This window comes from Streptomyces sp. NPDC043867, from assembly GCF_056435845.1.
On sequence record NZ_JBWKDS010000034.1, the window covers coordinates 1 to 88,956 of the forward strand.

Annotated in this window: 77 protein-coding genes, 1 tRNA gene and 1 pseudogene; 42 read left to right on the top strand and 37 right to left on the bottom strand. The window is 72.6% G+C overall.

Going from position 1 to position 88,956, the window contains the following annotated elements; all coding sequences use genetic code 11:
• Positions 1-162: 162 nt before the first annotated feature.
• From AC069T_RS28205 to AC069T_RS28220, 4 genes are all read right to left on the bottom strand, one after another.
• The gene (locus tag AC069T_RS28205; protein ID WP_478785487.1) at positions 163-1,764 is read right to left on the bottom strand and encodes a serine/threonine-protein kinase; all 1,602 of its coding nucleotides are present in this window, start codon (positions 1,762-1,764) and stop codon (positions 163-165) included.
• A gap of 72 nt (positions 1,765-1,836) precedes the next feature.
• Positions 1,837-3,429: a HoxN/HupN/NixA family nickel/cobalt transporter gene (locus tag AC069T_RS28210; protein ID WP_478785421.1), complete on the bottom strand. Its 1,593-nt coding sequence runs from the start codon at positions 3,427-3,429 to the stop codon at positions 1,837-1,839.
• The gene (locus AC069T_RS28215; protein WP_478785422.1) at positions 3,426-5,147 is read right to left on the bottom strand and encodes a tetratricopeptide repeat protein; all 1,722 of its coding nucleotides are present in this window, start codon (positions 5,145-5,147) and stop codon (positions 3,426-3,428) included. Before AC069T_RS28215 ends, AC069T_RS28210 begins: the two co-directional genes overlap by 4 nt.
• 135 nt (positions 5,148-5,282) lie before the next feature.
• Complete coding sequence (locus AC069T_RS28220; RefSeq protein WP_478785423.1) at positions 5,283-6,812, bottom strand: DUF4331 domain-containing protein; 1,530 nt, start codon at positions 6,810-6,812, stop codon at positions 5,283-5,285.
• Between the two features lie 252 nt (positions 6,813-7,064).
• On the opposite strand from AC069T_RS28220, the gene AC069T_RS28225 reads away from it, so the two are divergent.
• The 3 genes from AC069T_RS28225 to AC069T_RS28235 all read left to right on the top strand — a co-directional run bounded on the left by AC069T_RS28225 (position 7,065) and on the right by AC069T_RS28235 (position 8,842).
• Positions 7,065-7,607 carry a sigma-70 family RNA polymerase sigma factor gene (locus AC069T_RS28225; protein ID WP_478785424.1) on the top strand — a complete coding sequence of 181 codons (543 nt, stop codon included), beginning with the start codon at positions 7,065-7,067 and terminating at the stop codon, positions 7,605-7,607.
• Between the two features lie 49 nt (positions 7,608-7,656).
• On the top strand, positions 7,657-8,457 hold the full coding sequence (locus AC069T_RS28230; protein ID WP_478785425.1) for an anti-sigma factor: 801 nt from the start codon (positions 7,657-7,659) through the stop codon (positions 8,455-8,457).
• A gap of 115 nt (positions 8,458-8,572) precedes the next feature.
• Positions 8,573-8,842 carry a hypothetical protein gene (locus tag AC069T_RS28235; protein WP_476752174.1) on the top strand — a complete coding sequence of 90 codons (270 nt, stop codon included), beginning with the start codon at positions 8,573-8,575 and terminating at the stop codon, positions 8,840-8,842.
• A gap of 32 nt (positions 8,843-8,874) precedes the next feature.
• Here the strand turns inward: AC069T_RS28235 and AC069T_RS28240 are convergent, their stop codons facing one another.
• The 4 genes from AC069T_RS28240 to hmgA form a co-directional block, all read right to left on the bottom strand.
• Positions 8,875-10,083 carry a CaiB/BaiF CoA transferase family protein gene (locus AC069T_RS28240; protein ID WP_478785426.1) on the bottom strand — a complete coding sequence of 403 codons (1,209 nt, stop codon included), beginning with the start codon at positions 10,081-10,083 and terminating at the stop codon, positions 8,875-8,877.
• Positions 10,084-10,281: 198 nt separating this feature from the next.
• Positions 10,282-11,499 carry a type ISP restriction/modification enzyme gene (locus tag AC069T_RS28245; RefSeq protein ID WP_478785427.1) on the bottom strand — a complete coding sequence of 406 codons (1,218 nt, stop codon included), beginning with the start codon at positions 11,497-11,499 and terminating at the stop codon, positions 10,282-10,284.
• A gap of 49 nt (positions 11,500-11,548) precedes the next feature.
• On the bottom strand, positions 11,549-12,298 hold the full coding sequence (locus tag AC069T_RS28250) for a GntR family transcriptional regulator (RefSeq protein ID WP_478785428.1): 750 nt from the start codon (positions 12,296-12,298) through the stop codon (positions 11,549-11,551).
• A gap of 49 nt (positions 12,299-12,347) precedes the next feature.
• Positions 12,348-13,700 (bottom strand): homogentisate 1,2-dioxygenase, encoded by a 1,353-nt coding sequence (gene hmgA / locus AC069T_RS28255; protein WP_478785429.1) that lies wholly within the window; start codon positions 13,698-13,700, stop codon positions 12,348-12,350.
• Positions 13,701-13,916: 216 nt separating this feature from the next.
• Here hmgA and AC069T_RS28260 point away from each other — a divergent pair, with 216 nt between their 5' ends.
• The 10 genes from AC069T_RS28260 (at position 13,917) to AC069T_RS28305 (ending at position 26,416) form a co-directional block, all read left to right on the top strand.
• Positions 13,917-14,537: a nuclear transport factor 2 family protein gene (locus AC069T_RS28260; RefSeq protein WP_478785430.1), complete on the top strand. Its 621-nt coding sequence runs from the start codon at positions 13,917-13,919 to the stop codon at positions 14,535-14,537.
• A gap of 100 nt (positions 14,538-14,637) precedes the next feature.
• The gene (locus AC069T_RS28265; RefSeq protein ID WP_478785431.1) at positions 14,638-15,297 is read left to right on the top strand and encodes a TetR/AcrR family transcriptional regulator; all 660 of its coding nucleotides are present in this window, start codon (positions 14,638-14,640) and stop codon (positions 15,295-15,297) included.
• 205 nt (positions 15,298-15,502) lie between these two features.
• On the top strand, positions 15,503-17,761 hold the full coding sequence (locus AC069T_RS28270) for a molybdopterin oxidoreductase family protein (protein ID WP_478785432.1): 2,259 nt from the start codon (positions 15,503-15,505) through the stop codon (positions 17,759-17,761).
• Positions 17,762-17,895: 134 nt separating this feature from the next.
• Complete coding sequence (locus tag AC069T_RS28275; protein ID WP_478785433.1) at positions 17,896-19,350, top strand: CitMHS family transporter; 1,455 nt, start codon at positions 17,896-17,898, stop codon at positions 19,348-19,350.
• On the top strand, positions 19,350-20,597 hold the full coding sequence (locus AC069T_RS28280; RefSeq protein WP_478785434.1) for an MFS transporter: 1,248 nt from the start codon (positions 19,350-19,352) through the stop codon (positions 20,595-20,597). Before AC069T_RS28275 ends, AC069T_RS28280 begins: the two co-directional genes overlap by 1 nt.
• A gap of 106 nt (positions 20,598-20,703) precedes the next feature.
• Positions 20,704-21,297, top strand: coding sequence for a hypothetical protein (locus AC069T_RS28285; protein ID WP_478785435.1), 594 nt, complete (start codon positions 20,704-20,706; stop codon positions 21,295-21,297).
• Positions 21,284-22,099: a class F sortase gene (locus tag AC069T_RS28290; RefSeq protein ID WP_478785436.1), complete on the top strand. Its 816-nt coding sequence runs from the start codon at positions 21,284-21,286 to the stop codon at positions 22,097-22,099. The genes AC069T_RS28285 and AC069T_RS28290 overlap by 14 nt, the downstream gene beginning before the upstream one ends.
• 349 nt (positions 22,100-22,448) lie before the next feature.
• Positions 22,449-23,792: an ABC transporter ATP-binding protein gene (locus AC069T_RS28295; RefSeq protein WP_478785437.1), complete on the top strand. Its 1,344-nt coding sequence runs from the start codon at positions 22,449-22,451 to the stop codon at positions 23,790-23,792.
• Between the two features lie 130 nt (positions 23,793-23,922).
• A complete protein-coding gene (locus AC069T_RS28300) occupies positions 23,923-25,311 on the top strand; it encodes an aldehyde dehydrogenase family protein (protein ID WP_478785438.1) in 1,389 nt (462 codons plus the stop codon).
• Between the two features lie 25 nt (positions 25,312-25,336).
• Complete coding sequence (locus AC069T_RS28305; RefSeq protein ID WP_478785439.1) at positions 25,337-26,416, top strand: Zn-dependent alcohol dehydrogenase; 1,080 nt, start codon at positions 25,337-25,339, stop codon at positions 26,414-26,416.
• A 194-nt stretch (positions 26,417-26,610) separates the two neighbouring features.
• On the opposite strand, the gene AC069T_RS28310 is transcribed toward AC069T_RS28305, so the two are convergent.
• The 3 genes from AC069T_RS28310 to AC069T_RS28320 all read right to left on the bottom strand — a co-directional run bounded on the left by AC069T_RS28310 (position 26,611) and on the right by AC069T_RS28320 (position 29,395).
• Positions 26,611-27,627 (bottom strand): DMT family transporter, encoded by a 1,017-nt coding sequence (locus AC069T_RS28310; RefSeq protein ID WP_478785440.1) that lies wholly within the window; start codon positions 27,625-27,627, stop codon positions 26,611-26,613.
• A gap of 141 nt (positions 27,628-27,768) precedes the next feature.
• Positions 27,769-28,491, bottom strand: coding sequence for an ArsR/SmtB family transcription factor (locus AC069T_RS28315; protein ID WP_478785441.1), 723 nt, complete (start codon positions 28,489-28,491; stop codon positions 27,769-27,771).
• Positions 28,492-28,753: 262 nt separating this feature from the next.
• Positions 28,754-29,395 carry a TetR/AcrR family transcriptional regulator gene (locus AC069T_RS28320; protein ID WP_358852443.1) on the bottom strand — a complete coding sequence of 214 codons (642 nt, stop codon included), beginning with the start codon at positions 29,393-29,395 and terminating at the stop codon, positions 28,754-28,756.
• A 104-nt stretch (positions 29,396-29,499) separates the two neighbouring features.
• Here AC069T_RS28320 and AC069T_RS28325 point away from each other — a divergent pair, with 104 nt between their 5' ends.
• The 3 genes from AC069T_RS28325 to AC069T_RS28335 all read left to right on the top strand — a co-directional run bounded on the left by AC069T_RS28325 (position 29,500) and on the right by AC069T_RS28335 (position 31,727).
• Positions 29,500-30,651, top strand: coding sequence for an acyl-CoA dehydrogenase family protein (locus AC069T_RS28325; protein WP_478785442.1), 1,152 nt, complete (start codon positions 29,500-29,502; stop codon positions 30,649-30,651).
• A 70-nt stretch (positions 30,652-30,721) separates the two neighbouring features.
• Positions 30,722-31,009 carry a YiaA/YiaB family inner membrane protein gene (locus AC069T_RS28330; RefSeq protein WP_358852445.1) on the top strand — a complete coding sequence of 96 codons (288 nt, stop codon included), beginning with the start codon at positions 30,722-30,724 and terminating at the stop codon, positions 31,007-31,009.
• A 91-nt stretch (positions 31,010-31,100) separates the two neighbouring features.
• Positions 31,101-31,727: a TetR/AcrR family transcriptional regulator gene (locus AC069T_RS28335; RefSeq protein ID WP_478785443.1), complete on the top strand. Its 627-nt coding sequence runs from the start codon at positions 31,101-31,103 to the stop codon at positions 31,725-31,727.
• Between the two features lie 34 nt (positions 31,728-31,761).
• Here the strand turns inward: AC069T_RS28335 and AC069T_RS28340 are convergent, their stop codons facing one another.
• Positions 31,762-32,223: a MaoC family dehydratase gene (locus AC069T_RS28340; RefSeq protein ID WP_478785444.1), complete on the bottom strand. Its 462-nt coding sequence runs from the start codon at positions 32,221-32,223 to the stop codon at positions 31,762-31,764.
• A 62-nt stretch (positions 32,224-32,285) separates the two neighbouring features.
• Here AC069T_RS28340 and soxR point away from each other — a divergent pair, with 62 nt between their 5' ends.
• Positions 32,286-32,834, top strand: coding sequence for a redox-sensitive transcriptional activator SoxR (soxR, locus tag AC069T_RS28345; RefSeq protein ID WP_478785445.1), 549 nt, complete (start codon positions 32,286-32,288; stop codon positions 32,832-32,834).
• A gap of 20 nt (positions 32,835-32,854) precedes the next feature.
• Here soxR and AC069T_RS28350 read toward each other — a convergent pair.
• Both AC069T_RS28350 and AC069T_RS28355 read right to left on the bottom strand, forming a co-directional pair.
• Positions 32,855-33,037, bottom strand: a pseudogene (locus tag AC069T_RS28350) (RNA ligase (ATP)); the annotation flags it as partial.
• A 46-nt stretch (positions 33,038-33,083) separates the two neighbouring features.
• Positions 33,084-33,839 carry a 3-keto-5-aminohexanoate cleavage protein gene (locus tag AC069T_RS28355; protein WP_478785446.1) on the bottom strand — a complete coding sequence of 252 codons (756 nt, stop codon included), beginning with the start codon at positions 33,837-33,839 and terminating at the stop codon, positions 33,084-33,086.
• A 74-nt stretch (positions 33,840-33,913) separates the two neighbouring features.
• On the opposite strand from AC069T_RS28355, the gene AC069T_RS28360 reads away from it, so the two are divergent.
• Entirely contained in the window at positions 33,914-34,432 is a 519-nt protein-coding gene (locus AC069T_RS28360) for a hypothetical protein (protein WP_478785447.1), read from the top strand.
• A gap of 47 nt (positions 34,433-34,479) precedes the next feature.
• Here AC069T_RS28360 and AC069T_RS28365 read toward each other — a convergent pair whose 3' ends face one another.
• A complete protein-coding gene (locus tag AC069T_RS28365) occupies positions 34,480-35,085 on the bottom strand; it encodes a hypothetical protein (RefSeq protein WP_358852452.1) in 606 nt (201 codons plus the stop codon).
• 319 nt (positions 35,086-35,404) lie between these two features.
• Here AC069T_RS28365 and AC069T_RS28370 point away from each other — a divergent pair, with 319 nt between their 5' ends.
• Positions 35,405-38,179, top strand: a complete 2,775-nt coding sequence (locus AC069T_RS28370; protein ID WP_478785448.1) for a penicillin acylase family protein — start codon at positions 35,405-35,407, stop codon at positions 38,177-38,179.
• A gap of 98 nt (positions 38,180-38,277) precedes the next feature.
• On the opposite strand, the gene AC069T_RS28375 is transcribed toward AC069T_RS28370, so the two are convergent.
• Positions 38,278-39,513 carry an exo-beta-N-acetylmuramidase NamZ family protein gene (locus AC069T_RS28375; RefSeq protein WP_478785449.1) on the bottom strand — a complete coding sequence of 412 codons (1,236 nt, stop codon included), beginning with the start codon at positions 39,511-39,513 and terminating at the stop codon, positions 38,278-38,280.
• Positions 39,514-39,687: 174 nt separating this feature from the next.
• On the opposite strand from AC069T_RS28375, the gene AC069T_RS28380 reads away from it, so the two are divergent.
• Genes AC069T_RS28380 through AC069T_RS28390 form a run of 3 tightly spaced genes read left to right on the top strand, consistent with a single transcriptional unit; the run spans position 39,688 to position 42,777 of the window.
• The gene (locus tag AC069T_RS28380) at positions 39,688-40,452 is read left to right on the top strand and encodes an SDR family oxidoreductase (RefSeq protein WP_478785450.1); all 765 of its coding nucleotides are present in this window, start codon (positions 39,688-39,690) and stop codon (positions 40,450-40,452) included.
• Positions 40,449-42,131, top strand: a complete 1,683-nt coding sequence (locus AC069T_RS28385; RefSeq protein ID WP_478785451.1) for an AMP-binding protein — start codon at positions 40,449-40,451, stop codon at positions 42,129-42,131. The genes AC069T_RS28380 and AC069T_RS28385 overlap by 4 nt, the downstream gene beginning before the upstream one ends.
• 52 nt (positions 42,132-42,183) lie before the next feature.
• The gene (locus AC069T_RS28390; RefSeq protein WP_358852457.1) at positions 42,184-42,777 is read left to right on the top strand and encodes a TetR/AcrR family transcriptional regulator; all 594 of its coding nucleotides are present in this window, start codon (positions 42,184-42,186) and stop codon (positions 42,775-42,777) included.
• Positions 42,778-42,901: 124 nt separating this feature from the next.
• Here the strand turns inward: AC069T_RS28390 and AC069T_RS28395 are convergent, their stop codons facing one another.
• From AC069T_RS28395 to AC069T_RS28420, 6 genes are all read right to left on the bottom strand, one after another.
• Positions 42,902-44,152: an acyl-CoA dehydrogenase family protein gene (locus AC069T_RS28395; RefSeq protein WP_478785452.1), complete on the bottom strand. Its 1,251-nt coding sequence runs from the start codon at positions 44,150-44,152 to the stop codon at positions 42,902-42,904.
• Between the two features lie 6 nt (positions 44,153-44,158).
• A complete protein-coding gene (locus AC069T_RS28400; protein ID WP_478785453.1) occupies positions 44,159-45,181 on the bottom strand; it encodes a phosphotransferase family protein in 1,023 nt (340 codons plus the stop codon).
• Between the two features lie 150 nt (positions 45,182-45,331).
• Positions 45,332-45,655: a DUF202 domain-containing protein gene (locus AC069T_RS28405; RefSeq protein WP_478785454.1), complete on the bottom strand. Its 324-nt coding sequence runs from the start codon at positions 45,653-45,655 to the stop codon at positions 45,332-45,334.
• Complete coding sequence (locus tag AC069T_RS28410) at positions 45,652-46,044, bottom strand: YidH family protein (RefSeq protein WP_478785455.1); 393 nt, start codon at positions 46,042-46,044, stop codon at positions 45,652-45,654. Before AC069T_RS28410 ends, AC069T_RS28405 begins: the two co-directional genes overlap by 4 nt.
• A gap of 74 nt (positions 46,045-46,118) precedes the next feature.
• Complete coding sequence (locus tag AC069T_RS28415; RefSeq protein WP_478785456.1) at positions 46,119-46,634, bottom strand: NUDIX hydrolase; 516 nt, start codon at positions 46,632-46,634, stop codon at positions 46,119-46,121.
• A 53-nt stretch (positions 46,635-46,687) separates the two neighbouring features.
• Positions 46,688-47,581: a DMT family transporter gene (locus AC069T_RS28420; protein ID WP_478785457.1), complete on the bottom strand. Its 894-nt coding sequence runs from the start codon at positions 47,579-47,581 to the stop codon at positions 46,688-46,690.
• Between the two features lie 258 nt (positions 47,582-47,839).
• Here AC069T_RS28420 and AC069T_RS28425 point away from each other — a divergent pair, with 258 nt between their 5' ends.
• The 5 genes from AC069T_RS28425 (at position 47,840) to AC069T_RS28445 (ending at position 54,625) form a co-directional block, all read left to right on the top strand.
• Positions 47,840-49,495 (top strand): FAD-binding dehydrogenase, encoded by a 1,656-nt coding sequence (locus AC069T_RS28425; RefSeq protein WP_478785458.1) that lies wholly within the window; start codon positions 47,840-47,842, stop codon positions 49,493-49,495.
• 1,176 nt (positions 49,496-50,671) lie between these two features.
• Complete coding sequence (locus tag AC069T_RS28430; protein ID WP_478785459.1) at positions 50,672-51,622, top strand: hypothetical protein; 951 nt, start codon at positions 50,672-50,674, stop codon at positions 51,620-51,622.
• A 31-nt stretch (positions 51,623-51,653) separates the two neighbouring features.
• Entirely contained in the window at positions 51,654-53,207 is a 1,554-nt protein-coding gene (locus AC069T_RS28435) for an APC family permease (protein ID WP_478785460.1), read from the top strand.
• A gap of 85 nt (positions 53,208-53,292) precedes the next feature.
• Positions 53,293-54,018 carry a molybdopterin-dependent oxidoreductase gene (locus AC069T_RS28440; RefSeq protein WP_478785461.1) on the top strand — a complete coding sequence of 242 codons (726 nt, stop codon included), beginning with the start codon at positions 53,293-53,295 and terminating at the stop codon, positions 54,016-54,018.
• Positions 54,002-54,625 carry a cytochrome b/b6 domain-containing protein gene (locus AC069T_RS28445; protein ID WP_478785462.1) on the top strand — a complete coding sequence of 208 codons (624 nt, stop codon included), beginning with the start codon at positions 54,002-54,004 and terminating at the stop codon, positions 54,623-54,625. Before AC069T_RS28440 ends, AC069T_RS28445 begins: the two co-directional genes overlap by 17 nt.
• Positions 54,626-54,844: 219 nt before the next feature.
• On the opposite strand, the gene AC069T_RS28450 is transcribed toward AC069T_RS28445, so the two are convergent.
• Positions 54,845-56,242 (bottom strand): GntT/GntP/DsdX family permease, encoded by a 1,398-nt coding sequence (locus tag AC069T_RS28450; protein WP_478785463.1) that lies wholly within the window; start codon positions 56,240-56,242, stop codon positions 54,845-54,847.
• A gap of 68 nt (positions 56,243-56,310) precedes the next feature.
• Positions 56,311-56,838, bottom strand: coding sequence for a gluconokinase (locus AC069T_RS28455; protein WP_478785488.1), 528 nt, complete (start codon positions 56,836-56,838; stop codon positions 56,311-56,313).
• Positions 56,839-56,968: 130 nt separating this feature from the next.
• Here AC069T_RS28455 and AC069T_RS28460 point away from each other — a divergent pair, with 130 nt between their 5' ends.
• Positions 56,969-57,670 carry a FadR/GntR family transcriptional regulator gene (locus AC069T_RS28460; protein ID WP_478785464.1) on the top strand — a complete coding sequence of 234 codons (702 nt, stop codon included), beginning with the start codon at positions 56,969-56,971 and terminating at the stop codon, positions 57,668-57,670.
• Positions 57,671-57,706: 36 nt separating this feature from the next.
• Here the strand turns inward: AC069T_RS28460 and AC069T_RS28465 are convergent, their stop codons facing one another.
• Complete coding sequence (locus tag AC069T_RS28465; protein ID WP_478785465.1) at positions 57,707-58,081, bottom strand: YchJ family protein; 375 nt, start codon at positions 58,079-58,081, stop codon at positions 57,707-57,709.
• Positions 58,082-58,179: 98 nt separating this feature from the next.
• Positions 58,180-58,264: transfer RNA gene (locus AC069T_RS28470), tRNA-Leu, on the bottom strand.
• 187 nt (positions 58,265-58,451) lie between these two features.
• On the opposite strand from AC069T_RS28470, the gene AC069T_RS28475 reads away from it, so the two are divergent.
• From AC069T_RS28475 to AC069T_RS28485, 3 genes are all read left to right on the top strand, one after another.
• Entirely contained in the window at positions 58,452-59,777 is a 1,326-nt protein-coding gene (locus AC069T_RS28475) for a M20/M25/M40 family metallo-hydrolase (RefSeq protein WP_358852472.1), read from the top strand.
• A gap of 191 nt (positions 59,778-59,968) precedes the next feature.
• Entirely contained in the window at positions 59,969-60,202 is a 234-nt protein-coding gene (gene chpH / locus AC069T_RS28480) for a chaplin ChpH (RefSeq protein WP_358852473.1), read from the top strand.
• 150 nt (positions 60,203-60,352) lie between these two features.
• Complete coding sequence (locus AC069T_RS28485) at positions 60,353-61,147, top strand: chaplin (protein ID WP_478785466.1); 795 nt, start codon at positions 60,353-60,355, stop codon at positions 61,145-61,147.
• A gap of 123 nt (positions 61,148-61,270) precedes the next feature.
• Here AC069T_RS28485 and AC069T_RS28490 read toward each other — a convergent pair whose 3' ends face one another.
• Positions 61,271-61,459 carry a DUF5703 family protein gene (locus tag AC069T_RS28490; RefSeq protein ID WP_016641768.1) on the bottom strand — a complete coding sequence of 63 codons (189 nt, stop codon included), beginning with the start codon at positions 61,457-61,459 and terminating at the stop codon, positions 61,271-61,273.
• A gap of 47 nt (positions 61,460-61,506) precedes the next feature.
• Here AC069T_RS28490 and AC069T_RS28495 point away from each other — a divergent pair, with 47 nt between their 5' ends.
• Positions 61,507-62,217, top strand: coding sequence for a hypothetical protein (locus tag AC069T_RS28495; protein ID WP_478785467.1), 711 nt, complete (start codon positions 61,507-61,509; stop codon positions 62,215-62,217).
• A gap of 100 nt (positions 62,218-62,317) precedes the next feature.
• On the opposite strand, the gene AC069T_RS28500 is transcribed toward AC069T_RS28495, so the two are convergent.
• Together AC069T_RS28500 and AC069T_RS28505 are read right to left on the bottom strand one after the other, a co-directional pair.
• Positions 62,318-64,849, bottom strand: a complete 2,532-nt coding sequence (locus tag AC069T_RS28500; RefSeq protein WP_478785468.1) for a helix-hairpin-helix domain-containing protein — start codon at positions 64,847-64,849, stop codon at positions 62,318-62,320.
• Positions 64,846-65,829, bottom strand: a complete 984-nt coding sequence (locus AC069T_RS28505; RefSeq protein ID WP_478785469.1) for an aldo/keto reductase — start codon at positions 65,827-65,829, stop codon at positions 64,846-64,848. Before AC069T_RS28505 ends, AC069T_RS28500 begins: the two co-directional genes overlap by 4 nt.
• Positions 65,830-65,981: 152 nt before the next feature.
• Here AC069T_RS28505 and AC069T_RS28510 point away from each other — a divergent pair, with 152 nt between their 5' ends.
• Entirely contained in the window at positions 65,982-67,037 is a 1,056-nt protein-coding gene (locus AC069T_RS28510; RefSeq protein WP_478785470.1) for an LLM class F420-dependent oxidoreductase, read from the top strand.
• A 228-nt stretch (positions 67,038-67,265) separates the two neighbouring features.
• Positions 67,266-68,054: a ferritin-like domain-containing protein gene (locus tag AC069T_RS28515; RefSeq protein WP_478785471.1), complete on the top strand. Its 789-nt coding sequence runs from the start codon at positions 67,266-67,268 to the stop codon at positions 68,052-68,054.
• Positions 68,055-68,109: 55 nt separating this feature from the next.
• Here the strand turns inward: AC069T_RS28515 and corA are convergent, their stop codons facing one another.
• Positions 68,110-69,108 carry a magnesium/cobalt transporter CorA gene (gene corA / locus AC069T_RS28520; RefSeq protein WP_478785472.1) on the bottom strand — a complete coding sequence of 333 codons (999 nt, stop codon included), beginning with the start codon at positions 69,106-69,108 and terminating at the stop codon, positions 68,110-68,112.
• A gap of 62 nt (positions 69,109-69,170) precedes the next feature.
• On the opposite strand from corA, the gene AC069T_RS28525 reads away from it, so the two are divergent.
• From AC069T_RS28525 to mshC, 4 genes are all read left to right on the top strand, one after another.
• Positions 69,171-69,857: a histidine phosphatase family protein gene (locus tag AC069T_RS28525; RefSeq protein ID WP_478785473.1), complete on the top strand. Its 687-nt coding sequence runs from the start codon at positions 69,171-69,173 to the stop codon at positions 69,855-69,857.
• 117 nt (positions 69,858-69,974) lie between these two features.
• Positions 69,975-70,565, top strand: a complete 591-nt coding sequence (locus AC069T_RS28530) for a DUF3090 domain-containing protein (RefSeq protein ID WP_478785474.1) — start codon at positions 69,975-69,977, stop codon at positions 70,563-70,565.
• Positions 70,529-71,347: an SCO1664 family protein gene (locus tag AC069T_RS28535; RefSeq protein ID WP_478785475.1), complete on the top strand. Its 819-nt coding sequence runs from the start codon at positions 70,529-70,531 to the stop codon at positions 71,345-71,347. The genes AC069T_RS28530 and AC069T_RS28535 overlap by 37 nt, the downstream gene beginning before the upstream one ends.
• Before the next feature lie 240 nt (positions 71,348-71,587).
• Complete coding sequence (gene mshC / locus AC069T_RS28540) at positions 71,588-72,817, top strand: cysteine--1-D-myo-inosityl 2-amino-2-deoxy-alpha-D-glucopyranoside ligase (protein ID WP_478785476.1); 1,230 nt, start codon at positions 71,588-71,590, stop codon at positions 72,815-72,817.
• Between the two features lie 226 nt (positions 72,818-73,043).
• On the opposite strand, the gene AC069T_RS28545 is transcribed toward mshC, so the two are convergent.
• From AC069T_RS28545 to AC069T_RS28575, 7 genes are all read right to left on the bottom strand, one after another.
• Complete coding sequence (locus AC069T_RS28545) at positions 73,044-74,174, bottom strand: PAC2 family protein (protein WP_478785477.1); 1,131 nt, start codon at positions 74,172-74,174, stop codon at positions 73,044-73,046.
• Positions 74,175-74,376: 202 nt separating this feature from the next.
• Positions 74,377-75,048: a FadR/GntR family transcriptional regulator gene (locus AC069T_RS28550; protein WP_478785478.1), complete on the bottom strand. Its 672-nt coding sequence runs from the start codon at positions 75,046-75,048 to the stop codon at positions 74,377-74,379.
• Between the two features lie 143 nt (positions 75,049-75,191).
• Positions 75,192-76,808 carry a glycerol-3-phosphate dehydrogenase/oxidase gene (locus AC069T_RS28555; protein ID WP_478785479.1) on the bottom strand — a complete coding sequence of 539 codons (1,617 nt, stop codon included), beginning with the start codon at positions 76,806-76,808 and terminating at the stop codon, positions 75,192-75,194.
• A 7-nt stretch (positions 76,809-76,815) separates the two neighbouring features.
• Positions 76,816-78,366, bottom strand: a complete 1,551-nt coding sequence (glpK, locus tag AC069T_RS28560) for a glycerol kinase GlpK (protein ID WP_358853475.1) — start codon at positions 78,364-78,366, stop codon at positions 76,816-76,818.
• A gap of 64 nt (positions 78,367-78,430) precedes the next feature.
• Positions 78,431-79,222 carry an MIP/aquaporin family protein gene (locus AC069T_RS28565; protein WP_478785480.1) on the bottom strand — a complete coding sequence of 264 codons (792 nt, stop codon included), beginning with the start codon at positions 79,220-79,222 and terminating at the stop codon, positions 78,431-78,433.
• A gap of 345 nt (positions 79,223-79,567) precedes the next feature.
• A complete protein-coding gene (locus AC069T_RS28570; protein ID WP_478785481.1) occupies positions 79,568-80,332 on the bottom strand; it encodes an IclR family transcriptional regulator in 765 nt (254 codons plus the stop codon).
• 72 nt (positions 80,333-80,404) lie between these two features.
• Positions 80,405-80,542: a hypothetical protein gene (locus tag AC069T_RS28575; protein ID WP_478785482.1), complete on the bottom strand. Its 138-nt coding sequence runs from the start codon at positions 80,540-80,542 to the stop codon at positions 80,405-80,407.
• 139 nt (positions 80,543-80,681) lie between these two features.
• Here AC069T_RS28575 and metH point away from each other — a divergent pair, with 139 nt between their 5' ends.
• The 4 genes from metH (at position 80,682) to AC069T_RS28595 (ending at position 88,844) form a co-directional block, all read left to right on the top strand.
• Positions 80,682-84,212 carry a methionine synthase gene (metH, locus tag AC069T_RS28580; protein ID WP_478785483.1) on the top strand — a complete coding sequence of 1,177 codons (3,531 nt, stop codon included), beginning with the start codon at positions 80,682-80,684 and terminating at the stop codon, positions 84,210-84,212.
• A 248-nt stretch (positions 84,213-84,460) separates the two neighbouring features.
• Positions 84,461-85,165: an HAD family hydrolase gene (locus tag AC069T_RS28585; protein WP_478785484.1), complete on the top strand. Its 705-nt coding sequence runs from the start codon at positions 84,461-84,463 to the stop codon at positions 85,163-85,165.
• Positions 85,166-85,588: 423 nt separating this feature from the next.
• Positions 85,589-87,184, top strand: a complete 1,596-nt coding sequence (locus tag AC069T_RS28590; RefSeq protein WP_478785485.1) for an ABC transporter substrate-binding protein — start codon at positions 85,589-85,591, stop codon at positions 87,182-87,184.
• 79 nt (positions 87,185-87,263) lie between these two features.
• Positions 87,264-88,844, top strand: a complete 1,581-nt coding sequence (locus AC069T_RS28595) for an ABC transporter substrate-binding protein (RefSeq protein ID WP_478785486.1) — start codon at positions 87,264-87,266, stop codon at positions 88,842-88,844.
• Positions 88,845-88,956 lie beyond the last annotated feature (112 nt).

Consider the following 88,956-nt stretch of genomic DNA (forward strand, 5'->3'; position numbering starts at 1 on the left):
CCGGCGTCGCGGGGTCTGGCACGCACATCTGCGGCGTTGTCGTCGGTCGCCGACGCTCCGCGTCGACTCCCTCCTCCGCCTTGCAGCTGTACGCGTCAGACCCCGCTCGGGCCGGTCAGGACGAACCGTCGGTCATAGCCAGCCTGATCCAAACGACAGGCCCTAGGGAGAGGCGGACGAGGAGGCCCCGCCGGTCGGGGTCTCCGTCTCGCACGTCACCGAGAACGGCACCCAGCCGGACGTCGTGTGCACCGGGCCGCGGACCTCCACACTGATCGCGTTCTCGTACGTCCCCTCCGCGTCGTACGTCGTCACCACGACCGACTTCTGCCTCGTCCTCCCGCCGTCCGCGGGGAACGAGAGGGTCTTCCAGCCGGAGTCGGACACCTCGCCCTTCTTCGTCACCCAGCGGTAGTCGACCTCCACCGGTACGACGCCCACCGTGAACGTCGCCGTGAACGCCGGCGCCTGGCCCGCGGGCGGGGGGCAGGGCCCGGAGTAGTCGGTGTGCGTGCCGGTGACACTCACCGTCACGGACTGGGCGGGCGGACGGGTCGAGTGCCGGGCGCTCGGGGACGTGCCGGAGGGACTCCTGCCGGTCGTGCCGTCGTCACCGCCGCTGCCGTTCCCGCTGCCTCCGTCCCCGCTCTGCTCGTCGCCCCCGCCGGAACCGCTGGTGCCGCCGCTCGAGGCGGCCGAGCCGCCGCTGTCACCCCCGCCCCCGCCGTCGCGGTTCACCAGCGTGTACACCAGGCCGGCCAGGGCCAGTGCCAGCGCGGCCAGGCCGGCGATCACGGCGAAGGCGGCCCGGCGACCGCGGTCGGGCCGTGCCGGGCCGGCCGTCTCCGCCGTCGCGGGCCCGGACGCGTGGGCGGGAACGGGCCGGGGCGGCGTCGGGGCCTCGTGGGGGAAGGCCACGACCGTCGGACTGCGGGGCGTCGGCGACGAACCCGTCAGGGGAGTTCCGCCCGCGCCGATCAGACGCAGGTCCTCCTCGGCCCGCTCGGCGGGGGTGCGGTCCGCCGGGTCCTTGCGCAGCAGGCCCTCGATGACCGGGGCCAGGGGCCCGGCCCGGTGCGGCGGCGGCAGTTCCTCGTCGACGACGGCGCGCAGGGTGCTCAGCGGAGTCTCGTGCCGGAAGGGCGAGTTGCCCTCGACCGCCGCGTACAGGAGCACGCCGAGGGACCACAGGTCGGACTCAGGCCCGGGGGTGCGGCCGAGCGCCCGTTCGGGTGCGAGGAATTCGGGCGAACCGATCACCTCACCGGTCATGGTCAGCGCGGAGCTGCCCTCGACGGTCGCGATGCCGAAGTCGGTGAGGACGACCCGCCCGTCGTTCGACAGCAGGACGTTTCCCGGTTTGACGTCGCGGTGCAGGACCCCGGCCGCGTGGGCGGCGCGCAGGGCGGACAGCACCTCGGCGCCGATGTGCGCGGCGCGCCGCGGGGAGAGCGGGCCCTCCGCGTCCAGCAGGTCGGACAGGGCGACACCGCGGATCAGCTCCATGACGATCCACGGGCGGCCGTCCTGCGTGGCCACGTCGTAGACGGTCACCACGTTGCGGTTCGCGACCCGGGCGGCCGCCCACGCCTCCCGCTCCAGACGCGCGTACATCCGCTCGACGTCGCTCGGCGGGATCCCGGCGGGCGCGCGCACCTCCTTGACGGCGACCTCGCGGTGCAGCACCTCGTCGCGGGCCCGCCAGACGGTGCCCATGCCTCCCTCGCCCAGAGGGGACAGCAGACGGTACCGGCCCGCGATCATCCGTTCACCGCTCGGACCCTCGGACACGGGCGTCCCCCCTTCGCATCCGCGCGATTCCTCCCCAAAAGTAGCTCAACCGAGTGCGGATGCCGCCCCCTTGAACACCAGTCCGGCTCCGAGGGCCACCACGACGCACGCCGAGCCGAGCGGCGCCGCCCTGCGCATCAGGGCCGCCAACGGTCCGGCGGTCCACCGCGGGCGCCGCGCCAGCAGCCGTGCCATCCCGCCGCCGAGCCGGACCACGGCGAACCCGGCCGCGGTGAGCGTGAGGGCGAGCCCGGCGCCGTACGCCAGGACGAGCAGGAAGCCGAACCAGGCCTGTCCCAGCGCCGCGGCGCCCACCAGGACGACGACGGCGGACGGACTGGGCACCAGCCCGCCGGCGAAGCCGAGCAGGATCGTGCCGCGCAGGGTCGGCGCGGTGGGGTGGCTGTGCGTGGAGCCGCCGTGGGAGTGCTCGACCCCGGAGGCGTGCGTGTGCCCGGCCCCGGGGGAGTGGTCGTGGGTGTGGTCGTGACGGTGCCGGTGCTCCGACCCGGCGTGCTCGTGTCCGTGTCCGGGCTCGTGTGCGTGCCCGTGCCCGTGCCCGTGCTCGTGCCGGTGTGCGTGACCGTGTGCGGACGCGGGTGTGCGGTTCCGCCAGGCCCGGCGTACGAGGGAGGCGCCCGCGAGGGTCACCAGGAGGCCGCTCGTGACGCCCAGCCAGGCGATCACGGAGGGCGCGGCGGCCGAGCCCGCGGTGATGAGCAGACCGAGGGCGACCACGCCCAGGGTGTGCGTGACCGTCACCGAGGCGGCCAGGGGCAGGACGTCGCGGAGGGTGGCCCGCCCGCGGGCGGCGGCGGTCGCGGCCATCAGTGTCTTGCCGTGTCCCGGCGCCAGGGCGTGCATCGCCCCGAGGGCGACGGAGACCAGCAGGGCGAGGGCCGCGAAGCCGAGCGTGAGGTCGTGCCGGGCGACGAGTCCGTCGAGGGCCCGGGTCCAGCGGTCGGCGCCACGTGGCAGCACCGAGGCGGCGGGCGCGTCCCGGTCGTCCCGGGCGAGCGCCGGGCCGCCCAGGCGGACCCGCAGCGATGCGGACGCGGTGTCGGCCGGGGACGACAGCAGCCGCTCCGGGTAGCCGGTCAGCCGCTTGGACACGGACGTGGTGGGGACGTCGGACCGGGTCAGCGTCGTGCGGTCGCCCCGCGCGGTGACCTCGCGCCAGCCGGGGCCCGAGCCGACGGCGGCGCGGAAGCGTACGGCGGCGGCGCGGTCCGGGAGGGGGGCCGTCAGCCTGCACTCCACGCGCAGGGTGTCGAGTCCCGCCTGTCCCGGCCGCACCCGTGCGTCGCTCGTGCCGACGGTGAGCGGGACGTCGCGCCCGCCGACCGTGACGCGGCTGTCCCGGGCCGCCGTCGCGCACCGCTGCCGGGCCCAGGTCGCCCTGCCCAGCCGCCTGACGTCCGGCTCGGCCTGGGTCGCGGGGATCTCCGCGAGATCCTCGACGTGGTCGATCCGCAGCAGGCCGGGGGCGGCCACGAGGCCGTCGTAGCGGTTGACCGTGAAGTTCCCGAGCGGGTGCGCGCTCGCGGTCCCCGAGGGGACCAGCACGAGCGCGACGGACGAGACGAGGACGGCCGCACCGGAGGCGAACGCGCGCCGAAGTGCCGTACGGGACCTCATTCCGCCTCCTTCAGGGCCGCCCGGGCCGCGCGGGCGCCGAGCGGCGAGAAGCCGGGGTTGAGGTCGAGCGCGCGGGTCAGGGAGGCCCTGGCCGCCTCGGAGCGGCCGGTGGCGCGCTCGATGGTGCCGCGGTGGTGGAGGAACGCGGCGTTGCGGTAGCCGGTCGCGGTGGCACGGCGGGCGTACGCAAGCGCCTCCCCGTCACGGCCGTTGACGTGCAGGGCCCAGGCGAGGGCGTCCGCGGTGTGCACCGTGTGCCGGCGGGCCCATTCGGCGCGGGCCGCCGTGAGCGCGGCGGCGCGGTCCCCGTGGTCGGCGGCGGCGAGGGCCGTGTCCAGGTCGGCGTTGACCCCGTTGGCGCGGGCCAGCGCGGTCCAGGCGTCGACGAGGGCGTACTGGTCGCGGGCCCTGCGGGCGTCGCCCCTCCTGCCCCGCGCCTCGTACAGCTCGCCGAGCACGACCAGGGACTGGGGCAGCGGCGAGCGGGACACGACGTCCTCCATGCCGCGGATGGCCTGCGCGCTGTCACCCCGGGCCGCCTGGGCACGGGCCCGGCCCTCCAGCGCCGGGAGATACGCGTCGTCGGCGGCCAGCGCCCGGGCGTAGCAGGTCAGCGCCGTCCCGTACCGGCCCTGGTTCCAGTGGAGTTGGCCCAGCGCCGTGGCCACGTACGCCACGTCACCGCGTGACGTCGACGTGGCCAGGGCCTGTTCGAGGACCCGGCGGGCGGTCTTCACGTCGCCGCGCAGCTCGTGCACGTACGCGTAGCGCGTGAACACCGGCACCCCCGGGCGCCGGGAGTCGGCCAGGTCGGCGGCCTTCGACGCCTCGTCGTAGCGGCCGAGTTCGACCAGCGCGTCGATCCGGGAGGACAGCGCGCGCTCGCTGTAGGGATTCCGGGCCAGCGCCCGGTCGGCGTACTTCAGTGCCTCGGGGAACCGGTGCCGGGCGGCGGCGAGGGCGGCGCGGCCCGCGAGCGCCGGGTCGTTGTCGGGGCGCAGCCGCAGGGAGCGGTTCAGCGCCCGTTCCGCCTGCGGGTAGCGCCCGGGGTCGCCCTTGGTGCGGGCCTGCTCCACGTACGCGAGTCCCAGCGTCGCCCAGGACCCGAAGTCCCGTGGCTGGGCGCGGAGATGGGCCTGCAACGAGCGGACGGTCGCGTCCAGTCCTGCGCTCGCGAGCAGCTGCGGCGAGGCGCCGGTGCCGGGTGCGGCGGCGACGGGCGCCGGGCCGCCGTCGCGGGCGCCGAGGACCACGCCCCCGGCGGTGAGTGCCACGGCCAGCGCGACGACGCAGCCGGCGAGCTGCGCCGCCCGCCACCGCCGTCCCGTGGTGGATCTCCGCCGTGCAGCCGCCACCTGATCGTCCGGCACCTCCACGGACACGCCCGCTCCGACGTCCGCCGGGCTTGCCGGTGCGCAGGCACGCGCGGAACCGCCGGAGTCACCGTCCGCCGGGCCGTCGACGTGACCGGCGTGCGCAGCCGGGCTCTCGGAGTCACCGTCCGCCGAGCTGCCGTCGTCACCCGCGCACGCGGGGCCGTCGGAGTCACCGTCGGCATGCGCGGAGCCGACTGCGACACCGTACGCCGAGCCACCCGCACGGGCGGCGCCGCCGGATTCCCTGCCCGGGGGGTCGTCGCCGGTGCCGCCGCTCGCGGGGAGGCCGGCGGAGCCGGTGCCGGCGCCCGGCGGCGCGCTCTCGTTCGTACCCGGGGACATGCCCTCTCCTAGAAATCCGTGGCCGCAACGGTCGTGGTCGGGGTTGGGGCGACGCGGCCCGCACCGTGGGGGGACGAGTGCGTGCGGGCCGCGCCGGTCAGTGGGCCGGGCCCGTGGGCCCGGCGGTGTGCCGGGTCAGTACGCCCGGTTGTGCATCCGCCGGCGCCACCACAGCACGCCGGTGCCGAGGAGCAGGAAGCCGGCCGCCCCGGCCGCCGCGGAACCGGCGATCAGCACGGTGTCCGTACCGCCGTCCGCGCCGGCGGGAACCAGCCCGCCGTCCAGCTGGTTGCGCACGCTGTTGCCGCTGCCCTTCGCGGTCGCCCCGCGCGAACCCGAGGTCGGCTGGGCCAGATACGGGAAGGAGTGGCCGAACTTCTTGTCGTTCTTGTCGACCGCGTCGCCCAGGTCGTTCTTGGAGCCGACCAGTTCACCCTCGACGACCTGGAGCGCGGCGTCGATCACGTCGTCGCCGAGCCGGCGCCCGTTCGGGAAGCCCGCGTTGTCGCCGTCGAGGACACCCAGCCGCTTGGGATGCGCGGCCGGCTTGATCGAGGTGTTGAGCCGCAGCTCCTCCGCGGCGCGCACGTGCGGCGGCTGGTTGAGACCCTCGACACCCTTCAGGAACACGTCGACCAGGTCGTTCCTGGGCTCCGCCGGGGCCTTGATCTTGTAGATGCCCTCGATGAGCTTCGGCAGCTCCGGGTTCGTCACGTTCTTCAGGAAGTCGCCGTCGTCGTACGGATCGGACGCGTTGAACTTGTCCTTGTCCTTCTGCGGGTTGACGACCTCGTTGACCAGCGGCATGCCGAGGCGCGAGACCTGGGTGTAGCCGCCGCGGGCGTCCTTGCGCTGCGTGGTGGACCAGATGCCGACGACCGGCTGGTCGGCCGACTCCTGGATCATCTCGGTGGGCACCTGGAGGGCGATGGAGTTGACGTTGTAGCCCTTGAGCGTGTCCCGGCCGACCTCGGACAGGTCGCCGCCGTAGAGCAGGTCGAAGACGCGCAGGTCGAGGAAGAACGGGTCGTCGGCCTGCCCGGCGAAGGTGGTGGACCCGCTCGCGAGCTTGTACACCGCCTGGTCGCGCAGCTTGCGGTAGTCCGGCATGGACGCCTTGCCGACGTTCGACGGCGCCACCGGTATGTCGTCGGCGACCTTCGTCCGGGAGACCAGCTTCTGGTCCCGCAGCCGCAGCAGGTCGATGTCGTACGTCTGCGTGATGTTCAGGTCGGGATCGTCGAGGCTGGTGACCGGACCCGTGTTGTAGAGGAACGTGTCGCCGTTCTTGCGATGCGTCCTGAAGGTGTAGCGGTAGACCAGATCGCCCTGCGCGTCACCGTCGCTGTCGATGTGGAGGTCGTACTGGGCGTCCTCGGCGAACGTGAAGAAGTTCGGGCCGCCGGCCGGCTCCTCGAAGGGGATCCAGTTCGCCACGATCGTCGTCGTGTCGGGCTTGTCCGGGCTCACGAACGCGTACACGTCCGTGTTGTCGTACTGGGGCTGCCCCGAGATCAGCGGAGCCTCCCGGTGGCTGGAGGCGGCGGCCGCCCCCGGTTCCAGCACGGTCGCACCGGCGGCTGTGAGCCCCCCGGCAGCCAGCGCGCCACAGACGAGGGCCGTGCAACTCCTGCGTCCCACGCCGATCCTGGAGATAGGTGTCATGCCGTCCGTCCTCAAGTCCAACTTGCCTGACGCACGCCATTCGGAGCGGTCGCCGGGGTGGATTGGTCGAATCCCAAACGTTCTTACGTGGGCTGACGCCGGTCGTTTCAGCGAGGCCCGCACGTGTTGCGTCCGTTTCGCCGGCGGCGGACCCGCGTTTTCGGTGCGCCGATCCGTAACCCATCCGGAAGCGCGCTCGCCGCGCACGGGTCCGTGAACTGTCGGCCGGTACACGGCCGGAGAGGGGGACGGGTGGAGACGGACGAACTTCTGGTACTCGTGGCCGGGGGTGATCAGAGGGCATTCGAGGAGCTGTACGGACTGGTGTCCGGGCCGGTGTTCGGGCTGGTGCGCCGGGTGGTGCGGGACCCGGCCCAGTCGGAGGAGGTGGCCCAGGAGGTGCTGCTCGAACTCTGGCGCTCGGCCGGGCGGTTCGACCCGCGCCGGGGCAGCGCCCTGTCGTGGATCCTCACCCTCGCGCACCGGCGCGCGGTCGACCGGGTGCGCAGCGCCCGCGCCGCCACCGAGCGCGAACAGCGCGAGGGGCGGCGGCTGCACCGGCCCGCCTTCGACCAGGTGGCCGAGGAGGTCGAGGCGGGACTCGAACGCGAGTGGGTGCGCCGCTGCCTGGACCGGCTCACCGCCCTGCAACGCCAGTCCGTCACCCTCGCCTACTACGACGGCTACACCTACCGTGAGGTCGCCGAACGGCTCTCTGTGCCGCTCGGGACCGTCAAGACCCGCATGCGTGACGGGCTTTCCCGGCTGCGCGACTGCCTGGGAGGTGCCGCATGATCACCCTGACATCCGCGGGCGACGCCGTGGCCCGCCCGGGAGGCGCCGCATGAGCCTCCTGGGCCGGCTGCTCCCCTGTGACCTGCACTCGCTCGCCGCGCCGTACGCGCTGGACGCGCTCGAACCCGACGAGCGCCGGCGCTTCGAACGCCATCTGCACCGCTGCGACCGCTGCGCCGAGGAGGTGCGGGCGCTGACCGAGGACGCCGTCCGGCTCGCCTGGTCCACGGCGGCCCCGGCGCCGCCCGCCCTGCGGGACCGGGTCCTCGCCGCCGTACGGACGACTCCGCAGGAGCCGCCGGGCGCGTACGCGGACACCGCACCGCCTCGCGCCCGCGCGGCCCGTCGCCCCGCCCGCGCGCGCACTCCCCGCTTCCGCCCGCTGCTGGCCCCGCTCGCCACCGCCACGGCCGCCGCGGCCCTCGTCGTCGCGTCGCTCTTCGCGGTCCAGGCGACGCAGACCGAGGACAAGCTGGACCAGGAGCGCGCCCGGGCACGTGAGATCGCGCACGTTCTCGCGGCGCCCGACGCCCGGGCGACCGGTGACCGGGACGGCCGGGGACGCGGTATCGGTGTCGTCGCGTCGGCCTCGCAGCGGCGCGCGGTCGTCACCGTGAGCGGTCTCGGTGCGCCCTCCAGAGGACGCGTGCATCAACTGTGGCTCATGCGCCCTGGCGTGCAGCCACGCTCCCTCGGGCTGCTGCAAGCCGACACGCCCCTGGTCGCCGGCGGTCTCGACTCCACGGCGTCCTCACTCGCGGTGACTGTCGAACCGGACGGTGGTTCACCGCGGCCCACTACCGCACCGGTTGTCCAACTCGCCCTGGAATCTGTTGGATTCGGAGAGTAATCGTCAACGCCCTTACGGGGTAGGTGAATCCTGTGCCCGCGATACACGAGTGCCACGAGGGAGCGATAGGGTTAGCCTGCCCGGGCCGGGTGCCCTCGTATGGGTGGGGAGTGACATGGAACAGATAACAGTGCGCAGCAGGGCTCGAGTCCCTGCGATCACGTGCGGGAGCAGCGCGACCAGCTCGCGCCTCGACCGTCATCTCGCGGTGCTGGGTGGCCCTGCCGTCCCGCAGCGCGAGGCGGCCGAGGCCACGTTGCTGATGCGTGAGCTGACCGCGCGTGACACCGCGCACGACCGCAGCGGCATGGGTGCGCGAGTGAGGCGGGTCTCGCTCTTCGCCCCGCTGAGGCGGCTCAGCCGTTCGCTGTTCGGCGGCCGCTGAGCGGCGCGGGTCAGGCAGTCCCCGACCCGCGCTCAGGCCGTCACCCCGTCCCGGCGCAGTGCTGCGATCTCATCGTCCGTCATCCCCACGGCACGCAGCAGCGTCTCGGTGTGCTGCCCGAGCGCGGGTACGGCTCCCATCCGCGCCTCGCCTCCGCCCGGCAGGCCGACCGGCGGCAGCAGCGCCCGCAACGGCCCCACCGGTGAATCCACTTCCCGCCACCGGTCCCTGGCCGCCAGCTGCGGATGCTCCGCCACCTCCCGTACGTCCCGCAGGCGTGCGCACGCGATGCCCGCCTCCTCCAGCCGGGCGACCGCCTCGTCCGCCGTCAGCACGGCCAGCGCCCCGCCGACGAGCGCGTCCGTGCGCTCCCGGTTCGTGACCCGCGCCGCGTTCGTCGCGTACGCCGGGTCGGTGCCCAACTCCTGCTTTTCCAGCACCTGTTCGGCGAGCCGGCGCCACTCCCGGTCGTTCTGCACCGACAGCAGGACCCGGCTCCCGTCCGCCGTCGGATAGGCGTCGTACGGGGCGATGACGGCGTGCGCGAGGCCGGTGCGCGCCGGGGGAGTGCCGCCGTGCATCGCGTGGTGCAGCGGGTGGCCCATCCACTCGGCCAGCGCGTCCAGCATCGACACCTCGACCGGGCCCCCGCGTCCCGTCGTGCCGCGCCGGACCAGTGCCGCCAGCACCCCGGAGAAGGCGTACATGGCCGCCGCGATGTCGGCGGCCGGGATCCCCGCCTTCACCGGCTGCCCGGGGGTCCCGGTGACCGACACGAGACCTGCCTCGCACTGCACGAGCATGTCGTAGGCCCGCTTGTCCGCGTACGGCCCCGACGCCCCGTAGCCGGAGATGTCCACGGCGATCAGCCGGGGGTGGGCCGCGCACAGTGTGGCCGCGTCCAGGCCGAGCCTGGCCGCCGCGCCCTGGGCGAGGTTTTGCACGAAGACGTCAGCGCCCTCGACCAGCCGCCGTACCACCGCGAGGCCCCGCGGGTCCTTCAGGTCGAGGGCGATGGACTCCTTTCCCCGGTTGCACCACACGAAGTGCGAGGCGAGTCCGGCCGCCGCGGTGTCGTAGCCGCGGGCGAAGTCCCCGCCGTCGATCCGCTCGACCTTGACGACCCGGGCGCCGAGGTCGGCCAGCTGGCGGGTGGCGAAGGGGGCGGAGACCGCCTGCTCCACGGCGACGACGGTGATGCCTTCCAGAGGCAGGGGAAGTGGCTGCATGCGCTGGATCATGTCCCGTACGTGACGCCTTTGTCATGCGCGGACGCCGCCGGGGCGGTGCTCAGCGGCCGGCCGGGCGGGGGCGCGCACCGGCGTCCGGCGGCCGCTGCGGGCCGGGTCGCCCGCCGCGTGCGCCCGGGGCACCGTCCGCCGGTCGCGCACCGGCGGAAGGCGGGCCGCGAGCGGCGGGACCCCGCCAGGTGAGGTGTCCTAGACCAGGGCGAACTGCCCGTCGGGGCCCTCCTCGTGGTGGTCCAGGACGGTCGCGGGCCTGCGTGCCGTCTCCGGTACGGGGAACACGCCCGCCTCGCGCAGCTCGGTCCGGGTGACCGGCGACTCCACCGTCAACTCGGCCAGCTGCGGCCGCAGTTCCGCGAGCAGCGCCAGCACCGTGACCAGCTCCAGCAGCTCGGACGTCCACGCCGGGGGCCAGGCGGCGGGCCGGATCGCCTCCAGGGTGCCCGGCTCCGGCGGTCGCGTCCGCTCCGTGAACCACCGCTCCAGCACGCGTACACCGCCCGCCTCGAAGTCCCAGGCCCCCGGCGGCACGGGCGAGATGCGGCCCTCGTCGACGTGCAGAACCTCCTCGTCGCGGTCGTAGCGCAGGTCGAGGACGGGAGCCCCGGCACTCGCGCGGACCCGGGCGAGGGGGAGCGCCGGGAGCGGCGCACGGACGTACGGCCGGCGGCCGCCGGGGAGCCTCGGGCGCTCGCCGTCGCGCCGCATCAGCCACAGCATCCGGCGCCCCAGCTCCACACCGCGCGCAAACACATCGGCATCGCCGGTGAGGGGCACCGTGCAGCCTTCCCGGCCGGGCCGGGACGCCGCCACCGTCCAGGCGAGGACGTCGACGGGCACGGGGGAGCGGCCGAGGCGGGCGCCCAGGTGCTCCAGCAGGCCGGGCGCCAGGTTCGGTTCGCGACCGCCGGGACGGCGGTACAGGGGGCGGACCCGGCCGCCGCGGCCGGCGCTCACCGGCAGCACGGAGGAGACCAGCAGAGCCGGGCCCGACGACCCGGGCACGACGGGCTGCTCGACCGCGAACATCTGCCGCTCGTCGGCCACCCGCCACAGCTCGGGGCGGGCCGCGTCGATCAGCCGGTGGTCCGGTATCAGCCACTGCTCGTCGAAGGGACCGCTGAGCACCCGCACCGGCTCCGGGCAGGGACCCGACTCGCGCGCCAGCCGTCCCGTCCCGCTGGACTGCCCCGGCAACTGGGCGACCGCCGAGTGCAGTGTGCGCGAGCGCGTGGGCCCGAACAGCGCCTCGCGGTGCGGCCCTTCGGCCTTCAGCAGGGCGTTCCACCGGGCCTTCAGGGACGCGGGGTCGGGCGCCGTCGGCCACCCCCGGCCCGGCCGCACGGGTGCGACCGACCACGGCATGAGGTCCGCGAGCAGCGGAGCGTCGTCGTGCGTCACGCACCGCATCGTACGGCGTGGGCCCCGGGCGCCGGCCGCGTACGAACGGGCCGGGCGGTCAGTGGGCGTCGAGGGTGACCGTGAAGGAGAAACGGTCCCCCCGGTAGTGGATGCGGGCCACGTCCAGGGCGCGCCCGTCCTCCCCGTGGACGATGCCGGTGTAGTGCAGGATCGGGCTCAGCAGCGGCACCCGCAGCAGCCGCGCCGTCTCCGGGTCCGCGAGCCGGGCCTCGACGGTGTCGGTGATCCGGCTGATGCGCGCGCCCACCACATCGCGCAGCACCTTGGTCATGGGCCAGCGGACCAGGTCCTCCGGATCGATGAGCGCCGCGAGTTCGGGACGGACGTAGTTGCGGGCGTGATTGGTCGGCTCACCGGTCTTCTCGTCGCTGCGCAGGCGGTGGTACGCCGTGACCTCGGCCAGTTCCGGGAAGTGCTCGGCCAGTTCGGCCGACACGGGCGTCGTGCCGTACTCCAGCAGCTCCGTCCGCATGCCCGACTGCTGGGCCACGATCGCGTCCACCGAGCCGAGCAGCCGCACGGGAGCGCCCCGGTGCGCGCTCGGCTCGATGAACGTGCCCCGCCTGCGGTGCCGGGTGATCAGCCCCTCGGTCTCCAGCTCCTTGAGCGCCTGCCGCATCGTGAGCACACTCACCCCGTAGTGCCCGGCCAGCTGCTCCTCGGTGGGCAGCCGCAGCGGGTCCTGGGCGGACCGCCCGAGTATCGAGGCGCGCAGGGACTGCGACACCTGATACCAGAGCGGCAGCTTGCGGTTCAGGACGATCGAGTCCGGAGCGAAGGAGGTCACGAGGGTATCCGTACCGGTCGCGGGCGTTCAGTGCAACGGGCGGTGAGGGTCAGCCGGCGGGACGGAAGTGCCGCTGGAGGCCCTGCCACACGTCGTCGTAGCCGCGTTGCAGGTGCTCCGCACGGGCCGCCTGTGCCGTCGCGGTCACCGGCCAGCGTGTCTCGAACATGAAGGCGAGGCCGTCGTCGACCTTCTGCGGGCGCAACTCGGCCGCACTGGCCCGGTCGAAGGTCTCCCGGTCCGGACCGTGCGCCGACATCATGTTGTGCAGCGATCCGCCGCCCGGCACGAACCCCTCCGCCTTCGCGTCGTAGGCGCCCTCGACGAGCCCCATGTACTCGCTCATCACGTTCCGGTGGAAGTACGGCGGCCGGAACGTGTCCTCGCCCACCAGCCAGCGCGGCGCGAAGACCACGAAGTCGACGTTGGCCAGGCCCGCCGTGTCGGTGGGCGAGGTCAGCACCGTGAAGATGGACGGGTCCGGGTGGTCGTGGCTGATGGTGCCCATCACATTGAAACGGCGCAGGTCGTAGACGTACGGCACGTGGTTGCCGTGCCAGGCGACCACGTCCAGCGGCGAGTGGTCGTACGTCGCCGTCCAGAGGTTGCCGCAGAACTTGTTCACCACCTCCACCGGCCCCTCCACGTCCTCGTACGCCGCGACCGGAGCGAGGAAGTCGCGTGCGTTCGCGAGTCCGTTGGCGCCGATCGGACCGAGGTCGGGAAGCTGGAAGGGCGCCCCGTAGTTCTCGCACACATAGCCGCGCGCCGAGCCGTCCGGCAGCTCCGCGCGGAAGCGGACACCGCGCGGGATCAGCGCGACATGGCCGGGCTCCACGCGCAGCAGCCCGAACTCGGTGCGCAGCACCAGCCCGCCGCGCTCCGGGACGATCAGCAGCTCGCCGTCGGCGTCACTGAACACGCGCTGCATCGAGGAGTTGGCGTGATAGAGGTGCACGGCCATGCCGGTGCGCTGCGCCGCGTCGCCGTTGCCGCCCAGGGTCCACAGGCCCGCGAGGAAGTCGGTGCCCTCGGCGGGCTCCGGCAGCGGGTTCCAGCGCAGCCGGTTGGGGTCGGGGACGGTCTCCGCGAAGGGCGCCGTGCGGATCGCGCCGTTGTCGGTGCGGGTGAACGCGGGGTGCGCGGCCGAGGGCCGGATCCGGTACAGCCACGAGCGCCGGTTGTGGGCGCGCGGCTCGGTGAAGGCCGTGCCGCTCAGCTGTTCCGCGTACAGGCCGAGCGGTGCGCGCTGCGGTGAGTTGCGGCCCTGCGGCAGCGCGCCGGGGACCGCCTCCGAGCTGTGTTCGTTGCCGAATCCGGAGAGATACGCCGGTTCCGCGGCGGTCTTCCGTGCTCGCTCACGTTCGAACCCGCTCGCGTGGGCGGTGCCCGCATCGCTCATGATCGCTCCCTCGTTCCTATTCCTATGCATCACCGTAGGATTCGGCTTTTCCCCGCGCAAGGGGCAGCGGCGGCCGGCGTAAGGAATCGGCCGGGCCGGACGGCGTTCCCGGCCCGCACGGGCTCCGGGGCGCGTACGACCCACGACCTGCGAACGACTCGAGAACCCGACCTGAGGGGGATCCGGCCGCCCGCGGTCCTGTTCTAATCTCCCGGCATGTCGTGGACGCGCGGACTGCTCGCCGCGTTCGCGATCTGCGCGTTGCTCGGCGGATCGGCGGGCTGCGGCACCGGTGACGCGCACGGGCGCGGGGGCGAAGTGCCCGCCTCGCCCGTGGGCAAGGTGCTGGACGACACGGACGAGGAGGGACGGCACTACCGTGAGATCGACGAGAAGGACGCACCCGGTGTGGGGATCGAGGTGCAGCCGAACACCGACGACAACTGGGACGTACGGCTGACCGTCCGGAAGTTCCGCTTCTCGCCCGCCGGTACGCGCGCGGTCGCCGTGGCCGGCCGCGGCAGCGCCGTGCTCCTCCTGGACGGGCGGATCCTCACCCGGCTCCGTACCCCCGCCTACCGCCTCTCCGGTGACCTCGTCCCCCGGGGCACCCACCACCTCACCGCCCGCCTCTACGCGGACGACCGCACCGTGTGGGCCGTCGACGGTGTGCCCGTCGAGTGCACGGCGGACATCACGGCGTCCGGACCGGCACCGGCGCCGACGGCGGACGGCGGCGCGTTGGGACCGGCGCCGCGTCCTGCGGCGGAGGGCGGCACGGGCGCGGGGGTGCCCGCGACGAAGGGCGGGAACACCGGCGCGCGGCGCCCGCGGTGAGCGGCCGGTCAGCGGGGTGCGGGGCGCCCGCGATGAGTGGCGGGGGCACCGGTGCGCGTACAGACGGGCGAGGTTCACCGGACCCCGGCGGAGAGGCATCATGGACAGCGTGCCCCGAGCGACCCCGCTGCGCCGCGCGCCCGTGCAGCGGCGCAGTGCCGAGCGACTGACCAGGATCCTCGACGCCTGCGCCGACCTCCTCGACGAGGTCGGCTACGACGGCCTGAGCACCCGGGCCGTGGCCCAGCGAGCGGGTGTCCCCATCGGTTCGGTGTACCGCTTCTTCGGCAACAAGCGGGCCATGGCCGACGCCCTCGCCCAGCGCAATCTCGACCGCTACGTCGAGCGCGTGAGGGGGCGTCTGGGCGAGGCCGGCGACGGGGGCGCCGCCCGGACCGACGGTGGCGGGAGCGAGAGTGGGGGAGGCTGGCGTGCCGCCATGGACGCCGTGCTCGACGAGTACCTCGCCATGAAGCGGACCGCGCCCGGCTTCACGCTGGTCGACTTCGGCAACCAGATCCCGGTCGGCTCCGGATGCGCCGAGCCCAACACGCGGGTCGCCGACCGGCTCACGGAGCTGCTCTCCGGCTATCTCGTCCGCGAGCCCGACGAGGACCTGCGCCGCGCCTTCCTGGTCGCCGTGGAGACCGCCGACACCCTCGTCCACCTCGCCTTCCGCCTCGATCCGGCCGGCGACGAACGCGTCATCGGGGAGATCCGGGTCCTGCTGCGCGCCTATCTGTCGCGTGTCCTGGACTGAGGGCCGCCCCGCGACGGTGACGGGCCGCCCCGCGACGGTGACGGACCGGCCCGTCGGCCGTGACGGACCGGCCCGTCGGCCGTGACGGACCGGCCCCGGCGGTTTTCGGACCGGACCCCCGCCGGCCCCTCCCGAAGATGCATACCGGTCGGTATGCTCGGAGGGCCCGTGCGTCACCGCTGCCGCCGCAACCCGGGAGGACCCCGTGTCCCGCACCACCGGCCCCACCCCAGACTCCCGTACCGCCCTGCGCATCTGCCCGCTCTGCGAGGCGACCTGCGGGCTGACGCTCACCGTCGAGGGCACCCGGGTGACCGGCGCCCGCGGTGACCGCGAAGACGTCTTCAGCAAGGGGTTCATCTGCCCCAAGGGCGCGGCCTTCGGCGCGGTCGACGCCGACCCCGACCGGCTGCGCACCCCCCTCGTGCGCGAGGACGGCGAGCTGCGGGAGGCCACCTGGGAGGAGGCCTTCGACGCCGTGGCCGCGGGGCTGCGGCCCGTCGTCGAGCGGCACGGCCCGCACGCCGTCGGCGTCGTCCTCGGCAACCCGAACGTGCACACCATGGCCGGGGCCCTCTACCCGCCCGTCCTGCTCTCGGCGCTGGGCACCCGCAGCCTCTTCACCGCCTCCACCGTCGACCAGATGCCCAAGCACGTGTCGAGCGGGCTCCTGTACGGCGACGCCCTTGCCATCCCCGTACCGGACCTGGACCGCACCGCCCATCTGCTGCTCATCGGCGCCAACCCTCTGGAGTCCAACGGGAGTCTGTGCACCGCCCCCGACTTCCCCGGCAGGCTCAGGGCGCTGCGGGCGCGGGGCGGCACGCTGACCGTCGTCGACCCGCGTCGCACGCGCACGGCCAAGCTCGCCGACCGGCACGTGGCGATCCGGCCCGGCACCGACGCCCTGCTCCTCGCCGCCATGGCGCACGTCCTCTTCGAGGAGAAGCTCGCCGACCTGGGCGACCTCGCCCCGCACATCGAGGGAACCGACGAACTCGACGCCGCGCTGCGGGACTTCACGCCCGAGGCCGCGAGCGAGGCCTGCGACGTGCCGGCGGACACGATCCGGGCGCTCGCCCGGGAGCTGGCCGCCGCGCCCAGCGCCGCCGTCTACGGCCGCATCGGCAGCTGCACCGTCGCGCACGGCACCCTGGCGAGCTGGCTGGTCGACGTCCTGAACATCCTCACCGGCAACCTCGACCGGCCGGGCGGTGCCCTCTTCCCCCAGGCCGCCACCGACCGCGCACCCCGGCCCGCCGGACCCGGCCGCGGCTTCGCGCTCGGCCGCTGGCACAGCCGGGTGAGCCGGCACCCCGAGGCCAAGGGGGAGCTGCCGCTGTCCGCGCTGGCCGAGGAGATCGACACCGCCACGGACGAGGGCAGCCCGGTCCGCGCCGTCATCGCCGTCGCCGCCAACCCCGTACTGTCCGCGCCGGACGGCGACCGTCTCGACAAGGCCCTCGGCGCGCTGGACTTCATGGTCAGCGTCGACCCCTACCTGAACGAGACCTCCCGCCACGCGCACGTCGTCCTGCCGCCGCCCCCGCCCTCGCAGAGCGCGCACCACGACTTCGCCTTCAACGCCTTCGCCGTGCACAACCAGGTCCGCTACACCCGCGCCGCCGTCCCGCTGGAGCCGGACCGCATGGCGGAGACCGAGATCCTCGCGCGGCTCGTGCTCGCCGCGACCGGCATGCACGGCGCCGACCCCTCGGCCGTGGACGCGATGGTCGTCGAGAGCACCCTGGGCAAGGCCGTCGCCGACCCGCACTCGCCCGTGCACGGCCGTGACCCGGGCGAGCTCGCCGCACAGCTGACCGGCGACAACGGTCCCGAGCGGCGCCTGGACATGATGCTGCGCCTCGGCCCGTACGGCGACGGCTTCGGCGCCCGGCCCGACGGACTGAGCCTGGCGAGGCTGCTCGCCCACCCGCACGGCATCGACCTCGGTCCGCTGCGGCCGCGTCTGCCGCAGCCGCTGAAGACCCGCAGCGGCCGGATCGAACTCCTGCCGGGACCCATCGCCGGCGATCTGCCGCGGCTGCGGGACGCGCTGCGCGAGCGCCCGGCGGGACTGGTGCTCGTCGGCCGGCGCCATCTGCGCTCCAACAACAGCTGGATGCACAACGTCCCCGCCCTGACCGGCGGTTCGAACCGCTGCACCCTGCACGTCCACCCCGAGGACGCCGCCCGCCTCGGGATCGCCGACGGTGCGCCCGTGCGCGTCAGGGGCGCCGGGGGAGAGGTCACCGCCCCCGCCGAGATCACGGACGGCGTGCGGCGCGGTGTGGTGAGCCTGCCGCACGGCTGGGGGCACGACCGGCCGGGCACCCGGACGAGCCACGCCGCCCAGGACCCCGGCGTCAACGTGAACCAGCTGCTCGACGGCAGCCTGCTCGACCCGCTGTCGGGGACCGCCGTCCTCAACGGCGTCGCGGTCGAGCTGACGCCCACCACGTGAGCAAAGCTGTGACCTGGAGTTCTGCGCTTATTGCTCGCACGTCAACATCTTGTTAACGCCTGCGGGACCGCCCTAACGTCACTCGCACCGCCGGCCCTGGTGGGAGTTCAAGGGCGAACGTTAGGTATCCATCCATGCTGACCATCCTCGGCTTCGCCATGATCGCGACCTTCCTGGTCCTGATCATGCTGAAGAAGATGTCGCCGATCGCGGCGCTCGTGCTGATCCCGGCACTCTTCTGCGTCTTCGTCGGAAAGGGCGCCAAGCTCGGTGACTACGTCATCGACGGCGTCACGAGCCTCGCCCCCACGGCGGCGATGCTGATGTTCGCGATCGTCTACTTCGGAGTGATGATCGACGTCGGGCTGTTCGACCCGATCGTGCGGGGCATCCTGCGCTTCTGCAAGGCGGATCCGCTGCGGATCGTGGTCGGCACGGCCGTGCTCGCCGCCATCGTCTCGCTCGACGGCGACGGCTCGACCACCTTCATGATCACGGTGTCGGCGATGTACCCGCTGTACAAGCGCCTGAAGATGAGTCTCGTCGTGATGACGGGCGTCGCCGCGATGGCCAACGGCGTGATGAACACCCTGCCCTGGGGCGGACCCACCGCCCGCGCCGCGACCGCCCTGAAGGTCGACGCGAGCGACATCTTCGTGCCGATGATCCCGGCCCTCGCCGTCGGCCTGCTCGGGGTCTTCGTCCTGGCGTACGTCCTCGGCCGTCGCGAGCGCACCCGGCTCGGGGTGCTCAGCCTGGACGAGGTGCTCGTCGAGGAGAAGGAGCAGGAGCAGGAGCATGAGAGGGAGCACGAGTCGGAGACGGTGCTGGTCGCGGCGGGCGGCTCCCGCGACGCGGCCCGTCCGGCGGGGACGTCCGGCGGTGCCGGGGCCGGCCCGGACACCGGCCGGCCCGGCGACGGAGCCGACGAGAACGACGACAAGGGACTTCAGGTCCTCGACCCGAACCGGCCCACCCTGCGCCCCCGGCTCTACTGGTTCAACGCCCTGCTCACGGTCGTCCTGCTCACCGCCATGATCATGGAGTGGCTGCCGATCCCGGTGCTGTTCCTGCTCGGTGCCGCGCTCGCCCTCACCGTCAACTTCCCGAAGATGCCCGAGCAGAAGGCCCGCCTCGGCGCCCAGGCCGAGAACGTCCTCAACGTCGCCGGCATGGTCTTCGCCGCCGCCGTCTTCACCGGCGTCCTCCAGGGCACCGGCATGGTCGACCACATGGCCGACTGGCTCGTCGGCAACATCCCCGACGCGATGGGCCCGCACATGGCCTTCGTGACCGGCATCCTCAGCATCCCGCTCACGTACTTCATGTCCAACGACGGCTTCTACTTCGGCATCCTCCCGGTCCTCGCCGAGGCCGGCCAGGCCCACGGCGTCTCGTCCCTGGAGATCGCCCGCGCCTCGATCGTCGGCCAGCCGCTGCACATGTCCAGCCCGCTGGTGCCCGCCGTGTACGTCCTCGTCGGCATGGCCAAGGTCGAGTTCGGCGACCACACCCGCTTCGTGGTCAAGTGGGCCGCCCTCACCTCCCTGGTGGTACTCGCGGCCGGGATCCTCTTCGGCATCATCTGATGCCGGGAGCGCCCAACCCCGGGCAGCCCGGCAGGAGTTGGCTGCTGCGCCTCGTCATCGCCTTCACCTTCGCGCAGGGGGCGGTGTCGATGGCGCGGCCCGCCGTCTCCTACCGGGCTCTCGCCCTGGGTGCCGACGAGACCGCGGTCGGCGTGATCGCCGGCGGGTACGCGCTGCTCCCGCTCTTCGCGGCCGTACCGCTGGGCCGCCGCACCGACCACGGCCGCTGCCTGCCCCTGCTGACCTCCGGCGTCGCCCTGATCGCGGGCGGCTGCGCCCTGAGCGGTACGGCGAACTCGCTCGCCGCGATGGCGGGTTGGAGCGGAGTCATGGGCCTCGGCCACCTCTGCTTCGTCATCGGCGCCCAGTCGATCGTCGCCCGGCGGTCCGCACCGCACGAACAGGACCGCGACTTCGGCCACTTCACCATCGGCGCCTCCCTGGGACAGCTCGCCGGGCCGATCGCCGCCGGCGCCCTGATCGGCGGCCCCGACCTGGCCGGCAGCAGCGCGCTGGCCCTGCTCGCCGCGGGCGCGGTCGCCGCCGTCTCCCTCACCTCGCTGTGGCGCGTCGAGCCCCGTACGACGGCCAAGTCCCTTACCGGGCAGGGCGACCGGGTGCCCGTACGGCGCATCCTGGGCGCCCGCGGCGTCCCCGCCGGGATCTTCATCAGCCTCGCGGTGCTGTCCGCGACGGACATCCTCACCGCATACCTCCCGGTCGTCGGCGAACACCGGGGCATCGCCCCCTCCGTGATCGGCCTGCTGCTGAGCCTGCGCGCGGCGGCGACCATCGCCTGCCGGCTGATGATGACGCCGATGCTGCGGCTGCTCGGCCGGACCGCGCTGCTCACCGCGACCTGTCTGGTGGCGGGAGTGCTGTGCGCGGGCATCGCACTGCCGGTGCCGGTCCGGCTGCTCGCGCCGATGCTCGTGGCGCTCGGGTTCTGTCTCGGCGTCGGCCAGCCCCTGTCCATGACGACCGTGGTCCGGGCGGCCCCGGACGGCGCGCGTTCCACGGCGCTCGCGCTGCGGCTGACCGGCAACCGGCTCGGGCAGGTCGCCGCGCCCGCCGCGGCGGGCCTGGTCGCGGGAGTCACCGGTGCGGCCGCGCCGTTCGTGATGCTCGGCGCGCTGCTGCTGCTGTCGTCGGGGATCGCCCTGCGGGCGCCCGGGAAGCCGGCGCCGGATTGGGTCCGCACACGCCGAAGGCGCGGCGCGGGACTGGGCCGGGCGAGGGACATCTGACGCGCCGTCCGGCGCTGCTCCCGTGTCGGCCCGTGCGGATGTGAAAGAGAGTCAGGTGAAAGAGCGATTTGTATGAAAATCGTCTCGTCTGACTCGGAGGAATCGCATGCCCACCTCGACCCTTCCACGCCGTGCCGCCGCCCTCGCGGCGCTGACCCTCGCGGGCTCCGCCCTGGCCGGAGCGCAGGCCGCCACCGCCGCCCCCGTCCCGGCTGTCCCCGGTGCCGCCGGCGACGTCAAGATCCACAAGGTGGGCACGCCCTTCAGTGACCCCCGCGACGAGCCGAAGGTGTGTGAGTTCTACCTCGACGCCACCAACTTCGACGTGGCCCCGAGTCTCACCTACATCATCCAGTCGCAGCCCCCGTCGCCGAGCGGCGCCACCCTGAACGGCACCGTCGCGCTCGCGTCGGGCGGCGGCCACAGCGACCCGCTGGCGCTGCCGGACGGGCAGTACAAGCTCACGGTGACGGGTGGCACCGGCACCCCCAAGGAGAAGGTCTTCCACGTCGACTGCCCGACCGACGCCTCCCCCGACCCGTCGAGGGCCCCGCACGGCGGCGTCCACGCGGGCGGCGGCGGTCTCGCCGAGAGCAGCGCGATCTCGCCGTTCGCCGGTGCCGCGGCCGTGGGGTTGGTCGTGGCCGGTGGAGTCGTGTACTTCCGCCTGCTGCGCCGTCGCCCCGATGGTGCGGCGTAGGCGCCGCAGGCCCTGGTACCGGACGCGCGCGTACCGTCTCGCCAGGACGGCGGTCCTCACCGTCGTCCTGGTGACGGCCGGCATCCAGTGTGCTCAGGACGACGAGCCCGCTGAACCGGCTGCCGTCGGCGCGGCGGGGCACGGAGGCGCCGGGGCGTCCTCGCGCCCCGCCCCGGCCGTCCCGGACGCGCGCGGCGCGCCCCGGCCTCGTCCCGAGCAGTCGGCCCGGCAGACCCGGCGGCCCCCCGCACCCCGGCCTGCCCCCACCCGCACCCGGACCCCCACTCCCACACCCACCCCCCGGCGCACCCTCACCCCGAGGCCGGCACCTCCGCCCCGGCCGCTGCCCCGGTCCCGGCCGACCACGCTCGACATCAGGTATCTCCGCCTGCACGCGCCGGTCATGGACCTGCGGCTCGACCGGCGGGGGCAGCTCACCACCCCGCCGGTGGACAACCCCAGACTGGTCGGCTGGTACGCGGGCGGACCCTCGCCGGGCGAACCGGGGACGTCCGTCGTCGTCGGCCACCGCGACACCAGGACCGGCGCCGCCGTCTTCGCCGGACTGGCCGCGCTCCGGCCCGGCAAGGTCGTCGAGGCCCGCCGCGCGGACGGGCGGACCGCCGTCTTCACGGTGGACGAGGTACGGACGTACGAGAAGTCGCGCTTTCCCGACCGGAAGGTCTACGGCCCGAGCAGGCGTCCGGAGCTGCGCCTGATCACCTGCGGGGGCACGTACAGCGCGAAGACCGGGTACGCGAGCAACGTCGTGGTCTTCGCCCACCTCACGGCGACCCGCTGACCCCTCGCGCGGCGGCCGGAACCGGCCGGTCCGCCGCGAGGCCGGGGGGTGGGTGCCGCCCGGTCCGCCGCGAGGCCGGGGGCGGTTGCCGCCCGGCCCGCGAGCGCGGAGGCACGCGGTTGGCGTGCCGGGCGGAACGCGGTCCGGAGGCCCGGCCGACCGGCCAGTGATCGCAGAGAACCGGAGGGTCCGCTTTCTCGTACGCCGAACGGCCCGTCAGATCCGGCGCGCGTCTTCCCCTGGGCGTGTGCGGTCCGTTAACTTCCGTGACTCATACGTCCCGTACGACCCGCACGGGACGTTCCGTCGCGGAGCACCAGCGCCCTGTGAGCCCCCGGGGGCACCAGCCATGACACGCGCCATCTCCCTGCACCAGGTCAGCAAGTCGTACACCCGCGGCGTCCGCGTGGTGGAACGGCTGTCGCTCGACATCCGCCCCGGTGAATTCCTCGTCCTGCTCGGCCCCTCCGGTTGCGGCAAGTCGACGGTCCTGCGCATGATCGCCGGGCTCGAGGAGGCCACCGAGGGCGAGATCCGGCTGGACGGCGAGTACGCCAACGATCTGCCGCCCTCCGGGCGGGACATGGCGATGGTCTTCCAGAACTTCGCCCTCTATCCGAGCATGACCAGCCGCGACAACATCGGCTTCCCGCTGCGGATCGAGACCCCCCGTACCGACCCCCGCCCGCAGGTCGACGCCACCGCCCGGATGCTCGGCATCGAGGACCTGCTCGACCGGTTCCCCAGCCAGCTCTCCGGCGGCGAACGCCAGCGGGTCGCCATGGGCAGGGCGATCGCCCGCCACCCCTCCGCCTTCCTGATGGACGAACCGCTGTCCAACCTCGACGCCAAGCTGCGCAACCACCTGCGCGCCGAGATCGCCAAACTCACCAGGGACCTGGGCGTCACCACGGTCTACGTCACCCACGACCAGACCGAGGCGATGTCGCTCGGCGACCGGGTCGCCGTGCTGCGCGGCGGAGTCCTCCAGCAGCTGGGCACACCGCGCACGGTCTACGCCCTGCCCGCCAACGTCTTCGTCGCCGCCTTCATCGGCACGCCCCGGATCAACCTGCTGCGCGGGCTCGTCCGGGCGCCGCTCGACGGCGCCATGTCGATCAGTCTCGGCCGGCAGTATCTGCGGCTGCCCGAACCGCTGTCCCTGGACCACCAGTTGCTCCGGGTGCAGCAGGGACGCGAGGTCATCGTCGGACTGCGCTCCGAGGCCGTGCGGATCGCCAGGCCCGCCGAGGCGCGTTCGGATGAGGTGGCGATCACCGGACTGGTCGAGCACGTCGAGTTCCAGGGCCACGAGGTCCTCGTCCACTTCAACACCGGCTCACGGCCCGCCGTCGTACCGGAGCTCGAGGCGCCGCGGCCCTCCCGTGCGGTGCGGCGCCGCCGCCGGGACGGCACGGTCCTGGACCGGCTGCGCGAGCGCGCCGGTTCGCTGCGGGCGGGACCGGTGGTGGTGCTGGAGCATCCCGGGGACGCGGAGCCGGAGCCCGTCGAGACGGCACCCCCGGCCGGGCGGCTGCCCGGCGACCTCGTCGTCCGCACGACCCCCGACATCGAGCTCCGCCACGGCATGCAGGTGCCGCTCCTCGTCGACCTCGCCCACCTGTTCGTCTTCGACCAGCACGGCGAACGCATCTGCCCGGCCCCGGCGCGGCTGCCGGACCTGGAGGAGTGAGCCGGGGCACCGGGAGCCGGGAGCCCGCGGGTGCCGAGAGGGGGCCGGAAGGCCGGACCCCTCTGGCGCCCGAAAACTATCATCGCTAGTTTAGGGTGCGGACGACGCGGCCCCTCCCGGGAGGAACACGATGAAGGCACATGACGGCATGTACATCGACGGTGCCTGGCGCCCCGCCGCCGGCGGCGACACGATCGAGGTCGTGAACCCGGCCGACGAGCAGGTCGTCGGCCGGGTCCCTGCGGGAACGGTCGAGGACGTCGACGCCGCCGTACGGGCCGCGCGTGCCGCCTTCCCGGGATGGGCGGCCACGCCGCCGGCCGAGCGGGCGGCCCGCCTGGCCGCCCTGCGCGACGTGCTCGTCGCCCGCAAGGACGAGATCGCCGAGACGGTGACCGCCGAACTCGGCTCGCCCCTGCCGTTCTCGCAGGCGGTGCACGCGAGCGTGCCGATCCTGGTCGCGGGCTCGTACGCCGAGCTGGCCGCCACGTACGCCTTCGAGGAGAAGGTCGGCAACTCGACCGTCTACCAGGAGCCGGTCGGCGTCGTCGGCGCGATCACCCCCTGGAACTACCCGCTGCACCAGATCGTCGCGAAGGTGGCGCCCGCGCTCGCCGCGGGCTGCACGGTGGTGCTGAAGCCCGCCGAGGACACGCCGCTCACCGCCCAGCTGTTCGCCGAGGCCGTGGCCGAGGCGGGCGTCCCGGCCGGCGTCTTCAACCTCGTCACCGGCCTCGGCCCGGTCGCAGGCCAGGCCCTCGCTGAGCACCCGGGCGTGGATCTCGTCTCCTTCACCGGCTCCACGGCCGTCGGCCGGCGGATCGGTGCGACCGCGGGCGCGGCGGTCAAGCGGGTCGCCCTGGAACTCGGCGGCAAGTCCGCCAACGTCATCCTGCCGAGCGCCGACCTCGCCAAGGCCGTCAACGTCGGCGTCGCCAACGTGATGTCCAACTCCGGACAGACGTGCAGCGCCTGGACCCGCATGCTGGTGCACACCTCGCAGTACGAGGAGGCGGTCGGGCTGGCCGCGGCCGCCGCCGCGAAGTACGGCGACCGTATCGGCCCCGTCGTCAACGCCAAGCAGCAGGAACGCGTACTGGGATACATCGAGAAGGGCGTCGCGGAGGGCGCGCGGCTCGTCGCGGGCGGCCCCGAATCCCCGCGCGGGCAGGGCTACTTCGTCAGCCCCACCGTCTTCGCCGACGTCACTCCCGGCATGACCGTCGCCCAGGAGGAGATCTTCGGGCCGGTCCTCACCATCCTGCGCTACGAGGACGAGGCGGACGCCCTGCGGATCGCCAACGGCACGGTGTACGGACTCGCGGGCGCGGTGTGGGCCGGCGAGGAGTCGGAGGCCGTCGCGTTCGCGCGGCGACTCGACACCGGCCAGGTCGACATCAACGGCGGACGCTTCAACCCCCTGGCACCCTTCGGCGGTTACAAGCAGTCCGGCGTGGGCCGCGAGCTGGGCACGCACGGACTGTCCGAGTACCTCCAGACCAAGTCCCTGCAGTTCTAGACGAGATCCGGGAGCCTTCCTCATCATGGTCCGCGCCGCTGTCCTGCCCGCCGTGGGTGCCCCGCTGGAGATCACCGAGATCGAGCTGCCCGAACCCGGCCCCGGCCAGGTCCGGATCCGGCTCGCCGCCGCCGGGGTCTGCCACTCCGACCTGTCCCTGTCCGACGGCACCATGCGGGTGCCGGTCCCGGCCGTCCTCGGCCACGAGGGCGCCGGCACCGTCCTCTCCGTCGGCGAGGGCGTCACCCACGTCTCGCCGGGTGACGCGGTCGTCCTCAACTGGGCGCCCTCCTGCGGGAAGTGCCACGCCTGCTCGCTCGGCGAGGTCTGGCTGTGCGCCCACGCGCTGGCCGGCGCCGGGGACGTGTATGCACACCGGGCGGACGGCACGGACCTGCACCCCGGCCTGAACGTCGCCGCGTTCGCCGAGGAGACCGTCGTGGCCGCCGCGTGCGTGCTGCCCCTCCCCGAGGGGGTACCGCTCACCGACGCGGCCCTGCTCGGCTGCGCCGTGCTCACCGGTTACGGCGCCGTCCACCACTCGGCCCGGGTCCGGGAGGGCGAGACGGTGGCCGTCTTCGGCGTCGGCGGGGTCGGCCTCTCGGCGCTGCAGTCGGCCCGTCTGGCGGGCGCGTCGAAGATCGTCGCCGTGGACGTCTCCCCGGAGAAGGAGGCACTGGCCCGGCAGGCCGGCGCCACCGACTACGTCGTCGCCTCCGAGAACACCGCCCGGGAGATCCGCGGCCTCACCGGGAAACAGGGTGTCGACGTGGCCGTGGAGTGCGTGGGCCGCGCCGTCACCATCCGTACCGCCTGGGACTCCACGCGCCGCGGCGGCCGCACCACGGTCGTCGGCATCGGCGGCAAGGACCAGCAGGTCACCTTCAACGCCCTGGAGATCTTCCACTGGGGCAGGACCCTCTCGGGGTGCGTGTACGGCAACTCGGACCCCGCGCGGGACGTGCCGGTGCTGGCCGAGCTCGTCCGCGCCGGACGCCTCGACCTCGGCGTGCTGGTCACCGAGCGGATCGCCCTGGACGGCATCCCGGCGGCCTTCGACAACATGGTCGCGGGCAAGGGCGGCCGGGCGCTGGTGATCTTTTAGGGGCGCCTCGGGGTTGCGCGCATTGGTACCGACGGGCACTGGTACTGCTGCCGGCACTGGCACTGGTGCCGACACCGGTACCGGTACTGCTACCGACACCGACACCGACACCGGCACCGACACCGGCACCGACACCGGCACTGGCACCGGCACCAGTGCCAGTGCCAGCCCCGGTACGGCGCCCGGACCGGCGCTCAGGCCCCGTAGGTCCCGGTTCCGGTCCCGGTCTCGACGTCGGTCGTCCTCCCCGCGGCCGGCTGCGCGGTCGCGGCCGGCTCGGGGACCGGCGCCGTACTCGCGGCCACCGTCGCCCGTGTGCGCGGCCGGGACCGGGAGACCGCCACCCCGGCCAGGCACAGCAGGCCGCCGCCGAGCGTGAACAGCCCCGGTACCTCGTCGAGGAACAGCCAGGACATCAGCACGACGAGCGCGGGCACGGCGTACGTGGTCGCGCCCATCCGGCTCGCCGTCGTACGGGCCAGCGCGTAGGCCCAGGTCGTGAAGGCCAGGGCGGTCGGGAAGATGCCCAGGTAGATCATGTTGAGGGTGGCCGACAGGGGTGCGTCGGCCGCGTCCCGCACCAGCTGCCCGGCGAACGGCAGACACAGGGCCGCCCCGACGAGACACCCGAAGGTCGTCACCTGAAGGGGACTGGCGCTGCCCAGCGCGGGCTTCTGGGCGACCACCCCGGCCGCGTACGCGCCCGCCGCCAGCAGGCACAGGACGACACCGAGGACCGACGAACCGCCGCCGCCCGACATCGACATCCCCACCGTGACGGCGCCGGCGAAGGAGACCGCCATGCCGGCGAGCAGCCGCGGCGGCATCGCGTCGCCGAGCAGCCGCGAGCCGAGCAGCGCGATCAGGATCGGCCCGGTGTTCACCACGAGTGCCGCCGTGCCGGCGTCCACCTGCTGCTCGCCCCAGTTGAGGGCCACCATGTAGAAGCCGAACCAGAGCACCCCGGATATCGCGATCCCGCGCCAGGCCGCCCGCGGCGGCAGCCCCTCCCTGCGGGCGAGCCACAGCACGCCCAGCGCGAGGGCGCCGGCGAGCAGCCGTCCGAGGGCCAGCCCGCCCGGCGCGTACGCGGCGCCCGCACTGCGGATGGAGACGAAGGCGGACGCCCACAGCACGACGGTGACCGCGGCCGCACCCGCGGCGAGCAGTTCCGCACGGCGGCCGGGGGCGGACGGGGAAGTGTTCATCATGCTCCTGAGGCTAAAGGGGGCTACGGGGAAGGGCTCACGGTTTTTGGCCGCCGCGGCGGGGAGGGGCCGTAGTGGTCGCGGGACAGCACAGGCCCGGTCGGGCGCTGGGCCCGCCCCGCCGCCCCTGGCGCGGGGCCCCGGTCAGCGCAGCGCCGCCGCGTCGATGCCCAGCAGCTCGGCCAGCACGCGCTCCCCCACGTCCGTGACCTTCACCGCCCGTTCCGAGCCGATGCGCACGCACCAGCCCGCCTCCAGCGCGTGGCGGCACAGGGCCGCGCCCGCGACGCCCGCGAGGTGCGGGCGGCGCTCGGTCCAGTCGAGGCAGGCCCGGGCCAGCGGGCGCCGCCCCGTGCGGACGAGCCCGATCCCGGTCTCCGCGAACCAGTCCAGCCCGTCGTCCGTCAGCGCGAACCCGGTGTCCTGGCGCAGCAGGCCGCGCTCGGTCAGGGCCTGCGTGACGACGATGCCGAGCCGTCCCGCGAGGTGGTCGTAGCAGGTGCGCCCGCGTGCCATCGCGGACCCGGCGCTCGACTCCCGCAGGCTGCGCGGCTGTTCGGCGGCTCCGGGTGCCGTCTGGGCGGCGAGATCCTCGACGAGCTGCGCCACCCGCGCGTCCGCCAGCCGCACATAGCGGTGGCGTCCCTGACGTTCCTCGGCGAGCAGACCGCCCTGGACCAGCCTGCCCAGGTGCTCGCTGGCCGTGGAGGCGGCGACCCCGGCGTGCCGGGCCAGTTCACCGGCGGTCCACGCCCGCCCGTCGAGCAGCGCCAGCAGGAAGGCGGCCCGGGTCTCGTCGGCGACCAGTCCGGCGAGCCGGGCCAGCCGCGGTGCCCGGCTGTCCCGGGACCGGCGTCGGCTCGTCATGCGCTCCAGCATGCCGCATCGACGGTTCGGCGCCCGCCGAACCGTACCGGACGGGTGCCTGGTGCTGTGACCAGAACTAGGGCCTGTCGTTTGGATCAGGCTGGCTGTGACCGACGGTTCGTCCTGACCGACCCGAGCGGGGTCTGGCGCGTGCAGCTGCAAGGCGGAGGAGGGAGTCGACGCGGAGCGTCGGCGACCGACGACAACGCCGCAGATGTGCGTGCCAGACCCCGCGACGCCGGCGTGATCCAAACGACAGGCCCTAGACGCCCCGTCCCACCTGCCGGTACTGCTGTGCCAGCCCGTCCAGCAGGGCGGTGAGGCCCGTCTCGAAGGCCCGTTCGTCGATCTTCTCCTGCTGTTCGGCGAGGAGGTGCGCCTGCCCGAGGTGCGGATAGTCGGCCGGGTCGTAGGCCGTCTCGTCGTCCACGAAGCCCCCGGCGAAGGAGCCCAGCGCGGAACCCATGATGAAGTACCGCATCAGCGCGCCGATGGACGTGGCCTGGGCGGGTGGCCAGCCCGCGTCGACCATCGCGCCGAAGACGGCGTCGGCGAGGCGCAGGCCCGCGGGTCTGCGGCCGGGGCCGCGCGCCAGGACCGGGACGATGTTCGGGTGGGCGCGCAGGGCGGCCCGGTAGGAGACGGCCCAGTCGTGCAGGGCGGTCCGCCAGTCCCGCCCGTCCTCGAACATCGACAGGTCGACCAGTGCGCTCACCGAGTCCGCCACCGCCTCCAGGATCTGGTCCTTGGTGCGGAAGTGGTTGTAGAGCGAGGGACCGCTCACCCCCAGTTCGGCGGCGAGGCGGCGTGTGGAGACGGCCGCGAGACCCTCCGTGTCGACGAGCCCCCGCGCCGTCTCGACGATGCGGTCGGTGCTCAGCAGGGGCTTGCGCGGTCGGGCCATGGCGCACATAGTAGGGCTGCGAACAGAAACTAGCAGTGCTAATTTAAATGTTCGGTATTCAAGCTCGGCCTGAGAGTACGGCCTTCCATGTGGGGTGACGCGTCATGAACCTGGAGCTCAGCGAGGAGCAGACCGCGGTCCGGCGGCTCGCCAAGGACTTCGTGGACCGCGAGATCGCCCCGAACGTCATCGCCTGGGACCGCGCCGAGGACGTGGACCGGTCCATCGTCAAGAAGCTCGGCGAGGTCGGCTTCCTCGGCCTCACCGTCGACGAGGAGTACGGCGGCTCCGGCGGCGACCACCTCACGTACTGCCTGGTGACGGAGGAGCTGGGCCGCGGTGACTCCTCGGTGCGCGGCATCGTCTCGGTCTCCCTCGGGCTCGTCGCCAAGACGATCGCGCACTGGGGGAGCGAGGAGCAGAAGCGGCGGTGGCTGCCGGGTCTCACCTCCGGCGATCTCGTCGGCTGCTTCGGCCTCACCGAGCCCGGCACCGGCTCCGACGCGGGCAGTCTGACGACGAGGGCCGTGCGCGACGGCGACGACTACGTCCTCAACGGCACGAAGATGTTCATCACGAACGGCACCTGGGCCGACGTCGTGCTCCTCTTCGCCCGCTCCACGGACGCACCGGGGCACAAGGGGGTCTCCGCCTTCCTCGTCCCGGCCGACGCCCCCGGCCTCACCCGGCGCACCCTCCACGGCAAGCTCGGCCTGCGCGGTCAGGCCACCGCGGAACTGGTCCTTCAGGACGTGCGCGTCCCCGCCACCGCGATGCTCGCCCCCGAGGGCAAGGGCTTCTCCGTCGCGATGTCCGCGCTGGCCAAGGGGCGCATGTCGGTCGCCGCGGGCTGCGTCGGCATCGCGCAGGCGGCACTGGACGTGGCGGTGAAGTACGCGACCGAGCGCGAGCAGTTCGGCAAGTCGATCGCCCACCACCAGCTCGTCCAGGAACTGATCAGCGACATCGCCGTGGACGTGGACGCCGCGCGGCTGCTGACCTGGCGGGTCGCGGACCTCATCGACCGGGGGCAGCCGTTCGCGCCCGAGTCCTCGAAGGCCAAGCTCTTCGCCTCGGAGGCGGCGGTGCGGGCCGCGAACAACGCCCTCCAGGTCTTCGGCGGCTACGGCTACATCGACGAGTACCCGGCGGGCAAACTGCTGCGCGACGCCCGCGTGATGACCCTCTACGAGGGCACCAGCCAGATCCAGAAGCTGCTCATCGGCCGCGCGCTGACCGGCGTCTCCGCCTTCTGAGTACGTCCTCGCGGGTTCCGTGAGTATTACGGCGGATGTGGCCCCGGCCGCATCCGCCGATGCTGTCCCCATGAGTGAGACACCGGTCAAGCAGCAGTCCACGGCGGCCTTCTACGGCCAGGCAGTGGCCTCTTTCTCGGTCGCCATCGCGGCGACCGCCCTCGGCATCTTCCGGCTGGACGCCAACGCCTGGGTGCGCGGGTTCCTCGGCATCGCCGTCCTCTATCTCGTGACCTCGTCCTTCACCCTGGCCAAGGTGATCCGCGACCGCCAGGAGGCCGGGCAGATCATCAGCCGCGTCGACCAGGCGAGGCTCGACAAGCTGCTCGCCGAGCACGACCCCTTCGAGCAGCGCTGACCACTTTCGCGCGCCGCTGAGCGGGCAATCTAAGCGCCCGCTCAGCTTCGGGGGTATGGTGTTCGTCCTGTCACTGGAAGGGGCGCGAGCGATGAGTACGGCGGAGGAGACGGCCGGCGGCGAGATGCAGCCGTGGGGAGAGGTCACCCCGGACGCGGCCCGGAGGCTGCTCGTGGCCGCCGTGGAGGCCTTCGCCGAGCGCGGCTACCACGCGACGACGACCCGGGACATCGCGGGCCGCGCGGGCATGAGCCCGGCCGCGCTCTACATCCACTACAAGACCAAGGAAGAACTGCTCCACCGGATCAGCCGCATCGGGCACGAGAAGGCGCTCGCGATCCTGCGGGCGGCGGCCGACGGCGAGGGCGGCGCCGCCGAACGCCTCGAGGTCGCCGTCTCCTCCTTCGTCCGCTGGCACGCCGCCCAGCACACGACCGCACGGGTCGTGCAGTACGAGCTCGACGCCCTTGGCCCCGACACCCGCGCTGAGATCGTCGCCCTGCGCCGCCAGGTGGACGCCCAGGTCCGCGGCATCATCCAGGACGGCGTGGCGGCGGGCACCTTCGACGTGCCGGACGTTCCCGGCACGACGCTCGCGGTGCTGTCGCTCTGCATCGACGTGGCGCGCTGGTTCAACGTCGACGGGCCGCGGACGCCCGACGAGGTCGGCGCGCTCTACGCCGACCTCGTCCTGCGGATGGTGGGGGCGAGGAAGTGACCCGCGGCCGGCGTCGGCTCCGGTCCGCCCCGGGTCAGAAGTAGTAGCGGGAGACCGACTCCGCGACGCACACCGGCTTGTCGCCGTCCTCGCGCTCGACCGTCACCGCCGCCGTGACCTGGACGCCGCCGCCCGCGTCGGTGACCTCCGTCAGGACCGCGGTGGCGCGCAGGCGCGAGCCCACGGGCACCGGCGCCGGGAAACGCACCTTGTTGGAGCCGTAGTTGACGCCCATCTTCATGCCCTCGACCCGCAGCACCTGCGGCACCAGGGCGGGCAGCAGCGACAGCGTCAGATAGCCGTGCGCGATGGTCGTGCCGAACGGGCCCGCGGCGGCCTTCTCCGGGTCCACGTGGATCCACTGGTGGTCGCCCGTGGCGTCCGCGAACAGGTCGATCCGCTTCTGGTCGATCTCCAGCCAGTCGCTGTGCCCCAACTGCTCGCCCACGGCCGCCTTCAGCTCGTCGGCGGATGTGAAGATCCTCGGCTCTGCCATGTCCCTGGCCTCCCACGCGTCAATGTCTAAGCGACTGCTTAGCATGGTCCGGCTCGGGGCTCATGTCAACGGACCGGCCGGGTGACGGGGTGGGTAGGGTTCCAGGGGTGCCCCAGATTTCCGACAAGATCCACGAACTCACGGTCGGCCAGCTGTCGGCCCGTAGCGGCGCCGCCGTCTCGGCCCTGCACTTCTACGAGTCCAAGGGCCTGATCAGCAGTCGCCGCACCGCGGGCAACCAGCGCCGGTACCACCGCGACACGCTGCGCCGCGTCGCCTTCGTGCGGGCCGCGCAGCGCGTCGGCATCCCGCTCGCCACCATCCGCGAGGCGCTCGCCGAGCTGCCCGAGGAGCGCACGCCGACGCGGGAGGACTGGGCCCGCCTCTCCGAGGCCTGGCGGTCGGAGCTGGACGACCGCATCACGCAGCTGAGCCGGCTCCGCGACCACCTGACGGACTGCATCGGCTGCGGCTGCCTGTCGCTGGAGAACTGCGTGCTCTCCAACCCCGACGACGTCTTCGGCGAACGCCGGGCCGGCTCCCGCCTCATGGTCGAACCGGCCGCGACAGTCCGGCGGCCCAACCCGCGGGAGTCCGAGGGCTGCCGCTGAGCGACAGCCCTCGCCCGCCGTCACTCGTACTCGGTGCCGCCCCTGCGCGTCAGGTACGCCGGGCTGACGGCCTTCGCGATGGCCCGGCCCCCCTTCACCGGGCTGTGGCGCTCGATGGCCGGACGGATCACGACACCCTCGCGCAGATGCAGCGCACGTCCGGACACCGTCGCCCGGCCCGAAGCGGCCTCCAGGACGCGCCCAACTGTCCGCACGCAAAAGGGGCTGGAGCCGGCGATTTCGGGGTTGCTACCGTCCTGGGCCCGGGCTGTTCGCCGCGTCGAGGCGACAGCGTCCGCCGCGGAGCCGCAGCGCCGCCGTCACCAACTGGGCGTTGGACTCCGCTCGCCGGCCGTCCGGCAGAGCCGGTGTGTCCTCCAGACCGATCCGGGTCGCGAGCCCCAGCCGCCCGGCCAGACGCAGCACCGGCCAGGCGCCGCCCTCCTCCCCGTGCAGCAGCACGGGCCTGCCGTGCGCGGCGCCGAGGTCGCGGAGCAGGACCCGCGCCGCCTCGGGGGCCGTCGCGGGGGAGGGGTCGGTCACCTCCGCCAGGACGCGCAGCACCCGCCCGGCCAGCGGCGACGCCGCGAACCGCGCGGCACCCTCCGTGCCGGACCAGATGCCCGCCTCGACGCCCACTCCCCGGTCGAGCAGCGCGGCGGCGACCTCCTCGGCGCCCGGCTCGTGCCAGTTGACCGAGGCGTGGTCGGGCAGCACCGTCCAGGCGCGGATCCGGGCCACCCGGGCCGCGGGATCCGGCTCGGCCCACGTACCCGTGGTGACGCCGACCGGGACGCGGACCTGTGAACGTATCGCTTCGAGCACGGCCGCAACCGCCTGCGCGGACAATGTGTCCTGTCCACAGGGGGACTTGGGATGAACGTGGATGTCCGCCGCCCCGGCCGCCACGGCCCCGGCGGCGGAGTCGGCCAGCGCTCCCGGCGACATCGGCACGACCGCGCCGGCCTCGGCCCCCCGGGCCCCGTTCAGACAGACCTGCATCATGCCCCCGATGGTGCCCGACGCCACTGACAACCGCCGGATCCGCGCGGAACCCGGCGCAGCGGAGGAGGAACACGATGAGTGTCGTCATCAGCTCGCTGAAATGGGAGGCCGCGCGCTCGGGGGCCCAGCGGATCACGTACGACGAGGACGGCTATCACCTCGTCCGCTTCCCCTACGGGGCGACCGAGGAGTCCTACGACCCGTGGCGGATGCACGACCCGGCGCACGGCGGCTCCGAGCCCTCCGCGTTTCCCGACGCCCGCTCCGGGCTGATCTGGCCGAGTCACGACGGCTGGGGCGTGCTGTCCGCCATGGTCTTCTGGGAGGCGGACACGCGCGCTCTGGAGTACCGGGCGCGCTTCGTGCGGGACCCGCTGAACTCGTCCACGGGGTACGACTCGACTGCCACGAACGACACGATGCTGACCCGGGGCGGCCAGTTCCGCACCTATCTGTGGCAGATGTTCGTGCACCCCGGGACCCCCGTCGGTCTGAAGATCTCGGCGCGCGGAGCGGGGGACGCGAGGATCGCCACCCGGATCACGCTCGCCGAGTTCAAGCTCGCCATCCACACGGACGTGCAGACGCCGTAGGCCGCCCGCACGGGGGTGCGTCCCCACGCGGCACACCCCCGCCGCCCTCACGCCGACATGAGCAGCAGCCGTCCGCGCCGCGTCTCCGCCAGGGCCTCGGGTGTCAGAACGGGCCGCGGCACGACGATGCCGCAGCCCGTGCACACCGGCCCCGACGACGGTTCGTGGGCCAGGTCGTACTTCCAGACGAGGCGGTCCTCCGCGCACACCGGGCAGACCGTGCCCGGCTCGCGCTCCAGCGCGGCGATCAGCCGCCGCAGCACCTCGGCGAGCGGTCCGTGCGGGTGGACCTCCGGGTCGTCGCACCAGGCCACCCCGAAGCCGCCCCAGGTCAGCCGGTGCCAGTCGTCCACGGTGCCCGGCCTGCGCAGTCCGTCGTGCTTCTCCTTCTTGCGGCGCTGCGCGAACGCGACCTCGTAGGCGAGCCAGACCTTGCGGGCCTCTTCCAGTTCGTCCAGCGCGGCCACGAGCCGCGCCGGGTCGGGGGATCGGTCCTCGGGGCCGAAACCGGCCCTGGAGCACAAGTGGTCCCAGGTCGCCCGATGCCCGTACGGGGCGAACCTCTCAAGGCACTTGCGCAGTGAATAGCGCCGCAGTGCCAGATCGCACCGCGGGTCGCGCACTTGTCTCGCCAGACTCCGGAAACCGGCCATCGCCCTGCACCTCCGTCACATCTGCACCTGAACTTCGGTCACTTCGGCGTCGTCGTCCTGCGGACGTCGCCGAATAGACGTATCGACACGCGATTCGGCTCCATCCGATGTCCGACGTCCGCCACCATCCGTCCACCGATCCCTTCACGACGGGCCTCCCGCCGTTGTCAACCGCCTGCCGAAGTCCGCAGCGGACAAGGTCACTCGGCCCGGACCGCTCCGCGCGGAGCCGTCGTCCCGAGAAAGTGACGCATGTTCACCTTCCGGCGCGGGGATACCGGCGGTAACGTCCGGCACCACCCCGTCGGGAGGAGCTGCCATGCCACGGCACACCCCACGCACCACCCTCGACAGACTGAGAACTCCTCGCAGATTCCCCAAGTTCCTCAAGAGCGCATCCATATGCGTCCTCATTGCCGGTCTTTTGTCCCCCATTACCCAAGCGGCCGCCGAACCGGTGGCCGTCACCGCGGCCGACGACCACTGCGGAGGCCGGTGTTCGGACATCCTTCCGCCCGGCGAGAACGGCAACGCCACCCTCGCCGAGATCCTGCTCAACCAGGCCTTCGGCACCCAGCCCGGCCACGCCGAGGACCAGCTCGCGCCCTACGCCAAACTCCCCTCGGGGTACTCCGCGCTCACCGACACCAAGATCAACGACTTCTTCAACGACGCGTCCTTCGGCGTCCCCTCCGATCAGGTCGCCTCGACCGTCAAGCCCGCAGGCCGCAGCGACGTGACGATCGTCCGGGACAAGAAGACCGGCGTTCCGCACATCACGGGCACCACCCGCTACGGCACCGAGTTCGGCGCCGGGTACGCCGCCGCCCAGGACCGGCTGTGGCTGATGGACGTCTTCCGGCACGTCGGACGCGGCCAACTGACCTCCTTCGCGGGCGGAGCACCCTCCAACCAGGGTCTGGAGCAGGAGTTCTGGCGCAACGCGCCCTACACCGAGGCCGAGCTCCAGGCCCAGATCGACGACGCCACCGCGAACAACGGCCCCCGCGGACAGCAGGCCCTCGCCGACGCCAAGGCCTACCTCGACGGTGTCAACGCCTACGTAGACGCCTCCGACAAGGGCCGCTACTTCCCCGGGGAGTACGTCCTCACCGGCCACAAGGACTCCATCACCAACGCCGGCACCATCGAGCACTTCAAGCTCACCGACCTGGTCGCGCTGGCCTCCGTCATCGGCGCGCTCTTCGGCTCGGGAGGCGGCGGCGAGGTCGGCAACGCCCTCTCGCTGCTCGCCGCCCAGTCCAGGTACGGCGTGGCCGAGGGCACCGAGGTCTGGGAGTCCTTCCGCGAGCGCAACGACCCCGAGGCGGCACTGACCGTCCACAACGGCGAGAGCTTCCCGTACGCCTCCAAGCCCGCGGACCCGCAGGGCCGGGCCCTGCCCGACGCGGGCTCGGTGACCCGGGAGCCCCTGGTGTACGACCGCACCGGGAGCGCGGCCACGTCCGGTGCCACCGGCGCCTCGGCCGCCCTCGGCTCGGCCAGGCGCGGCATGTCCAACGCCCTGGTGGTGAGCGGCAAGCACACCGCGAGCGGCCATCCCGTCGCCGTCTTCGGCCCGCAGACCGGGTACTTCGCACCCCAGCTGCTCATGCTCCAGGAGATCCAGGGACCGGGGCTCAGCGCCCGCGGCGCCTCCTTCGCGGGCCTGAGCATGTACGTCGAACTGGGGCGCGGCCGGGACTACGCGTGGAGCGCCACCACCTCCGGCCAGGACATCATCGACACGTACGCGGTCGAGCTCTGCCAGGACGACCACCACTACCTGTACCACGGAACCTGCACGGCCATGGAGAAGGTCGAGCGGACCAACGCGTGGAAGCCGACCGTCGCCGACTCGACCCCGGCGGGCTCGTACCGCATGCAGGTCTACCGCACCAGGTACGGACCGGTGGAGTACCGCGCGACGGTGGGCGGCAAGAAGGTCGCCTACACCACCCTGCGCTCCTCGTTCCTGCACGAGGCCGACTCGATCATCGGCTTCCAGATGCTCAACGACCCCGATCACGTGAAGGACGCGGCGACCTTCCAGAGCGCGGTCCAGCACATCAACTACACCTTCAACTGGTTCTACGCCGACTCCGAGCACACCGCCTACCACAACAGCGGCGACAACCCGGTCCGCGCCACCGGTGTCGACCCCGACTACCCGGTCCAGGCGCAGGCGGCCTACGAGTGGCGGAACTGGAAACCGGAGAACAACACCGCCGACTACACCCCGCCGTCCGCCCACCCCCACTCCGTCGACCAGGACTACTACATCTCCTGGAACAACAAGCAGGCCAAGGACTACTCGACGGCGTCCTGGGGCGACGGGTCCGTGCACCGCGGCAACCTCCTGGAGGACCGGGTCAGGAAACTGGTGAGCGCCGGCGGTGTCACCAGGGCCGCGCTGGTGAAGGCGATGGCCGACGCGGCCCTCGCCGACCTGCGGGCCGAGGACGTGCTGCCGAAGCTGCTGAAGGTGGTGAACGGCGAGCCCGTCACGGACGCCACCGCCGCCGCGGCCGCCGGCAAACTGTCCGCCTGGGCGAGCGCCGGCGGACGGCGGGCCGAGACCGCGGCCGGCTCGAAGACCTACGCGCACGCCGACGCGATCCGGATCATGGACGCCTGGTGGCCGCTGCTGGTGAAGGCCGAGTTCGAACCGGGCCTCGGCGCCGAGCTGTACACCGCCTTCACGAACAACCTGCCCGTCGACGAGTCGCCGTCCGCCGCGCACGGGCCGACCGGGGCACACGCCGGAAGCGCCTTCCAGTACGGCTGGTGGAGCTATGTCCACAAGGACATCCGGGCGGTCCTCGGCGAGTCGGTGCGGGGCGGCCCGGCGAAGAAGTACTGCGGCGGCGGCAGCCTCGGCGCCTGCCGGGACATCCTGATCAGCACGCTGAAGGAGGCGGCGGGAAAGACCGCCTCCCAGGTCTACCCGGGTGACGACCAGTGCTCGGCGGGCGACCAGTGGTGCGCCGACTCGATCGTGCACCGGACGCTCGGCGGCATCAAGCACGGCGGGATCGGCTGGCAGAACCGGCCGACCTACCAGCAGGTGGTGGAGTTCACGTCGCACCGGTGAGCCCGGGTGACGCACCTCTCCGTACGGCGGCGGGCCGCATCCTGACGCGACCCGCCGCCGCACGGGCCCGCCGGGGAGCCCTGGGACATCCCCGGCGGCTACCGGTAGAGGAGGTACTCCGCGCGCACGCGCCGGAACGCCGCCAGTTCGTCCTGCCAGGCCGCCACGACCTCGTCGGCCGTCGCCCCCGCGTCGATCGTCGTGCGCACCAGCGTGGAGCCCGTCAGCTTGTCGATCCAGTTGTCCGGGCGCCAGCCGAACCCGCTCCAGACCTGCTTCGCGGTCACCAGGAGCGCGATGCCGGCGCGTACGGGGTCGTACGCGGCCCGGTCGTGGACGTGGATGTGCACCCCGCCGACCGTCTTCCCCTGGAACTTGGAGAAGGTGGGCGTGAAGTACGCCTCCCTGAAGTGCACGCCGGGCAGCTCCAGGCGTTCGGCGGCCTCGGCCCACCGCCCGTCGAGACCCTCCGCCCCGAGCAGTTCGAACGGCCGGGTCGTGCCCCGCCCCTCCGACAGGTTCGTCCCCTCGAAGAGACAGGTGCCGGGGTACACGAGCGCGGTGTCGGGAGTGGGCATGTTCGGGCTCGGCGGCACCCAGGGCAGCCCCGACGCGTCGTAGAACTGCGACCGCCGCCACCCGGTCATGAGCACGGTCTCCAGCGGCACCGGCGTCGTCAGGAACTCGCCGTTGAACAGCCGGGCCAGCTCCGCCACCGTCATGCCGTGCGCCTGCGCGACGGGCTGCCGTCCGACGAAGGTCGCGAACTCCTTGTGCAGGACGGGCCCGAGGGCCGCGCGCCCGGTCACCGGGTTCGGCCGGTCGAGCACCACGAAGCGCTTGCCCGCGAGCTGCGCGGCCTCCATGCAGTCGTACAGCGTCCAGATGTACGTGTAGAAACGCGCGCCCACGTCCTGGATGTCGAAGACGACGGTGTCGACGCCGGAGGCGGTGAAGACGTCGGCCAGCGGACGGCCGCTCTTCAAGTACGTGTCGTAGACGGGGAGTCCGGTCGCCGGGTCGTCGTAGCGGCCCTCGGAGCCGCCCGCCTGCGCGGTGCCGCGGAAGCCGTGCTCGGGACCGAAGACGGCCGTCAGGTCCACCCGGTCGTCGGCGTGCATCACGTCCACGATGTGGCGCACGTCGCGGGTGATGCCGGTCGGGTTGGTGACGACGCCGACCCGCCGGCCGTCGAGCAGCGCGTAACCGTCCGAGGCCAGGCGCTCGAAGCCGGTGCGCAGCCGCCGGCCGCTTCCGTGGGCGGCGGCCGGCGCCGCGGACGCCGCGACCGCGGCCGAGGTGGCGGCGAGCAGGCCTCGTCTGGACAGCTTCATGCGGTGACCTCCGTGATCGACGGAACTGTCATGGTCACGCACGCTAGCGGTCACCGCGGCGCCACGGAACGAAGCGGACCGGCCTCGTCGGGGCCACCCCTTCCGCCACTACATACCGACTGGTTAGTCTGACGCTGCAGCAGGAGCCGATTCGCGTCGCGCCGAAGGAGACCGATGGTGGAAGCCGTGCAGGATGCGGGAGTGGTCGTCACCGGAGCGGGGGGCGGCATCGGGGCCGCGCTGGCCCGCCGCTTCGCCGCCGAGGGCGCCCGGGTCGTGGTCAACGACCTCGACGCCGACAAGGCGAGGGCCGTGGCCGACGAGATCGGCGGGACCGCGGTCCCGGGCGACGCGTCCACGATCGTCGCCGAGGCGCGCGAGGCACTCGGCGGCACGATCGACGTGTACTGCGCCAACGCGGGCCTCGGCTCCGGCGGCACCGAGGCGGCCGACGAGAAGGTCTGGGCGCTCGCCTGGGACGTCAACGTGATGGCCCACGTCCGTGCGGCCCACGAGCTGATCCCGGGCTGGCTGGAGCGCGGCAGCGGCCGCTTCGTCTCCACGGTCTCGGCCGCCGGACTGCTCACCATGGTGGGCGCCGCGCCGTACAGCGTCACCAAGCACGGGGCGTACGCCTTCGCCGAGTGGCTCTCGCTGACCTACCGCCACCGCGGAGTGAAGGTCCACGCGATCTGCCCGCAGGGCGTCCGCACGGACATGCTCACGGCCTCCGGCAGCGCCGGCGACCTGGTGCTGCGGCCGACGGCGATCGAGCCGGACGACGTCGCGTCCGCCCTGTTCGACGGGATGGCGGAGGACCGGTTCCTGATCCTCCCGCACCCCGAGGTCGCCGGGTACTACGAGGCGCGGGCCACGCACCCCGACCGCTGGCTGACCAGCATGAACCACCTCCAGCAGAAATGGGAGGCGTCCCGGTGACGGCCTCCCGCTACGCGGCCAGGCCCTGGCTGTCCCAGCTCAACGAGGCGCAGCGGGCCCCGATCGACCCCCTCGACTCCCTCGTGCACGCCCTGCGCAGGGCCGCGGCGGACACCCCGGACCGGCCCGCCCTCGCCTACTTCGACGGGCGGCTCGCCTACCGCGAGGTCGACGAGCTGAGCGACTCCGTCGCCGGGCACCTGGCCGCCCGCGGCATCGAGCGCGGCGACCGCGTGGCGATCCTGCTGCAGAACTCCCCGCACTTCGTGCTCGCGCTGTTCGGCGCGTGGAAGGCGGGCGCGGTCGTCGTGCCCGTCAATCCCATGTACAAGTCGGGCGAGGTCCGGCACGTCCTCCTAGACGCCGAGGTCAGCGCCCTCGTCTGCGCCGACCGCGCCTGGGAGTCGTATCTGCGCGAGACGGCCGCCGACTCACCCGTACGCCTCGTCCTCACGGCCTGCGAGCTGGACCTGCAAACCCGCGACGACCCGCGCGTGCTCGGCTTCGAGCGGCTCCCCGCCGCCGCGGACGCCGACGACCTCCTGACCGTGGCCCGCCGGGGCCACCCGGCCCCCGGCGGCCGCGACGCGGCCCCGGCCGACATCGCGCTGATCAGCTACACCTCGGGCACGAGCGGCGCCCCCAAGGGCGCCACCAACACCCACGGCAACCTGATGCACAACGCCGAACGCCAGCGCACCGGGCTCGACCTGCCCGAAGCGCCGGTGTACTTCGCCCTGGCGCCCCTGTTCCACATCACCGGGATGGTCGCCCAGCTCGCCGGGTGCCTCAACAGCGCGGGGACGCTCGTCCTTGCGTACCGCTTCGAGGCGGGCGTCGTCCTCGACGCCTTCGCGGAGCACCGACCCCTGTACACCGTGGGCCCCTCGACGGCGTTCATGGCGCTCGCCGCGCACCCCGCCGTCACCCGCGACCACTTCGCGTCGTTCCGGATGATCTCCTCCGGCGGGGCGCCGCTGCCGCCCGCCCTGGTGGAGAAGTTCCGGGCCGGCTTCGGCCCGTACCTCCACAACGGCTACGGCCTGACCGAGTGCAGCGCCCCCTGCGCCTCCGTACCGCCCGGCCGCGAGGCCCCGGTCGACCCGGTCTCGGGGACACTGGCCGTGGGCGTGCCGGGCCCCGACACGGTCGTACGCGTCGTCGACGACCTCGGCCGGGAGGTGCCCTTCGGGGAGCAGGGCGAGATCCTCGTCCGCGGCCCGCAGGTCGTCCCCGGCTACTGGCGCCGCCCCGAGGCCACCGCCGAGACCTTTCCTGACGGCGAGCTGCGCACCGGCGACATCGGCTTCATGGACGCCGACGGCTGGCTCTACGTGGTCGACCGCAAGAAGGACATGATCAACGCGTCCGGCTTCAAGGTGTGGCCGCGCGAGGTGGAGGACGTCCTCTACACCCATCCCGCGGTCCGCGAGGCGGCCGTCGTCGGCATCCCCGACGGCTACCGCGGAGAGACCGTCAAGGCGTACATCAGCCTGCGCCCCGGCAGCGAGGCGGACCCCGAGGGGCTCGCCGCGTACTGCAAGGAGCGGCTGGCCGCGTACAAATATCCGCGCCGGGTCGAGATCCTGCCGGAGCTGCCGAAGACGGCGAGTGGGAAGATCCTCCGACGGGAACTGCGTTCCCGCCGGGACAGCACGTCGCAGGCGGACAACGCGTAGCAGCGGACGACGCACCACACAGGTACAGCGATACGGAAGGCAGGTGGCGGCAGTGCCCAGGACGACGGACGGGGACGGGCCTCCTGTTCCGCAGCGGCTGCTCGCCGCCGCCACCCGGCTCTTCGCGGAGCGGGGCTACGACCGGACCTCCGTGCAGGAGATCGTCGAGGCGGCGGGCGTCACCAAAGGCGCCCTCTACCACTACTTCGGCTCCAAGGACGACCTCCTGCACGAGGTCTACGCGCGCGTGCTGCGCGTCCAGCAGGAGCGGCTCGACGCCTTCGCGGACGCGGACGCGCCCGTCGAGGAGCGGCTGCGGGGCGCCGCGGCCGACGTCGTGGTGACCACCATCGACAACCTCGACGACGCGTCGATCTTCTTCCGCTCCATGCACCATCTGAGCCCGGAGAAGAACAAGCAGGTACGCGCCGAGCGCCGCCGCTACCACGAGCGTTTCCGCGCGCTCATCGAAGAGGGCCAGAAGGAGGGCGTCTTCTCCACGGCCACCCCCGCCGACCTGGTCGTCGACTACCACTTCGGGTCGATCCACCACCTGTCGACGTGGTACCGCCCCGACGGCCCCCTCACCCCCCAGCAGCTCGCCGACCAACTGGCCGACATGCTGCTGAGAGCACTGCGCCCCTGAGGGAAGATCCAGCCCTTCGGCGATTGAGGAGCGAGGTCCGGGGCGGAGCCCCGAGTCGGGACGGGCAGGGGCGGTCGGGGCGAAACCCACGGCCCCTCCGCCCCCACCCCAGGGCCCCGGAGGGTCACCCGTACTTCTTGATCTCCCGCCGCGCCAGCGACCGCTGGTGCACCTCGTCCGGCCCGTCCGCGAGCTTCAGCGTCCGCGCGCTCGCCCACAGTTCGGCCAGCGGGAAGTCCTGGCTCACCCCGCCGGCGCCGTGCAGCTGCACCGCCTTGTCCAGGATGTCCACGACCGTGCGCGGAGTGGCGATCTTGATGGCCTGGATCTCCGTGTGGGCCCCCTTGTTGCCCACGGTGTCCATCATCCAGGCCGTCTTCAGGACGAGCAGACGCAGCTGCTCGACGGCCACCCGGGCGTCGGCGATCCAGTTCTGCACCACGCCCTGCTGGGCGAGCGGCTTGCCGAAGGCGCTGCGGGCAACCGCCCGGCGGCACATCAGCTCGATCGCCCGCTCGGCCATGCCGATCAGCCGCATGCAGTGGTGGATGCGGCCCGGACCGAGCCGCGCCTGGGCGATGGCGAAGCCGCCGCCCTCCTCGCCGACCAGGTTCGACACCGGCACGCGCGCGTGGTCGAAGACGACCTCCGCGTGCCCGCCGTGCGAGTGGTCCTCGTAGCCGTACACCTGCATGGCCCGCCGGATCTCGACGCCCGGGGTGTCGCGCGGGACGAGCACCATGGACTGCTGGCGCCGGATGTCGGAGCCCCCGGGGTCCGTCTTGCCCATCACGATGAAGATCTTGCAGTCCGGGTTCATCGCCCCGGAGATGTACCACTTGCGCCCGGTGATGACGTACTCTCCCCCACCCTCGGCTCCGCTCGAGCGGGAGGTGCCCCCACCGTCCCGCTCGATCAGCGTGGTGATGTTCGTGGCGTCCGAGGAGGCCACCTCGGGCTCGGTCATCGCGAACGCCGAACGGATCTCACCGGCGAGCAGCGGCTCCAGCCACTGCTTCTTCTGCCGCTCGTCGCCGAACTGCGTCAGCACCTCCATGTTGCCGGTGTCCGGGGCCGCGCAGTTCAGCGCGGTGGGCGCCAGATGGGGGCTGCGGCCGGTGATCTCGGCGAGCGGCGCGTACTGCAGGTTGGTGAGCCCGGCACCGTACTCGGAGTCCGGCAGGAAGAGGTTCCACAGCCCCTGGCGCCGCGCCTCGGCCTTCAGTTCGCCGACGACGGCGGGGGTGTCCCACGGCGAGGCCAGCCGTGCGCGCTGCTCCTCGGCGACGGCCTCCGCCGGGTACACGTACTCGTCCATGAAGGCGAGCAGTTTGCTGCGCAGCTCTTCGGTGCGCGCGTCGAATGCGAAGTCCATGGCGGGTCAGCCTTCCTGAAGGGTGGTCAGGCCGTGCTCGATGAAGACGGGGACCAGTTCGCCGATGCGGTCGAAGCCCGCGCCGACCGTCTGGCCGAGGGTGTAGCGGTAGTGGATGCCCTCCAGGATCACGGCGAGCTTGAACCACGCGAACGCCGTGTACCAGGAGACGGCGGACACGTCGCGCCCCGAGCGCGCGGCGTACCGCTCGACGATCTCGGCCGCGTCCGGGTGTCCGGCGGCCGTCGCGGTGGTGCTGATGGGGGCGTCGGGCAGGTTCAGCGGCGCGCTGTACATCACCAGCAGCCCCAGGTCGGTGAGGGGGTCACCGAGCGTGGACATCTCCCAGTCCAGGATCGCCTTGATCCGGTCGTCCGTGCCGATCAGCACGTTGTCCAGCCGGTAGTCGCCGTGCACGACGGCCGGGGCGCCGGAGGTGGGCAGCTCGCGTCCCAGGGCCGCGTGCAGTTCGTCGATCCCCGCCAGTTCGCGGTTCCTGGACGCGTCCAGCTGCTTGCCCCAGCGGCGCAGCTGCCGGTCCAGGAAACCCTCGGGCCGGCCGAAGTCCGCGAGGCCGACCTCGGCGGGGTCCACGGCGTGCAGCTCGACCAGGGTGTCGACCAGGCCGAGGACCGCGCTGCGGGTGCGCTCCGCGCCGAGCGGGGCGAGCTGCTCGGCGGTGCGGTACGGGGTGCCCTCGACGAACTCCATGACGTAGAAGGGCGCGCCGAGGACGGAGTCGTCCTCGCACAGCAGGACCGGGCGCGGCACGGGTACGGCCGTGGGATGCAGGGCGCTGATCACCCGGTGCTCGCGCTTCATGTCGTGCGCGGTGGCCAGGACGTGGCCCAGCGGCGGCCGGCGTACGACCCACTGCGTGGCGCCGTCCGTGACCGCGTACGTGAGGTTCGACCGTCCACCCTCGATCAGCCGGCCGGACAGCGTGCCGTTCACCAGTCCGGGCCGCTCGCCGTCGAGCAGGTCGCGCAACCGGTCGAGATCGAGACCCGGGGGGTGGTCTGGGCTCATCATTGCTCCTACGCACACGGAAAACAGGACGACACACATGATGCCGACCGGTCGGTATGTCGTCCAGTGCCCGCGCAGAACGTGATCGGCGTCTCCCCGGTCCTCCGGCGGCCGGAAGGCGCCGCGCCGAGGTCCCGGAGAGCCGGGGTCTCAGAACACCAGGGCCACCGCGCACGCCGCGATCGCCACCGTGCACAGCGTCGCCGCCGTCGCGTCCCGGGGCGTGAGCGCCGTCGTGCGGCCCGCGCCGGAGGCCAGGGTGCGGATACGGCGGTGGGCGACGGCCAGGAAACCCAGCCATAGCGCGCAGCACAGCGCGCAGGCGACCACCCCGAGCGGTGACGGCCCGCCGTGCAGGGCGGCCTTCACGGCGAGCACGGCGGCCACGGTGCTCGACAGGGTCGTACGCCGCCAGGCCAGCCGCGTACGTTCCGGCTGGAGCCCCGGGTCCCGGTCCCGGGCGGGCGCGGTCACCCTTCCCAGCCGACGAGGACGGCCAGCACCATCGCCACGGCGACGACCGCGACGGCGATCCCGAGCAGCGCGGGGAAGCGGGACACCGGCAGATCCTTGCCCCGCCGCATCGCCCGCTCGCAGCGCACCCAGTGGTTGACCGCCCGCAGGGAGCACAGCACGCCCGCCACGAGCAGCGCGAGGGCCAGTCCGACCCGCCATCCCCACCGCAGGTCGGGCAGGAACTGGTCCACGGCGAATCCGCCGCCGATGAGCGCCATCGCGGTGCGCAGCCACGCCAGGAAGGTCCGCTCGTTCGCCAGCGAGAACCGGTAGTCGGGCGTCCCGCCCTCCTCCCGGATCTCCTGGGGCGCGAACCACAGCCGGACGTTCCGTACGAATTCGATCACGCCAGGGACCCTACCGGGGCGCTCGCGGCCACCCGGCGGGGGCGCCGGGCCCGGCACCGGCGCGCGGGAACGGGTCAGCCCGGCGAGCGGTGGGCCTTCAGACGCTCGTACGCCGCCAGACCGTCGGGGACCCACTCCCAGTCCGTCAGGCGCCGTTCCACCTCGTCCTCGGGGAGGAAGCCGTGCCAGGCGACCTCCTCGGCCTGCGGGCGCACCGGCAGCTCGCAGCGCACCTCGTACACGGCCGACCACCAGCTCTGCCCGCCGCCGTTGTCGTACAGGAAGGTGAAGAGCCGGCGCGGGCGGGGGAGCCCCTGGACGCCCAGCTCCTCCTCGGCCTCGCGCAGCGCCGCGTCGTCGTACGTCTCACCGGCGCCGACGACGCCGCCCACGAACATGTCGTACAGCGAGGGGAAGACCAGCTTCGTCGGAGTGCGGCGGTGGACGAAGATCCGGCCCTCGGCGTCACGGACCTGGACGAACGCGCAGCGGTGGCGCAGGCCGCGCGCGTACGCCTCCCCGCGGGGCGACTGTCCGATCACCCGGTCGTTCTCGTCCACGATGTCGAGGATCTCGTCGGCGGCGCTCATGGCCCCATCCAAGCAGGTGCCGGGCGCCTTCGGACCGACGGGCCCGCGTGCACTCAGCGCGGCTGGAGGTCCCGGGCCCGCTCGGCGTCCGAGGCCCCCTGGGGCATCGCCGGGTGCAGGCCCAGCAGCACGATTCCGGCCACCACGGCCGCGAGCCCGGCCGCCTGCCAGGCGAGCGCGCCCGTGTCCGTACGCAGCCGGTCCCCGAGGAAACCCACCCCGCAGACGATCCCGGCCAGCGGCTGGGCGGCGGTCAGCGCCGGCAGCGACATCCGCAGCGGCCCCGTCTCGAAGGCGCTCTGCACCAGCACCAGCCCGGTGACGCCCAGCACCAGCACGCCGTACGGCTGCCATCCGGTGAGCAGTTCGGCCCACCCGCCCTCGGCGAACCGCTCCCCGCAGATCCGGGTCAGCGCGTCCTGCACGCCGTAGAGCAGGCCCGCGGCCGTGGCCAGCAGCACCGGCGCCGAGCTGAGCCGGGTCCGTTTCGCGTACGCGGTGAGCAGCAGCGCGATCCCGACCATGATCCCGATGATCAGCCAGTGCCGCAGCGGGTCGGTGACCGCGTCGCCGCCCTTTGGCTGACCCGCCACGATGAACGCGGTGACCCCGCCCGCGAGCAGCACGAGGCCCGCCCAGCCCTGCCGGCCGAGCGGCTGCTTGGTCTGGTGGCGCGAGAGGGCGAGCGCGAACAGGAGGTTCGTGGCGAGGAGGGGCTCCACCAGGGACAGCTCGCCGCGGCTCAGGGCGACCGCGCCGAGCGCCATGCCGACCACCATGAGCCCGATGCCGCCCAGCCAGGTGGGGACGCGGATGAGGTCGAGCAGCAGCCGGGGGGAGAGGAAGTCGCTCAGCGGGGCGTGGGAGGCGGCCTTCTGCTGGAGTACGAAGCCGAAGCCCAGACAACAGGCCGCACTCACGGCGAGGACCAGAACCAGAACCGACACGCTGCGTACCTCGATGACTCGGAGGGGACACGGTGCGTATCCCGCCGACTGTAGCGCTCCGGGCTGTGACCCGCCCACGGGCGAACCCGGAACCCGGCAGTTGACTCGGTCAGCCATCTGCCGAAGGATCTGACCGACCAGTAACAACGCCTCCGGCGCCGCTGGTCGACTCTTACCACTGTCTCACCTGCCGGCCGCGAGCCGCCGTCCCGTGCGGGCGGCGATCCCGACCGGTCGGAATGCCGAGAGGACGCGTACATGGCCTACGACGCAGACGTGATCGTGATCGGAGCCGGCCTCGCGGGCCTGGCGGCGACCGCGGAGCTCGTCGATGCCGGCCGCAGAGTGATCCTCCTCGACCAGGAGCCCGAGCAGTCGCTAGGGGGCCAGGCGCACTGGTCCTTCGGCGGCCTGTTCTTCGTGAACTCCCCCGAGCAGCGCCGCATGCGGATCAAGGACAGTCACGCGCTGGCGCTCCAGGACTGGATGGGCACGGCCGGCTTCGACCGGCCCGAGGACCACTGGCCGCGCCGCTGGGCCGAGGCGTACGTGGACTTCGCGGCCGGCGAGAAGCGGTCCTGGCTGCACCGGCAGGGCGTCCGGTTCTTCCCGGTGGTCGGCTGGGCCGAGCGCGGCGGCTACGACGCCAACGGGCACGGCAACTCCGTGCCGCGCTTCCACATCACCTGGGGGACCGGGCCCGGCCTGGTCGCCCCCTTCGAGCGCCGGGTCCGCGCCGGGGTCGCCCGCGGCCTCGTGCAGCTCAGGTTCCGCCACCGCGTCACCGGTCTGGCGCGCAGCGCGGGCGCCGTCGACACGGTCACCGGCGAGATCCTGGAGCCGACCGGTATCGAACGCGGCCGGGCCAGCAGCCGCACGGTCACCGGCGCCTTCGAGCTCAGGGCGCAGGCGGTGATCGTGACCTCCGGCGGCATCGGCGGCAACCACGACCTGGTCCGTGCGAACTGGCCGGAGCGGCTGGGCAGCCCGCCCGAGAAGATGGTCGCGGGGGTGCCCGCGCACGTCGACGGCAGGATGCTCGCGATCGCCGAGGAGGCGGGCGCGCACCTCATCAACCGCGACCGCATGTGGCACTACACCGAGGGCATCCAGAACTGGAACCCCGTCTGGGAGAACCACGGCATCCGCATCCTGCCCGGCCCGTCCTCGCTCTGGCTGGACGCCCGCGGCAACCGGCTCCCCGTGCCGCTCTTCCCCGGCTTCGACACCCTCGGCACCCTGGAACACATCATGCGGACCGGGTACGACTACACGTGGTTCGTGCTCGACCAGAAGATCATCGGCAAGGAGTTCGCGCTCTCGGGCTCGGAGCAGAATCCCGACCTCACCGGAAAGTCCGTGCGGGGCGTCCTGGAACGCGCCCGCACCGAGGTGCCGGGACCGGTCAGGGCGTTCATGGACAACGGCGTCGACTTCGTCGTGGAGAAGGACCTGAGCGCGCTGGTACGGGGCATGAACGCGCTCACCGAGGAGCCGCTCATCGACGAGGCCGCGCTGCGCCGGGAGATCGTCGCCCGGGACCGGGAGATGGCCAACCCGTTCACCAAGGACCTCCAGGTGACCGCGATCCACGGGGCCCGCAAGTACCTCGGGGACAAGCTGATCAGGACGGCGACGCCGCACCGCATCCTCGACCCCAAGGCGGGACCGCTGATCGCCGTCCGCCTGAACATCCTCACCCGCAAGACCCTCGGCGGCCTGGAGACCGACCTCTCCTCACGCGTGCTGACGGAGGGCGGCGACCCGCTGGCCGGGGTGTACGCGGCGGGGGAGGCGGCCGGTTTCGGCGGCGGCGGGGTGCACGGGTACCGCTCCCTGGAGGGCACCTTCCTCGGCGGCTGCCTGTTCTCCGGCCGCACGGCGGGCCGAGCCGCAGCCAAGTCCGTGAGCTGACCCCGGGGGGCCACCGGGCCGGACGCGGCTGTCCCGCATACGTAGCGGTGCCGCGCCGGGACCTGTCCCGGAGGGGGCCGCCCGAACCCGACCGGCAGCGGCCGACCCCGCCGGGAGCAACGGCCCCCTGGCGGGAGCAGACGGCCCCGGCCCCGGCGGGAGCAGACGGCCCTCGCCCCGACGGGACTGGCCGGCCCCGCCCCGCAGGCGGGTGGGAGACGGCCCGTTCCACGGCGGGAGTAGACGGTCCTCGCTCTCGCGGGACGGCCGGCCCCGCCCCGCAGGCGGGTGGGAGACGGCCCGTTCCACGGCGGGAGTAGACGGTCCTCGCTCTCGCGGGACGGCCGGCCCCGCCCCGCAGGCGGGTGGGAGACGGCCCCGCATCCCGGGACCGAAGCCCTCCCGCCGGGCGGCGACCGACCGGCCCCCGCTGGAGCGGACGGGGCCCGCCCCCGGCGTCTCTGCCCGGAGGAGCAGAGGGCCCCCGCCCCTGTGGAAGCGGCTGGCTCGCGGCCCCGCATGCGTGGCCCGCCCCCGCGCTGCGGCAGCGAATCGCCTCCGTGCTGCGGCGACGGACCCATCCCCGCCGCCGCGGGAGCGAACCGCTCGCACCGGGCGGCGACGCACCGGATCCCGTTTCCGCGGCAGCGGACGGGCGCTGTGCCGGCGGCTCCTGTCCGCGCGGGAGCAGACGGCCCCCGCCGCCGCGGGAGTGGCCGCCCCCGTCCCGCAGGCGTGGCCCGCCCGCCCCCGCCCCCGCGGCCCGGCAGCCAACCCCTCCGGCCCGGCGGCAACGCACCGGCCCCCGTCGCCCCGCGAGCGGCCCAGCCTCCACGCCTGTGGGGGGGCGGGCCGGGTCTGCCCGGGGCGGGCCGGGTCCCGTCCTGCGGCGAAGGTCCGGCCTCCGCTGGGCGGGAGCGGGCCGACCCCACCCGTCGGCCACGGACCGCACCCGTCACCGCCCCCGTTCCGCGCGGGCCAACTCGGCCCGCGCCAGGGCCTCCCGGCCGGAACCGGTGAGCGGCGGGGGCCAACCCCGCTGACGCCGGGGACAGTTGACACGTGTCGGAAATCAAGCCGCCCTTGACGCCAACCGTTGGCTGAGGGTTTGCTTTGCGTGATCAGGCCCCGCCGGGCCCCGCTCTGTCTGGACCACCCGCGTAAGGACCGCCCGCGGTGCCCCCACCCCCACCCCCTCTCGGCCGCGGCCGCAAGCGCGCGACCCAGGCCTTCGACGCCGCACTCGACGACGTCGAACTGGTCACCGCACGCGCCGCGTTGGCCCAGGGCCGGTGGGCCGGCGTCCGCGCACTGCTCGGCGCGACCGGGGACGACTGGGACCGCCGGGGGCACCGGGTGACCGTGCTCGCCCAGGAACCCACCGCCCTCACCTGGGCGCGCGACTGGCTGCTCGCCGAACCCGAGTCGACCTGCGCCTCCGTGTTCCTCGCGGTCGCCACCGTCCAGCGCGCGCTGGACGGCAAGGAACGGCCGGACGGCGCCCGCGAGGCATGCCGCGCCGCCGCCGCGCTCGCGCCCGCCGACCCCACCCCGTGGCTCGGACTGCTGATGCTGGAGCGCTCGATCGGCAGCGAGGAGGACGTCGTCCGCCTCTTCGACGAGGTCCGCCACCGCTACCCCGACCACCACCACGCGCACCACCTGATGGTCGCGCGCCTCGCCGAGCGCCGCGCCGACGCCGGCCAGGACCCGCTGCACGAGGTCTACGACTTCGCCAACTGGGCCGCCGAACAGGCCCCCGCCGACTCGCCGCTCGCCATCCTCCCGGTGGTCGCGCACGCCGAGCGCTACCGCGTGCTCGCCGCGGCGGGCCTCGAACCCCCCGACCCGGCCGCCTCCGGGCACTGGGTGGGACGCCGGGCCCGCCAGGTGATGAAGGCGGCCTTCGACTGGTGGCTGGAGTGGGAGCGCGACGACCACCCACGCCGCCACATCGACCTCAACTTCCTCGCCCACGCGAAGTCCTGCGAGGGCCGGGGCGCCGAGGCCGCCGCCCTCTTCCACCGCATCGGACCGCACGCCACCCCGGCGCCCTGGTCGTACCCCGACCGCGATCCGCACAAAGCCTTCCGTGCCGCCCGCGACAGCGCGCTGGGCACGGCCTGATCCGCACACCACCTGAGAGGACGACCCCGCCATGACGACGGGCAGTTCGAGCACGAGTGAGAGCAGCAGACGCACCGCCGGAACCGGCATCAGCACGTTCAAGGGGCAGGACCGCGCACTGCGCGCCGACCGGCTGGGCACGGCCGGCCTCCTGCTCTCCGTGCTGGCCGCGACCGGCCCCCTCATGGTCGTCGCGGGTGTCATGCCCACCACATTCGGGGTGATGGGGATCGTCGGGCAGCCGCTGCTCTTCGTCATCCTCGGCGTGGTGCTGGCCCTGTTCTCCGTCGGGTACGCCGAGATGAGCCGCCACGTCCACAACGCGGGCGCCTTCTACGCGTACATCTCCCGCGGCCTCGGCGGCACCGCGGGCGCCGGCGCCGCCCTGGTCGCCCTCGTCGCCTACAGCGCGCTCCAGGTCGGCATCTACGGCATCTTCGGCTTCGAGGTCTCCAACCTCTGCGCCACCTACCTCGACGTCGACATCGCCTGGTGGATACCGGCCCTGGTGTCCGTGCTCGTGGTCGGCGCGCTCGCCTGGCTGAAGATCGACGTGAACGCCCGCGTGCTCGGCGTGCTGCTGCTCATCGAGGTAGCCCTGGTCGTCGTCTTCGACATCGCGGCCGTCGCCGACCCGGCCCGGGAAGGCCTGTCACTGCACGCCTTCAACCCGGACACGCTCACCGGCGCGGGCGTCGGCACCGCCCTGTGCTTCTGCATCGCGGCCTTCACCGGCTTCGAACAGGCGCCGGTGTACGCCGAGGAGACCAGCCGGCCGCACATCCTCGTACCGCGGGTGATGTTCCTGGCGATCGCCTTCGTCGCCGTCTTCTTCGCGATCAGCTCCTGGGCGCTCACGGTCGCCGCCGGACCCTCCGCGATCGTGCCCGCTGCCCAGAAGCAGAGCGCGGGGCTGCTGTTCTTCCTCACCGAACCACGGCTCGGCGACACCTTCACCGACGTCATGCACATCCTGTTCGTGACCGGCATGTTCGCGGCGATGCTCAGCTTCCACAACGTCGTCGCGCGGTACGCCTTCGCCATGGGCCGCGAGGGACTGCTCCCCGCCGCCTTCGGACGCACCACCGGCGCCAGCGGCGCCCCCGGCACGGGCTCGCTCCTGCAGACGACCGTGTCGGTGCTGATCGTCGGCGCCTTCGCGGTGGCGGACGACGGCCCGGCCGGCGACCCGACCGCGCCCGTACTGCACCTGTTCACCTGGGGCGGCAACGTCGGCGCCCTCGGCGTCATCCTCCTGATGGCCGCCGCCTCCTTCTCGGTGGTCGTCTTCTTCGCCCGCCGCGGTGCCGCCCGCGCCCAGGCCTGGCGCCTGGTCACCTCCGTGCTCGCGGGCCTCGCCCTGCTCGTCATCGCGGGCTACACGGTCAAGGACTTCGACGTCCTCGTCGGCACGGGCCCGGACTCCGCGCTGAACTGGGCACTGCCCGCCGTCATCGGGGGCGCCCTGGTCGTCGGCCTGGCCCAGGGGCTCGTCCTGCGCTCCCGCAAGCCCGAGGCGCACGCCAGGATCGGACTGGGCAACGAGGCGTTCCAGCTGGACAAGGCGGCGGGATCGGCGCCCTGAGCACGGCCGGGGCAGTGGTTACGGAATTCTGACGGGCACCCGCGGCCCCTGGCCCGAAGGGGGTCGCGGGTGGTCGAATCAGTACGTGAACTCCGAACGGCCCGACGAGCAGGGCAAACCCGTCGGCCGGCGGGTCCTGCTCGGCACCCTCGGCCTCGGCGCGCTGGGCGTGGTGACCGCGCCCACGCTCCAGCGCGGCCTGGAAGGCTTCCTGGGCGGCGCCGCCGACAGGGACCCCACCGGCCTCACCGGGCTCCTGCCCAACGGCGGCGGCTTCCGGTACTACTCGGTGACCTCGTCGGTCCCCCGCAAGAGCGCGCCGGACTACCGCCTCACGGTCGACGGACTCGTCGACCGCCCCACCGCCTACACCCTCGCCGACCTGCGGGCCCTGCCCCGGACCCGGCTCGTCCACGACGTGCAGTGCGTCACCGGCTGGCGGGTGCCCGGCACTCCCTTCGAGGGGGTGCGCCTGTCCCGGCTCCTGGACGCCGCGGGCGTGCACGCGTCGGCCGGAGCGGTCCGCTTCACCTGCTTCGACGGCGCCTACAGCGAGAGCCTCACGCTCGACCAGGCCCGCCGCCGGGACGTCCTGGTGGCCCTGCGCATGCAGGACAAGGACCTGGCTCACGCGCACGGCGGCCCGGTCCGCCTGTACGTGGCGCCCATGTACTTCTACAAGTCCGCCAAGTGGCTCTCCGGCATCACCGTCACCGAGGACGTCGAGCCCGGGTACTGGGAGAAGCGGGGCTACGACGTCGACGCCTGGGTCGGCCGCTCGAACGGACGTGACGATGCGCCCACCGGCTGACGCTCCGGCCCTCGCCGCCCGCGTACGGCGCTTCACGCCCGCCGAACGCTGGGTCCACCGCGCGACGGCAGCGCTGATGGGCCTGTGCGTCGCGACGGCGGCCTGCCTCTACCTGCCGGTCTTCGCCGAACTCGTCGGCCGGCGCGCACTCGTCGTCCGGGTGCACGAGTGGACGGGCCTGCTGCTGCCCGTCCCGGTCCTGGCGGGCCTTCTCTCGCGCGCCTTCCGGGCGGACCTCGGCCGCCTCAACCGCTGGGGCCCGCACGACCGGACGTGGCTGCGCGCGGCCCTGCGCCGCGGCACCCGCCGCGCCGGCCGCCCCGCGGGCAAGTTCAACGCGGGCCAGAAGACCTACGCCGCCTGGATCGCCGGGGCGAGCCTGGTGATGCTCGGCACCGGGCTGCTGATGTGGTTCACCCACCTCACCCCCCTGCTGTGGCGCACCTCGGCGACCTTCGTGCACGACTGGCTGGCCCTGACGGTCGGCATCGTCCTCGCCGGGCACATCGGGACGGCCCTCGCGGACCCGGAGGCCCGCCGGGGGCTGCGCACGGGCTCGGTGACCCGGGAGTGGGCGGAGCGGGAGCACTCGCTCTGGCGCCCGTAGTCCCGGACGCCGGTGCCTCTCCCGGGCCGTCCGCTAGGGCCTGTCGTTTGGATCATGCCGGCGTCGCGGGGTCTGGCACGCACATCTGCGGCGTTGTCGTCGGTCGCCGACGCTCCGCGTCGACTCCCTCCTCCGCCTTGCAGCTGCACGCGCCAGATCCCGCTCGGGTCGGTCAGGACGAACCGTCGGTCACAGCCAGCCTGATCCAAACGACAGGCCCTAGATCACGAGGGACAGCAGCAGGACCAGCCCGCCGGCGACCACGGAGATGATGGTCTCCATGACCGACCAGGTCTTGACCGTCTGTCCGACGTTCAGGCCGAAGTACTCCTTGACCAGCCAGAACCCGGCGTCGTTGACATGGCTGAAGAAGAGCGAGCCCGCACCGATCGCCAGCACCAGCAGCGAGGTGTGGGCGGTCGACATGTCGGCGGCCAGGGGCGCGACGAGACCGGCCGCCGAGATCGTCGCCACGGTCGCCGAGCCGGTCGCGAGCCGGATCGCCACCGCGATCAGCCAGGCCAGCAGCAGCGCGGGGATCGACCAGTCCTCGGAGATGTCCAGAATCATCCGGCCCACCCCGCAGTCGATCAGCGTCTGCTTGAAGCCGCCGCCCGCACCGACGATCAGCAGGATCCCGGCGATCGGGGCGAGGGACTTCTCGACGGTCGTCGACAGCCGCTCCCGGGTGAACCCGGCCGCCCGGCCCAGCGTGAACATGCCCACGATGACGGCCGTGAGCAGCGCGATCAGCGGAGAGCCCACGACGTCGAAGACGCGCTGGACCATGTGCGCGGGGTCGTCCACGACGATGTCCACGAGCGCCTTGGCCAGCATCAGCACGACCGGCAGCAGCATGGTGAAGAGCGTGGCGCCGAACCCGGGGCGCTTGTGGAGGTCCTCGGACGCGCGGGCGGGGATCATGCGCTCCGGCGCCGGGACGTCCACCCAGCGGGCCGCGTACCTGGAGAAGACGGGACCCGCGATGATCACCGTCGGGACGGCGACCAGGACGCCGAGCGCCAGGGTGACGCCGAGGTTGGCCTTGACCGCGTCGATCGCGACCAGCGGGCCGGGGTGCGGCGGGATCAGGCCGTGCATCACGGACAGTCCGGCGAGGGCGGGGATGCCGATGCGCATCAGCGAGTAGTTGCCCCGCTTGGCGACCATCAGCACCACGGGGATCAGCAGGACGATGCCGACCTCGAAGAACAGCGGCAGACCGATCACGGACGCGATCAGCACCATCGCCCACGGCATGGCACGCCCGCCCGCCCTGGCGAGGATCGTGTCGACGATCTGGTCGGCGCCGCCGGAGTCGGCGAGCAGCTTGCCGAGGATCGCGCCGAGGGCGATGAGGACGCCCACGCCCGCGACGGTCGAGCCGAGTCCCGCGGTGAAGCTGAGGATCGTCTTGTCGAGCGGAGCCCCGGCGAAGGCGCCCAGTGCGAGCGAGCCGATGGTCAGGGCGAGAAAGGCGTGCAGCTTGAACTTCGTGATGAGCAGGACGATGACGGCGATGCCGGCCAGGACGGCTATGCCCAGCCGGGCATGGCCTGCCGAGGTGATCGGCTCGACGGCGTCCGCTGCCAGCATCTCGACGCTGAGTCTGGTCACGGTGCTTCCCTTGCGTGTACGGGATGGTCGGGGAGAACCCCGGGGCTCCGGCGGAACCCCCGGGGGACCTACTGCGGGGGCTCGGACAGACCGCGCAGCGCGGTCACGGCCCGTTCGGTGATGTCGCCGGGGCCGCCGGACACGTCGACCGCGACACCCGCCTCGTCCGCTCCCAGCGGCTGGAGGGTGGCGAACTGGGAGTCCAGCAGCGCGGCCGGCATGAAATGCCCCTGCCGCTGCGACATCCGGTCCTCGATGAGCTCGCGGTCGCCCGCGAGGTGGACGAAGACGACCTCGGGCGCGGCGGCCCGCAGCCGGTCGCGGTAACTCCGCTTGAGCGCCGAGCAGCTGACGACGCCGCCGAGTCCGGCCCGGTCGTGCGCCCAGACGCCGATCGCGTCCAGCCACGGCCCGCGGTCTTCGTCGGTCAGCGGCGTCCCCGCCGACATCCTGGCGATGTTGGCCGGCGGGTGGAAGTCGTCGCCCTCTGCGTACGGAACGCCGAGCCGGTCGGCCAGCAGGGGGCCGATGGTGGTCTTGCCGGTCCCTGACACGCCCATGACCACGACCACGTAGGGGGTGTGCGTCTGCTGCATCATGCTCCCGCTGTCCTCGTCGACACCTGATGTCGACGACACTGAAACCCATTAGGTATGACAAATTCAAGAGTCTGTGACATATAAGTCTGACTTTTTCCCCGGGGTGAAGTCCTCGTACGCTGGCCCCATGAGCACACGGGGCCGGGGGCTGCACGGACACGTACTGGACACCCTCGGGCCGGCCATCACAGCGGGCGACTACCCGCCGGGCAGCGTGTTGCGCACGGACGAACTCGCCCAGCGCTTCGAGGTGTCGCGCTCGGTGATGCGCGAAGCGGTCCGGGTCCTCGAATCCATGTACCTGGTCGAGTCCCGCCGCCGCGTCGGTGTCACGGTCCGCCCCAGGGCCGAGTGGAACGTCTACGACCCGCAGGTCATCCGGTGGCGGCTGGCCGGCGCCGACCGCGCCCACCAGCTCCGCTCGCTCACCGTGCTGCGCTCCGCCGTGGAACCCGTCGCCGCCGGACTGGCCGCACGGCACGCCACGGCCGCCCAGTGCGCCGAGCTCACGGAGTGCGCGCTGGGCATGGTCGCCACGTCACGCGGCCGGCAGCTGGAGAAGTACCTCGTCCACGACGTCGCCTTCCACCGCGTGATCCTGGACGCGTCCGGCAACGAGATGTTCGCCCGGCTCGGTGACGTCGTCGCCGAGGTCCTCGAGGGCCGTACCCACCACGAGGTCATGTTCGAGGATCCCGCCCCGGCAGCCGTCACCCTGCACGTCCGGGTCGCCGAGGCGGTCCGCGCGGGCGACGGGGCCCGCGCCGAGGAACTCACCCGCGAGATCACCGTCGGCGCCCTGCGGGAACTGGACATCCTGGCCCCCTGAACGGCCTTCGCCCCGAGGGCGGCCGACAGGCCGGGGTCACTCCACGAAGTCACCGTCGACGTACACCCAGGCCCCCTCGACCCGCTCGAACCGGCTGCGCTCGTGCAGCACACCTCCGGCGTAGCCCGCCCGGAAGGTCACGGTCCCCGAGGAGTGGAACGCGGATCCCCCGCCCGTCTCCAGGATCTCCAGCCCGGTCCAGCGCATCCCCGGGTCGAACTCCACCCGCGGCGGACGGGTCCCGGGGTGCCAGGTACGCAGCAGATACCCCTCGTCGCGCTTGACGAAGGCGCTGTACCGCGAGCGCATGAGCGCCTCGGCGGTGGGCGCGGCGGCCTCGCCGCGGTGGAAGCGGCCACAGCACGCGGCGTAGGGCTGGGGGAGTCCGCACGGGCAGGAACGCGTGATCATGCCCGCCATTGTGTCGTGCCGCCCCCGCCCGTCGCGCCGGGGACCGGCAGACAAAGAGCGAGGCCGTGACCTCGCGGTCACGGCCTCGCTCTGTGATGTGTCCGAGGGGGGACTTGAACCCCCACGCCCGATAAAGGGCACTAGCACCTCAAGCTAGCGCGTCTGCCATTCCGCCACCCGGACAAGGTGTCTGTCGCGCGGGGTTTCCCTCGCGGCGACAGAGGAAACATTACCAGGCTTCCACGGGCGCCCGATCACACCCCGTCGGGGCGTGAACGACGTGTGACGGGCCCGGCCCGCCCTTGGGGCGGACGGGGTGCCGGAGAGAGGATGAGGGGGACCACCAGCAGTGACAGCGGGAGGAAGCAGCGTGAGCGAGTCGAACACGGCCAGGGGTGTCTCCGGCGAGGACGAGGTCGTCGACCTCTGCCGCGAGCTGATCCGGATGGACACCAGCAACTACGGAGACCACTCGGGGCCGGGCGAGCGCAAGGCCGCCGAGTACATCGCCGAGAAGCTCGCCGAGGTGGGGCTCGAACCGCAGATCTTCGAGTCTCACCAGGGGCGCGCCTCCACGGTGGCCCGCATCGAGGGGGAGGACCCCTCGCGGCCCGCGCTGCTCATCCACGGCCACACCGACGTCGTACCGGCCAACGCGGCGGACTGGACCCACCATCCGTTCTCGGGCGAGATCGCGGACGGCTGCGTGTGGGGCCGGGGCGCGGTCGACATGAAGGACATGGACGCGATGACCCTCGCGGTCGTCCGTGACCGGCTGCGCACCGGCCGCAAGCCCCCGCGCGACATCGTCCTCGCCTTCCTCGCGGACGAGGAGGCGGGCGGCACGTGGGGCGCGCGGCACCTGGTCGACAAGCACCCGGGCCTCTTCGAGGGGGTCACCGAGGCGATCGGCGAGGTCGGCGGCTTCTCCTTCACGGTCAACGAGAACCTGCGGCTCTACCTCGTCGAGACGGCCCAGAAGGGCATGCACTGGATGAAGCTGACCGTGGACGGCACCGCCGGCCACGGTTCGATGATCCACCGGGACAACGCGATCACCGAGCTGTCCGAGGCGGTCGGCCGGCTCGGCCGGCACAAGTTCCCCGTCCGGGTCACCAAGACGCTCCGGCACTTCCTCGACGAACTCGGCGACGCGCTCGGCACCGAACTCGACCCCGAGAACATGGACGCGACGCTCGCCAAGCTCGGCGGTATCGCCAAGCTGATCGGCGCCTCCCTGCAGAACACGGCCAACCCGACCCAGCTGGGCGCCGGCTACAAGGTCAACGTGATCCCCGGGCAGGCCACCGCGCACGTCGACGGCCGCTATCTGCCGGGCTACGAGGACGAGTTCCTCGCCGACCTGGACCGGATCCTCGGCCCGCGGGTGAAGCGTGAGGACGTGCACGCGGACAAGGCGCTGGAGACGACCTTCGACGGCGCGCTGGTCGACGCCATGCAGATCGCGCTGTCGGCCGAGGACCCGATCGCGCGCGCCGTCCCGTACATGCTCTCGGCGGGCACCGACGCCAAGTCCTTCGCCGACCTCGGCATCCGCTGCTTCGGATTCGCCCCGCTGAAGCTGCCGCCGGAGCTGGACTTCGCGGGCATGTTCCACGGGGTCGACGAGCGGGTGCCGGTGGACGCCCTGCGGTTCGGCGTGCGCGTGCTGGACCGCTTCATCGACGCGTCCTGAGCGCTGCCCCTCGGGCGCCGCTGAGGACGTCGTGAGGTACGCAGGTAAAACGACACTCCCATAATCGCCAGCGCGTGCGGAGCCGACTGAGAAGAGTGAATGCGACCATAAGCTCGTAGCTCGATTACTCCCTCCTCGTTACAGCTCGTGTGACCCGAAGCTGGGGTCACATTTGTCTACGAGGAGGAATAATGATCAAGAAGATCGTCGCCGCCGCCGTTGCCACCAGTGGTCTGGTTCTCGCCGGTGCGGGCCTGGCCGCCGCCGACTCGGGTGCCCAGGGTGCCGCCGTGAACTCCCCCGGTGTCCTGTCCGGCAACGTTGTGCAGGTTCCCGTTCACATCCCCGTGAACGTCTGCGGCAACACGGTCTCCGTGATCGGGCTGCTGAACCCCGCCTTCGGCAACGCCTGCGTCAACAAGTGACGCTGTGCCTCGTCCCATGAGGCTCTGAGTCCTCGTCGGCCCCGGAGCGCGTACCACGCGCCCCGGGGCCGACCGGGCTTTCCGTGTCCGCGTCCACCGCGCGGACACGCACCGCAAGGTCCCAGGCAAGGTCGAAGGCAGGTAACAGCAATGCGACAGGTCACCCGCAAGAGCCTGATGACGATGGCGGCCGCGACCGGCGTGCTCGCCGCCGCGACCGGCGTGCTCGCCGCCGCGGGCGGCTACGCGCACGCCGACTCGGGAGCGCACGGCGCCGGTGAGCACTCGCCCGGCGTGCTGTCGGGCAACACGGTCCAGGCGCCGGTGCACGCACCGGTCAACGTCTGCGGCAACACCGTGAACGTCGTCGGGCTGCTCAACCCCGCGATGGGCAACACGTGCGTCCAGCAGAGCGGCCGGGGCGGTCCCGCCGGGGGGCACGGCACCGGCTCGCACCCGGGAGGCGGCGCGCACGCGGGCGGACACACCGGTGGCTCACCCGGCGTCGGTTCCGGCAACCACGTCCAGGTGCCGGTCGACGTACCGGTCAACGTCTGCGGCAACAGCGTGAACGTGGCTGGCGTCGGCAACCCCGCGGCGGCCAATGCGTGCGGCAACGCGGACGGCGGTCACTCCGGCACCGGCGGCCACGGAATCCCGCCGTCGGGCGGCCCGAACCACCCGGGCCACCCTGGCGACCCGAACCACCCGGGCGGGTCGGGGCAGGGCGGCCACCGGGGTGCGACGTCCCCAGCGGGCGGCGAGGACCGCACCGGTGCCTCGCGGATCAGCGCGGCCGGCGCACGGTCCGACGCCGCGCGGCAGGGAGCGGGACAGCTCGCCCACACCGGCAGTGACCTGCCGGTGGGCCTGCTGCTTCCGGCGGGCGCGGGCGCGCTGCTCGGGGGCGCGCTCCTCTATCGCAGGGCACGCTCGGCGGCGTAGGACCGGCGGAAACGGCCGGAACGACACATGACGCCCCGGCATCAGGCCGCATCACGTCACGGCGACGCAGTGGACCGGAGCGGGCCCGCACGGGCGGACCCGCTCCGTTTCAGCCGGGTCCGCTCACCACGTGGCGCGTACCTGGCGGATGATCCGCCGACGCAACCGCACTCTGCGGCTGCCGTCGGCATGCAGGCTCAGGCGGTCCAACTCCCAGTGTCCGTACTCCGCATGGTCCGTCAGCAGACGTGTGGCTTCCTTGCGGGAGACCCCGCGCGGTACGTACACGTCGACAAATTCGTATTCCGGCATCGCATCTATTGTGCGGGCAGAGGCCGTGTACGGATAGCGTCTGCACTATGTCTGATGCTGCGCAGCCCACCGCTGCCGAGGTACGTGCCGCCGCCGAGGCGGTCAAGACCGCTCTCGACCGCCACCTGGCCGCGGTCGAGCGCAGGACGGGTGAGGACGACCCGGCCGTGTACGAGGCGTTCAACGAGCTGGCCGCGGCCGCGGAGGAGTACGACGAACTGCTCTACGAGCGCTACGACGAGGTCACGCCCTTCGAGATTCCCGGTTCGGACGACGAGCTGCCGCCGTACACGGGCCCCGAGGAGCCGAACGCGCTCAGTGTGCTGATCCGCCGGGACTACTCGGTCGTGGAGCCGCAGCGACTGCTGGCGCAGGCCCGGCGCATCGAGGCCGTGGACGACGACGCGGACGTGGAGACCACGGCCTCCGGCACGGTGCACGGAGCGGTCGGTCTGCTCTTCGGCGAGTTCGAGCCGGACGAGATCGCTTCCCGGCACAAGGAGTTCGGGCTGGAGGAGGGCGACTCCACGCTGTGGGTGACCGCCGCGGACGAGCCGGCCGAGGCGGGGGAGTGGCTGGAGGCGCCCTTCGAGCAGGCCGACACCCAGCGGATCGTCTGCCGTTTCGACGTCAGCGCCGTCTTCGACGACGAGACCGACGACGACCTCGACGACGATCCGCGCCGCGGCGTCGGCCCCGGGCTGGACGGGATCCTGGACGACGACGAGGACCTGGAGCCGCTCGACGCGGATCGCTGAGGCAGCCCGTACGGGAGCCCGTACGGACCTGGCGCCCCCGGACGCACGAGGTGGCGGTCACCGGATCACCGGTGGCCGCCACCTCGCTGTCCGCGCTCCGTCACCCGGCGGTCGGCATCTGGGCCTTGAGCAGCGCGGGCAGGCGCGTGGTGCGCGGCTTCTGCGGGACCTCCGCCACCGCGCGCGGCAGTGCCCCCTCGACCCCGTGCACGACGGAGAGGTGGCGGGCCGCCCGGCCGAAGGCCGTGTACACCCAGGGGCGGGTGAGGGATGCCGCGGCGTCGCCCGGCAGGACCACGACCGCGGCCGGCCAGCGGTGGCCCACCGCCTGGTGCGCGGTCAGCGCCCAGGCGTGCCGCACGGACTGCTCCACCCGCTCCTTAGGTACGACCACGGGGGCGCCGGCGCACTCCAGGTGCAGCCCCTCGGCGTCGGCCTTCACCACGTGCCCGGGCACCGTACGGCCCGGGGCGGGGGAGTGGACGACCCGGTCACCGGGGTCGAAGCCGCCGAAGCGGCCGGGGCCCGGATTGAGGCGCTCCTTGAGCACGGTGTTCAACGCGCGGGTGCCGGCGGCGCCGCCGTGTCCCGGAGTGATCACCTGCGTCTGCTCCGCCGGGATGCCGATGGCCCGCGGCACCGAGTCCGCGACGAGCTGCACGGTCCGGTGCACCGCCTCCCCGGCGTCCCGCACCGGGACGATCACCACTTCCTTGCCGGGCGCCTCGACCTGGTTCAGCTCCCCGATGCCGATGCCCGAGACCAGCTCCCCGAGAGGACCGGGATCCGGTGTCCGCGAGGCGACCTGCGGACAGACCCGGGCGGCCAGCAGATCGGCGAAGACGCGGCCGGGTCCGGCCGACCACAGCACACCCGGGTCCCCGCTCAGCACCAGCCGGGCTCCGTCGGGCAGCGACTCGGCGAGCACGGCCGCTGTCTCGACGTCGAGCTGCGGAGCGTCCAGGAGCACCAGCAGGTCGAGCGCCAGGGCACCGTCCGCGTCCCGTCCCGGCCCCTCCGTGCCCGAGAGCAGGCCCGCGACGGTGGTGACGGCCTCGGACGTGTCGCCCTGGACCGCCTTGAGGGACGAGGCGAAGCGGTCCCGGCCGTCCGTCGTGTGCGCGGCGGCGCAGGCGCGCAGCCCGAGCGTCCGGGCCGCCGCGAGCAGCTCGGCCGGCTCCCCGCGGGACGCCTCGCCGCCCGTGTGCAGGACGAGTCCGTGGCCCGCGACGGCACGGATCAGCTCGGCGGTGGAGCGGGAGGCGGCCTCGGCGGCCGGCTCCCAGTCGGGGGACGCGTCCTTGGGCAGCGCCTTGACGACACGGGCGAGACCGTCGGCGAGGCTCTCCTCGGCGAGCGCGTACCGCTCCAGACCGATGAGGACGCGGACCGGGCGCTCCTCGCCCTCCTCCTCGTCCGCGTCCGGTTCGCGGGCGGGAGCCGCCGCGTCGAGAGCGTCCTGGAAGACCAGGGCCTCTCCCTCGGCGACGGTGCTCTGCACGGCGGCGTCCGGGTCGGGCACCGCGCGCTGGGCCAGCGCGGCGGTGAGCACCGGGGCCTCCAGGGCGGTGTGCCCGGCGAGGGCGGCCTGCTCCAGCAGCCACGACGTGACCGCCCGGCCGCGCCGCTCGTCGTCCGGGCCGCACTCCGCGCCGAGCAGCGCCCGCGCGAAGCCGTCGGCCTGCTCGGGCCGTACACCGGCGATCCGCAGCAGCTGCCACGGGTCCTCGCGCAGCTGCCCGTCGGCGCTCTCGCCCAGGGTGGCGGCGACCTGCGGTGCGAGCGCGTCCGGGGCGCCGCCCTCGGCCAGGACGGCCTTCACGGCATCGACCGTCTCGGCCGCGGGCGCGCCGGCGCCGGGAGCGGCCGGCTGCGGACGCCGCACCGGCTCGGGCGCCGACCTGCGAGGCGTCGGCTCCGGCTCGCGGAACGCCGTGGCCACGGGCTTCTCGCCGCTCTCCACGGCGCGGATCGCCGCGAGCAGGTCGGCGGCCGTCCCGCTGAGCTTGGTCCCGGCCGGGATCGGCCCCTGCTTCTCGGCCTTGCGCCGCTCGATCCGCTCCCGCAGCTCGCGCTGGGCCGCCAGCTCGGCCTCGGCCTCGGACAGCTCCCCCGCGGCACCGGCGCCATCCTTGCCCCCGGCTCCGCCGGCCTCCCCGGCCTCGTCGCCCAAGTCTCCGCTGGACGCGTCCCCGGCTCCGCCGGCCTCCCCGGCCTCGTCGCCCGAGTCACCGTCGACCGGCGCGTCCCCCGTGCCTGCGGCCTCCCCGGCCTGGTCTCCCGAGGTTCCGTCGGACGCGTCCCCGCTGTCCCCGGCCTCGCCGCCCGAGGTTCCGTCGCCGGGGGTGTCCGACGCGTCCCCCGTGCCCCCGGCATCGCTCGCCGCCGGGGCGTCGTCGTCGCGGTCGGCGGGCGGCGCGGACGGCAGTCCGGCGTCCTCGCCGTCCCCCGGCGCCTCGCCCGCCGCCCCGGTGCCGTCCCCGGCAGCCGGGGACGCGGGCCCGGGGCCGCCCCCGCTCACGTCGCCGGAACCGGCCGTCGGCTCGCCCTCCGGGGCCGCGGCGCCGTCCTCCGTGCCCGCGCCCGGGGCCCCCGGCTCCGCTTCCTCCGTGGTCTCGGGCTCCGTGCTCACAGCGTGCTCCAGTCGTGATCGGGATAGTGGTGCACCGGTGCCGACACGTCGTCGAGTGCCCGGCAGATCTCGTCAGGAAGACTAAGGGTCTCCACTGACAACGCCGCCGTGAGCTGCCGCGCGTTGCGCGGGCCGATGACCGGGGCGGTCACCCCCGGCCGGTCGCGGACCCAGGCGAGGGCCACCTGGAGCGGGGTCACGGCGAGCCCGTCGGCGGCGGTCGCCACCGCGTCGACGATGCGGCGGGCCGCGTCGTCCAGATACGGCGCGACGAAGGGCGCGAGGTGCTCCGTGCCGCCCCGCGAGTCGGGCGGTGTCCCGTTGCGGTACTTCCCCGTGAGCACGCCCCGCCCGAGGGGTGAGGAGGGCAGCAGACCCACGCCCAGGTCGAGGGCGGCGGGCAGCACCTCGCGCTCCACCCCGCGCTGCAGCAGCGAGTACTCCATCTGCGTACTGGCCAGCCGGGTCCGTGCCCCGGGCACCGCGAGCTGCCAGGTCGCCGCCTTGGCGAGCTGCCAGCCGCAGAAGCCGGACACCCCGGCATACCGGGCGCGGCCGCTGCTGACCGCCAGGTCCAGGGCCTGGAGGGTCTCGTCCAGTGGGGTCACGGGGTCGTAGGCGTGCACGTGCCACACGTCCACGTACTCGGTGCCGAGCCGCTTGAGGGAGGCGTCGAGCGCGGAGAGCAGATGCCCCCGGGAGGCGTCGAAGCGCCGGTCCGGGTCCGGCACGCTCCCCGCCTTCGTCGAGACGACCAGGTCCCGGCGCGGCACCAGGCCGTCCATGAGGCGTCCGAGCAGGTACTCGGACTCCCCGTCCCCGTACACGTCGGCCGTGTCGACGAGGGTCCCGCCCGCTTCCCAGAACGCCTTCAACAGCTCCGCGGCGTCATGCTCGTCGGTGTCCCGGCCCCAGGTGAGGGTGCCGAGCCCGATCCGGGACACGCGAAGGCCTGTCCGGCCGAGATGCCTCTGCTCCATGGACGCCGAGATTACTGGCCGGAACTCGGTGTGTGGTGGCCCTGTGGACAACCGGGATCACCGGGGAGCGAGCCTGTCCCTGCCGCCGTGCCCGCCAGGGCGCTAGTGTCTCCGGCACAAGGGACGTTACTGATCGGTAAGGGGAAACGGCCATGCAGCTCGGGATCAACCTCGGCTACTGGGGCGCCGGAATGGACGCGGACAATCTCGCCGTCGCCCAGGAGGCCGACCGACTGGGATACGCCGTCTGCTGGGCCGCCGAGGCCTACGGCTCCGACGCGGCCACGGTGCTCAGCTGGGTCGCCGCCCGGACCGAGCGCATCGACGTGGGCTCGGCCATCTTCCAGATCCCCGCCCGCCAGCCCGCGATGACGGCGATGACGGCGGCGACCCTGGACTCGCTGTCCGGCGGCCGCTTCCGCCTCGGGCTCGGCGTCTCCGGGCCGCAGGTCTCCGAGGGCTGGTACGGCGTCAAGTTCGACAAGCCGCTGGCGCGCACCCGCGAGTACGTGGAGATCGTGCGCCGGGCGATGACCCGCGAGCGCCTCTCCTTCGAGGGCGAGCACTGGACGCTGCCCCTGCCCGGCGGTCCGGGCAAGCCGATCAGGCTGACGGTGCACCCGGAGCGCGAGCACATCCCGCTGTACATCGCCGCGATCGGTCCGAAGAACCTCGAACAGACCGGTGAGATCGCCGACGGCGCCCTGCTGATCTTCCCGTCGGCCGAGCACCTGGAGGACACCGCGATCAGCCACCTGCGGGCCGGCCGGGAGAAGGCCGGGAAGACGATGGAGGGCTTCGACGTCTGCCCGACGCTCCCCCTCGCGCTCGGCGACGACAAGAACGTGGCCGCCCTGGCCGACATGTTCCGCCCGTACACCGCGCTGTACGTCGGCGGCATGGGCAGCCGCAAGCAGAACTTCTACAACCAGCTCGCCCGGCGCATGGGGTACGAGAAGGAGGCCGCCGAGATCCAGGACAAGTACCTGTCCGGCGACAAGGAGGGTGCTGCCGCCGCCGTACCGCACGAGCTGATCGACCGGACGACCCTGCTCGGGTCCGTGGACCGCATCGCGGACCGGATGAAGGCCTACGCGGCGGCCGGGGTGACCACCCTCACGCTGGCACCCGCGGGCTTCACCCTGGAGGAGCGCATCGCCTCGCTGCGGGCCGGCACCGACGCGCTGGAGCGCGCCGGACTCGCCTGACGCGAGCGGAGCGACCGGAGGGATGAGTCTGCGGCCGTGGTGGGGGCTCGGGGGTCTTCCCCGCCACGGCCGTCACGGGGAACAACGCGCCACCCGCCCCTTCGGTTACGCCCCGGAACGGGCGGCACCGTCCCCCGTTCGGCGGAGCCGTCCGGCGCAGGTGTTGCCGCGTCCTTCCGACGGCATTTGACTCGTTCTCTGCGGAGTCCCGCGGAGAGGTGGGCAGTGATGCTTTCGGCCAGGAGTCTGTTCCAGGAGATCCTCGACAACGACGAGTCGTTCCGGCTCTTCTGCTCCATCGCTGCCAGCGGCGAAGCGCAGGGCGGCTGGGAGAACGCCCGCATCGCCGCGCTCGTGCCGCCGGGCGAACGCGGACTCGCCCCCAAGATCGCCCGGCACGGCGCCGACGAGGACAAACACGGGCGGATCTTCCACGCCCTCATCAAGAAGCGCGGCCTGCGGCCCGTCGAGGTCCCGCCCGACACCGACTACACGATGCTCCTCGAGCGGCACGGCGTCGGTCTGCCGCACGAGAAGCTCAGGGCCGACCGGCCGCTGACCGTCCCGGACGTCGTCACCTACCTCGCGCACAGCAGGGTCACCGAGCAGCGGGCCTCCGAGCAGATGAAACTGCTGCGCAAGCACTTCGCCGACGACCCCGACATCGGCCGCGCGGTCCGGATGATCTCGCAGGACGAGGACGACCACCTCGCCTACTGCCACGAGGAACTGCTGCGCTTCGCGCACGCCGGACACGGCCGCACCATCCAGCGGGCGCTGCGGGAGTGCGCGCTGGTTGAGATCCGCGTCTACCGCGACGTCAGCCTCGCCGTGATGAGCCGCATGGGGCGCATCCTCGGCTGGTCGAAGGCCAGGTCGGCGACGCTCGTCGCGGGCATCCACGCCGTGTACGCCTACGAACGGCTGGCGGGCTGGCGCCGGATGGTCTGTCTGTCGATGCCCGAGCGGCGAGGCGCGCTCGACGGGCCCCCCGCGACGGCGCCCGAGTTCGCCTGAACCGGACGACTCCCGCCCGCGCACACCGCAGGCGCGTCCCGAGCGGACCGGGCCGCTACAGCCAGCCCCGCTGCTTGAACATCCGGTAGAGCCCGACCTCCAGGACCGCCATCACCAGGATCACGGCGGGATACGACCACACCCAGCGCAGCTCGGGCATGTGCTCGAAGTTCATGCCGTAGATTCCCGCGATCATCGTCGGGAGCGCGGCCATGGCGGCCCAGGCGGAGATCTTCCGCATGTCGTCGTTCTGCCGGACGCTCATCTGCGCGAGGTGAGCGGAGAGGATGTCGGAGACCAGCCGGTCCAGGCCCTCCACCGACTCGTTCACCCGCGTCAGGTGGTCGCTGACGTCCCGGAAGAAGGGCTGCGTCTCGTCCGCGACGAACGGCAGTCCCGTACTGAACGAGCCGGTGCCCGCGAGACGGGTCATCGGGATCGCCAGCGGGCCGGTGGCCCGGCGGAACTCCAGGATCTGCCGCTTGAACGTGTAGATGCGGGACGCGGTGTGGCGCGTTCCCCCGTCGGAAGGCGAGAAGACCTCGCTCTCCAGCTCCTCCAGGTCGGTCTGCAGCTCGGTCGCCACGTCCAGATAGTGGTCGACCGTGGCGTCCGCGATCGCGTACAGCACCGTCGTCGGACCGTGCCTGAGCATCTCCGGGTCCTGCTCCAGCCGGTGCCGCACCTCCTTCAGCGGCGCGCCCTCGCCGTGCCGCACGGTGACTATGAACGAGTCACCCAGGAAGATCATGAGCTCGCCGGAGGAGACCGCGTCGCTGTCCTGCTCGTACGTGACCGGCTTCAGGACCATGAAGATGGAGTCGTCGTACACCTCCAGCTTCGGGCGCTGGTGCGCCTTCAGGGCGTCCTCGACCGCCAGCGGATGCAGCCCGAACTCGCTGGTGACGTGGGCGAACTCCTCCGCGGTCGGCTCGTGGAGACCGATCCAGAGGAACGTGTCGTCCTGGTCGCGGGCGGCGTCCAGGGCGTCGGAGAGGTCATCGGGGCCCTGGGAGCGGCGCCCGTCGCGGTAGATGGCACAGTCGACGATCACAGAGCGTATTCTCCTGCCTTCCGAGCCGTCCGACACACCGGCCCCGTCCTAGGCTGGGCCGCATGCCCACCCTGATCCTCGTCCGGCACGGACGTTCCACCGCCAACACCGCGGGGCTCCTCGCCGGCTGGACGCCCGGCGTCGCCCTCGACGAACGCGGCAGCGCACAGGCCGCCGCGCTCCCCGGCAGACTCGCCGGCCTGCCGATCTCCGAGGTCGTCGCCAGCCCGCTCCAGCGCTGCCAGGAGACCGTACGCCCCCTGCTCGACGCCCGCCCCGGACTGCGCCTGCACAGCGACGACCGCATCGGGGAGTGCCACTACGGCGACTGGTCCGGCCGCAAGCTCGCCGAGCTCAAGGACGAACCGCTCATGGAGGTCGTGCAGGCGCACCCCTCCGCCGCGGCGTTCCCCGGCGGGGAATCCATGCGCGCGATGCAGACGCGTGCCGCCGAGGCGGTACGCGAGTGGAACGCGCGCGTGGAGCGCGATCACGGCGGTGACGCCGTCTACCTCATGTGCTCGCACGGCGACATCATCAAGTCCCTTGTCGCGGACGCACTCGGACTTCATCTCGACCTCTTCCAGCGGATCTCTGTGGAACCGTCTTCCATCACCGCGATCCGTTACACCCGTATGCGGCCATTTCTCGTCCGGCTCGGCGACACCGGCGATCTCGCCTCGCTGGCGCCGCGCGAGGAGACCACGGGCGGTGACGCCCCGGTCGGGGGCGGTGCGGGCGCACCGTGATCGTCGGCCGCAGTAGGGTGAAGCGGTCGAAGCAGCGCAGCAGTTGTCAGCAACCGATGCGGACCGACGGCTGATCCGGCCGACCGGTCCCGACGCAGATCCCCATGGAGACAGGACGTGTCCCGTCAGGTGTTCCTCTACGACCCCCCGGACCGTTTCGTGGCCGGTACGGTCGGGCTGCCCGGGCGCCGTACCTTCTTCCTGCAGGCCACCTCGGGCCCGCGGGTGACCAGCGTGGCCCTGGAGAAGACGCAGGTGGCCGCACTCGCCGAGCGGATGGAAGAACTGCTCGACGAGGTCGTACGGCGGACCGGGGGCAGTGCGCCCGTACCCGCCGTCGCTCCCACCGAGGTCTCCGACACCGCCCCGCTGGACACCCCCGTGGAGGAGGAGTTCCGGGTCGGCACCATGGCCCTGGCCTGGGACGGCGACGAGCAGCGCATGATCGTCGAGGCGCAGGCCCTGGTGGAGCTGGACGCCGACTCCGACGAGGACCTCGCGGAGGCCGAGGAGCGGCTCCTCCAGGACGAGGAGAACGGCCCGCCGATGCTCCGGGTCCGGCTCACCGGGGCGCAGGCCCGGGCCTTCGCCAAACGCGCCCTGGACGTCGTCAACGCGGGCCGGCCGCCCTGCCCGCTGTGCAGCCTCCCGCTCGACCCGGAAGGACACGTATGTCCGCGCCAGAACGGATACCGCCGCGGAGCGTGACCACGACCGAGCTGCTCGCCCGCGGCGAGCTCACGGTGCGCGGACAGATCCGTGAGGCCTCCAACGCGGTGCTGCACTGCTCCGTCTCCCACGACGGGCAGGAGGCGTTCTGCGTGTACAAGCCGGTCGCCGGGGAGCGGCCCCTGTGGGACTTCCCGGACGGGACGCTGGCGCAGCGCGAGGTCGCCGCGTACGAGGTCTCGGAGGCGACCGGCTGGGGGCTCGTGCCGCCCACCGTGCTGCGGGACGGGCCGTACGGCGAGGGCATGTGCCAGCTGTGGATCGAGGGGGAGGCCGGTTCCGAGCTGCTCGCGCTGGTGGACGGCGAGGAGCCCGGGGCGGGCTGGAAGGCCATCGCGTTCGCCGACGTGGGCGAGGGGGGTACTGCCCTGCTCGTGCACGCCGACGACGAGCGGCTGCGACGGCTCGCCGTGCTGGACGCGGTGATCAACAACGCGGACCGCAAGGGCGGGCATCTGCTGCCCGCGGGTGAGGGCCGGCTCTACGGCATCGACCACGGGGTCACCTTCAACGCCGAGAACAAGCTGCGCACGCTCCTGTGGGGCTGGGCGGGCGAGCCGCTCACCCCCGAGGCGGTCGAGGTGCTCACGTCGCTGCGCGCCTCCCTGGCGCCCGGCGCACCGCTGGCCACCCGGCTGGCGGAACTCGTCACGCCCGCCGAGACCGACGCCACCCGGGCGCGGGTCGACGCCCTGCTCGCCTCGGGAAAGCACCCGGAGCCGAGCGGGGAGTGGCCGGCGATTCCCTGGCCCCCGGTGTGACGGGACCGGGCGGCCGACGGGCCGGGAGCACCGGCCGCGGCCACGTCGCCGGGGGTGCCACGGCCCGCGCCGCCCGTGGGCACGCCGGTCCGCGCCGTCCGTGACACGTCCGCCCGCGCCGCCGTGGGCACCTCGGCCCGCGCCGCCCGTCGGTACCGAGAAGTCCGGTGGGACCGCCTTGCCCGCCGTCGTTCCCGGTCCGGTTCGTATACGGAACTCCCGTCCGGTTAGGCTCAGGGCATGTATGCCTGGCCCGCTTCTGAGGTCCCCGCCCTGCCCGGTGAGGGCCGCGACCTCCGGATCCACGACACCGCGACCGGTGGGCTCGTCACCCTTGCCCCCGGTCCCGTCGCCCGTATCTACGTCTGCGGCATCACGCCGTACGACGCCACCCACCTGGGACACGCGGCGACCTACAACGCGTTCGACCTCGTGCAGCGCGTGTGGCTCGACACGAAGCGGCAGGTCCACTACGTCCAGAACGTGACCGACGTCGACGATCCGCTCCTGGAGCGGGCCGAGCGCGACGGCGTCGACTGGGTGGCACTGGCCGAGAAGGAGACCGCCCTCTTCCGCGAGGACATGACCGCCCTTCGGATGCTTCCGCCGAAGCACTACATCGGTGCCGTCGAGGCGATACCGGGCATCGTCCCGCTCGTCGAGCGGCTGCGCGACGCCGGTGCCGCCTACGAACTCGAGGGCGACGTCTACTTCTCCGTCGAGACCGACCCGCACTTCGGACAGGTGTCGAACCTGGACGCCGCCGCGATGCGCCTGCTGTCCGCCGAGCGGGGCGGCGACCCCGACCGGCCGGGCAAGAAGAACCCCCTCGACCCGATGCTCTGGATGGCGGCCCGCGAGGGCGAGCCGAGCTGGGACGGCGGCTCGCTGGGCCGGGGACGCCCCGGCTGGCACATCGAGTGCGTGGCCATCGCGCTCGACCACCTCGGGATGGGCTTCGACGTCCAGGGCGGCGGCTCCGACCTCGCCTTCCCGCACCACGAGATGGGCGCCTCGCACGCCCAGGTGCTGACCGGCGAGTTCCCCATGGCCAAGGCGTACGTCCACGCCGGCATGGTCGCACTCGACGGCGAGAAGATGTCGAAGTCCAAGGGCAACCTGGTCTTCGTCTCGAAGCTGCGGCGCGACGGCGTCGACCCGGCGGCCATCCGGCTCGCGCTGCTCGCGCACCACTACCGGGCCGACTGGGAGTGGACCGACGCGGTCCTCGAAGAGGCGGTCGCACGGCTGGCGGACTGGCGCGCCGCGGTGTCGCGGCCCGACGGCCCCTCCGCCGACGCGCTCGTCGAGGAGATCCGCGCCGCCCTCGCCGACGACCTGGACGCGCCGTCCGCGCTCGCCGCGGTCGACCGCTGGGCCGCGGTCCAGCACGAGCACGGCGGCACGGACGAGGGCGCGCCCGGCGTGGCCTCGCGTGCCGTGGACGCGCTGCTCGGCGTCGCGCTGTAACCGACGGCCGAAAGGCGCGGCGCCCCTCACCCGCTGCACGGGCAGCGGTGCCGGACGGAGACCGTCTCCGCCCGGCACCGCCACCCGCCCGTGCCGAACAGTGCCAAGTCCCCTTCCCGACCGGTGGACTCAGCGGGAGGTGCGCGTCGTCGACGCCCGCACGGGCGATCAAGAAGGCGTACGACGGCCGAGGGGCGGTACGCGTCACGCGCACCGCCCCTGCCGTTCAGTCCTCCGTGCCGCTGGAGGAGTCCGGGGAGTCCGGGGAACCGGAGGAACCCTGGCTCCCCGGGGAGCCCGTCGCGTCCGGAGAACCCGGGGCGCCCTCGGTGCCGGTGTCCCCGGCGTCCGTACCGGCGCCCGTCTCCGCGCCGGCCCCGGCGTCGGACTCGACCTCGGGCTCGGGGCCGGGCCGCTGCGGCTTCGGACGGCCCCGGCCCGCCGGGGCGTCGCGCAGGTACGACGCGGACTCACCGCTCTCCGTGGCGTGCCCCCCGGGCTGCGCCGCGGGACCGCCGCCGTCCCGGCGCCGCAGATAACGCTCGAACTCGCGGGCGATCGCCTCACCCGACGCCTCGGGCAGCTCGGCGGTGTCCCGGGCCTCCTCCAGCGTCTGCACGTACTCGGCGACCTCGCTGTCCTCGGCGGCCAGTTGGTCCACGCCCAGCTGCCAGGCCCGCGCGTCCTCGGCCAGATCGCCCAGCGGGATGCGCAGGTCGATGAGGTCCTCCAGACGGTTGAGCAAGGCCAGGGTCGCCTTCGGGTTGGGCGGCTGCGACACGTAGTGCGGGACCGCCGCCCACAGCGACACCGCCGGCACGCCCGCGTGCGTGCACGCCTCCTGGAGGATGCCGACGATGCCCGTCGGGCCCTCGTACTTGGTCTCCTCCAGGTCCATCGTGCGGGCCAGGTCGGCGTCGGAGGTGACACCGCTGACCGGAACCGGACGGGTGTGCGGGGTGTCGCCGAGCAGGGCGCCCAGGATCACCACCAGCTCCACGCCCAGCTCGTGCGCGAACCCCAGCAGCTCGTTGCAGAACGAGCGCCAGCGCATGGATGGTTCGATGCCCCGGACCAGCACCAGGTCGCGCGGCCTCTCGCCGCCGACCCGGACCACGGACAGCCGCGTCGTCGGCCAGGTGATCTTGCGGACGCCGCCGTCCAGCCACACGGTGGGGCGGTTGACCTGGAAGTCGTAGTAGTCCTCGGCGTCGAGCGCCGCGAACACCTCGCCCTTCCATTCCCGGTCGAGATGCGCGACCGCGGCGGAGGCGGCGTCACCGGCGTCGTTCCAGCCCTCGAACGCGGCCACCATGACCGGGTCGACCAGCTCGGGAACCCCCTCGAGCTCGATCACCCAGCGCCTCCTTCCGACGTGCCCTCGCGTACGTCCCAACCTTACGGCGTGCGCGGGGCGCCTCCGCAGCCCCCTTGCACGGGGGAGTGAACGGATCACTGCCCCGAACACCACCCCGGAACACCCACCAGTCATCCGAGCTGTGCCCGGCCGGCCGGACGGCACCACGCGTGCCGGGCGGCAGCAGCCGGCCGACGGAGGGTCAGAGGGCCGATCGCAGCCACTGCTCCACGCTCGCGATGTGCACCGTCGCCCACGACCGGGCCGCCTCCCCGTCCCGGTCGCGCAGGGCGGCGAGGATGGCGCGGTGCTCGTGCAGCGTGCGGCCGACCGCGTCCTTGCGGGTCAGTCCGCGCCAGACGCGGGCCCGGGTGGCCGGCCCGGACAGCCCTTCGAGCAGGGAGCTCAGGACCGCGTTCCCGGAGCTCCGCGCGATGACACGGTGGAACTCCAGGTCGCAGGCGACGAGTTCGCCCACCGAGGGCGCACCGCCGAGTGCGTCCAGCCGGGCGGCGAGCGCGTCCAGCTCCTCCTCGGCGATGCGCGGGGCGGCCAGTGCCGTCGCGGCCGGCTCCAGGATCCGGCGCACCGCCAGGAATTCGAGGACGGTGTCGTCGCGGTGGAAGTCGACGACGAAACTCAGCGCCTCCAGCAGGAGTTGGGGGTCCAGACTGGTGACGTAGGTCCCGTCGCCCTGCCGTACGTCGAGGATGCGGATGAGGGAGAGCGCGCGCACCGCCTCGCGCAGGGAGTTGCGGGACAGCCCGAGTACGGCGGCGAGTTCGCTCTCCTTGGGAAGCCGGTCGCCGGGCCGCAGCGCACCGGAGACGATCATCTCCTTGATCTTCTCGATCGCCTCGTCCGTGACTGCCATGGCGGGGCCCCTGTCGCTCAGACATCCGATGTCTCACGACAGTATGGGGGCGCGCAGGCCGCCTCGGTGCGGCAGTCCGCCCGGGCACGCGGAAGGGGCGGATCCCCCCCCGTGGGACCCGCCCCTCACTCCCGCTCGGACGCCTACTTCTCGTCGAGCAGGCCCTGCACCCTGGCGCGGATCTCGTCCGTGGCGAGCCCGCGGATCGTCAGCGTCGTCCGGCGGCGCAGCACGTCGTCCGGCGTCTCGGCCCACTCGTTGTCCCGGGCGTAGACGACCTGGGCCCAGATCTCCGGGGCGTCCGGGTGGACGCGCTTGCCGAGCTCCGGGTTCTCGTTGGCCAGGCGCGCGATGTCGAAGGCCAGCGAGCCGTAGTGCGTGGCCAGGTGCCTGGCGGTGTCGGCCGCCATGCGCGGGCCGGGCGCCGGGCCGTCGACCAGCAGCCGGTGCGCCACGGCACGGGGGTTGGCGACACCCGGCAGCGGCAGCTTCTTCGGCAGCGCCTTGACCGGCTCGAAGTCCTCGCCGAGCGGGTGGCCCGGCAGCGACTCCAGCTTCTGCATGACCGTACGGCCGATGTGGCGGAAGGTGGTCCACTTGCCGCCCGCGACGGACAGCATGCCGCCGCGGCCCTCCGTCACGACGGTCTCCCGCTTGGCCTTCGACGTGTCGCCGGGACCGCCGGGCAGGACCCGCAGGCCGGCGAAGGAGTAGGTGATCAGGTCACGGGACAGCTGCTGGTCGCGGACCGAGAACGCGGCCTCGTCCAGGATCTGGGCTATGTCCTTCTCGTTGACCGCGACCTCGCCCGGGTCGCCCTCAAACTCCTCGTCGGTCGTGCCGAGCAGCAGCATGTCCTCCCAGGGGAGGGCGAAGGTGATGCGGTACTTGTCGATCGGGGTGGCGAGCGCGGCCTTCCAGGGGGAGGTGCGCTTGAGGACCAGGTGCGCGCCCTTCGACAGCCGGATGGAGGGCGCCGCGTTCGGGTCCTCCATCTTGCGCAGGTGGTCGACCCAGGGGCCGGTGGCGTTCAGGACGAGGCGTGCGTCGACGCCGAACTCGTCCCCGGTCGTACGGTCCTTAAGGTCCGCGCCCGTGACCCGGCCCCGGGTGAAGCGCAGGCCGGTGACCTCGGCGTGGTTGAGCACGACGGCGCCGGACTCGACGGCCGCGCGGACCGTCATCAGCGCCATGCGGGCGTCGTTCATCTGGTCGTCGCCGTACACGGCCACGGCCTTCAGGTTCTCGGTGCGCAGCTCCGGGACGTCCTGCTGGGCCTTGGCGGGGGAGAGCAGGTGCCCGACGCCGTCGCCGAAGGCGGACAGCGCCGAGTACGCGAACACGCCCGCGCCGAGCTTCGCGGCGCCGTGCGGGCCGCCCTTGTACACGGGGAGGTAGAAGGTCAGCGGGTTCGCCAGGTGGGGAGCCACCTGGCGGGAGACCGCACGGCGCTCGAAGTGGTTCTCCGCCACCAGCTTCACCGCACCGGTCTGCAGGTAGCGCAGGCCGCCGTGGAGGAGCTTGGAGGAGGCGGAGGACGTGGCGCCGGCGAAGTCACCGGCGTCGACCAGAGCCACCCGCAGCCCGGACTGCGCGGCGTGCCAGGCGGTGGAGATGCCCAGGATGCCGCCGCCGATGACGAGAAGGTCGTACGTTGCCTTGGAGAGCTGCTCCCGGGTCTCGGCGCGGCTCGGGGCGGAGCCGGAGGCCGGGTGCGTACCGAGGGCAGGCACGGACTGCAGGGTGGTCTGGGTACTCATGCGGGTCTTACTCCTCGCCAGTGTTTCCATCGTCGAGCCAGCCCATGGACCGCTCCACGGCCTTGAGCCAGCTCTTGTACTCGCGGTCGCGGGTTTCCGCGGCCATGTTGGGGGTCCACTCCGCGGCCCTGCGCCAGTTGGCGCGCAGGTCCTCGGTGTTGGACCAGAAGCCGACGGCGAGACCGGCGGCGTAGGCGGCGCCGAGGCAGGTGGTCTCGGCGACCATCGGGCGCACCACGGGTGCGTCCAGCACGTCGGCGAGGGTCTGCATCAGCAGGTTGTTGGAGGTCATGCCGCCGTCGACCTTGAGGGCCGCGAGCTCGACGCCGGAGTCCTTCGTCATGGCGTCGCTGATCTCACGGGTCTGCCAGGCGGTGGCCTCGAGGACGGCGCGCGCGATGTGCGCCTTGGTGACGTAGCGGGTCAGACCGGCGATCACACCGCGGGCGTCGGGGCGCCAGTACGGTGCGAACAGACCGGAGAAGGCCGGTACGAAGTACGCGCCGCCGTTGTCCTCGACCGACGACGCGAGCGTCTCGATCTCGGCGGCCGACTTGATCAGGCCCATCTGGTCGCGCATCCACTGCACCAGCGAACCGGTGACGGCGATCGAGCCCTCCAGGGCGTAGACCGGGTCCTGGTCGCCGATCCGGTAGCCCACGGTGGTCAGCAGCCCGCTGTACGAGTTGATGATCTTGTCACCGGTGTTCATCAGCATGAACGTGCCGGTGCCGTACGTGGACTTGGCCTCGCCCTCGGAGAAACAGGTCTGGCCGAACAGGGCCGCCTGCTGGTCGCCGAGCGCGGAGGCGACCGGGATGCCGCCGAGCAGGTCGCCCAGCTTGCCGCCCGTGACCTCGCCGTACACCTCGGCGGAGGAGCGGATCTCCGGGAGCATCGACAGCGGGACGCCGATCGACTCGGCGATCTTCGGGTCCCACTCCAGCGTGTGCAGGTTCATCAGCATGGTGCGGGAGGCGTTGGTCACGTCGGTGACGTGCCTGCCGCCGTTGACGCCGCCGGTCAGGTTCCAGATGACCCAGCTGTCCATCGTGCCGAAGAGGATGTCGCCGGCCTCGGCGCGCTCGCGCAGACCCTCGACGTTGTCCAGCAGCCAGCGGGCCTTCGGACCGGCGAAGTAGGAGGCCAGCGGCAGGCCGGTCTCGCGACGGAAGCGGTCCTGCCCGACGTTGCGGCCGAGCTCCTTGCAGAGGGCGTCGGTGCGGGTGTCCTGCCAGACGAGGGCGTTGTGGACGGGCTCACCGGTGTTCTTGTCCCACAGCAGCGTGGTCTCACGCTGGTTGGTGATGCCGATGGCCTTGATGTCGTCGCGGGTGATGCCGGCCTTCTCGATGGCTCCGGCGACGACCTCCTCGACGTTGGTCCAGATCTCGGTGGCGTTGTGCTCCACCCAGCCCGGCTTCGGGAAGATTTGCTCGTGCTCCTTCTGGTCGACGGAGACGATGCGGCCGTCCCGGTCGAAGACGATGCAGCGGCTCGACGTCGTGCCCTGGTCGATCGCGGCGATGAAGGGGCCGGCGGTGTGTGCGTCGGTCACGGTGTGCTCCAGGAAGTCTCGGGTGGCGTGCTCGGGCCGCCGTCGGCGGTGATGGGCCGGGGGCTCACTTGAAGGCGATGTTGTAGAGGCCGCCCGCGACGGCGCCGCCGATCAGCGGTCCGACCACGGGGATCCAGGCGTAGCCCCAGTCGGACCCGCCCTTGTTCGGCAGCGGCAGCAGGGCGTGCACGATACGGGGACCGAGGTCACGGACCGGGTTGATCGCGTAGCCGGTCGGACCGCCGAGCGAGAGGCCGATGCCGACGACCACGAGCGAGGTCACCAGGGCGCCGAGGACGCCCAGTCCGTTGCCGCCGTCGTTCAGGCCCTGGGTCAGGATCGCGAGGACGAGGACGACGGTGGCGATGATCTCGGTGACGAGGTTCTGCGCCACGTTCCGGATCTCGGGGCCGGTGGAGAAGATGCCCAGGACCGGACCGGCCTCGGGCGCCGCCTTCTGGTCGACCAGGGCTTCCTCGGCCGGCTGGGCCGCGAGTATCTCCGGGTCCGTGAGGTGGGCCTGGAACTGCCCGTAGTACGTGATCCACACCAGTACAGCGCCGATCATGGCGCCGAGGAGCTGGGAGCCGAGGTAGAGCGGAACATCGCTCCACTTGGTGCCGCCCTCGATGGCCAGGCCGATCGTGACCGCGGGGTTGAGATGAGCGCCGGAGACGCCGCCCGCGAGGTAGGCGGCCGTCAGGACCGCGAAACCCCACCCGAAGGTGATCGCGAGCCAGCCGGCGTTGAGAGCCTTCGAGCGCTTCAGCGTGACGGCGGCGCACACGCCACCGCCGAGCAGTATGAGTACGGCGGTACCGATGGTCTCGCCGATGAAGATGTCGGAGCTGGACACCCGCGACTCCTTTGTCCTTCGTCCAGGGGAAGCCGAACCCCGGGTCCCGCCGGTGGTTCGTGCTCTCGGGGAATGAGAGCGATTCGGCCCTTGGCACTGTCACACCCTAACGCTTATTGCCGGTAGGTGTTCGACAATGCCGACCGATGGACGGGAGTCTCGCTCCGCCGTCAGCGGATCGTCAAGGGTTCTGTTATCGAAAACACGATCGTTATTGATCGCTGCGGGCTATCGGTCCCACCGCACCCCTGAGCAGGCCGCCGACGTGCGGTGACAGGGCTCCCGGGGGCGGCACGACGAAGGCCGGGACGCCCCCTGGCGTCCCGGCCCGTCACGTACGCGTCCTCAGAACCGCCCGGCACCCAGATCGCGCGACACCGCGCGGGCGCAGTCGCGCACCGCGGCGATCAGTTCGGGACGCAGCTCCCCGTCCTTGCAGATCCGCTCGACGGCCCCGGTGATGCCCACGGCCCCGACCGGCATCCGGCGCCGGTTGTGGATCGGGGCGGCCACCGAGGCGACACCGGTCCAGGTCTCCTCGACGTCGTCCGCGTACCCCCGCGCGCGCGTCAGGTCGAGGACACCCTCGAACTCGTCCGGCTCGCTCACGGTCCGGGCCGTGAACGTCTTGCGCTCGGCCTCCAGGACCTCGCTGTGCGCCACCGGGTCGTACGCCGTGAGGACCTTGCCCAGGGCCGTGGAGTGCAGCGGCTGCATGGCGCCCACCTCCAGCACCTGACGGCTGTCGTCCGGCCGGAACACGTGGTGCACGATCAGGACACCCTGCTGGTGGAGCACCCCGAGATAGACGCTCTCGCCGCTGGAACGGGCCAGGTCGTCCGTCCACACCAGGGCGCGCGCCCGCAGCTCGTGCACGTCGAGATAGGTGGTGCCCAGCCGGAGCAGCTCGGCGCCCAGCTGGTACCGCCCGGAAGCGGTGTCCTGCTCGACGAAGCCCTCGTGCTGGAGGGTCCGCAATATGCCGTGGGCCGTACCCTTGGCGAGGCCCAGCGAGGAGGCGATGTCCGACAGGCCGAGCCGCCGCTCACCGCCCGCGAGCAGGCGCAGCATCGCGGCCGCCCGCTCGAGCGACTGGATGTTCCGTGCCATCGCCGTGCTGCCCTCCGTCCCCTTCGGCCGTCGACGAGCCTCTGCGCTGCCGCCGTTCGGCAATGTCGAACACTACCGGTCCTTGCCGACCTCCCGCCAATACGCGGCGCACATCCGTCTCCTTCCCTTGTCCGGCGCCACCCGGTCGAGTTCGGCGCGCGCGGCCCGCCGGAGCGTTCCGGACCGCACCGCCGTCGTACTCGTACGCACGGGGTCCTTTCCGCACGCCACGCCCGTCCGCCCCGTGGACGTCCCGTCCGAACCGTGGCGCTCCGGGCTACCCTGACGGCGTGCGCCTTCCATGGGAAGCGCAAAGCCGACAGCCGTCGCACTCCAGGGAGCATCATTCATGGCCTCGTCGCCGAACCCGCCGTCCCCCTCGTCCGCAGCAGCGGAGAGCCGGACCCGAACCGACGCCCTCCGCCGAGCGCTCGCCACCCGGGTGGTGGTGGCCGACGGCGCGATGGGCACGATGCTCCAGGCACAGGAACCGACGCTCGAGGACTTCGAGAACCTCGAAGGCTGCAACGAGATCCTGAACATCACCCGGCCCGACATCGTCCGCTCCGTCCACGAGGCGTACTTCGCCGTCGGTGTCGACTGTGTCGAGACGAACACCTTCGGCGCCAACCACTCCGCGCTCGGCGAGTACGACATCCCCGAGCGTGTGTTCGAGCTGTCCGAGGCCGGTGCCCGCATCGCCCGCGAGGCCGCCGACGAGTTCACCGCGTCGAGCGGACAGCAGCGCTGGGTGCTCGGCTCCATGGGCCCCGGCACCAAGCTGCCGACCCTCGGCCACGCCCCGTACACCCTCCTGCGCGACGCCTACCAGCGGAACGCCGAGGGCATGATCGCCGGCGGCGCGGACGCCCTGCTGGTGGAGACCACCCAGGACCTGCTCCAGACGAAGGCCGCCGTCCTCGGCGCCCGCCGCGCGCTGGACGCCACCGGGCTCGACCTGCCCGTCATCGTCTCGGTCACCGTCGAGACCACCGGCACCATGCTGCTCGGTTCGGAGATCGGCGCCGCGCTGACCGCCCTCGAACCGCTCGGCGTCGACATGATCGGCCTGAACTGCGCCACCGGGCCCGCCGAGATGAGCGAGCACCTGCGCTACCTGGCCCGCCACTCGCGCATCCCGCTGTCCTGCATGCCGAACGCCGGCCTGCCCGTCCTCGGCAAGGAGGGCGCGCACTACCCGCTGACGGCGCCCGAACTGGCCGACGCCCAGGAGACCTTCGTACGCGAGTACGGCCTCTCCCTGGTCGGCGGCTGCTGCGGCACCACCCCGGAGCACCTGCGCCAGGTCGTCGAGCGGGTCCGCGAGCTGTCGCCCGCCCCCCGGGACCCGCACCCCGAGCCCGGCGCGGCCTCCCTCTACCAGACCGTGCCGTTCCGTCAGGACACCGCCTACATGGCGATCGGCGAACGCACCAACGCCAACGGTTCCAAGAAGTTCCGCGAGGCCATGCTGGAGGGCCGCTGGGACGACTGCGTGGAGATGGCCCGCGACCAGATCCGCGAGGGCGCCCACATGCTCGACCTCTGCGTCGACTACGTGGGCCGCGACGGCGTCGCCGACATGGAGGAACTCGCCGGCCGCTTCGCCACCGCCTCCACCCTGCCGATCGTCCTCGACTCCACCGAGGTCGACGTGCTGCGCGCCGGACTGGAGAAGCTGGGCGGGCGCGCCGTCATCAACTCGGTCAACTACGAGGACGGCGACGGCCCCGAGTCCCGCTTCGCGAAGGTCACGAGGCTCGCCCAGGAGCACGGCGCCGCGCTGATCGCGCTGACCATCGACGAGGAGGGCCAGGCCCGCACCGTCGAGACCAAGGTCGCCATCGCCGAGCGGCTGATCGAGGACCTGACGGCCAACTGGGGCATCCACGAGTCGGACATCCTCATCGACTGTCTGACCTTCACGATCTGCACCGGCCAGGAGGAGTCCCGCAAGGACGGCGTCGCGACGATCGAGGCGATCCGCGAACTCAAGCGCCGCCACCCCGACGTACAGACCACACTCGGCCTGTCGAACATCTCCTTCGGCCTCAACCCGGCCGCGCGCGTCCTGCTCAACTCGGTCTTCCTCGACGAGTGCGTCAAGGCGGGCCTCGACTCGGCGATCGTCCACGCCAGCAAGATCCTGCCGATCGCCCGCTTCGACGAGGAGCAGGTCAGCACCGCCCTCGACCTCATCCACGACCGGCGCCGCGAGGGCTACGACCCGCTGCAGAAGCTGATGGCCCTGTTCGAGGGAGCCACCACCAAGTCCCTCAAGGCCGGCCGGGCCGAGGAACTGGCCGCGCTGCCCCTGGACGAGCGGCTCAAGCGCCGCATCATCGACGGCGAGAAGAACGGCCTGGAGAAGGACCTGGACGACGCGCTCCGGGAGCGCCCGGCCCTCGACATCGTCAACGAGACCCTCCTCGACGGCATGAAGGTCGTCGGCGAACTCTTCGGCTCCGGTCAGATGCAGCTGCCGTTCGTCCTCCAGTCGGCCGAGGTCATGAAGACCGCGGTGGCCCACCTCGAGCCGCACATGGAGAAGACCGACGACGAGGGCAAGGGCACCATCGTCCTCGCCACCGTCCGCGGCGACGTGCACGACATCGGCAAGAACCTCGTCGACATCATCCTGTCCAACAACGGCTACACGGTCGTCAACCTGGGCATCAAGCAACCCGTCTCCGCGATCCTGGAAGCCGCCAAGGAGCACCGCGCCGACGTCATCGGCATGTCCGGTCTCCTGGTCAAGTCCACCGTGATCATGAAGGAGAACCTGGAGGAGCTGAACCAGCGCAAGCTGGCCGCCGACTACCCCGTCATCCTCGGCGGCGCCGCCCTGACCCGGGCGTACGTCGAGCAGGACCTGCACGAGATCTACGAGGGCGAAGTCCGCTACGCCCGCGACGCGTTCGAGGGCCTGCGCCTGATGGACGCGCTGATCGCCGTCAAGCGCGGTGTGCCGGGGGCCGTGCTGCCGGAGCTGAAGCAGCGCCGGGTCCGGCCGGCGGCCACCGTCGTGACCGAGGAACGGCCGGAGGAGGGGCACGTCCGCTCCGACGTCGCCGTCGACAACCCCGTGCCCGAGCCGCCGTTCTGGGGCTCGCGCGTCATCAAGGGCATCCAGCTCAAGGAGTACGCCTCCTGGCTCGACGAAGGCGCCCTGTTCAAGGGCCAGTGGGGCCTCAAGCAGGCACGCACGGGCGACGGCCCCACGTACGAGGAGCTCGTGGAGAGCGAGGGCAGGCCCCGGCTGCGCGGCCTGCTGGACCAGCTCCAGACCGGCAACCTGCTGGAAGCGGCCGTGGTCTACGGCTACTTCCCCTGCGTGTCCAAGGACGACGACCTGATCCTCCTGGACGAGCGGGGCAACGAGCGCACCCGCTTCACCTTCCCGCGCCAGCGCCGCGGCCGTCGCCTCTGCCTCGCCGACTACTTCCGGCCCGAGGAGTCGGGCGAGACGGACGTCGTCGGCCTCCAGATCGTCACCGTCGGATCCCGGATCGGCGAGGAGACCGCCAAGCTCTTCGAAGCCAACTCCTACCGCGACTACCTCGAACTGCACGGCCTGTCGGTGCAGTTGGCGGAGGCGCTGGCCGAGTACTGGCACGCACGCGTGCGGGCCGAACTCGGCTTCGGGGGAGAGGACCCAGCCGCCGTCGAGGACATGTTCGACCTCAAGTACCGCGGCGCCCGCTTCTCCCTCGGATACGGCGCCTGCCCCGACCTGGAGGACCGCGCCAAGATCGCCCGGCTGCTCGAACCGGAGCGCATCGGCGTCCACCTCTCCGAGGAGTTCCAGCTCCACCCGGAGCAGTCCACGGACGCGATCGTCATCCACCACCCCGAGGCGAAGTACTTCAACGCACGCTGAGTCGTCCCGAGCACGCCCCGCACGCCGGGGCGCCCTGAGCCCGCCCCGGCGAGGGCGGGCTCAGGCGTGACGCGAGGCGGGCCCGGGCGACCGCCGAGGCGGCCCCGGGCGTCCCCGGAGGCATGTGCGGGCATCCGCCGAGGCATTCCGGCCGGACACGTCGTACACTTGTCGGTCCACTGCAGGCCGGCTGCCCCTTGTTCGAAAGGGGCGGCCGGCCTGATCGTCCCTCAAGGAGGTGCGCCCGGATGACCAGTACGGTCCCCGCGCTCGGTACCCGTACGGCCGAGGGCTCAGCCCTGCAGGCGGTACTCCTCGACATGGACGGCACCCTGGTGGACACCGAGGGCTTCTGGTGGGACGTCGAGGTCGAGGTCTTCGCCTCCCTCGGCCACGTCCTCGACGACTCCTGGCGCCATGTCGTGGTGGGCGGCCCCATGACCCGCAGCGCCGGCTTCCTCATCGAGGCGACCGGCGCCGACATCACCCTGGCCGAGCTGAGCGTGCTGCTCAACGACGGGTTCGAGGACCGCATCGGCCGGACGCTCCCGCTGATGCCGGGGGCCGCCAGGCTGCTCGCGGAACTCGCCGCGCACGAGATCCCCACCGCGCTGGTCTCCGCCTCGCACCGGCGCATCATCGACCGCGTCCTGGCCTCCGTCGGCCCCCAGTACTTCGCGCTGACCGTCGCGGGCGACGAGGTCGAGCGGACCAAGCCCTTCCCCGACCCGTATCTGCTGGCGGCCGCGGGGCTCGGCGCCGACCCGGCCCGGTGCGCGGTCATCGAGGACACCGCGACCGGTGTCGCGGCCGCCGAGTCGGCCGGCTGCCACGTGGTCGCCGTGCCGTCCGTGTCGCCCATCGCGCCCGCCCCGCGGCGCACCGTCGTGTCGTCTCTCGAAGAGGTGGATCTGCGATTTCTGCGGGGCCTCCTGACGGCGGAAATGCGCTAGGACTTCACTCAGCGTGTGGGACCGAATGCGCGGAAATTGCCAGGGCGACGGCGCGGGCAATTGACGACCAAGCCGGATGGCCGAATTCCGGTACCTGTCAGTCGAGTTGACACTGTGACGTTCCTCACGCATCTGGGGGTCGACAGTGCGGCTACGGTGTGCCGAATCCCCCTTTTCGGGGGTACTGGGTGTGCCCTTGTGTCCTGATTGGTGGAACCGTGCGCGGTTCCTTCCGCTGTCGGGTTTTCGGTGCGTCCGCGCCCGGTTTCGCAGCGTGATGGGAGGGTGGCTCCCGTCCCTGTGAGCCGCCGCGCAGGCGCGGACTAATCTCGTCGCGAGAACCTCGCCACAACTCCCCGTGATCCGCAGCACCACCCCTGCATGCCGGGTACACGGACTCGACAGCTCTGGAGAAACTCGAGCATGAACCGCAAGACTTTGGTGCTGCCGGCGATCGTCGGCCTGCTCGGCCCCGTACTCGCCGGCTGCGGTGGGTCCGACAGCGGCAGCAAGGACGGCGACGCGATCGTCGTCGGCACCACGGACCGGTTCACCGTCTCGAGCGACGCTCCCGCGCCGCTCGACCCGGCGTACGCGTACGACGTCGGCACCTGGAACATCCTTCGCCAGACCGTGCAGACCCTCATGGCGCAGCCGCGTGGCGACGGTGATCCGCAGCCCGAGGCGGCCGAGCAGTGCGGCTTCACCGACGCCGGCAACGAGCGGTACGTCTGCACCCTGCGCAAGGACCTCCAGTTCTCCAACGGTGACCCCATCACCGCGAAGGACGTGCAGTTCTCCATCAACCGCGCGCTCTCCCTGAAGGCCGACAGCGAGGTGTACGCGCTGCTGTCCACCATCGACACCGTCGAGACCCAGGGAGACCGGGAGGTCGTCTTCCACCTCAAGACGGCCGACGCCACCTTCCCGTTCAAGCTGTCGACGCCGGTCGCCGGCATCGTCAACCCCGACGACTACGAGAAGGGCAAGCTGCGCGACGGGTTCCAGATCGACGGATCCGGTCCGTACACCCTCGAGTCCGAGGTCAAGGACAACGAGCTCGTCAAGGCCGTCTTCACCAAGAACCCCCACTACAAGGGGCTGTTGAAGCCGAAGAACGACAAGGTCGAGCTGCGCTCCTTCACGAGCGCCGACGCCATGGGCGCCGCGCTCGACAAGGGCGACATCGACCTGATGACCCGCTCGATGACGCCGAAGCAGATCCAGCAGCTGTCCAAGAAGTCCGGCGACGTCGACCTGGTCGAGATGCCCGGTCTGGAGATCCGCTACCTCGGCTTCAACACCTCCGCGTCGACGGTCAAGTCCAAGGCCGTCCGGCAGGCCATGGCCCAGCTCGTCAACCGCGGCGAGCTCATCTCCAAGGTGTACGGCACCCAGGCCCAGCCCCTCTTCTCGATGGTTCCCGCCACCATCACGGGCCACAGCAACTCGTTCTTCAACGAGTACGGCGACCCGAGCGCCGCGAAGGCCAAGGGGCTCCTCACCAAGGCCGGCATCTCCACCCCGGTGAAGCTCACCCTGCACTACACGACGGACCACTACGGCACGGCCACCAAGGCCGAGTTCGAGGTCCTCAAGACGCAGCTCAACAGCAGCGGCCTGTTCGACGTCGACATCAAGGGCGAGGGCTGGGACAAGTTCCGTCCCGCCGAGATGGCCGGCAAGTACGACGTCTACGGCATGGGCTGGTTCCCCGACTTCCCGGACGCCGACAACTACCTGGCGCCGTTCCTCGACAAGAACAACACCCTCGGCTCGCCCTACGCGAACGGCGAGATCCGCAACACGCTGATCCCGGAGTCGCGTCGCGAGGCCGACCGGCTCAGCGCGTCGAAGAGCATCTCGGAGATCCAGGACATCGTGGCCTCGGACGTACCGCTGCTGCCGCTGTGGCAGGGCAAGCAGTACATCGCCACCCGCGACGACATCACGGGCGCCGAGTGGGCCATCAACTCCTCCTCCACCCTCCAGCTGTGGGAGCTCGGCCGCGGTCTCTGACCCGCCGACGGCTTCCCCCGGCCCCCGGGACCCTCGGCGGTCTTCCGGGCCTCACGTTCCAACGACAAGGCACAGGCAAGTGAATATGCGTAACCAGTGGCCGGTCCTGTCCGTCGTGACGGGGCTGGCCGCCGGCCTGCTCACCGGATGCAGCTCCGACACGGGCGGCTCGGGCACCGGCTCCTCCGTGGTCGTGGGGATGTCCGACGACGTCCTCACGACCGACCCAGCCGCCGGCTACGACCCCGGATCGTGGCTGCTGTTCAACAACGTCTTCCAGTCGCTGCTGAGCTTCCCCAAGGGCGGTACGGAGCCCGAGCCCGAGGCCGCCAAGGAGTGCGCCTTCACGGACACCGGCACCAAGGTGTACCGCTGCACCCTGAACGACGGTCTGAAGTTCAGCAACGGCGACGCGCTCACCTCGAAGGACGTCAAGTTCTCCTTCGACCGCCTGCTGAAGATCAACGACGACACCGGCCCCGCGATCATGTTCCCCATGCTCGACGAGGTGACCACGCCGGACGCGAAGACCGTCGTCTTCCGGCTCAAGTACGCCGACGCCACCTTCCCGAGCAAGATCGCCTCGGGTGCCGGCTCGATCGTGGACCACCGGCAGTACTCCGCCGACGGACTGCGCACGGACGGCGGGGCGGTCGGCTCGGGCCCGTACAAGCTGGACTCCTTCGACAAGGACCAGGCCGTCTTCTCCGTCAACGACAACTACCGGGGCGCCGCCGAGGTCCACAACTCCGGCGTGACCCTGGAGTTCTTCCACGGCGACCGCTCCGCCCTGAAGAACGCGCTGCTCGCCGACCGCGTCGACGTCGCCTACCGAGGCCTCGCCGCCAACGACATCGCGGACCTCGACAACGCCACCTCCACCGGCAAGGGCATCGAGGTCATCGAGGGCGCCAGCGCCGAGGTGCAGCACCTGGTCTTCAACATGGACGACCCGGTCGCCGGCAAGCTCGGCGTGCGCAAGGCCATCGCGTATCTGCTCGACCGCGAGGCCCTGGTCGGCGATGTCTACGAGCACACGGCGACCCCGCTGTACTCGATCATCCCGGCCGGTGTCACCGGCCACGACACGGCGTTCTTCGACACCTACGGGGGCCGCCCCTCGAAGTCGAAGGCGCGGGCCGCACTCCAGGAGGAGGGCGTCACCGGCAAGGTGAAACTGACCCTCTGGTCGACCCCCTCGCGTTACGGCCCGGCCACCGACGACGAGTTCAGGGCGATCGCGCGGCAGCTCAACGCGAGCGGACTGTTCGACGCCACCGTGCGGTCCGTCGGCTTCGACCAGTACGAGAAGGACATCGCCGACGGCAGGTACGGCGTGTACGTGAAGGGCTGGGTGCCCGACTACCCGGACCCGGACAACTTCACGGCTCCCTTCTTCGGCAAGGGCAACGTGCTGGGCAACAACTACAGGAACAGCACGATCACGTCCCAGCTCATCCCGAGGACCGCTGCCCAGAGCGACCGCTCCTCGACCGACTCGGACTACGGCCGGGTCCAGAGCATCGTCGCCGACCAGCTCCCCGTCATCCCGGTCTGGCAGGCCAAGCAGTACGCGGTGGTGCGGGACAACGTCTACGGCCTCGAGTACTGCCTCGACGCCTCGACCGTCTTCCGCTTCTGGGAGATCAGCAAGGACTGACCCGCGACGCACGCACGGCCGCGGGGGGGGGGGGGGGGGGGGGGGGGGGGGGGGGGGGGGGGCGGGGGGGGGGGGGGGTGGGTCGCCTTTGGGTGGGGTCGGCGGTATTACG

Coding starts and splice junctions, on each gene's coding strand:
- AC069T_RS28205 (WP_478785487.1), bottom strand. CDS start 1,764: ATGATCGCGGGCCGGTACCGTCTGCTGTCCCCTCTGGGCGAGGGAGGC.
- AC069T_RS28210 (WP_478785421.1), bottom strand. CDS start 3,429: ATGAGGTCCCGTACGGCACTTCGGCGCGCGTTCGCCTCCGGTGCGGCC.
- AC069T_RS28215 (WP_478785422.1), bottom strand. CDS start 5,147: ATGTCCCCGGGTACGAACGAGAGCGCGCCGCCGGGCGCCGGCACCGGC.
- AC069T_RS28220 (WP_478785423.1), bottom strand. CDS start 6,812: ATGACACCTATCTCCAGGATCGGCGTGGGACGCAGGAGTTGCACGGCC.
- AC069T_RS28230 (WP_478785425.1), top strand. CDS start 7,657: ATGAGCCTCCTGGGCCGGCTGCTCCCCTGTGACCTGCACTCGCTCGCC.
- AC069T_RS28235 (WP_476752174.1), top strand. CDS start 8,573: ATGGAACAGATAACAGTGCGCAGCAGGGCTCGAGTCCCTGCGATCACG.
- AC069T_RS28240 (WP_478785426.1), bottom strand. CDS start 10,083: ATGATCCAGCGCATGCAGCCACTTCCCCTGCCTCTGGAAGGCATCACC.
- AC069T_RS28245 (WP_478785427.1), bottom strand. CDS start 11,499: ATGCGGTGCGTGACGCACGACGACGCTCCGCTGCTCGCGGACCTCATG.
- hmgA (WP_478785429.1), bottom strand. CDS start 13,700: ATGAGCGATGCGGGCACCGCCCACGCGAGCGGGTTCGAACGTGAGCGA.
- AC069T_RS28260 (WP_478785430.1), top strand. CDS start 13,917: ATGTCGTGGACGCGCGGACTGCTCGCCGCGTTCGCGATCTGCGCGTTG.
- AC069T_RS28265 (WP_478785431.1), top strand. CDS start 14,638: ATGGACAGCGTGCCCCGAGCGACCCCGCTGCGCCGCGCGCCCGTGCAG.
- AC069T_RS28275 (WP_478785433.1), top strand. CDS start 17,896: ATGCTGACCATCCTCGGCTTCGCCATGATCGCGACCTTCCTGGTCCTG.
- AC069T_RS28280 (WP_478785434.1), top strand. CDS start 19,350: ATGCCGGGAGCGCCCAACCCCGGGCAGCCCGGCAGGAGTTGGCTGCTG.
- AC069T_RS28285 (WP_478785435.1), top strand. CDS start 20,704: ATGCCCACCTCGACCCTTCCACGCCGTGCCGCCGCCCTCGCGGCGCTG.
- AC069T_RS28290 (WP_478785436.1), top strand. CDS start 21,284: ATGGTGCGGCGTAGGCGCCGCAGGCCCTGGTACCGGACGCGCGCGTAC.
- AC069T_RS28295 (WP_478785437.1), top strand. CDS start 22,449: ATGACACGCGCCATCTCCCTGCACCAGGTCAGCAAGTCGTACACCCGC.
- AC069T_RS28300 (WP_478785438.1), top strand. CDS start 23,923: ATGAAGGCACATGACGGCATGTACATCGACGGTGCCTGGCGCCCCGCC.
- AC069T_RS28305 (WP_478785439.1), top strand. CDS start 25,337: ATGGTCCGCGCCGCTGTCCTGCCCGCCGTGGGTGCCCCGCTGGAGATC.
- AC069T_RS28310 (WP_478785440.1), bottom strand. CDS start 27,627: ATGATGAACACTTCCCCGTCCGCCCCCGGCCGCCGTGCGGAACTGCTC.
- AC069T_RS28315 (WP_478785441.1), bottom strand. CDS start 28,491: ATGACGAGCCGACGCCGGTCCCGGGACAGCCGGGCACCGCGGCTGGCC.
- AC069T_RS28320 (WP_358852443.1), bottom strand. CDS start 29,395: ATGGCCCGACCGCGCAAGCCCCTGCTGAGCACCGACCGCATCGTCGAG.
- AC069T_RS28325 (WP_478785442.1), top strand. CDS start 29,500: ATGAACCTGGAGCTCAGCGAGGAGCAGACCGCGGTCCGGCGGCTCGCC.
- AC069T_RS28330 (WP_358852445.1), top strand. CDS start 30,722: ATGAGTGAGACACCGGTCAAGCAGCAGTCCACGGCGGCCTTCTACGGC.
- AC069T_RS28335 (WP_478785443.1), top strand. CDS start 31,101: ATGAGTACGGCGGAGGAGACGGCCGGCGGCGAGATGCAGCCGTGGGGA.
- AC069T_RS28340 (WP_478785444.1), bottom strand. CDS start 32,223: ATGGCAGAGCCGAGGATCTTCACATCCGCCGACGAGCTGAAGGCGGCC.
- soxR (WP_478785445.1), top strand. CDS start 32,286: ATGTCAACGGACCGGCCGGGTGACGGGGTGGGTAGGGTTCCAGGGGTG.
- AC069T_RS28355 (WP_478785446.1), bottom strand. CDS start 33,839: ATGATGCAGGTCTGTCTGAACGGGGCCCGGGGGGCCGAGGCCGGCGCG.
- AC069T_RS28360 (WP_478785447.1), top strand. CDS start 33,914: ATGAGTGTCGTCATCAGCTCGCTGAAATGGGAGGCCGCGCGCTCGGGG.
- AC069T_RS28365 (WP_358852452.1), bottom strand. CDS start 35,085: ATGGCCGGTTTCCGGAGTCTGGCGAGACAAGTGCGCGACCCGCGGTGC.
- AC069T_RS28370 (WP_478785448.1), top strand. CDS start 35,405: ATGCCACGGCACACCCCACGCACCACCCTCGACAGACTGAGAACTCCT.
- AC069T_RS28375 (WP_478785449.1), bottom strand. CDS start 39,513: ATGAAGCTGTCCAGACGAGGCCTGCTCGCCGCCACCTCGGCCGCGGTC.
- AC069T_RS28380 (WP_478785450.1), top strand. CDS start 39,688: ATGGTGGAAGCCGTGCAGGATGCGGGAGTGGTCGTCACCGGAGCGGGG.
- AC069T_RS28395 (WP_478785452.1), bottom strand. CDS start 44,152: ATGGACTTCGCATTCGACGCGCGCACCGAAGAGCTGCGCAGCAAACTG.
- AC069T_RS28400 (WP_478785453.1), bottom strand. CDS start 45,181: ATGAGCCCAGACCACCCCCCGGGTCTCGATCTCGACCGGTTGCGCGAC.
- AC069T_RS28415 (WP_478785456.1), bottom strand. CDS start 46,634: ATGAGCGCCGCCGACGAGATCCTCGACATCGTGGACGAGAACGACCGG.
- AC069T_RS28425 (WP_478785458.1), top strand. CDS start 47,840: ATGGCCTACGACGCAGACGTGATCGTGATCGGAGCCGGCCTCGCGGGC.
- AC069T_RS28435 (WP_478785460.1), top strand. CDS start 51,654: ATGACGACGGGCAGTTCGAGCACGAGTGAGAGCAGCAGACGCACCGCC.
- AC069T_RS28445 (WP_478785462.1), top strand. CDS start 54,002: ATGCGCCCACCGGCTGACGCTCCGGCCCTCGCCGCCCGCGTACGGCGC.
- AC069T_RS28455 (WP_478785488.1), bottom strand. CDS start 56,838: ATGCAGCAGACGCACACCCCCTACGTGGTCGTGGTCATGGGCGTGTCA.
- AC069T_RS28460 (WP_478785464.1), top strand. CDS start 56,969: ATGAGCACACGGGGCCGGGGGCTGCACGGACACGTACTGGACACCCTC.
- AC069T_RS28465 (WP_478785465.1), bottom strand. CDS start 58,081: ATGATCACGCGTTCCTGCCCGTGCGGACTCCCCCAGCCCTACGCCGCG.
- chpH (WP_358852473.1), top strand. CDS start 59,969: ATGATCAAGAAGATCGTCGCCGCCGCCGTTGCCACCAGTGGTCTGGTT.
- AC069T_RS28485 (WP_478785466.1), top strand. CDS start 60,353: ATGCGACAGGTCACCCGCAAGAGCCTGATGACGATGGCGGCCGCGACC.
- AC069T_RS28490 (WP_016641768.1), bottom strand. CDS start 61,459: ATGCCGGAATACGAATTTGTCGACGTGTACGTACCGCGCGGGGTCTCC.
- AC069T_RS28495 (WP_478785467.1), top strand. CDS start 61,507: ATGTCTGATGCTGCGCAGCCCACCGCTGCCGAGGTACGTGCCGCCGCC.
- AC069T_RS28505 (WP_478785469.1), bottom strand. CDS start 65,829: ATGGAGCAGAGGCATCTCGGCCGGACAGGCCTTCGCGTGTCCCGGATC.
- AC069T_RS28510 (WP_478785470.1), top strand. CDS start 65,982: ATGCAGCTCGGGATCAACCTCGGCTACTGGGGCGCCGGAATGGACGCG.
- AC069T_RS28515 (WP_478785471.1), top strand. CDS start 67,266: ATGCTTTCGGCCAGGAGTCTGTTCCAGGAGATCCTCGACAACGACGAG.
- AC069T_RS28525 (WP_478785473.1), top strand. CDS start 69,171: ATGCCCACCCTGATCCTCGTCCGGCACGGACGTTCCACCGCCAACACC.
- AC069T_RS28535 (WP_478785475.1), top strand. CDS start 70,529: ATGTCCGCGCCAGAACGGATACCGCCGCGGAGCGTGACCACGACCGAG.
- mshC (WP_478785476.1), top strand. CDS start 71,588: ATGTATGCCTGGCCCGCTTCTGAGGTCCCCGCCCTGCCCGGTGAGGGC.
- AC069T_RS28550 (WP_478785478.1), bottom strand. CDS start 75,048: ATGGCAGTCACGGACGAGGCGATCGAGAAGATCAAGGAGATGATCGTC.
- AC069T_RS28555 (WP_478785479.1), bottom strand. CDS start 76,808: ATGAGTACCCAGACCACCCTGCAGTCCGTGCCTGCCCTCGGTACGCAC.
- AC069T_RS28570 (WP_478785481.1), bottom strand. CDS start 80,332: ATGGCACGGAACATCCAGTCGCTCGAGCGGGCGGCCGCGATGCTGCGC.
- metH (WP_478785483.1), top strand. CDS start 80,682: ATGGCCTCGTCGCCGAACCCGCCGTCCCCCTCGTCCGCAGCAGCGGAG.
- AC069T_RS28585 (WP_478785484.1), top strand. CDS start 84,461: ATGACCAGTACGGTCCCCGCGCTCGGTACCCGTACGGCCGAGGGCTCA.
- AC069T_RS28590 (WP_478785485.1), top strand. CDS start 85,589: ATGAACCGCAAGACTTTGGTGCTGCCGGCGATCGTCGGCCTGCTCGGC.